This window comes from Methanoregula sp., from assembly GCF_023227875.1.
Taxonomy (GTDB): Archaea; Halobacteriota; Methanomicrobia; order Methanomicrobiales; family Methanospirillaceae; genus Methanoregula.
Genome location: NZ_JALOCH010000005.1, coordinates 114,143 through 216,852 on the forward strand (window position 1 = coordinate 114,143; position 102,710 = coordinate 216,852).

General features: G+C 55.5%; 115 protein-coding genes and 1 tRNA gene (1 of these 116 cut by a window edge). 60 read left to right on the top strand and 56 right to left on the bottom strand.

The features are described 5' to 3' along the window. From M0R30_RS06860 to M0R30_RS06890, 7 genes are all read left to right on the top strand, one after another. Positions 1–57: the end of a methanogenesis marker 12 protein gene (locus M0R30_RS06860; RefSeq protein WP_292545115.1), read on the top strand. The gene continues 816 nt to the left of window position 1, outside the view; 57 of the gene's 873 nt are visible here — the last part of the coding sequence; its start codon lies beyond the left edge, outside the window; it ends in the stop codon at positions 55–57. 41 nt (positions 58–98) lie between these two features. Continuing rightward, complete coding sequence (locus M0R30_RS06865) at positions 99–641, top strand: pyruvate ferredoxin oxidoreductase subunit gamma (RefSeq protein WP_292545118.1); 543 nt, start codon at positions 99–101, stop codon at positions 639–641. Then, positions 641–901 carry a pyruvate synthase subunit PorD gene (porD, locus tag M0R30_RS06870; protein WP_292545121.1) on the top strand — a complete coding sequence of 87 codons (261 nt, stop codon included), beginning with the start codon at positions 641–643 and terminating at the stop codon, positions 899–901. The genes M0R30_RS06865 and porD overlap by 1 nt, the downstream gene beginning before the upstream one ends. Then, positions 902–2,065, top strand: a complete 1,164-nt coding sequence (gene porA / locus M0R30_RS06875) for a pyruvate synthase subunit PorA (RefSeq protein WP_292545124.1) — start codon at positions 902–904, stop codon at positions 2,063–2,065. Positions 2,066–2,067: 2 nt separating this feature from the next. Next, the gene (porB, locus tag M0R30_RS06880; protein WP_292545127.1) at positions 2,068–2,970 is read left to right on the top strand and encodes a pyruvate synthase subunit PorB; all 903 of its coding nucleotides are present in this window, start codon (positions 2,068–2,070) and stop codon (positions 2,968–2,970) included. Positions 2,971–3,126: 156 nt separating this feature from the next. Beyond that, positions 3,127–3,642, top strand: coding sequence for an META domain-containing protein (locus M0R30_RS06885; protein ID WP_292545130.1), 516 nt, complete (start codon positions 3,127–3,129; stop codon positions 3,640–3,642). A gap of 167 nt (positions 3,643–3,809) precedes the next feature. Beyond that, a tRNA-Val gene (locus M0R30_RS06890) sits at positions 3,810–3,883 on the top strand. 17 nt (positions 3,884–3,900) lie between these two features. Here the strand turns inward: M0R30_RS06890 and M0R30_RS06895 are convergent. Beyond that, positions 3,901–4,539 carry an FKBP-type peptidyl-prolyl cis-trans isomerase gene (locus tag M0R30_RS06895; protein ID WP_292545132.1) on the bottom strand — a complete coding sequence of 213 codons (639 nt, stop codon included), beginning with the start codon at positions 4,537–4,539 and terminating at the stop codon, positions 3,901–3,903. 106 nt (positions 4,540–4,645) lie between these two features. Here M0R30_RS06895 and nifB point away from each other — a divergent pair, with 106 nt between their 5' ends. Then, on the top strand, positions 4,646–5,539 hold the full coding sequence (gene nifB / locus M0R30_RS06900; protein ID WP_292545135.1) for a nitrogenase cofactor biosynthesis protein NifB: 894 nt from the start codon (positions 4,646–4,648) through the stop codon (positions 5,537–5,539). A gap of 139 nt (positions 5,540–5,678) precedes the next feature. On the opposite strand, the gene M0R30_RS06905 is transcribed toward nifB, so the two are convergent. Together M0R30_RS06905 and M0R30_RS06910 are read right to left on the bottom strand one after the other, a co-directional pair. Further along, on the bottom strand, positions 5,679–6,167 hold the full coding sequence (locus tag M0R30_RS06905; protein WP_292545137.1) for a hypothetical protein: 489 nt from the start codon (positions 6,165–6,167) through the stop codon (positions 5,679–5,681). Positions 6,168–6,205: 38 nt separating this feature from the next. Then, on the bottom strand, positions 6,206–6,535 hold the full coding sequence (locus M0R30_RS06910) for a hypothetical protein (protein ID WP_292545140.1): 330 nt from the start codon (positions 6,533–6,535) through the stop codon (positions 6,206–6,208). A 163-nt stretch (positions 6,536–6,698) separates the two neighbouring features. On the opposite strand from M0R30_RS06910, the gene M0R30_RS06915 reads away from it, so the two are divergent. Further along, positions 6,699–7,547, top strand: a complete 849-nt coding sequence (locus tag M0R30_RS06915) for a DNA glycosylase (protein WP_292545143.1) — start codon at positions 6,699–6,701, stop codon at positions 7,545–7,547. Positions 7,548–7,574: 27 nt separating this feature from the next. Here M0R30_RS06915 and M0R30_RS06920 read toward each other — a convergent pair whose 3' ends face one another. After that, a complete protein-coding gene (locus tag M0R30_RS06920; protein WP_292545147.1) occupies positions 7,575–8,801 on the bottom strand; it encodes an adenosylhomocysteinase in 1,227 nt (408 codons plus the stop codon). A gap of 144 nt (positions 8,802–8,945) precedes the next feature. Here M0R30_RS06920 and hisF point away from each other — a divergent pair, with 144 nt between their 5' ends. Then, positions 8,946–9,752: an imidazole glycerol phosphate synthase subunit HisF gene (hisF, locus tag M0R30_RS06925; protein ID WP_292545152.1), complete on the top strand. Its 807-nt coding sequence runs from the start codon at positions 8,946–8,948 to the stop codon at positions 9,750–9,752. On the opposite strand, the gene pheT is transcribed toward hisF, so the two are convergent. Genes pheT through endA form a run of 4 tightly spaced genes read right to left on the bottom strand, consistent with a single transcriptional unit; the run spans position 9,721 to position 15,070 of the window. Continuing rightward, a complete protein-coding gene (gene pheT, locus M0R30_RS06930) occupies positions 9,721–11,349 on the bottom strand; it encodes a phenylalanine--tRNA ligase subunit beta (RefSeq protein ID WP_292545155.1) in 1,629 nt (542 codons plus the stop codon). The genes hisF and pheT overlap by 32 nt on opposite strands. Position 11,350: 1 nt before the next feature. Continuing rightward, a complete protein-coding gene (locus M0R30_RS06935) occupies positions 11,351–12,793 on the bottom strand; it encodes a phenylalanine--tRNA ligase subunit alpha (protein ID WP_292545158.1) in 1,443 nt (480 codons plus the stop codon). 1 nt (position 12,794) lies between these two features. Beyond that, positions 12,795–14,051: a tryptophan--tRNA ligase gene (locus tag M0R30_RS06940; RefSeq protein WP_292545164.1), complete on the bottom strand. Its 1,257-nt coding sequence runs from the start codon at positions 14,049–14,051 to the stop codon at positions 12,795–12,797. Positions 14,052–14,059: 8 nt separating this feature from the next. Beyond that, positions 14,060–15,070: a tRNA-intron lyase gene (gene endA / locus M0R30_RS06945; RefSeq protein WP_292545167.1), complete on the bottom strand. Its 1,011-nt coding sequence runs from the start codon at positions 15,068–15,070 to the stop codon at positions 14,060–14,062. Positions 15,071–15,360: 290 nt separating this feature from the next. On the opposite strand from endA, the gene M0R30_RS06950 reads away from it, so the two are divergent. Genes M0R30_RS06950 through M0R30_RS06975 form a run of 6 tightly spaced genes read left to right on the top strand, consistent with a single transcriptional unit; the run spans position 15,361 to position 22,626 of the window. After that, a complete protein-coding gene (locus M0R30_RS06950) occupies positions 15,361–16,002 on the top strand; it encodes a 4Fe-4S single cluster domain-containing protein (protein ID WP_292545170.1) in 642 nt (213 codons plus the stop codon). Between the two features lie 4 nt (positions 16,003–16,006). After that, positions 16,007–16,405, top strand: coding sequence for a DUF1257 domain-containing protein (locus tag M0R30_RS06955; protein WP_292545173.1), 399 nt, complete (start codon positions 16,007–16,009; stop codon positions 16,403–16,405). A gap of 3 nt (positions 16,406–16,408) precedes the next feature. Then, complete coding sequence (locus tag M0R30_RS06960) at positions 16,409–17,968, top strand: AAA family ATPase (RefSeq protein WP_292545176.1); 1,560 nt, start codon at positions 16,409–16,411, stop codon at positions 17,966–17,968. Between the two features lie 4 nt (positions 17,969–17,972). Then, a complete protein-coding gene (locus M0R30_RS06965; protein ID WP_292545178.1) occupies positions 17,973–20,777 on the top strand; it encodes a WD40 repeat domain-containing protein in 2,805 nt (934 codons plus the stop codon). Between the two features lie 5 nt (positions 20,778–20,782). Next, a complete protein-coding gene (locus tag M0R30_RS06970) occupies positions 20,783–22,405 on the top strand; it encodes a hypothetical protein (protein ID WP_292545181.1) in 1,623 nt (540 codons plus the stop codon). A 17-nt stretch (positions 22,406–22,422) separates the two neighbouring features. Continuing rightward, positions 22,423–22,626, top strand: a complete 204-nt coding sequence (locus M0R30_RS06975; RefSeq protein WP_292545185.1) for a DUF2997 domain-containing protein — start codon at positions 22,423–22,425, stop codon at positions 22,624–22,626. 49 nt (positions 22,627–22,675) lie between these two features. Here the strand turns inward: M0R30_RS06975 and M0R30_RS06980 are convergent, their stop codons facing one another. From M0R30_RS06980 to M0R30_RS06990, 3 genes are all read right to left on the bottom strand, one after another. Beyond that, positions 22,676–23,698 (bottom strand): CAP domain-containing protein, encoded by a 1,023-nt coding sequence (locus M0R30_RS06980; RefSeq protein ID WP_292545188.1) that lies wholly within the window; start codon positions 23,696–23,698, stop codon positions 22,676–22,678. Between the two features lie 47 nt (positions 23,699–23,745). Then, positions 23,746–24,585 carry a deoxyribonuclease IV gene (locus tag M0R30_RS06985; RefSeq protein ID WP_292545191.1) on the bottom strand — a complete coding sequence of 280 codons (840 nt, stop codon included), beginning with the start codon at positions 24,583–24,585 and terminating at the stop codon, positions 23,746–23,748. A 783-nt stretch (positions 24,586–25,368) separates the two neighbouring features. Beyond that, positions 25,369–26,217 (bottom strand): hypothetical protein, encoded by an 849-nt coding sequence (locus M0R30_RS06990; RefSeq protein WP_292545194.1) that lies wholly within the window; start codon positions 26,215–26,217, stop codon positions 25,369–25,371. Positions 26,218–26,326: 109 nt separating this feature from the next. Here M0R30_RS06990 and M0R30_RS06995 point away from each other — a divergent pair, with 109 nt between their 5' ends. The 13 genes from M0R30_RS06995 to M0R30_RS07055 all read left to right on the top strand — a co-directional run bounded on the left by M0R30_RS06995 (position 26,327) and on the right by M0R30_RS07055 (position 38,491). Beyond that, positions 26,327–27,067, top strand: coding sequence for an MBL fold metallo-hydrolase (locus tag M0R30_RS06995; protein ID WP_292545197.1), 741 nt, complete (start codon positions 26,327–26,329; stop codon positions 27,065–27,067). 479 nt (positions 27,068–27,546) lie between these two features. After that, complete coding sequence (locus M0R30_RS07000) at positions 27,547–30,381, top strand: DEAD/DEAH box helicase family protein (RefSeq protein WP_292545200.1); 2,835 nt, start codon at positions 27,547–27,549, stop codon at positions 30,379–30,381. Next, a complete protein-coding gene (locus tag M0R30_RS07005) occupies positions 30,382–31,602 on the top strand; it encodes a restriction endonuclease subunit S (RefSeq protein WP_292545203.1) in 1,221 nt (406 codons plus the stop codon). Positions 31,603–31,621: 19 nt separating this feature from the next. Next, positions 31,622–32,005: a hypothetical protein gene (locus M0R30_RS07010; RefSeq protein WP_292545206.1), complete on the top strand. Its 384-nt coding sequence runs from the start codon at positions 31,622–31,624 to the stop codon at positions 32,003–32,005. 377 nt (positions 32,006–32,382) lie between these two features. Then, complete coding sequence (locus M0R30_RS07015; RefSeq protein WP_292545209.1) at positions 32,383–32,673, top strand: hypothetical protein; 291 nt, start codon at positions 32,383–32,385, stop codon at positions 32,671–32,673. A gap of 411 nt (positions 32,674–33,084) precedes the next feature. Further along, positions 33,085–33,384: a hypothetical protein gene (locus M0R30_RS07020; RefSeq protein WP_292545212.1), complete on the top strand. Its 300-nt coding sequence runs from the start codon at positions 33,085–33,087 to the stop codon at positions 33,382–33,384. A gap of 189 nt (positions 33,385–33,573) precedes the next feature. Beyond that, positions 33,574–33,960 carry a winged helix-turn-helix domain-containing protein gene (locus tag M0R30_RS07025; protein ID WP_292545214.1) on the top strand — a complete coding sequence of 129 codons (387 nt, stop codon included), beginning with the start codon at positions 33,574–33,576 and terminating at the stop codon, positions 33,958–33,960. Positions 33,961–34,071: 111 nt separating this feature from the next. Then, complete coding sequence (locus M0R30_RS07030) at positions 34,072–34,254, top strand: hypothetical protein (protein WP_292545217.1); 183 nt, start codon at positions 34,072–34,074, stop codon at positions 34,252–34,254. Between the two features lie 33 nt (positions 34,255–34,287). Beyond that, positions 34,288–35,799: a class I SAM-dependent DNA methyltransferase gene (locus M0R30_RS07035; protein ID WP_292545220.1), complete on the top strand. Its 1,512-nt coding sequence runs from the start codon at positions 34,288–34,290 to the stop codon at positions 35,797–35,799. 391 nt (positions 35,800–36,190) lie between these two features. Next, positions 36,191–36,403: a hypothetical protein gene (locus tag M0R30_RS07040; RefSeq protein ID WP_292545223.1), complete on the top strand. Its 213-nt coding sequence runs from the start codon at positions 36,191–36,193 to the stop codon at positions 36,401–36,403. A 486-nt stretch (positions 36,404–36,889) separates the two neighbouring features. Continuing rightward, positions 36,890–37,393, top strand: coding sequence for a hypothetical protein (locus M0R30_RS07045; RefSeq protein WP_292545226.1), 504 nt, complete (start codon positions 36,890–36,892; stop codon positions 37,391–37,393). A 476-nt stretch (positions 37,394–37,869) separates the two neighbouring features. Then, positions 37,870–38,034 (top strand): hypothetical protein, encoded by a 165-nt coding sequence (locus M0R30_RS07050; protein WP_292545228.1) that lies wholly within the window; start codon positions 37,870–37,872, stop codon positions 38,032–38,034. Beyond that, entirely contained in the window at positions 38,024–38,491 is a 468-nt protein-coding gene (locus tag M0R30_RS07055; protein WP_292545231.1) for a hypothetical protein, read from the top strand. The genes M0R30_RS07050 and M0R30_RS07055 overlap by 11 nt, the downstream gene beginning before the upstream one ends. 362 nt (positions 38,492–38,853) lie before the next feature. Here M0R30_RS07055 and M0R30_RS07060 read toward each other — a convergent pair whose 3' ends face one another. Further along, positions 38,854–39,429: a flavodoxin family protein gene (locus tag M0R30_RS07060; RefSeq protein WP_292545234.1), complete on the bottom strand. Its 576-nt coding sequence runs from the start codon at positions 39,427–39,429 to the stop codon at positions 38,854–38,856. A gap of 125 nt (positions 39,430–39,554) precedes the next feature. Here M0R30_RS07060 and M0R30_RS07065 point away from each other — a divergent pair, with 125 nt between their 5' ends. Both M0R30_RS07065 and M0R30_RS07070 read left to right on the top strand, forming a co-directional pair. Next, complete coding sequence (locus M0R30_RS07065) at positions 39,555–41,153, top strand: DEAD/DEAH box helicase (protein WP_292545237.1); 1,599 nt, start codon at positions 39,555–39,557, stop codon at positions 41,151–41,153. A 106-nt stretch (positions 41,154–41,259) separates the two neighbouring features. Then, the gene (locus M0R30_RS07070; RefSeq protein WP_292545239.1) at positions 41,260–41,763 is read left to right on the top strand and encodes a hypothetical protein; all 504 of its coding nucleotides are present in this window, start codon (positions 41,260–41,262) and stop codon (positions 41,761–41,763) included. Positions 41,764–41,789: 26 nt separating this feature from the next. On the opposite strand, the gene M0R30_RS07075 is transcribed toward M0R30_RS07070, so the two are convergent. Beyond that, positions 41,790–41,975: a hypothetical protein gene (locus M0R30_RS07075; protein ID WP_292545242.1), complete on the bottom strand. Its 186-nt coding sequence runs from the start codon at positions 41,973–41,975 to the stop codon at positions 41,790–41,792. 247 nt (positions 41,976–42,222) lie between these two features. Between M0R30_RS07075 and M0R30_RS07080 the strand changes: the two genes are divergently transcribed. Beyond that, positions 42,223–43,488 carry a nicotinate phosphoribosyltransferase gene (locus tag M0R30_RS07080; RefSeq protein ID WP_292545244.1) on the top strand — a complete coding sequence of 422 codons (1,266 nt, stop codon included), beginning with the start codon at positions 42,223–42,225 and terminating at the stop codon, positions 43,486–43,488. A 94-nt stretch (positions 43,489–43,582) separates the two neighbouring features. Further along, the gene (locus M0R30_RS07085) at positions 43,583–44,296 is read left to right on the top strand and encodes a YkgJ family cysteine cluster protein (RefSeq protein ID WP_292545247.1); all 714 of its coding nucleotides are present in this window, start codon (positions 43,583–43,585) and stop codon (positions 44,294–44,296) included. Positions 44,297–44,378: 82 nt separating this feature from the next. Here M0R30_RS07085 and M0R30_RS07090 read toward each other — a convergent pair whose 3' ends face one another. Next, positions 44,379–45,191 carry an N-formylglutamate amidohydrolase gene (locus M0R30_RS07090; protein WP_292545250.1) on the bottom strand — a complete coding sequence of 271 codons (813 nt, stop codon included), beginning with the start codon at positions 45,189–45,191 and terminating at the stop codon, positions 44,379–44,381. A gap of 494 nt (positions 45,192–45,685) precedes the next feature. Beyond that, on the bottom strand, positions 45,686–46,183 hold the full coding sequence (locus M0R30_RS07095; RefSeq protein WP_292545253.1) for an adenosine-specific kinase: 498 nt from the start codon (positions 46,181–46,183) through the stop codon (positions 45,686–45,688). Between the two features lie 164 nt (positions 46,184–46,347). Between M0R30_RS07095 and M0R30_RS07100 the strand changes: the two genes are divergently transcribed. After that, on the top strand, positions 46,348–47,118 hold the full coding sequence (locus M0R30_RS07100; protein WP_292545255.1) for a hypothetical protein: 771 nt from the start codon (positions 46,348–46,350) through the stop codon (positions 47,116–47,118). A gap of 88 nt (positions 47,119–47,206) precedes the next feature. Next, a complete protein-coding gene (locus tag M0R30_RS07105) occupies positions 47,207–47,713 on the top strand; it encodes a hypothetical protein (RefSeq protein WP_292545258.1) in 507 nt (168 codons plus the stop codon). Positions 47,714–47,744: 31 nt separating this feature from the next. Here the strand turns inward: M0R30_RS07105 and M0R30_RS07110 are convergent, their stop codons facing one another. Then, positions 47,745–48,230, bottom strand: a complete 486-nt coding sequence (locus M0R30_RS07110) for a cytidine deaminase (protein WP_292545261.1) — start codon at positions 48,228–48,230, stop codon at positions 47,745–47,747. A gap of 123 nt (positions 48,231–48,353) precedes the next feature. On the opposite strand from M0R30_RS07110, the gene M0R30_RS07115 reads away from it, so the two are divergent. Next, entirely contained in the window at positions 48,354–48,824 is a 471-nt protein-coding gene (locus M0R30_RS07115; protein WP_292545263.1) for a GyrI-like domain-containing protein, read from the top strand. 45 nt (positions 48,825–48,869) lie between these two features. Here M0R30_RS07115 and M0R30_RS07120 read toward each other — a convergent pair whose 3' ends face one another. Both M0R30_RS07120 and M0R30_RS07125 read right to left on the bottom strand, forming a co-directional pair. Then, complete coding sequence (locus tag M0R30_RS07120) at positions 48,870–49,151, bottom strand: DUF1294 domain-containing protein (RefSeq protein ID WP_292545266.1); 282 nt, start codon at positions 49,149–49,151, stop codon at positions 48,870–48,872. Beyond that, on the bottom strand, positions 49,151–49,726 hold the full coding sequence (locus M0R30_RS07125; RefSeq protein WP_292545269.1) for a DUF6125 family protein: 576 nt from the start codon (positions 49,724–49,726) through the stop codon (positions 49,151–49,153). The genes M0R30_RS07120 and M0R30_RS07125 overlap by 1 nt, the downstream gene beginning before the upstream one ends. 253 nt (positions 49,727–49,979) lie before the next feature. Between M0R30_RS07125 and M0R30_RS07130 the strand changes: the two genes are divergently transcribed. Further along, the gene (locus tag M0R30_RS07130; RefSeq protein ID WP_292545272.1) at positions 49,980–50,345 is read left to right on the top strand and encodes a hypothetical protein; all 366 of its coding nucleotides are present in this window, start codon (positions 49,980–49,982) and stop codon (positions 50,343–50,345) included. Positions 50,346–50,349: 4 nt separating this feature from the next. Here the strand turns inward: M0R30_RS07130 and dinB are convergent, their stop codons facing one another. From dinB to M0R30_RS07160, 6 genes are all read right to left on the bottom strand, one after another. Then, positions 50,350–51,498 carry a DNA polymerase IV gene (gene dinB / locus M0R30_RS07135; RefSeq protein WP_292545275.1) on the bottom strand — a complete coding sequence of 383 codons (1,149 nt, stop codon included), beginning with the start codon at positions 51,496–51,498 and terminating at the stop codon, positions 50,350–50,352. Between the two features lie 10 nt (positions 51,499–51,508). Further along, entirely contained in the window at positions 51,509–52,684 is a 1,176-nt protein-coding gene (locus M0R30_RS07140; RefSeq protein ID WP_292545278.1) for a hypothetical protein, read from the bottom strand. Between the two features lie 66 nt (positions 52,685–52,750). After that, positions 52,751–53,233, bottom strand: a complete 483-nt coding sequence (locus tag M0R30_RS07145) for a YkgJ family cysteine cluster protein (RefSeq protein ID WP_292545435.1) — start codon at positions 53,231–53,233, stop codon at positions 52,751–52,753. A 13-nt stretch (positions 53,234–53,246) separates the two neighbouring features. Beyond that, the gene (locus M0R30_RS07150; protein WP_292545281.1) at positions 53,247–54,305 is read right to left on the bottom strand and encodes a hypothetical protein; all 1,059 of its coding nucleotides are present in this window, start codon (positions 54,303–54,305) and stop codon (positions 53,247–53,249) included. Positions 54,306–54,438: 133 nt separating this feature from the next. Next, entirely contained in the window at positions 54,439–55,419 is a 981-nt protein-coding gene (locus tag M0R30_RS07155) for a hypothetical protein (RefSeq protein WP_292545284.1), read from the bottom strand. A gap of 98 nt (positions 55,420–55,517) precedes the next feature. Next, a complete protein-coding gene (locus M0R30_RS07160) occupies positions 55,518–56,234 on the bottom strand; it encodes a hypothetical protein (protein WP_292545287.1) in 717 nt (238 codons plus the stop codon). Between the two features lie 175 nt (positions 56,235–56,409). Between M0R30_RS07160 and M0R30_RS07165 the strand changes: the two genes are divergently transcribed. After that, positions 56,410–57,486 (top strand): CorA family divalent cation transporter, encoded by a 1,077-nt coding sequence (locus M0R30_RS07165; RefSeq protein ID WP_292545290.1) that lies wholly within the window; start codon positions 56,410–56,412, stop codon positions 57,484–57,486. Here M0R30_RS07165 and M0R30_RS07170 read toward each other — a convergent pair. After that, a complete protein-coding gene (locus M0R30_RS07170; RefSeq protein ID WP_292545293.1) occupies positions 57,428–57,997 on the bottom strand; it encodes a ribonuclease III domain-containing protein in 570 nt (189 codons plus the stop codon). The two genes, M0R30_RS07165 and M0R30_RS07170, sit on opposite strands and share 59 nt — an antisense overlap. Before the next feature lie 185 nt (positions 57,998–58,182). On the opposite strand from M0R30_RS07170, the gene M0R30_RS07175 reads away from it, so the two are divergent. Continuing rightward, positions 58,183–59,154, top strand: a complete 972-nt coding sequence (locus M0R30_RS07175; RefSeq protein ID WP_292545296.1) for an IS5 family transposase — start codon at positions 58,183–58,185, stop codon at positions 59,152–59,154. Here M0R30_RS07175 and msrB read toward each other — a convergent pair. The 11 genes from msrB to fhcD form a co-directional block, all read right to left on the bottom strand. Then, the gene (gene msrB / locus M0R30_RS07180) at positions 59,141–59,608 is read right to left on the bottom strand and encodes a peptide-methionine (R)-S-oxide reductase MsrB (protein WP_292545299.1); all 468 of its coding nucleotides are present in this window, start codon (positions 59,606–59,608) and stop codon (positions 59,141–59,143) included. The genes M0R30_RS07175 and msrB overlap by 14 nt on opposite strands. A gap of 95 nt (positions 59,609–59,703) precedes the next feature. Beyond that, a complete protein-coding gene (locus tag M0R30_RS07185) occupies positions 59,704–60,672 on the bottom strand; it encodes an isocitrate/isopropylmalate dehydrogenase family protein (RefSeq protein WP_292545302.1) in 969 nt (322 codons plus the stop codon). Beyond that, entirely contained in the window at positions 60,669–61,469 is an 801-nt protein-coding gene (locus M0R30_RS07190) for a hypothetical protein (protein ID WP_292545305.1), read from the bottom strand. Before M0R30_RS07190 ends, M0R30_RS07185 begins: the two co-directional genes overlap by 4 nt. After that, the gene (locus tag M0R30_RS07195) at positions 61,466–61,936 is read right to left on the bottom strand and encodes a 3-isopropylmalate dehydratase (RefSeq protein ID WP_292545308.1); all 471 of its coding nucleotides are present in this window, start codon (positions 61,934–61,936) and stop codon (positions 61,466–61,468) included. Before M0R30_RS07195 ends, M0R30_RS07190 begins: the two co-directional genes overlap by 4 nt. After that, positions 61,936–63,147: an aconitase/3-isopropylmalate dehydratase large subunit family protein gene (locus M0R30_RS07200; protein ID WP_292545310.1), complete on the bottom strand. Its 1,212-nt coding sequence runs from the start codon at positions 63,145–63,147 to the stop codon at positions 61,936–61,938. Before M0R30_RS07200 ends, M0R30_RS07195 begins: the two co-directional genes overlap by 1 nt. Further along, a complete protein-coding gene (locus M0R30_RS07205) occupies positions 63,144–64,271 on the bottom strand; it encodes a homocitrate synthase family protein (RefSeq protein WP_292545313.1) in 1,128 nt (375 codons plus the stop codon). The genes M0R30_RS07200 and M0R30_RS07205 overlap by 4 nt, the downstream gene beginning before the upstream one ends. Continuing rightward, positions 64,252–65,523 carry a thiamine pyrophosphate-dependent enzyme gene (locus M0R30_RS07210; RefSeq protein WP_292545315.1) on the bottom strand — a complete coding sequence of 424 codons (1,272 nt, stop codon included), beginning with the start codon at positions 65,521–65,523 and terminating at the stop codon, positions 64,252–64,254. The genes M0R30_RS07205 and M0R30_RS07210 overlap by 20 nt, the downstream gene beginning before the upstream one ends. Beyond that, positions 65,520–66,488 carry a radical SAM protein gene (locus M0R30_RS07215; protein WP_292545317.1) on the bottom strand — a complete coding sequence of 323 codons (969 nt, stop codon included), beginning with the start codon at positions 66,486–66,488 and terminating at the stop codon, positions 65,520–65,522. The genes M0R30_RS07210 and M0R30_RS07215 overlap by 4 nt, the downstream gene beginning before the upstream one ends. Then, positions 66,470–67,366, bottom strand: coding sequence for a methanogenesis marker protein 11 (gene mmp11 / locus M0R30_RS07220; RefSeq protein ID WP_292545320.1), 897 nt, complete (start codon positions 67,364–67,366; stop codon positions 66,470–66,472). The genes M0R30_RS07215 and mmp11 overlap by 19 nt, the downstream gene beginning before the upstream one ends. Next, positions 67,350–68,306 (bottom strand): tRNA(Ile2) 2-agmatinylcytidine synthetase, encoded by a 957-nt coding sequence (locus M0R30_RS07225; RefSeq protein WP_292545324.1) that lies wholly within the window; start codon positions 68,304–68,306, stop codon positions 67,350–67,352. The genes mmp11 and M0R30_RS07225 overlap by 17 nt, the downstream gene beginning before the upstream one ends. 93 nt (positions 68,307–68,399) lie before the next feature. Next, entirely contained in the window at positions 68,400–69,284 is an 885-nt protein-coding gene (gene fhcD, locus M0R30_RS07230; RefSeq protein ID WP_292545328.1) for a formylmethanofuran--tetrahydromethanopterin N-formyltransferase, read from the bottom strand. Positions 69,285–69,638: 354 nt separating this feature from the next. On the opposite strand from fhcD, the gene M0R30_RS07235 reads away from it, so the two are divergent. From M0R30_RS07235 to M0R30_RS07290, 12 genes are all read left to right on the top strand, one after another. Further along, a complete protein-coding gene (locus tag M0R30_RS07235) occupies positions 69,639–69,905 on the top strand; it encodes a 4Fe-4S dicluster domain-containing protein (protein ID WP_292545331.1) in 267 nt (88 codons plus the stop codon). A 22-nt stretch (positions 69,906–69,927) separates the two neighbouring features. Beyond that, entirely contained in the window at positions 69,928–71,100 is a 1,173-nt protein-coding gene (locus M0R30_RS07240) for a 4Fe-4S binding protein (protein ID WP_292545333.1), read from the top strand. A 5-nt stretch (positions 71,101–71,105) separates the two neighbouring features. Beyond that, positions 71,106–71,687 carry a CoB--CoM heterodisulfide reductase subunit C gene (gene hdrC / locus M0R30_RS07245; RefSeq protein ID WP_292545336.1) on the top strand — a complete coding sequence of 194 codons (582 nt, stop codon included), beginning with the start codon at positions 71,106–71,108 and terminating at the stop codon, positions 71,685–71,687. A 3-nt stretch (positions 71,688–71,690) separates the two neighbouring features. Next, complete coding sequence (gene hdrB / locus M0R30_RS07250; protein ID WP_292545338.1) at positions 71,691–72,614, top strand: CoB--CoM heterodisulfide reductase subunit B; 924 nt, start codon at positions 71,691–71,693, stop codon at positions 72,612–72,614. A gap of 10 nt (positions 72,615–72,624) precedes the next feature. Then, on the top strand, positions 72,625–74,799 hold the full coding sequence (locus M0R30_RS07255) for a CoB--CoM heterodisulfide reductase iron-sulfur subunit A family protein (RefSeq protein ID WP_292545341.1): 2,175 nt from the start codon (positions 72,625–72,627) through the stop codon (positions 74,797–74,799). Next, the gene (locus M0R30_RS07260) at positions 74,799–75,257 is read left to right on the top strand and encodes a hydrogenase iron-sulfur subunit (protein WP_292545344.1); all 459 of its coding nucleotides are present in this window, start codon (positions 74,799–74,801) and stop codon (positions 75,255–75,257) included. Before M0R30_RS07255 ends, M0R30_RS07260 begins: the two co-directional genes overlap by 1 nt. Positions 75,258–75,669: 412 nt before the next feature. Next, positions 75,670–76,983 (top strand): coenzyme-B sulfoethylthiotransferase subunit beta, encoded by a 1,314-nt coding sequence (gene mcrB, locus M0R30_RS07265; RefSeq protein WP_292545347.1) that lies wholly within the window; start codon positions 75,670–75,672, stop codon positions 76,981–76,983. A 17-nt stretch (positions 76,984–77,000) separates the two neighbouring features. Further along, positions 77,001–77,471, top strand: a complete 471-nt coding sequence (gene mcrD, locus M0R30_RS07270) for a methyl-coenzyme M reductase operon protein D (RefSeq protein ID WP_292545349.1) — start codon at positions 77,001–77,003, stop codon at positions 77,469–77,471. Positions 77,472–77,473: 2 nt separating this feature from the next. Further along, positions 77,474–78,109 carry a methyl-coenzyme M reductase I operon protein C gene (gene mcrC / locus M0R30_RS07275; protein ID WP_292545352.1) on the top strand — a complete coding sequence of 212 codons (636 nt, stop codon included), beginning with the start codon at positions 77,474–77,476 and terminating at the stop codon, positions 78,107–78,109. A gap of 7 nt (positions 78,110–78,116) precedes the next feature. Then, positions 78,117–78,884: a coenzyme-B sulfoethylthiotransferase subunit gamma gene (gene mcrG / locus M0R30_RS07280; RefSeq protein WP_292545355.1), complete on the top strand. Its 768-nt coding sequence runs from the start codon at positions 78,117–78,119 to the stop codon at positions 78,882–78,884. Positions 78,885–78,886: 2 nt separating this feature from the next. Next, a complete protein-coding gene (mcrA, locus tag M0R30_RS07285) occupies positions 78,887–80,575 on the top strand; it encodes a coenzyme-B sulfoethylthiotransferase subunit alpha (protein WP_292545358.1) in 1,689 nt (562 codons plus the stop codon). Between the two features lie 139 nt (positions 80,576–80,714). Continuing rightward, positions 80,715–81,872 carry a TIGR04083 family peptide-modifying radical SAM enzyme gene (locus tag M0R30_RS07290; protein ID WP_292545361.1) on the top strand — a complete coding sequence of 386 codons (1,158 nt, stop codon included), beginning with the start codon at positions 80,715–80,717 and terminating at the stop codon, positions 81,870–81,872. A gap of 88 nt (positions 81,873–81,960) precedes the next feature. Here the strand turns inward: M0R30_RS07290 and M0R30_RS07295 are convergent, their stop codons facing one another. Further along, positions 81,961–83,364 (bottom strand): MFS transporter, encoded by a 1,404-nt coding sequence (locus M0R30_RS07295; protein ID WP_292545364.1) that lies wholly within the window; start codon positions 83,362–83,364, stop codon positions 81,961–81,963. Positions 83,365–84,204: 840 nt separating this feature from the next. Between M0R30_RS07295 and mtrE the strand changes: the two genes are divergently transcribed. The 8 genes from mtrE to mtrH are packed head-to-tail and all read left to right on the top strand — an operon-like array spanning position 84,205 to position 89,827. After that, positions 84,205–85,104, top strand: a complete 900-nt coding sequence (mtrE, locus tag M0R30_RS07300; RefSeq protein ID WP_292545367.1) for a tetrahydromethanopterin S-methyltransferase subunit E — start codon at positions 84,205–84,207, stop codon at positions 85,102–85,104. After that, positions 85,101–85,937: a tetrahydromethanopterin S-methyltransferase subunit D gene (gene mtrD, locus M0R30_RS07305; RefSeq protein ID WP_292545371.1), complete on the top strand. Its 837-nt coding sequence runs from the start codon at positions 85,101–85,103 to the stop codon at positions 85,935–85,937. Before mtrE ends, mtrD begins: the two co-directional genes overlap by 4 nt. A 10-nt stretch (positions 85,938–85,947) precedes the next feature. Continuing rightward, complete coding sequence (gene mtrC / locus M0R30_RS07310; RefSeq protein WP_292545374.1) at positions 85,948–86,796, top strand: tetrahydromethanopterin S-methyltransferase subunit MtrC; 849 nt, start codon at positions 85,948–85,950, stop codon at positions 86,794–86,796. 1 nt (position 86,797) lies between these two features. Next, positions 86,798–87,091, top strand: a complete 294-nt coding sequence (gene mtrB / locus M0R30_RS07315) for a tetrahydromethanopterin S-methyltransferase subunit MtrB (RefSeq protein ID WP_292545377.1) — start codon at positions 86,798–86,800, stop codon at positions 87,089–87,091. A 1-nt stretch (position 87,092) separates the two neighbouring features. Continuing rightward, a complete protein-coding gene (gene mtrA / locus M0R30_RS07320) occupies positions 87,093–87,815 on the top strand; it encodes a tetrahydromethanopterin S-methyltransferase subunit A (RefSeq protein WP_292545380.1) in 723 nt (240 codons plus the stop codon). Between the two features lie 5 nt (positions 87,816–87,820). Further along, entirely contained in the window at positions 87,821–88,024 is a 204-nt protein-coding gene (locus M0R30_RS07325) for a tetrahydromethanopterin S-methyltransferase subunit F (protein ID WP_292545384.1), read from the top strand. Positions 88,025–88,034: 10 nt separating this feature from the next. Continuing rightward, on the top strand, positions 88,035–88,772 hold the full coding sequence (gene mtrA, locus M0R30_RS07330) for a tetrahydromethanopterin S-methyltransferase subunit A (RefSeq protein WP_292545388.1): 738 nt from the start codon (positions 88,035–88,037) through the stop codon (positions 88,770–88,772). A gap of 17 nt (positions 88,773–88,789) precedes the next feature. Further along, positions 88,790–89,827, top strand: coding sequence for a tetrahydromethanopterin S-methyltransferase subunit H (gene mtrH / locus M0R30_RS07335; protein WP_292545391.1), 1,038 nt, complete (start codon positions 88,790–88,792; stop codon positions 89,825–89,827). Between the two features lie 332 nt (positions 89,828–90,159). On the opposite strand, the gene M0R30_RS07340 is transcribed toward mtrH, so the two are convergent. From M0R30_RS07340 to M0R30_RS07355, 4 genes are all read right to left on the bottom strand, one after another. Continuing rightward, positions 90,160–90,795, bottom strand: coding sequence for a tetratricopeptide repeat protein (locus tag M0R30_RS07340; protein WP_292545394.1), 636 nt, complete (start codon positions 90,793–90,795; stop codon positions 90,160–90,162). 121 nt (positions 90,796–90,916) lie between these two features. Continuing rightward, a complete protein-coding gene (locus tag M0R30_RS07345) occupies positions 90,917–91,579 on the bottom strand; it encodes a hypothetical protein (protein ID WP_292545397.1) in 663 nt (220 codons plus the stop codon). A gap of 145 nt (positions 91,580–91,724) precedes the next feature. Next, the gene (locus M0R30_RS07350) at positions 91,725–92,180 is read right to left on the bottom strand and encodes a hypothetical protein (protein WP_292545399.1); all 456 of its coding nucleotides are present in this window, start codon (positions 92,178–92,180) and stop codon (positions 91,725–91,727) included. A 183-nt stretch (positions 92,181–92,363) separates the two neighbouring features. Continuing rightward, the gene (locus M0R30_RS07355; RefSeq protein WP_292545401.1) at positions 92,364–92,984 is read right to left on the bottom strand and encodes a rubredoxin; all 621 of its coding nucleotides are present in this window, start codon (positions 92,982–92,984) and stop codon (positions 92,364–92,366) included. A gap of 170 nt (positions 92,985–93,154) precedes the next feature. Between M0R30_RS07355 and M0R30_RS07360 the strand changes: the two genes are divergently transcribed. After that, the gene (locus M0R30_RS07360) at positions 93,155–93,745 is read left to right on the top strand and encodes a MarC family protein (protein WP_292545403.1); all 591 of its coding nucleotides are present in this window, start codon (positions 93,155–93,157) and stop codon (positions 93,743–93,745) included. Positions 93,746–93,779: 34 nt separating this feature from the next. On the opposite strand, the gene M0R30_RS07365 is transcribed toward M0R30_RS07360, so the two are convergent. The 15 genes from M0R30_RS07365 to M0R30_RS07435 form a co-directional block, all read right to left on the bottom strand. Further along, positions 93,780–94,673 carry a phosphatidylglycerol lysyltransferase domain-containing protein gene (locus M0R30_RS07365; protein WP_292545406.1) on the bottom strand — a complete coding sequence of 298 codons (894 nt, stop codon included), beginning with the start codon at positions 94,671–94,673 and terminating at the stop codon, positions 93,780–93,782. After that, complete coding sequence (locus M0R30_RS07370; RefSeq protein WP_292545437.1) at positions 94,667–95,095, bottom strand: GNAT family N-acetyltransferase; 429 nt, start codon at positions 95,093–95,095, stop codon at positions 94,667–94,669. Before M0R30_RS07370 ends, M0R30_RS07365 begins: the two co-directional genes overlap by 7 nt. A 114-nt stretch (positions 95,096–95,209) precedes the next feature. Continuing rightward, entirely contained in the window at positions 95,210–95,755 is a 546-nt protein-coding gene (gene cmk / locus M0R30_RS07375; protein ID WP_292545408.1) for a (d)CMP kinase, read from the bottom strand. Next, complete coding sequence (locus M0R30_RS07380) at positions 95,755–96,366, bottom strand: EMC3/TMCO1 family protein (RefSeq protein ID WP_292545410.1); 612 nt, start codon at positions 96,364–96,366, stop codon at positions 95,755–95,757. The genes cmk and M0R30_RS07380 overlap by 1 nt, the downstream gene beginning before the upstream one ends. Positions 96,367–96,370: 4 nt before the next feature. Then, the gene (locus tag M0R30_RS07385; RefSeq protein WP_292545412.1) at positions 96,371–96,943 is read right to left on the bottom strand and encodes an adenylate kinase; all 573 of its coding nucleotides are present in this window, start codon (positions 96,941–96,943) and stop codon (positions 96,371–96,373) included. A gap of 22 nt (positions 96,944–96,965) precedes the next feature. Continuing rightward, positions 96,966–98,399 carry a preprotein translocase subunit SecY gene (secY, locus tag M0R30_RS07390; protein ID WP_292545414.1) on the bottom strand — a complete coding sequence of 478 codons (1,434 nt, stop codon included), beginning with the start codon at positions 98,397–98,399 and terminating at the stop codon, positions 96,966–96,968. A gap of 27 nt (positions 98,400–98,426) precedes the next feature. Continuing rightward, positions 98,427–98,855 carry an uL15m family ribosomal protein gene (locus M0R30_RS07395; protein WP_292545416.1) on the bottom strand — a complete coding sequence of 143 codons (429 nt, stop codon included), beginning with the start codon at positions 98,853–98,855 and terminating at the stop codon, positions 98,427–98,429. Between the two features lie 5 nt (positions 98,856–98,860). Continuing rightward, the gene (locus M0R30_RS07400) at positions 98,861–99,322 is read right to left on the bottom strand and encodes a 50S ribosomal protein L30 (protein ID WP_292545418.1); all 462 of its coding nucleotides are present in this window, start codon (positions 99,320–99,322) and stop codon (positions 98,861–98,863) included. Next, complete coding sequence (locus M0R30_RS07405) at positions 99,323–99,940, bottom strand: 30S ribosomal protein S5 (RefSeq protein ID WP_292545420.1); 618 nt, start codon at positions 99,938–99,940, stop codon at positions 99,323–99,325. It abuts the gene before it with no gap. Position 99,941: 1 nt separating this feature from the next. Next, entirely contained in the window at positions 99,942–100,466 is a 525-nt protein-coding gene (locus M0R30_RS07410; protein WP_292545422.1) for a 50S ribosomal protein L18, read from the bottom strand. A gap of 1 nt (position 100,467) precedes the next feature. Beyond that, entirely contained in the window at positions 100,468–100,920 is a 453-nt protein-coding gene (locus M0R30_RS07415) for a 50S ribosomal protein L19e (protein ID WP_292545424.1), read from the bottom strand. Then, positions 100,913–101,614, bottom strand: a complete 702-nt coding sequence (locus M0R30_RS07420; protein WP_292545425.1) for a 50S ribosomal protein L32e — start codon at positions 101,612–101,614, stop codon at positions 100,913–100,915. The genes M0R30_RS07415 and M0R30_RS07420 overlap by 8 nt, the downstream gene beginning before the upstream one ends. A gap of 5 nt (positions 101,615–101,619) precedes the next feature. Further along, entirely contained in the window at positions 101,620–102,144 is a 525-nt protein-coding gene (locus M0R30_RS07425) for a 50S ribosomal protein L6 (protein WP_292545426.1), read from the bottom strand. Positions 102,145–102,154: 10 nt separating this feature from the next. Beyond that, positions 102,155–102,547 (bottom strand): 30S ribosomal protein S8, encoded by a 393-nt coding sequence (locus M0R30_RS07430; RefSeq protein ID WP_292545428.1) that lies wholly within the window; start codon positions 102,545–102,547, stop codon positions 102,155–102,157. 13 nt (positions 102,548–102,560) lie between these two features. Next, on the bottom strand, positions 102,561–102,710 hold a 150-nt coding region (locus M0R30_RS07435; protein WP_292545439.1), incomplete at its 5' end, for a 30S ribosomal protein S14.

A 102,710-nucleotide genomic window follows, 5' to 3' on the forward strand; every position in this document is an offset into this window, starting at 1 on the left:
GCGAAAGCCGTCTTTTCCGGCAGGCACGAGATTCTCGGGCTCGATACAGATCTCTAGATTTATATTGATTTATCATGTAAGATTATTAGTGATTTTTCTTGAGAGAATTACGCATCCACGGGAGGGGTGGCCAGGGGTCGGTCACTGCTGCCGAACTCATTGCCGTCGCCGCATTTGAAGGCGGCGTCTTCGCCCAGGCTTTCCCGGCATTCGGTGTCGAACGACGCGGTGCCCCGGTCCAGGCCTTTGTCCGGTTCGATAATATAAAGATCCGGAAACGCAGCCAGGTGTACGAACCGGATTACATCATTGTCCAGGACAGCACGTTGATCAAGGACGTAAACGTCTTCCTGGGTGTCAAGCCGGGTGGAATCGTGATCGTCAACACTGAGAAGAAGCCGGATTTTAAAATACCAGAAGGCGTGAAGCTGATCACGATCGATGCAACATCCATTGCCCTCAAGGCACTCGGTCTGCCGATCACCAACACGACCCTGATGGGTGCGTTTGCGGCAGCAACGGGGGAGATCCAGTTTGCCGCACTGGAGAATGCGCTGAAACACCGGTTCAAGGGTGAACTGGCAACCAGGAATATTGCCGCGGCAAAGACCGCATTCGACGTTGTCAAGGGGGCAGCATAATGGCGCTTGCTGTTGGCTGCCGCGCCCGCCCGGGAAAAGCCCGGGACAACAAGACCGGTTCGTGGAGGGTCTTCAAACCCATCTTCGACCATGAGAAATGTTCAAAATGCGGGATGTGCCAGACCCTCTGTCCCGAAGGCTGCATTCACGAAGATACAGAAGGCACCTTCATCCCCGATTATGACTACTGCAAGGGATGCGGGATCTGCGCCGAGGAGTGCCCGAAAGAGGCGATCACCATGAAACAGGAGGAGAAGTAGATGTTGGAGATAACCGAGGGGTCACACGCGGTCGCAGAGGCAGTCCGGCTCTGCCGCCCGCAGGTCGTTTCCGCGTACCCGATCACACCCCAGACCCATATCGTCGAGGCGCTGGCAGATTTTGTTGCCAACGGCAAGCTCGACGCCGAATACATCAACGTGGAAAACGAATTCTCAGCACTCTCGGCCTGCGTTGGTGCCAGTGCCGCAGGTTCGCGTACCTACTCCGCCACTACCTCGCAGGGGCTCGCTCTTATGTTCGAGGTCTGTTTCAACGCGGCCGGTATGCGCCTGCCGATCGTCATGTCCATCGCGAACCGTGCCCTTGGTGCCCCGCTTTCGATCTGGAACGATATGCAGGACTCCATCTCGCTCCGCGACGCGGGCTGGCTCCAGTTCTATGCAGAGGACAACCAGGAAGCAACAGACCTCCACTACATCGCCTACCGCGTCTCCGAGGACCAAAAGGTCCTCCTTCCCTCGTTTGTCTGTTTCGACGGGTTCATCCTCTCCCATACCTACGAGCCGGTCGACATGCTGACGCAGGAGGACGTGGATAAGTACCTGCCACCGTTCAATCCCCCTGAACGACTGGATGCATCCGATCCCGTCAGTTTCGGCATGTATGCAACACCCGAATACTATCTTGAGTTCCGGTACGAGCACGACAAGGCCCTCAAGGATGCACGGGAAGTCATTGCGAAGGCAGGAAAGGAGTTCGCAGCGCTCTTCGGCAGGGACTACAGTGCAATGGTGGAGGGGTATAAACTCGATGATGCCGAGACCGTCATCGTTGCGATGGGTTCGATCTGCGGCACCGTCAAGGATGCAATCGATGAGATGCGGACTGAAGGAAAGAAAGTCGGGCTCCTGAGGATCCGTGTTTTCCGCCCGTTCCCCTCGGAAGATGTTGCGAAGTTCATCAAGGGAGCGACACAGGCAAAACGCATCGCCGTGCTCGACAAGAACATCTCGCTCGGTGCAAAAGGGGCAACGGCCCTTGAAGTGAAGGATGCCCTCTATGGCTCCACGGTTCCCGTCTGGAACTATATCCTCGGCCTTGGTGGAAGGGACGTGAGAAAGAAGGATATCAAGGAGATCGTGGCACTTGCTGATAAGGGCCAGGGCGACCAGTTCTTCGGACTCCGTAAGGAGGTGCTGTGATCATGGCGGAGAAATGTCAGACGTGTGAGCTCTTCGATTCCGGCCACCGCGCCTGCGGGGGGTGCGGCGCATCGCTCGCTGCACGCCTTGTAACAAAAGCTGCCGGTCCGAATACTATCGTCGTCTCTGCAACAGGATGCATGGAAGTGTTTTCGACGCCCTATCCCGAGACTGCATGGAAGGTCCCGTGGATCCACTCGCTCTTCGAGAATGCCTCTGCCGTTGCATCGGGTATCGAGGCTGCGCTAAAAAAGCAGGGGCGCAAAGAAAAGATCGTGATCATGGCCGGGGACGGCGCAACGTTCGATATCGGGATGATCTGCATCAGCGGCGCGTTCGAGCGCGGCCACGACTTCACGTATATCTGCTATGATAACGAGGCCTACATGAACACCGGCATCCAGCGGTCCGGTGCCACGCCGTACGATGCCAGCACGACCACGAGCCCCGCGGGTTCGCAGTCGTTTGGCAACCAGCGTCCCAAGAAGGACATGCCCGCAATCCTGGCAGCACATGGTGCACCCTATGTGGCAACTGCATCCATTGCCTATCCGATGGACTTCATGCAGAAAGTCGAGAAGGCAATCAACACACCCGGACCGTGCTATGTGCAGGTGCATACACCCTGCTGCACGGGATGGGGATTTGAGGGTGAACAGACCATTGCCATCGCAAAGCTTGCCATCGAGACCGGCCTCTGGCCGAACTTCGAGATGGTTGACGGAAAGGTAACCAAGGTCAAGAAAGTTGTCAGGAAACCGGTAACCGAGTACCTCAAGACGCAGAAACGCTTCCGCCACCTCTTCAAACCAAAACAGCAGGATGCAGAAATCGCTGCCATCCAGGCAATCGCAGACCGGAACGCGGAAAAATACGGTCTCGACATCAAGCTCAAGAAAGAGTAACTTTTTTCTTCCCTTTTTCCCCGTCCAAAAAACCCACTTACGGAGTCCTGCGAACATAATCCTTAATCGTACTCATAACGGGGACTCAGTGAGACTATCCGGTGAGCGGAATGAAAATCGTTATATTAATCTGCAGAGACACATTTCAGAATACTTATGAAATATAGTATTTCTCTTTGTACGGGACTGGTTATCCTTGCAGTCCTCTTAAGCGGGTGTACCAGTTCTTCATCGCAGGCTTCAGGGGCTCCCGCTGCGACACAATCATCACAACAACCTGCAACAGCAACCCTGCTCATCACCAGTACCCCCGCCCCTTCAATCAGCGGCACGATCTGGAAACTCGGATGGTTCGATGACACTAAAGGCATCTGGTCAAAAGTTGCGGAGGGCAGCACGGTTACAGCTACTTTCGGTGCCGATGGATATATTACCGGTTTCGGTGGGTGTAACGAGTATTCCGCACAATACCGTATCGGTACTGAACCGACGATCTGGATCCGGAGGCCGGAGATCGGCACACAAACCTGCCAGAGCCCGCTAGGAGTCATGAGCCAGGAATCCTATTATTACACCGACCTCAGCCTGTCGGAGGACTTTAAGATCATTGACGGCCAGCTCATGATGTACGACAGGACCGGGAGGAAGATCCTGCAGTTTGATCCCTCATAAGGATCATTACGGTCAATGATGCTCCCGCGGGATATTGCAGGAGCACCCCGCACTTTCCTTTTTTTCATACTTCCGGCAATCCACCACATACCCGTCCTGTCTCCGGACAGCACGAGGCCGAAAATCAGCAATGTTATTAATCCCAAGGGCGACATTAGTAAGTTACCGGGCTCGTGGTCTAGTCGGTTATGACGTCGCCCTTACACGGCGGAGGTCGCCGGTTCGAATCCGGCCGGGCCCATTTTTTTATTATAAAAATTATTCTCTTACGATCCGCACGAGTGTGACCCTGAGGGTCAGGTTCTCTCCGGCAAGGTCATGATTCCCGTCCCATGCAACTGTGGAGGGTGTGACATTGATGATCTTCACATGCGCAACTGCATTATCGGTCTTGCGCACGATCTGGTAGTCCTGGCCCACAACAAACGTTGTATTCGATGGCAGGGAAGTCCGGTTAACAATCTGGACAAGGGATGACTGATAGAGACCAAAGGCCTTCTCAGGTGACAATATTACCGTTTTAGTCTCATTCGGCTGCATTCCGATCACCGTATCGGGAAGGCCGTACGGCATGATCTCGTTCTTGCCAATGGTAAACACGAAGGGTGTCGAGTTCAGATTGGATTCCACAACAGTACCGTTATCGAGCGTTCCGGTAAAATAAATCGCAACAGTATCCCCGCTTTTTACAAAATATGGATTGAAAAAATAAAATGCGACAGCCGCTGCAACGACCATCACAACGATAATACCGATTGCGTACTGCTTCATCTTCTTATTACGTGCAGCAAACGCCTCTTTTCCCTTCACTTTCTCAGATTTCTTCATGCTCTTCTCAGGTACCTTGATCGCACAACCATTATACAATTGTCTTTGTCCGGCCAATTCCTGCTGCATCTACAGGACGGTTATAGTCTCATAAAATCTTTCAGAGAGTCCAGGTTCTGCACTATCACAATTGCACGGTATTTATACCACAAGAACGAATGTAGTGGTGTTCAATATGCCTGATGAAGTGAGAGTCGCCGACGTTCAGGGGAAGAAAGTCCAGTGGGACCCTGCGCAGATGCGTAAGATCCAGGAGCATCCCTGCTTTTCAGAGAAGGCATGCCACAGTTTCGGGAGATGCCACATCCCGGTTGCGCCGAAGTGCAACATCCAGTGTAACTACTGTATCCGGGACTTTGACTGCGTCAACGAGAGCAGGCCCGGGGTCACGACAAAGATCCTCAATCCGGACGAATCAATGGACATGGTCAAGAAAGTGGTGGATAAGTACAACTACATCAAGGTTGTCGGGATTGCAGGGCCCGGGGACCCGCTCGCAAACGAAGAGACCTTCGAAACGCTCAAACGGCTCCACGAACAATACCCGAACGTCATCAAGTGCATCAGCACCAACGGCCTCCTGCTGCCCGATAAGATCGACCTCCTGCAGAAATACGATGTCGGCAACATCACCGTAACCCTCAACGCCATTGACCCGGAGATCGGTGCAAAGATCTATCAGTTCGTCGACTATAAGGGCAAGCGCTACGAAGGGATTGAGGCGGCAAAACTCCTCCTCTCCCAGCAGATGAAAGGCATCGAAGAGGCCGTCAGGCGCAACATGATCGTCAAGATCAATACAGTCTATATCCCCGGTATCAACGAGGACCACATCCCGGCAATCGCAAAGAAAGTCGGGGAGATGGGCGTCTATACTTTCAACCTGATCCCGCTCATTGCCCAGTACAAGTTCGCAAATATCACCCCGCCAACTCCTGAAATGAAGCGGAAGATGCAGGACGAGTGCGGGAAATATGTCAAACAGATGCGCCACTGCCAGCGTTGCCGTGCCGATGCAATCGGCAAACTCGGCCACGATGTTCAGTCGTGCATGTACGATAACAAGTGATCTTCTGATCCCTTTTTTTATTTTTCAAACATTCATTACAGAAAGGCATCACGTCTTGGATCTGTATGCACAGATTTATTCCTGCGTGAAAAACATGCATCAAAAAAATGCATGTTCATGAATTTAATGAAAAAAGGTGTCAGGGAAGGATACCGGCAAGCGATCCTGACATCGGATTCTGATTACTGACGGTACCCATGAGCGCATTCAGTTCCCGGATGACGGACTGAAGCGTATAGGGAACCGTAGTATCTTCGGTGATAACCGTCTTGTTCTGGTACGTGATGCTGTACCGCATGAAATCAGCCCCGCCGAACGGGGTCGTATAATTCTCTTCCAGGGTATCAAACCCGGCCTGTTCGAAAATATGGTTAATACGGTCGATTTCAGACTGGTTTACCTGAAATGCATGGTTGAACGACCTCGTCGCGATAAGGGCTGCACCATTATTAAAAATGACGAGACGGTCATCAACACCTGCAATCCCCCCGGTACGGTGATAGTCAAGTAAAACCATGGGGAGGGGAGGACTTGCTGTCACCGGGGTCCGGGTACCGAGACAACCCGAGGTCGTGACAGCCAGAATGAGGAAGATAAGAAATACCGCTATTGATTTCCTGATAGGCATCACTCCATATTACCTGGCGGAGTTGGGAAGGTCCAAGATCAGATCTGCAGGACGTCTGCCTTTGCCGGTTTTCCCATAGTCTTCCGTTCCGGGAGGACCTCTTCGAGCGCGGCAACGAGACCATCCACCTTTTCATTGTTGAACGCGGCCCGGAACGCGGCAATTTCTGCGGAGTTCATGATCATGATCCCTTTTTTCTTCATCGGCAGGCCGTTGGCCCCGATGGGGTTGAAATCGATCGCAAGAGACGCTGCACGGTTCTTGGTCGCCGGGAGACGGATGATCGACACGCCCTTGACCGAGGTGTGTTTGCGTTCCCAGTCTGCCCCTTCATCGATAAATGTCCTGAGAGTTTCTGCTAATTCCATGACAAGAACTATTGATTTATATATTAAAATGCTATCCGTTCCAGCGCGAAAGTGAGTGCACGGATTTTTTATTGCACAAGGCCTCACGACGAATGTCAGTACCACGGAGTTAAAACGCGGGAAGCCATAACAGAATATACTCTGAGATCCAAGGTGTCTTCACATGCCGGTACTTACCCTTCCCCCGGATCAGCCGTTCTCGCTGGATCAGACCCTCGGTTGCGGACAGGTATTCCGCTGGGACCGCGATCAGGATGGTACCTGGTGGGGGGTCGTGGGCAGCCACGTGATCCGGATACGGCAGGACAACCGGAAGCTTACATTCGAGGGAGCTCCTGCCCGGTTTATTTCAGAATATTTCTCCCTTGACGTGGATCTGGAACCGGTCATTTCGTCCATAGATTGCGATCCGTTCATCCACGCGGCGATCAAAAAGTGCCAGGGATTGCGGCTGATCCGCCAGCCGAAATGGGAGTGCCTCGTATCCTATACTATCGCGACCAATTCCAATATCCCGACAATCCGTCGGAGGATCGCAGCTGTATCTGAGAAGTTTGGACAAAAAATTGCATTCAAAGGAAAGACATTCTATGCATTCCCGGATCCGGGCTCGATCTCCTGCGAGGAGCAGGGTGCGCTCTCCTGCTGCAGACTGGGATACCGTGAGCCCTATGTTTTCAGGACCGCATGTGCCATTCCTGACAGAAAGATATGGGAAGACTCCATGAGTGCCCTGCCCTATGAGGAAGCGCGGCGGGAACTTATGGACCTGCCGGGGATCGGCCCCAAGGTGGCGGACTGTATTCTTCTCTTCGCGTTCCAGAAGTACGAAGCCTTCCCGGTCGACGTGTGGATACGGCGCATCATGCAGCAGCACTATCTCCCCGGACTTGGCACGGGATCTCCCCTGACCGGCAGGCAATACGATACGATCCGCCGGTTCGCCCGGGTGCATTTCGGGGAATATTGCGGGTATGCGCAGGAATACCTGTACGCTGCAAGGGAAGGATAAAAAAGAGGTATTGTTAAAAAAATGATTTTACGTCCCGATGTCCCAGCTGCAGCTGTATTTCTTCTGCTCTTTTGAGAGCGAGTCGATCGAGAGCCCGAGTGAAGAGAGCTTGAGGTTTGCCACCTGCTCATCGATCTCATTGGGTACATCATAAACGCCACCCTTCATCTTCTTCCCGTTCTTTGCAATATACAAGGTGCAGAGCGCCTGCAGGGCAAAACTCAGGTCCATGACCTCGATCGGGTGGCCCATGCCCTTGGGGGTGGCGAGGTTGACGAGCCGGCCCTCGGCAAGTACGTGGACTGCTTTTCCCTTGAGCATGAACGTCTCGATACCATCGCGCTGGATGATCTTATCGGCATTCTTCCTGAGCCAGTCGATATCGATCTCGACATTGAAGTGACCGGCATTGGAGAGGATGGCCCCGTTCTTCAGTTTCCTGAAGTGCTTTGCTGCAATGACTCCCATGTTGCCGGTGGTCGTGACAAAGATATCACCGATGGCGGCTGCATCCTCCATGGACATGACCATGAACCCGTCCATGTGCGCCTCGAGGGCACGGCGGGGATCGATCTCGGTGACGACGACCTTGGCACCGAGGCCGTGTGCCTTCCGGGCTAGACCGCGACCGCAGTACCCATAACCGGCGACCACGAAGTATTTCCCGGCAAGAAGGGTGTTGGTCGTGATCATGATCGAGGAGAGGACACTCTCCCCGGTGCCGTGGACATTGTCAAAGAAATGTTTCATGGGGGTATCGTTGACCGCGACTACGGGGAACTCCAGTTTACCTTCGGCTGCCATTGCCTTGAGGCGGTGGATACCGGTCGTGGTCTCCTCGCACCCTCCGATGACCTTCTTGATCAGGTTGCGGCGCTTGGTATGGATATAGTGGATCAGGTCCATGCCGTCATCGATGGTGATGACCGGCTTTGCATCCAGGACCTGGTCGATTGCTGCATAATACTCGTCGGTCGTGCAGGCACGTTTTGCATAGCAGTGGACATTCTTCACGTGGCTGAGCGCTTCTGCCACATCATCCTGCGTGGAGAGCGGGTTGCACCCGGTGATATGCACTTCAGCGCCACCGGCTGCGAGAGTAGAGACAAGGTTTGCTGTCTTTGCCTCGACATGAAGCGCCATGCCGATTGTCATGCCGTCAAAGGGTTTCTCCCTGACGAACTGTTTTTTTATGGCGGCGAGTACCGGCATGTACTGCGCTGCCCATTCAATCTTCAGCTTTCCAGAGTTCATGGACATCCTCATTGGGGAGAGCAACAACAGTAGGCCCACCCGGATTCTGACTACCCTATAAATAGGGTTGGCAGGGCACATAAATCCGCGCCGTACCGGCAATTGGGAAATATAGATAGTATCCGCCACCCAAGTCTGTATCCAATGGTGCTGACGCGACGGATCATCCCCTGCCTTGATCTGAAAGACGGCAGGGTCGTGAAAGGGACAAATTTCCTCGGGCTCCGGGATGCCGGTGACCCGGTAGAGCTTGCCGGGCGGTATAATGAACAGGGAGCTGATGAAGTGGTGTTCCTCGATATCACGGCTTCCAGGGAGAAGCGGGGGATCATTATCGAGCTGATCCAGCGGGCAGCCGACCAGCTCTTCCTCCCCCTGACAGTCGGTGGCGGCCTCAAGTCCCTTGACGATATCCAGCAGATCCTCCGGGCCGGCGCTGACAAGGTGAGTCTCAACACGAGCGCCGTCCACGACCCGACCCTCATCACCCGGGGCGCCGAGGCATTCGGTACCCAGTGCATTGTCTGTGCCTTGGACGTGCGCCGGAATTTTTCTCCCAATGAGAATGCGATCCCAGTCCATCTTGAAGATGGGAGGACGTGCTGGTATGAGATTGTTATCTATGGCGGGAGCAAACCTACCGGTATCGATGCGGTCGCGTGGGCAAAAGAGGCAGAGGAACGAGGTGCCGGCGAGATCCTCTTGACGAGCATGGAGACCGACGGTATCAAGAACGGGTTCGATCTTGCTATCACCTCCGCTATTTCCGATGCGGCCGGTATCCCGGTCATCGCCAGCGGGGGCGTTGGCACTCTCGAACACTTCTACGACGGGTTCACAAGCGGAAAAGCCGATGCCTGCCTTGCGGCAAGTGTCTTCCACTACGGGGAATTTACCATAAAAGAGGTAAAAGAGTATCTCAGAGGACGGGGTATCCCGGTACGGCTCTGAGGTCGAACTCGAAGGCTGCAACAGAGTGCTCAAGCTCGAACGCGAGAAGCACGGCGGGATGGATCTCGCCGAAGACACCCACTTTTATCCCGTTAACCATAATATCGCCCCGGCGTCCGTCAATGAATGCCGGGTCGGCCGATTCACTGACCGTGTAGTCAATGGAGAGTTCGTGCAGCACCGCATCGGTGGTCGCATACGCCTCTGATAAGTCCGCGTCCGGGTGAGTGCTGACACCCGCCGCCTGCTGGTGCGTGCGGCAGTCAAGCACCACATCGCCCACGGTGAAGAGGCGCTGCGGAAGCTCACGGTGCCGGTTAATCGTAAGGAATTCGAGGAGCAGGGGGAGGAGCTCGGTCCTGACCACCGTGTTCTCGATACTAATCGGGTGTATTACGTGAAGGACACCCTTTGTTTCGGGACGCTGCATCCGCTTGTACAGCACATCCTCGTTTGTCAGGGTGAACGGCATCACCTCAAGGTAACCGAGGCCGGTAAAAGCCTCACGGGCAAGGACGACACTGGCCTGCACCGGGTGGGGCTTTCCTACCGTGAAGGTCTTTGGAGGGTGGGATTCGAGCTTGTCATAGCCGTAGGCAATCGCTACGTCCTCAAAGAGATCCCAGTCATGCATGATATCGGCCCGGTAACAGGGTACCTGCACCTTCACCTTATCCGCACCTGCCGGTTCAGCGCCAAAACGCATCTTCCTGAGGAACTCTGACATGGTTGCAGGGGTCAGGTCAACACCAAGGATGCGGGAACATTCCGTGGCACTCACGACACGCTCGGCAGGGGCGAGAGTCGGGGTCTGTACCCCGCCAATCTCCACGCTCTCGATTGTCGCACCGGCTTCGGCCATCGCCGTGCAGATGATGTTGACGGCAACGCTGACCGCCCGCTTGTCGGTACCGGTCGTGTCAAGGAGGATGTTCTTCGTGTCGATGGTGACCCGGGTCCGCTCACCGTTGATGATCGGCGGGAAGGAGAGGACGTGATCGTCATCGTCGACGATCAGCGGGAAGAGCGGGAAGTCCTTAACGATCTTCGCGTAGTCCCGGCCCTTCGGGTGTTTCTCGAGGATCTCATCCATCGTCATCTTCCCGGTGAAGTCGAGAGGTATGAAACCCCGGCTGCGGGGCGAGGCGATGTAGTGGAACGGCGGCCTGACTGTATCCATGTCGTGGATACCGATCGCGACCTTGCTCCGGCCCCTGCCTACTGCCCAGTGGAGCGATTCCTGCAGGGACATGATGCTCTGGATCGACTCGTCATCGAACTTCACACCGCGGATGACGGCCGCCCCAAGAATGGGGCGGATCTCTGCAAGCTGGGGATCAACGGTGAACTTGATCCCCGATGGCTTGACCGGGTACGATGGCAGACCGGTCTCGATACCAAGATATCCCCGCATGGCCCGTGCCACGCCTTCAGGGCTGAAGAGGTCGGGCCGGTCCGGGAAGAACTCCACGTCCGCGTGGTCCTCCTCGATCCGCTCGACATCCGAACCGATGAGAGGAACCTTTTCGAGGATCGTCTTTTTGTCAGTGCGGGTGAGCCGCTCAAGGTACTTGTAGGGAAGCGTGATGACTGCCATCTCAGATCCCTCCTTTCGTGGGACGCAGCGAGGGCGTCTCGCGCAGGAATGCGACATCGCTCTTGTGCAGGAGACGGAGGTCCTTGAGCCCCAGCCGGAGCATTGCGATCCGGCTCACGCCAAGGCCCCATGCTAGGACAGGATACTTGATGCCGAGCGGGGCCGTGACCTCCTCGCGGAAGACACCGGCGCCGCCCATCTCGATCCACCCGATCCCATCGACATACACCTCGGCATCGAGGCTCGGCTCGGTGTAGGGGTAGAACGAGGGCTTGAACCGGACGCTCTCGAAACCCATGCGGTTGTAGAACTCCCGGAGGATCCCGAGCAGGTTCCCGAACGTGACGTTCTCGTCCATGACGATCCCTTCGAGCTGCTCGAACTCGGCAAGGTGCGTTGTGTCGATCGTCTCGCGCCGGTAGACCCTGCCGACCGCGAAGGCCTTAACGGGCGGGTTGGGGTGCTGTGCAAGGTACTGGATGGAGAGGCTCGTCGTGTGGGTGCGGAGCACGCACTGTTCGGCCTTCTCCTCCTTCCAGACTCCGCCCCAGCCGGTCGAAGACGTATCCCCGCCAGAGATGTGCATCGCCTTCACCTTCTCGTACCCCTCCGGGAGCGGGAGGGTCTCTTTCAGGTAGAAGGTGTCCTGCATCTCGCGGGCCGGGTGGTCCTGCGGCTGGAAGAGAGCGTCGAAGTTCCAGAAAGACTGCTGGACAATGTCACCGTAGAGTTCCGTAAATCCCATCTCAAGAAGGATCTCCCGCATCTCGCCGATGATCCTCTGGTACGGGTGGATCTTGCCGGGGTACGCCTTCTTCGGGAGCTTGGAGACATCGTACCGGCGGAGGTTTGCGGTCTTCCATGCGCCCGAGATGATCTGCTCGCGGGTGAGGGTGCCGGTCTCCTCCCGCAGGTCAAGACCCTTTACAGCGAGACGAAGCCCCTCCGGCGTTGCAGAGATCACGTACCTGACCGTCTCCGACTCCTGCAGGATCCCGCGCTTGATCAGGTCCTTTGTCTTCGGGTCAGAGGCAGACGGGTTTTTGAGGGCGGCTTCATCCGCATCGGTTGAAGTCCCCGGTGTTTTTGTCACCGATGTCCCTTCAACGTTTACGAGCCCCTTCTTGCGTAACTGGCCAAAACCGATCTTAAACACGTCATGCTTCTGGAGATCGACAAGCTGCGTTCCCGGCAGGACGAACCGGAGGAGCTGTGTCTCGGGAAGCCCGTTTTTAAGATACGCTTTCCCTTCATCCGTGTACACGAACGTCTTTTCAACAATGCGTTCAACGCCGGCAAGCCCCTTGTCTCCTGCAAGGTGCGCCCACTGTACGACTGCCTCCGGGGTCGCACCCATGACGGAGGCGAGGTGCTCCGCATCCGCCTTCTGTTCCTTCTCAAGCGTTGCAAGCAACCGTTTCTCGTTCTGCGTCAGTTCCACCATATCACACCGTAATCCTGTCTGCCGCCGCGTCCATCTTCTCCCTGAAATCCTTCAGGAATGCAACTACCCGTTCCGCAGTCTCTTTCTTGCACTGGCCGCACGTGACTTCCCCGGCCATGCACTTCCGCCGGATCTCTGCCAGCTCCGCATCATCGGTCACCATGTGGAAGAGGTTGAGGAGATAGACCGAACATTTGTCCGGCTCGCCGCCAAGGCGCTTCTGCTCATCTAAGGTCATCCTCCCGCCGGTGATCCCGCTCATCACCTTCTTTCTCACCACCGCCTCGGGCTCGTAGAAAGAGATAATGCTCTCCGGGATGCTCGAGGACATCTTGCCGCCGGTCAATCCGGGCATGAATATATGGTAGGTGGATGAGGGGGTAAAGAACGCAAAACCCCCGTGCGCCTTCTCGACCTCCCGGACTTTTGCCGATACATCGGTGCACTGCGCACCCCTGATGTCGACATGCCCCTCGTATTTCTTCGCGTGCGGGAACGCCTTCTTTACGGCTTCCAGCGCCGCCTCGGGGGCATTCTTCGACCGGACGCTGATGTAGCCGTCGCGTTCCTCCACCGTGAACATCCGCATCTTGTGAGCGATCCCGCGGGTAAGCCGGATATGCGGGTCCTGGTCGATCCCGACCGGCACGACCGTGGGTGCCGGCTCGCGGTCGATCTGGGGGTAGAGGATATCCGCGACCTGAGTAATCACGGCATCCGCGTGGGCGAGGTCGGTGTCGGGGCCGAACCCGTAAATTGCTGTGAGTTCCGAGAAGTTCACCTTGGTCGCCGCCTCGAACGCAAGGTCCTTGAGCCGGTTGTTCCTGCTCTGGAAGAATGTCTCACCTTCAAACCCAAGGGCATACAGGCACGAGAGGTACTCCTTCCCGAACTCGTTGCACTTCTCCCACGAGAGCCCCCGGACCGCGTGGGCCTCCCGGTCGGCGATGGTGATGTAGCCGTTGCCACCCTGCTGTACGTGCCATACCACTTCCTTCATCACCATCAGGTGGCCGAGGTGCGGGTGCCCACTCGGCATGAACCCGGTAAGGATATGGAACGGGGTCTTGTTCCTGATTGCCCGGGCAATCGGGAGGTAGTCCCGGTGCCCGACAACGATGCCCCGTCGCATGAAGTAGGGAATTTCCGGGAGTTCTGCCATAACCGGGGCAATGGGCTCGATACCGAACTCGGCAAAGGTCTTCCCGATATCAAGGGACGGCGTGCTTGACCAGGGATTGATCTGAGGTTCCTGCATGATGGTACTCACAGTTTGATCCGTGCGAATTCGACGAACTGGATTCCTGAAGAATGTACAGCGCCAAAGAACATCTTCTTTTTGACACTGTGCGCCATGCGGACCGAACGCGAGATGACACTCATCGGGAGGGTCGCTTCCTTCTCAACCGCATGGACCAGCAGGTCGGAGTGGACGTTCTTGCCGCAGTATACCCGGAAGTGGTGCCCGAACTTGTAGCCGGTGCGGGGAGTATAGCCATGGGAGCGGAGCTCGGTATAGACCGCAATCTTTCCAGCCAGTTCATTGTCTGTCTCGCATGCCATTTCAAGGAATGATGCCGGGCTGATGGTTTCTGTTCCCTGTGTCAGGGTGATTGTCCCCATCTCCATCAGGCAGAGGAGTTCGACGGGGGAGAGGATCAGCCGTTCGGGGTCGAGACGCTTGCCGTAACCCGCCAGTTCGAGATCGGATCCTGCTGCAACCCGGACCATCGCGGACTTCCCGACAAGCATCGCGTTGTGCCGGCCGAGGGCGGGGAGGTCTGAACACGCATCTGCCAGTTTCTGGAGCTTGATTTCGTAGTAGGTGAGTTCCTCCTCATCATCCACCACTGCCAGGACGTACTGCTTGCGCATGTTGCGCGAAGCGATCACCTCCTCGATCAGTTTCTCGAACCGGATCGGATCGCGCTCGGAAAGGACGCGGACAAGATAGAGGGACTCACCCTTCCCCGGCTTCTCGCCGCGCCGGAAGACACGGAAGTCGTGCGGCCCGGTCTGCACTACGTACCCCCGTTCGCGGAGGTCGCGGTACACAAGAAAACTGCGCATGAACGCAGGCTGGTTGGCAAACTCTGAGAAGAGGCTGTCGAACGTGTAGCCCGGCACGTCGATCTTCTGGCGGTGAATAAGGTAGAGTGTCTCTTGGGGGGACAGGCGAAGACCATCGCCATCCGGCCGGCCGTACCCGCTCTGCTCGTACAGGGAGCGTCCGTCCTTTCCCACACGGATCACCGTGCCGTCAAATGTTGCCTTCACTGCCAGATCTATTGTTTCCGGAGGGTAATAAGAGCGCGGGAAGACGAGGCGGTGTCCTGTGCGCGTCCCCGCACCCGGAGATCGAAATCCTTATGAATTACAAAATGTCGGATCAATGCCTATTAAAAGGTGAAAATCGAACTTGTATAGTCAGATCGTATCTCATAAGTATGCTTAATTGCACGTCCCCGAGGGTGATTTTCATTCCGGGAATATTTGGGTAATACTATCAGGTACATCGATCACCCACACCGGAATCATTTAAGCAGCCAATAACCAGTGGCGGAAAAATGATGGTGCATCAGATCAACGACCCCGGATGCCGACGCATGAGCGTGCTCAACCTTGCGGGTTTTCTTGCACGGTCAGACACAAATGGTCCCGGCACCCGGGCCGTCATCTGGGTGCAGGGGTGCCCGATCCGGTGCAGAGGGTGTTTCAACCCGGCGTCCTGGTCCTTTTCTCCGGTAACAACAGTTTCTTCAGATGAGCTTGTCGCACGGGTCCTCGCAACCGAAGGTATCGATGGCGTCACGTTCTCCGGCGGGGAGCCCTTTGCACAGGCAGGGGCACTTGCATGCGTGGGAGAGCAGGTAAGGGACGCAGGGCTCACCATCGTCACGTATACCGGGTATACCTGCGAACAACTCACCACCCGCGCCGATCCCGCCGTGAACCGGCTTCTCGCTGTCACGGACCTCCTCATCGCCGGCCCGTATGTGGAAAACATGGCCTGTAATGACCCGTATATGGGGTCAGCGAACCAGCAGGTCATTCCATTAACCGGAAGAATCCTTCCGGAATCCCCGCATGGGCAGATCCCGGGTGAGCTGATCGAGTTTTCCATTGCACCTGATGGGATTGTAACGACCACCGGTTTTCCCAGGCTCCCGATGGTCCGGCAGATCGCCTCACGCTGCCGGGGGGTGTGATGCGATGTCGCATTTCAGCCGCATCAGGACAACGTTCCGGCACCGCGAGGCACTGATCCAGTGCATGCAGGATCTCGGATATACTGTAGAGATTGATACGACCATCAGGGGATACCACGGCCAGCATAACGTGGATATCGCCGTGAAGAATGCCGGGGGGTACGGTCTTGGGTTTGTAAAAAATCCCGAAGGTACCTACGATCTGGTAGCCGACTGGTATGGTGTCTCCGGCAAAGGTGAAAAGAAGATCGCTGAAGAGCTGAAGAGACAGGCAGAGACGATCCAGAAAGAGTACGCAAAAAAGATGGTGCTTGAACAGGCCATAGCCGACGGCTTTGAACTGGTATCCGAGACCGAGGAGCAGGACGGGACCGTGCGGATTGTTGTCAGGAGGTGGAAGTGAACCATGCAACTTGCTGAACCCGATTTCTCGCGCAAACTCAACATATCGCTCCGGGCCCGGGTTACCCTCGTTGTCGTGATCACCCCGGAAGAGGAGCGGGTGGTATCGCAGATCCGGGAGGTCTGCGAGCGATGGGACCCTCCCCGCCAGTGCATTGCGTGGGACAGCGTTGACGGGTTTTCCGTAATCGCAGGTAACAGAAACTTCCTCAACCAGTCGCGGGACCCGCTCACGGCGCTTGACGATATTGTCAAGACCGGGGAGGATGCGGTGATCATCCTCAAGGATTTCCACGAGTACTGGAACAACCCGCAGGTGAAACGACGGATCCGCAACTTCTCCCAGCAGTTCCGATATAACAGAAGAACAATCGTGATCGTCACCCCGACACCCCGGATTCCGGAAGAGATCCGCGATGAAGCGGTAATCGTCCACTTCCCTCCCCCGACGGCCTCCGAGTTATCTGCCGACCTCGATATCCTGCTGGTCACAAGCGGGATCACCAGCTCACTCTCACCCGGTGGCCGGGAAAAGATCATCCAGGCCGCACTCGGAATGACCCTCAACCAGGCACGAAGGGCGTTCTCGAAGGCGATCGTTACCCGCGGTACACTCGATGATCAGGACATCGATACGATCATCGCAGACAAGAAGGACATCCTGAGCACCTCGGACGCGCTGGAATTTTACAGTTATACCGAGGCTTCGGAGAATGTCGGGGGCCTTGCCGTCCTCAAGGACTGGCTCCGCCTCCGGGAGCGGGCGTTCACCAGGGACGCACGCGACTTCGGGCTCCCGTCGCCAAAAGGCATCGCGCTGATAGGCATCCCGGGCACGGGAAAGAGCCTGACGGCAAAAATGATCGCCGACCTCTGGCACCTCCCCCTCTTAAGGCTCGACGTGGGAGCGCTCTTCGGCAGCCTTGTAGGGGAATCAGAGGAGAGGACACGCCGGGCCCTCTCGCTTGCCGAGACGATCAGCCCGTGCATCCTCTGGGTGGACGAGATCGAGAAGGCGTTTGCGTTCGGCAGCGGGGACGCCGGCACGAGCCAGCGTGTCTTTGCCCACCTCCTCACCTGGATGCAGGACAAGACATCGCCCTGTTTTGTCGTGGCAACAGCGAACAACATCGCTGCGCTCCCGCCGGAACTGTTGCGGAAGGGCCGCTTCGACGAGATCTTCTTCCTTGACCTGCCCACACTCGAAGAGCGGCGCGAAATATTCACCGTGCACCTCAAGAAGCGTAAGTGCGTCCCCGCTGAATTCGATCTCGACACCCTTGCCCGGGAGAGCGAGGGCTATGTCGGGGCCGAGATCGAGCAGACGATCATCGATGCGATGTATCGGGCATTCAGCGAGAACATGCGCCGGGTAACAACGGCCGACATCCTCCTCTGCATGAAGACGCAGGTCCCCCTTTCCGTATCGCAGCGTGAGACGGTCGCGGCGCTCCGGGCCTGGCTCGCGGAAGGGAGGGCCCAATCCGCGTCACGGACGGTTGCCGCGACAGCGACAAACGGGAAAACGATCGCACTGGAAACGTTCGATACCGGGCGCCCGTAAAAACATGAAGATCTCCCCCGACGTCCCGGTCATCGGCCCCTTACTCTGCCGGCGTTCGGCGAGGGCAATTGCCGGAGCCGTGAAAAACGGGAACATCCCGGCAGTCCGCGATCTTGTCGGGATTACTTCAACAAGCATCGATGATAAAGCCCGTACGATCGCGCTCGATGCGCTGAACTCCCTTTCATCGCAGGAGGCAATCGACGTGTTCTGCGGAGAAGTGCTGGACCGGGAAGACCCGGCCCTCGAAGAACTTGCCGTTGCCCATCGATATACGCCCTCGGTGCCGGGATCAAAGGCACTCTTCCTGTATGTCACCGGACAAGCAGAGGCCCTGTGCAGGTTTGATCCCGGTACAGATCATCCGCTCCTCTCACGAGGATATACTGCGGCACCGGAAAGGATCAAAGCCCGGGCGCTCCGCAGCGCTTCAGACTCCCGCAGGGGCAGGATTCTTGCACATGCCCTGACCGGTGCCGGTTCAGGAAGTAATCCCGGGACCTGGTCATATTCCGAGTGGGAGGTGGTCCTCTCCGGTCTCACTGGTGAGGGGGCGTGGGACGACCTCTGGCAACTGGTCGTTTCTGCCCCGCCATCACTGGCGATAACTGTTCTCAACGACATGAAAGGGTCCGGCTGGAGACCCGATGGCGATGCCCGCAAGGTATTTGATGAACTGGTCCGCGATCTGCCGGATGTATGGGCAAGCCCTGCACCGGAAAGACCGCTGGTCACCATCAGGGACCAGGACAGTCGTGTCGTGCGGCTCTCCTTCTCGCGGGACGGGACGCTCCTTGCCACGGGAAATTGTAACGGGGAGATTGCGGTCTGGCAGGTATCCTCTGCCCGGCTCCTCACCTCATCGGCAACAGGCACCGGATCGATCAGTTTCCTTGCATTCACACCGGACAACACGTACCTTATCACGGGGGGGGATCAAGGGACGTTGCACTGTTCTGATATCCCTTCCGGGGACACCATCTGGTCGTATGCAGACGAGAACCACCGGATCTCATCAATCATCGTCTCCGGGAATGGCGATGAGATCATTGCCGGAGATCATGCCGGGACGATCATCCGCATCGGGTGCCGGACGGGAAAGACCATCCAGGCCATGCAGGTACATCCATCCCCGGTGACTGCACTCTCTCCTGCACCGGATGGTGAGGCCATTGTTGCCGGCCATGCTGACGGCACCGTATCCTGTCGGGATTACGCAACCGGCAGGGTACGGTGGGAGGTGCCGGGCACCGGTGAGGCGGTCCTGACCCTTGCTATCCCGGTCCATGAAGGCCACCTGTTCGTTGAACACGAACGCTCCCTACCGGTACTCAGGAATATGCAGACCGGGGAAGTCGTGCGGACATATACCGGGCACTCCGGTCATGCAGCCTGCCATGCGATATCGGCCGATCACCGGATCGTGGCGACTGGCAGCGACGATCACGTCCTCCGGTTCCGGAACGTACTGGAGAAAAACCCCTGCACTGAAATTTCCTTATATAACCGCCTCGCGACCTGTTGTGTGATTACACCGGACAGTACCCTGGCCGTTGCCGGCTGTCATGAGGGTACGACGTATTTTTTCAGCATTCATAACGGGGAGACGGTAAAAGAATTCCGGGGATACAAACAGCCGGTCACTGCCTGTGCCATCTCCCCGGATGGTGCCCTTCTCGCCACTGCGGGAGGAGAGGGGGCAGTCACGCTCCGGAGCATCCCCTCAGGAGAACTCCTCCGGACGCTCAGGCGTCCGGCCGGCGCCGTCACTGCCATCGCCATCTCACCAGGGGCCGGCAATGCCGGGATTGTTGCCGGTACTGCTGATGGCATGGTCCGTATATACTCCCGTGATGACGGCACCCTCATCAGGTCCATTGACATGTACACACCTTCCGTCAGGGCCCTCGTGATGAGCTCTGACGGGACATATCTCGCCTGTGCCGGGAGCGACTCAAGCGTCCGCATCTGGGACCTTGCAAAGGGCAGTCTTCTCGCCACGTGTGAAGGTCTTAAAACATCGGTGCGGTGCCTCGCCTTCATGCCGGATGCAACCACCTGTATTTCCGGGGGGTGGGACGGCATTGCGAGGTCCTGGGACGTGCCGGGCGGGACCCTGTCAGGGACGAGGAACGGGCATTCAAGCATCATCACCTGCTGCTGCGTTGATCCTAAAGGACAGGTCCTTGTCACGACCAGTAACGATACGACCGTCAGGATCTGGCAGCCTGACGGGGAAAAGGACCCGGTTATTATCAGGGATGCCAGAAAAGAAGTGAGCAGTTGTACCATCTCCGAGGACGGCACCCTCCTTGCCACCGCGGGTCTGGACCCCGTGATCCGGCTCTACAACCTGCCGGAAGGTACACCTGCCGGGACGATCCCCCAGGTCCCGGGAAAACCCACCGGTCTTGCCTTCACGGGTGACGGCCTCGCAATCGCGGCAGGATACGATACCGGCACCCTCGTATACTATTCTGTGCATGAACGTTCCCTCATCCGGACAGTTCCCGCCCACGCAGGAGCAATAACCGGAATAGCGATCGTGCAGGACGAAGACTTGATTGTTACCAGTGGTATCGACGGGATGATCCGTATCTTCCGGCTTCCCTTCATGCGGCCCCTGTCTCAGACCACCCTTGCAGATCTCACTCTCGCCCGGGAATACGAGCAGGAAGCCAGTACCGAGACTATAGCGGCACAGTGGAGGTTTCTCCATAATATCCTGTCCATACGGTTCCAGAACGAGATCGGGCTCTGCCCGGCATTTCGCGATGCCGGGATCTATGATATCCAGATTGTCGGGTGATCGTAATGGACAAGTACGTACACTCTCACCAGCCAGCCGCCCGCCTCGGGGTGGACTTCGGGAACGGGTTCCTGATCATAGGAGTTGGGGGGCCGGAGGGACCCGGGTTCCGGACACTGGAGTTTCCCGGCTGGTCGAAGGTACTGCCCGGTGCGGGAGGGACGGGGCCTGTCCACGGGGTGCCGGTGCAGGTCTGCTATGATCGTGACGGGACATCGACAATCGGAGATGAGGTGATACAGGCCGGTCGTTCCGACGATCCGGGCACCGCACGGTGGATCCGCAACTACCTGCTGGAAGAGAGCCCGGTACGGATACCAGCCGGTCCTCACCGCCAGGTCACGTTCCGCGATGCGGCAACGGATCTCCTCACTACCGTCCTTGCCCGGGCACAAAAGGAGGGCCCCGGGTACCCCGAAGTGATCTTTTCCCTGCCATCGGGTGCGCCGGAATGGTATGCCGGGTGGCTTGGGAGTATTGCCGGTGCCACCGGCCTCGTATCATGGAATACCCTCGATGAACTCACTGCCACGGTTGCCGGGTACGAGCAGCCGGTTAACGGGGGGCAGGTGTTCATAATCATACATTTCGACGAGACAGACCTTTCGGTGTCCATTGTTCGGGGCCAGGACGCATCCACGCCCCCATCCGCCGGGGGGCTGCGGGTTGCAGGGCAGGCCGGCGACGATACGGGGTGCCGGGCGATCGACACCTGGATTGCACAGGATATGCTGGCCGGAACCGGCCTGAAGTTCACCGGAGCCAGAACCGAAAGGATACGTGATACGATCCTGAAGAGGATGGGGGAAGTATACGGACAACTGGCCGATACCGGCGAGGCTGTTCTCGACATCACGGACACGGCATCCGGGACAACAATTTCCGCCGGCATTGCCCGTGCCGACCTTGGCCGGATCGTTGCGGAACACGAATTTCCGGCAACCCTGGACCGGACAATCAGCCGTGCATGGGCTGCTGCACGCTCACACGGATATGCGGACGAAACACCCACTGCGGTGCTGATGACCGGCAGGGGGTCTTCAATTCCCGCGGTACAGGAACGGGTAAAAGTGCATTTTTCCGGTGTTCCCGTCCTGTGCGATCGCCCGTTCGATGCGGTTGCCCGGGGCGCCGTGCTGTTCACATCCCGTGCAGACAGGCCCGACCGGATCAGGAACGATTACGCGCTCCGGTACTGGGACCCGGCTGCACGGGAACACCGGTACCGGTTCCTCGTGCGCAGCGGGGCCCGGTACCCGAGTGCCGGCCAGGTGGCGCGGATCACCATCAGTGCCGCGTACGACGGCCAGACCCGGCTCGGCATCCCGCTGTACGAGTTCAGTGTTTCGCCGGACCCCGGCACACCTGCCCTCGAACTGGTCTCGGACCCTGCCGGAGGGGTCCGGATCGCCGGACCGGCGGAGGATGCCGGAACAGAGAGCAGGCCGGTACCGGTCAATGGGCGGATGCCGACACTGCTTGCCGCAGACCCACCGGCACTGAAGGGAGAGCCGCGGTTCGAGCTGACGTTCACGCTCGACCGCGAGAAACACCTGTGCGTAACGGCACGCGACCTTGCGACCGGGAAACTTGTGAAGAAAGATGCACCAGTCCATAAACTGGTATAACAAAAGGAGAAGAGACCATGGAAATGCAGGAAATGGAGATCACGATCGACAACGAAGGAAGAATACAGGTGAAAGTGAACGGGGCCCACGGCGCTGACTGCCTGGCGCTTACGAAAAACATTGAGGACGCCACGGGCATTGTAGAGGAGCGGGTCTATTCACCGGCATACTACGAACAGCCGGTTGATGTGCAGGAGCACCAGTGGCTCGGCCTCCGGTAATCATCCGTTCACCGTTAATTTTTGGTGCCTGAAAGGTGCAGGGCGGGGGTCAGCAGAAGTTCTCGGTCACGTAGATCCTGTCGTCGGCAGAGAATGCGACGCCGATCCCTTCCTGCCGGAGACGGTAATCAAGGATATTGTCGCGGTGTCCCGAGCTGTTCATCCACCCGCCCACGGCCTGGTTTGCGATCTGTTCCACCGTGTTCCAGTTGTACTGCACGATGGTCCCGTTCGGCGCCGTGAGGTAGGTGTTATACCGGTATCCCTGGTACAGGTTCTCGGAGATCCCTTCGGTATAGTACGTCCCGAAATCACGGACGCAGGGATACCCGGCTTCGTCCCCGCGGGCACGTGCATTCTGCCCGTCAGGGTTCTCGTGCTCGAAGAAGTTCCGGAGCACCATATCGTAACTGTGTCCCCGTGCGATATCCGCGAGGAACGAATCATAGGAGAGGGTCGAGAGCCCGTTCTGCTGGCGCTGGACATTGATCAGTTCATGGATCCGCGTTTCGAGAGCAGAGGGATCGAGGGCGGGCGCTCCCGGCGTTGCGCTGGTGTACGAATCCGACGGGGGCTGTGCCGGGATGGAGGTGACGGACATCGTGATCAGGGTCGTTCCCTCCGGCTCCGGAGTTACCGTGATCACGGTAGTGGCAATGGTGGTTGCCGCAGTTGTCGGGCGCGTAGTGACCTTTGTTGTCCGGGTGACGGTAGTCGGCGGGGTCGTGGCCGTTGTCGCCGGGGTTGCTGGAAGCGTGGTCACCGCAGGTTGTGTTGTCACCGGAAGTGGAGTTGCGGTTGTTGATCCGGGCACCGGTTGTACCTGCCCGGTACCGGCTGCCCCGGCAGATGAGGTGCTGCCGGATATCACCTGCATAAGAAGCGGCGACAGGATCGCGAGAGCCACGATCACGACAAGGATCACGGCACCGGCAATTGCCCATGCCGGAATTCCTGCAATTTTACCGGCAGGAGCCGGCAGGGCAGGCAGTTGTGAACCACATTGGGTACAGAACTTTTGTGCCGGGTTATCCGTACCCGCACCGCATTTCGGACAGGTGATGCGCACCATGGTATGATGTGCATGGCACCCGCAAGGGAAAAAACGTATTGCACAAATTACCGGGCAAGGTCCCGCACGGCCCGGATATTGCCCCGGTCGTCCCGCCGCTCGTCAACAGGTGTCTCGCAGATGAGCGGGAGGGCAGAAAAGACCCTGTTGTGGAGGATGCGCCGGAAGCCGTCCTCCCCGATGAACCCGAGACCGATGTGCTCGTGCCGGTCAAGGCCGCTGCCCCGGTCGCCTTTGGTATCGTTCAGGTGAATGACCTTAAGGTTCTTTAAGCCGACCTGCTCGTCAAGCTGGGAGAGCGTCCCGGCAATCCCCTCGTCGGTCCGCAGCTCGTACCCCGCCGCGAACGCGTGGCAGGTGTCAAAGCAGATCCCGATCCGTTCCTTCTCATCGATCCCGTCCATGATCCCCCGGATGTGTTCGAAACTGCTGCCCACGCTGTTCTTTTCTCCGGCAGTGTTCTCAAGGAGCAGCTGCACGGAATTGTCCGATGCGCCGAGCGCCGTGTTGATCGCGGCGATCACCCGGGCACGACCACCCGCGATCCCGTCGCCGAGATGGTGGCCGAGGTGGGTCACGAGGTACGGGATTCCCAGCATCCCGCACCGGCCGAGTTCGGCCGTGAGGGTTGCAACCGATTTGTCCCAGACCTCCGGTTTGGGCGAGGCAAGGTTGGGCAGGTAGGGCATGTGGTCAACCGGGATGAGACCGGTTGTCCGGCACTTGGCCCGGAAGGTTTCCGCAACATCGCTCGCAACCGGCTGGTACCCCCATCCCCGCGGGTTCCGCGAGAACATCTGGAAGACATCGCACCCGGCGTCCTTTGCCCGGTCTACCGCAAGGTCGAGCGACCCGGCGATCGATACATGGACCCCGACCTTCACCATGCACTGCACTCCTGGATCATCAGATCAGGAATCGGATGCAGGGGTATTTGGGGGTTGTGATTGGGGAGGGGGGTACCCCCTCCCGGGATCCCGGGCCGGATCCGGCATCAGGGACACCCCCCACTCAGGGGAGGGGTAGCTATCCCACAGAGTACGGGAGGGGGGGCCCCCTCAACCATTTTTTCCGGAAGTGCCGGGAAATCCATTCTCCATCTGAAGTCCTACGAAGAATCCCCTGTGGTTCTTCTCAAAGTTCACCCACAAGGGGTTCACTTCACGGGAACTATCACGAATGATCATGCAGGAAAAGGAGGGGGGGGTACCCCTCCGGACCAGGGAGGGGTAGGTAGGGGGACCCCCCTCCGGTTTTTTGAACAGGGTCATGGGGGTACCTGCCAATAAGGGAGGGGGAGCTACCCCCCATCACAATTGGGGTTAAAATAGTCCTCTTAAGAAAAAAAGGGCTCTGTTGAAATCCTCAATTTATACACAAGTTGGGAATCCTCTGTGGTAGTTATGAGGGTGACCCCCTCTCTCCCCCAAAGGGGGAGGCAGCCCAAGGGGAGCACCCCTTGACCTCCTTCCGGCATACATATTTTCCGATTAACCATCTTGCCCAGCGAGGGCCCGACGAGGCGCCCGAGCGACCCCCGTAGGGGGTGGGGATGCTCACATTGTCAGAGCATTCTCGTGAAACTCCTTCGAATTCAAATAGGAGCTTTGCTCCACCGAAACAGTATTTACATAGCCGACTAAGGGTTTCAACAGAGCCAAAAAAAGAGATTATTTCCTGCGGAGCGCAAGCAGTGCTGCACCAAGACCGGCTGCCCCGATCACGGCAAGCGGCAGGTTGCCGGAATGGGTAGTCGGGACTGGTAGGGTCGGTTCGGGAGTGGCGGTTGTCGGGGTCGTGATGAACTGCTGGTCAAAACCTACTGGCGGCACAACATTGACGATATAGACCGAGACCGGCTGCATGCCCGTCATGCCGGTCCTCCCCGCACAGGTGTCTGAAGACGCCTCGCCTTTCACGAACGTAACCTCCACGCTGGAACCGTCGTTCCTGCCATTGTACAGCATCACCTGGCGCGGAGCAAGGGTCTCTTCAAATACCCGTGTTCCGCTGCTCAGGACAAAGACGGTGGATGTTGTTGCCTTGCAGGTGGTCCCGGAACAGGAAGTACAGTCGGGAACCGTAATTGTGTCTACCGCATAATTGCCAACAAGCGGGGTCGGGATCGCACCGGGGTCCCCGACCAGGCTGGTCACGTACTCCCCGACCGGGAGCGAATTATACAGCTTCGCTATCGTGATCCAGGACCCTCCCGCGCCGCCAAGGCTCGTGGCAACGACCGTATCGCCGGTCTTGAAGAGCGTCCAGGCACTCTCGCTTGGCACGTTTCCGGTAAGGGTGGTCACGTCCATTGCCATGTACGAGCAGACCGGGCCTCCGCTGGCCGGGTAGGAGCACCCATACTGGAGCGGGTCTGCAATCGTTAAGGTGCTCTCCTCCTTGTTGATCGCCGATACCGTACCCTTCACCGTGACTTCCTGGACAACCGCTGCCGCCGGCAGCACGCACAGGCACATGATAAAGGCAGAGATGAGGATGGTTTTTGTAAGCTGGTTCATTCCTGCATGACTCCTTTTTTTAGGTTCTATAACGAGAATTACCGTGCGAGGATAAAAAGACCGTGTGTGGCACGCACGCTTTTTTTACCGGCACGCCAACCATCTTACCATGAAGGTGACATTCCTCGGGACCAACGGCTGGTTCGACACCCCGGCCGGCAACACGGTCTCGGTCCTGATCGAGTCGGAGGAGTACGACATCATCCTCGACGCCGGTAACGGCATTGCCAAGGTCGACCGGTACATCGGGCAGGACAAGCCGGTGTACCTGTTCCTGAGCCACATGCACATCGACCACATCGCCGGGTTGCACACGCTCTGCAAATACCGGTTCAGGCAGGAACTGAAGGTCTTCACGCAGGAAGGGACGAAGAGCAGTCTTGCGACCTTTGTCGCAGAGCCCTATACGGTACCGTTCGCCATGCTCCCGTTCAAAAACAGCGTGCACGAACTCGGGGAAGGAACGCATCACCTGCCCTTCACCGTCACCTGCCTCCCGCTCGTCCACCCGGTCCCCTGCTTCGGGTACCGGCTGGAACTCGATGGGAAGATCATCGCCTACTGCACGGACACCGGGCCCTGCGATAATGCGGTCACCCTGGCACGCGGTGCCGACCTGCTGATCACCGAATGCGGCCTGAAACCCGGGGTCACGAGCCCGGACTGGCCGCACCTGAACCCGGAGATGGCAATCTCAATCGCCCGGCAGGCGCACGCTCGCCGGCTCGCCCTCACGCACTTCGGGGCGGAGTACCGCACCCTGGAGGAGCGAAAGGCGCTTTCCGTGCAGTTTGCACGGGAATGGCCGGGGCTGGTTGCGGCGATGGATGATATGACGATTGAAGTATGAGCGCGCGATGCACCCGGGACCGGTAAATTCCTGTAAAATTTCAGATCCGGTTAACTTTTTGCTAACGCGATCCTGATCGCGAATTTTTTTTTTCAAACGCGGTTGCGATCGCGATTGAAAAATTCCAGGCGCGATACGTCGCTTCGGCCGGACCGGGTTCACGTCTGACTGACCTTTGTTTCGTGTGGAGATTTTTGCGGATTTCGATCGCGGTTGTGATCGCGTTTTATTTTTTCAAACGCGATCGTGATCGCGATTGAAAAAAGTTAAACGGGTTTGCACATGCGATTCATTATTCCGGAACGGTTTTGGCTGAGCGGGCGGGACGGGAAAATTTTGGCGGGGAGTAGGGGTCAGCGAAAGTTTTTGCTGAGGGGGGGTGGGGTCTGACATAATCATATGCTTTTTTTAAAACCAGTAACCTTGATGATACATCATCCCGAATGGATATCATACGTACAATATATTGAGGTACAATCTTGGATCGCAACGAATTCCGGACGCGGCTGGAGATGATCGATGTCCTGTTGAAAGAACAGGGATGGGATGTATCGGATCGATCCCGTGTCCAGACTGAAGTCGATACCAAACAGTCTGACTTTGTTGCGAAGAGTTACAAGACTGTTTCTGAGACCCTGAAGAACGATCTTGAAAGTAAGTACGCCGATTACCTGCTCCTTGACAGCGCCGGGGCCCCTCTCGCCATTGTTGAAGCGAAACGGACATCGAAGGATCCGGAACTCGGGCAGCAGCAGGCTGCGATGTATGCGGATGACATCAAACGCCAGACCGGCCGGGACGTGTTCATCTTTTACACGAACGGGTACCGGATTATTTTCTGGGACCGGGAGCGGTACAGCCCGCGTGAAGTGAAAGGATTTTATGCACGGGGCGATCTGGAACGGCTCCGGTTCCAGAAGACGCAGGATGCATCGGTGCCGGTCGAAGTCGATACCTCCATAGTCGACCGGGCAAAAGGGATCGAGTGCGTCAAGCGTGTAGTGGAACACCTCCAGAAGGGGCACCGGAAAGGGCTCATTGTCATGGCTACGGGTACCGGGAAGACCCGGGTGGCAATGGCGATCATTAAGATCCTGATGGAGAAGGGCCTTGTGCAGAAAGTGCTCTTCCTTGCCGATCGCCGTGCCCTGCGGGACCAGGCGATGGACAAGGGATTCAAGCAGTTCTTCCCGGAGGAGGGGAAGGACACGATCTTTGCCGGGAAGTACGACACCAGCAAACGCTTGTACGTGTCCACGATCCAGACCTTCCAGGAAATTTACCTTGACAAGGACAAGGACGGGCAGTTCAAGCTCTCCCCGGGTGAGTTCGACCTGATCATATCGGATGAGGCCCACCGCTCGATCTACAACAAGTGGAAGGATGTGTTCACGTACTTCGACGCGATCCAGATCGGTCTGACGGCTACGCCATCGGATATCATTGACCGGGACACGCTCCGGTTCTTCGAATGTCATGACGGATCGCCCACCGCGTTATACTCGTACGATGATGCGGTGAGGGACGGGGTGCTGGTGGACTTCCGGAAGAGCATCCTTGGCGCCCAGACGCATTTCCAGATCGCGGGGGTGCGGCGGCAGGACCTGACGGAGGGCGAGCGGGCGAAACTGCTGGAGCAGGGGATCGATCCGGATGAGATCGATTTTGAGGGCACGGAACTCGAAAAGAAGGTCGCGGTGAAAGGGACATCGGAGGCGATCGTCCGCGAATTCATGGAGCACGCCCTGGTGGACCAGACCGGGACGCTCCCCGCGAAGTCGATCATCTTTGCGATCTCGAAGAAACACGCGTACCGGCTCCAGGAGGCGTTCGATACGCTCTACCCGGAATACAAGGGTACGCTGGCCCGGACGATCGTGTCAGAGGATTCGCGTGCCAGTATCCAGCTCAAGATGTTCGGGAACGAGTCGATGCCCCGGGTTGCGATCTCGGTGGACATGCTGGATACCGGCATCGATGTGCCGGAGGTCTGCAACCTTGTCTTTGCAAAGCCGGTCTTCTCGAAGATCAAGTTCTGGCAGATGCTCGGCCGGGGGACCCGGGCCAACAGCGCCTGCGTTCATCCCGCGTGGCTGCCGGAGGGGAAGAAGGAGTATTTCCAGGTCTTTGACTTCTGGAACAACTTTGAGTACTGGCAGATGAACCCGGACGGGGTGAAGAACGAATCACCGGATGCGATCACGAACCGGATCTTCCTCTCCCGGGTCAGGCAGCTCGCGTTCCTGAAGGAGCGGGGCGATGAGGTGCGGGCGGCGCTGGTGAAGGACCAGATCCTTTCCGATATCCGCTCGCTTCCCCCGGACTCCGTGAGCGTACGCGACAACAAGGAAGAGATCAGAAAAGCGCTCGACCCGCAGCTCTGGGATAACGTGGCCGTTGACCCGGTCCAGTTCCTGACCCAGAAGATTATGCCCCTGATGCGGTACCAAAAGGATGTGAACCTGAACACCGCGATCTTCACCTTGCGCTGCGAGCAGCTCAAGCACGCGATCCTCCGTGCCAATCTCGGCGAGATCGAGCGGCAGAAACTGTTGATCAGCGGCATGGTCGAGTGCCTCCCGCTGACGCTCGACAAGGTGAAGGAGCGCGAGGCATTCATCCGCGAAGTAAAAACAAATGCATTCTGGCAGTCCGTGTCGTACGAATCGGCGGAACGGATGCTTGCCGAGCTTGCGCCGCTGATGCCAATGATGAGCCGGGAGCCGCAGCAGACGATCGTCATCGACATGGGCGACCGGATCGAGATGCGGGAACTGATCCAGATGCTGGGCGAGAAGGAGCAGACCTACATCACGAAGTACCGGGAGCGGGTCGAGGAGCGGATCAAACAGCTCGCGGCGGACAGCCCGGTGATCCAGAAGATCGCCCGCGACGAAGTCCTCTCCGAGGCCGACATCCGCCAGCTCGAAGCCACGATCTTCGGCCCCGACCTTGCGAAGAACAGCGCGGAGCTGGGCAAGGCAGTCACGAGCACGGAGAGCATTCTCGTCTCGTTCATCAAGCGCGTGCTCGGGATGTACGGCGAGCCCAACCCGGCGGACCGGATCAGGGATGCGTTCCGCACGTACATGATCGAGAACAACAAACACTATTCGGCCGACCAGCTCAACTTTATCCGCATGGTCGAGTCGGTCTTTAGCCAGAAGAAGCACATCACGTACACCGACTTCTGGGAGCCGCCGTTTATTACATTAGGGAATGCGCCGGAGCCGATGTTCTCTACGGATGAACTGAAGACGTTTGAAGGGATCTGTTCCCGGATTGAGCGGGAACTTTCTGCCGGGGTGGCTTAAATGGAGAGAGAACTGCCGGAGGGGTGGGAATCAGTGACTCTCGGTAGTCTAGAAAAAAAAGGTGAGATCACTTTTCAGAATGGGTTTGCCTGCGGGGTAAATAATCAGGAAGGTCGCGGCATTCCTCAATTACGGCCAATGAATGTAAGTCAATCGGGTCGAATTGTTTTAGATGTCTTGAAATTTATTGAAACGGACAGAGATGTCTCCAATTATTGCCTTCAACAAAACGATGTGATTTTCAATAATACAAACAGTGCCGAATTAGTTGGAAAAACTGCGGCGTGGGATGGCGAACTTGAACATTGCGTTCTCTCAAATCATATGACAATTATTCGGGTCATTAATCGATCTCGACTGGATCCACAATTTTTAGCTCGGTATCTGCACAGTCGTTGGGGCAAACACTATTTTGAAAATATTTGTCAGGAACACATCAATCAGGCAAGCGTAAGCCTTGAACGACTGTACGAAGTTGAAATTCCCCTTCCCCCGCTCCGAATCCAGCGCCAGATCGTTGCCGTTCTCGAACAAGCAGAGGCGGTGAAGCGGCGAAGGCACGAGGCGGACGCATTGACGGGGGCGTTGTTGCAGAGCGTGTTCCTTGAGATGTTCGGGGATCCGGTGAGGAATGAGAGCGGGTGGGAACAATCCAAATTAGGGAATTGTTGCAGGGTACAACGAGGAAAATTTACGTATCGTCCCAGAAATGAGCCTCGTTTTTATGGTGGAAACTATCCTTTCATTCAAACGGGTGATGTTGCAAATTGTCAAGGAAAATTAAAAAAATACACTCAAACTCTCAACGAAGAAGGGCTCTCAATTAGCAAGATGTTTCCAAAGGGGACTATTGTAATTTCTATCGCGGCGAATATTGGAGATACGGCAATTTTGGATTTTGATAGTTGCTTCCCGGATAGTGTTGTTGGTATTAGCCCAGATACTCGCAAAGGAACCGTTGAATTTTTTGAAATGATGTTAAGATTTTACAAAGAACATTTATGGAATCTGGCTCCTGAAACAGCACAACGAAATATCAATCTTAAAATACTCTCGAAATTGGATGTTATCGTTCCCCCACTTGCCCTCCAGCAGCAGTTCGCCCGTGTCGTTGAGCGTGTGGAGCGGATTCGTGAGCAGCAGGTGGCATCGGGTAAGGAGATCGAGGGATTGTGCGAGGGGCTGATGGCGAGGGCGTTTGCCGGGGAGCTGGTGGGGTAATCAGAGTGGGGGGATAAGGATGCTTTGTTTTGTCGGAGATCTTGCAGGATTTCAAAATATTGTGCGCAATTTGCCATTATCGGATCAAGAGACTAGGATAAAGCAATGGATAGATTTAGTTGAGTCAACCTCATTAAAATGTGAAATTTGCAACGTGAAACTCATTTCAGATACGATTGTTGCTACCACAGATGAAACTTTTCAGGGGCTAGAAAAACTAATAAAATTTTCCAAAATACTACTTGAAGAAGGATTAAGAACAAAACTCCCCCTTCGAGGAGCAATATCACGTGGAGAAGTAAAATGGACCGAGCAAATAGTATTTGGAAAGGCGGTTATTGAAGCATATCAATTAGCATCAAATCAGAACTGGTTGGGTGTGACTTTTAATTATAATTGGTGATTGTGTAACATCCACCAAAAGTTCGATAAACCTGAAACAAAAATTTTATTACCGCTCTTGGGGGCTCCGGCAAGCCTCCGCCCCCGCCGCTCGGGCATCCCCCGGTTGCGATAGTGCCGTATTACCACAACCTGTGTGTGCCCCCGATAGAGGTAATACCGAGGCATCGCAATGCGCCCCGTCCCCCCTCGGGGGACTGGCGGCGCAAGAGGGGGGCTGCATTTTTTGTGTTCTCCGGAGCGCAAATCTCAAAAAAAATCCTGAATTGGCTCAATACTAACCATGGGTTAGTGGTGGACTTTACCTAATCACCTTATAATTTTCAAATCCCGACAAATCTGTGGAATATCAACAAAGTAATTATCTATCCGACTCCATTGAAAAAAGGTAAGATCGGTCTTATGCCCGTAGTGACTTGGGAAATACCTCCTGTGAACGATCTCCATAAAATGACTCTTGGAGGAGGATTAACGACCGACAAGGAATTTTTAGAATGGAATTATTTTGATAAAATGAACAATACAGCAATTTTTTCATTGTATCTCAAATCAATAAAAAAAATTGAGAGGGAAACTGGGAAAATAGTGGATGTCAGTAAGTATCAAGGAATCTCTCCGCTTGGAGTAATTGAACATGTCATCGAAGGACATCCACTTGTTCTCGAATAATGTTTATATTGTTGTTCGCCCGTGTCGTGGAGGATGTGGAGCGGATTCGTGAGTAGCAGGTGGCATCGGGTAAGGAGATCGAGGGGTTGTGCGCAGGTCTTATGTCTTTGACCATCGGGGCAAAGACGTAGATGAGAAGATGACGCAGTCATCTTCGAAGGCTGATGCAGCGTGCATTCTCTGGAGAGCTATCGAAAGGGAATGCTTGAGAATGTCGAAAGTCATCTGACTTGAGACAGGAGAAGACCATCAGGTCTTCGACCGAACGCATCAGCGTTTTTCGAAGGCGTTTGCAGGGGAGTTGGGGGCAGTGAAAGGATACCCTGTTGAGAATCAGAAAATAAATCTCAAAAATTTTTATACATTATATAAAAAATTGTCTTTATATGTCCGGGAGTCCTACTAAGGGGTATGCCATGTGATTTATCCGACATGGAACTTCAGATACTCTATATCCTCTACAGAAATACCTGCTTCAATTCTGCCGCTTCCTATCATAGTAAAAAACTCAAAAAAATTTTACGAAATAAATTTGACGATGATATTGACACAGCATTATCCCATTTACAAAACAAGGCATATATTACTGCAGTCAGGAAGCAGGATCCAAAATTCTATATTAGTACTATCGGTAAGGCGTATGTGGTCTTGAAATCTCATGGGAAAAATGTGACACCTCCCGGAAGATCCACAACACATCATCTTGATTGAAAGTACTCATGCTGTTAATTTTTTCTAACAACACTTTTATATTTGGGATACCAACATCATGAACGAAATTTCCTGGATGCCGGGACATTGAACGAGCATCACTAATGCCATGGGGTTCTAATGAGGAAACCGTTTGAGGGTTTATTAGGCGATTCCTGTGAGACACGGCTCTTACAGTTTTTACTGCCAATGTATGGAATTGAATTTGTTATGACCGATTTGGAGGAGGAAGTAAAATTCACCCGCCAGTCAATTTCGAGGGCCTTAAAAAAATTCTCAGAACGGGGAATGATCACTATCAGAAAAGAAGGAAGAACCTGGTATTATTCCATCAATGAAAATTCTTCTTTGGTGCAACGCATCGAAGATTTCCACAATTCCCTGGTAGAATCAATTGTCGGTGAAGAAAAAATCCGTGAGTTTGAAGACAAGTACGAGAAAAGTGTTCGGGCATCCGTATCAAGCACACCGAAACAATCCATAAAAAAGGTCGTGTTCCGCCACGACACCTCCGGAGAAATTGCTTCCGGTGTTGCCGAGCGGTCCCGGAACCTTCCAGAACGATACGGTCAGTGATACGGAGATGAAAGCAGATTCGCCAACGGAAGAACGGAAGATTCCGGCTACTGCTCTGTTAAGTGAGCGATCCCTTGCAAGGGAGTGGCTGAAACCCGAGGAGGACGAGGCTTGGGATTATTTGTAAATATCTGGGATATTGATTTACCTGAACTCATGATGAACCCTGATCAACGCCGGATGATTGTGAACAACCAGAAATGCCATAACGTCCTTCTGGCGCTGGGAAGAGTGATGACCCGGGAAGATTTTGAGAAAGAAGGAATACGAATCCTTTCAAAACCGCTTCCTTGATTTTCTCATAACTCGTATCTGGATCGAAGATCCATGCGTCTCGCCCCCGAACTCAAATCCAAGATCGATTCCCTCTGGGACAAGTTCTGGAGCGGAGGCATGAGCAACCCGCTGCAGTCCATCGAGCAGATGTCCTATCTCATCTTCATGAACCGGCTCGAAGAGATGGACACGTTCGAGGAGAAACGGGCAAAGGCAAAAGGACTCCCGTACACTTCCATCTATGAAGGGCAAGCCGACTGCCGTTGGTCACACTGGAAACATTACTCTGCGGATAAGATGCTCGTCCATGTCCGGGACGAAGCATTCCCGTTCATCAAGAACATCCATAACGGTGAGAAAACACTCTTTGCCCGGCACATGAAAGATGCCGTCTTCCTGATCCCCAAACCTTCGTTGTTGCAGGAAGCCGTCACCATCATCGATGAGATGAAAATATCCGCCCAGAACCGGGACACCCAGGGCGACATCTACGAGTACCTCCTCTCCCAGCTCTCGACCGCCGGCAAAAACGGCCAGTTCCGCACGCCCCGGCACATCATCCGGATGATGGTCGAGCTCGTGGACCCGGACATCAACGACCGGATCTGCGACCCTGCCTGCGGTACGGCCGGGTTCCTTGTCAATTCCTACGAGCATATCCTCAAAAAGTACACAAGCTCGGACAAAGTTGAAGTGGATGCCGACGGAGAGTATCATAATATCCTCGGAGACAAGATCACAAACCCGAAACACTGGGACAAGCTCTGGAAGGAGACGTTCTACGGGTACGATTTCGATAACACGATGGTCCGGATCTCGCTCATGAACATGGTGCTCCACGGGATCAAGGCGCCCCTGGTTGCCCAGCGGGACACGCTCTCCAAAAGTTTCACGGAAAACGATCAGTATACCGTTGTTCTCGCAAACCCACCGTTCAAGGGGAGCATCGACAAGAGCGACATCAACGATGCCCTCACCCTCCAGACAACGAAAACCGAACTCCTCTTTGTCGAGCGGATGATGCACCTCCTCCAGATTGGCGGGAAGTGCGCAGTCATCGTGCCGGACGGTGTGTTGTTCGGCAGCTCAAATGCCCACAAAAAACTCCGGCAGATCCTGCTTGAACAGTGCCAGCTCGAAGGCATCGTCTCCATGCCCTCCGGTATCTTCAAACCGTATGCCGGTGTCTCAACAGCCGTTATCATCTTCACCAAGGGAGGATCGACCGGGAAGGTCTGGTTCTATGACATGGACGCGGACGGGTACTCGCTGGACGATAAGCGGACGTTCATCGATGGCAAAGGAGATATCCCGGATATCATCCAGCACTACCGTATCCGGAAGAAAGAGAATCCCACGGACCGGAAAGGAAAATGTTTCTTTGTACCGATCAGCGAGATCAAAGAAAATGGATTTGATCTCTCCATCTCGCGCTACAAGGAGATCGAGTACGAAGAAGTACAGTACGAAAAGCCGGAAGTGATTATCCAGAAAATTGAGACGCTGGAAAAGGAGATTCAGAACGGTCTCAAGGATCTTAAATCATTGCTGAAAGATCATTAATTGAACTTTTTTAAAACAGAGAATACACTATCGTCCCAAGACTCCCGACAGGACGATAGCGCATATAACATATCGAATTGGATTATGATTGAATAAACCCCTTCCAATTCCCCCCGCGGTTCAATCCTATAACCTCCCGGTTACACCAATCCGGCCCCAATAATCGCCCCGATTTACCCATACAACTATAGATAACTCCCAAAAAACCCGCACCCACCAATTAACTATTATACATTTTTTATTATACCTAAAAATAATCAAAAATGCCACGCGAAGACTGTACACTAATACAGGTAGAGATCTCAGGGCCCGGGTACTCCCTGTATATTGCGGGACGGATCGATCAACCTGACCGGCGAATCGGGGCACATAAAGAGAAAAGAGGTGTCTGATGCCTCGGCGGCCTGCGGAGATCGAATATGATATTCCTCTCTATCTTGTGCCTCATATTGTCGCACGGGGGATCAGGAAGCATGGAGATACTATAGAGCAGGTCATCATCAAAACGACACACCGGCATTTCTATAATGTGAGTATCAGGACGCGGCCAGTCAGAAAGGAATTCAAGGGAGATACGAAACAACATCCGGATACAAAAGAATAATTTCTCTTTTTTGCCTTCGTGAAATACAATTTGCCAACAGGATCCGTTTTTTCATGACAGGACCGGGATTTTAACTGAGTCCGATTAAAGAACGTCACGGCGATCAATTATTTTCAGGTACATTTTTGTTCCTTGCAAATTCCTGAGGATTACTACCGGATTGCCTTGAAAAACGCGCAAATTCCCCCGTTTTGCCCCGGGAACATTTCATAATCAAAGCCCATAGTCTATCAGGTTCTACATTGGTATGTCCGAGGAGTTCGGCAGAATCCGAGAGGTTTATCAGAACCTTGAGGAAGAGAAGATTTTCCGCAGGGAAATCTTCGAACTCCGAAGACATGAGAAGGGAGGCGCAAGCCGACCTTCGAAGGCGAAGAATCCTTGGGGATTCTTCTTGTCTTCCTGGTTCTTTCGAACCAGTCAGATGTCCAAGGGCGCCCGAGGACGAGAGAACGAGATCCGGAGGATCTCAGGAGAAACGAAAACATGGCAGACTTTACCCCCAACACAACTACGAAGAGCGCGATCCGCAAGCTCGCGGCCCCGCTCGCAGACGTGACTGCCTTCGACACCATCGTCCAGGGCGTCATCACGAACAACCCCTTCCAGTGCGTGGGCTACCCATTCGCGGGAGTGAACCACCCTCCGGTCGAACGGACCCGGCAGGGTTACACGGCGAAGATCGTCTATCAGGATGCCGATGCAAAGACCGTGGGCATCGTCACGGTCAGGGCCTTGACCATCCCCGCTTTCACCAGCGTGGCGAACCATATCCTGGCCGATGCGGCGATCGCCACAGCACTCGGCGGGACACCGTACCGGGACTTCGAGAATGAGAAGTACACCTCGACCCTGAAGTGCCACGACACAAACGGCGAGGACTACTACCTCAATTTCAGCAGGGAGCAGGTGACCCTCACCTCGTTCTCGGACGAAGCGATCCGGAGCCGGGTGGAGACCTGGGCCGACACGGTGGCGGCTCTGGCCTGAAGGAGCCTGGAACCGGAAAAACCGGAAGAAGATCCGATCATCCCCCTTGCGCCTCCGAAAGGTTTGTCAGAACCTTGAGGACGAGAAGAACTCGTCAGAGTTCTTCGAAACCCCTGCCCCCAATGGGGGCGGGGGTGCCTAGGATGGCTCTGTATTACCAGCACAGGAAATCTCTGATTTTTTGTGTACAGGTAATACGGCGTCATCGTAACCGGGGAATGCCCACGCGGCGGGGTCCGACTGGTTCATCTGAATCCGAAAGGTTCGTGAGAACCTTGAGGAAGAGAAGATTTTCCACAGGAAAATCTTCGAACCAGGAGGACGAGAAGAACTCTGCGGTTTCTTCTCCTGTCTCGGGTCTGATGACCCTCAACAAGCGGGAGTTTCTAAAAACTCCCGCTGCTTCATCCGTTCAGGATGAAGCACCCCCAGGAGCGTCAGACCTCCTCTTCCGGGATTTTTCAGGAGGTACCATCATGGAAACGGAAATCATAGGACTGCTGCTTGGGGCCGTCCTTCCAATCTACCCCCTGTTCTTCGCAATATACCAGAAGACCGGCAGGTACGACGAGATCGTCGAGGAATTCAAACGACTCCGGGACGAGCACGACCACTACCGGGAGGCGCACCATGGGGGATGAGACCGGACCGGTCGCAACTGTGACCGGCCTGTACCGCGGGACATTCAGCGGCCTTGAACCGATTTCAAGGGATACCCCGCTCACCCTCGATGAGATCCGGCGCAACCCGATCTTCTACGAGCTGGAACTGCGCCCGGAGCAGGAGGACGCGGACCTGATCATCGATGTGATCTATGACAACATGTCGCCGCTGCGCCTTCCGGACCTGATGCGGGGAACGGACATCCCGCGGGGCGTCCGCTTCTGGCCGGACTGGTTCGAGGTCCCGCCCTACCGTGAGATGCGCGACATTGACGGCCGCCGCGTTTACCCCCGGTCCCCGGGTATCCACACGGTCCGGATCCGGACGGCCCGCCGGAAAACCGGCCAGAGGGGCCTGGCCCGGGACTTCAGCCCGGAGAACAGAGGATACACGAGCCCGGTCTTTGAACTCTCGATAGCTCCGGAGGAGCTATGAGACGAGAAGAACCCGGAGGATTCTTCGCTGTTACGATCACGGCGGGAGGAAGCGATGTTAGAGAATGCTGAAGGTGATCCCACACAGGTAGCGGACCCGGTAACGGCACAACAGATCGTAGGTATCCTCACGGGGGGATGATGCGTGGGGTCCTTGACCCTCATACCCCCCTTTGCGATGGACGCCGCCGCCCCCGACGGGGCGCCCCCGCGGCGGTTCAGTGACTAAATACTGAAACCACCTTGCCCCGCCGTGCCTCGGAGAGGCCCTGAGGCGGGGAGCCCTCACATATTTTCAGGTTTTTTAAGTTTTTCTCGTTCCGGACCGAATCCAATCAGTTCATGCCCGGTTCTCCTGAACAATTACTTGTTAAGTTTCTTCATCACCCACGCCATGTTGGCGCCGAGCGTCTTCATCGTGGCAATCCCTTCCTCATCCTCCTTCACATCTCCTGCCGCGTGACCGAGTCCCACGTTCCAGTAGGATGACCCGGGCACCACCATCTGGCTGATGAAGAAGAAATGGTTCATCGTGTCGAACGCGTGGATTGCACCGCCCCTGCGGACCGCCACGACCGCTGCCCCGACCTTGCGCCGGAACATGTCGTCGTTCGCTTTTGCGACATAGCCGGTCCGGTCGATCAGGGCCTTCATCTCGGTCGAGACATCGGCGAAGTATGTGGGCGACGCAAGGATGATCCCGTCCGCTTCCATCATCTTTTCGATGCACTCGTTGATGATGTCGCCCTTGATCGCGCACAGCCCGTCTTTCTTCTCGAAGCACTTCCCGCACGCGATGCAGCCCCGGATCTTCTTGCCGGAGAGCTGGACGAGTTCCGTCTTGATCCCTTCCTTCTTCAGTTCCTTAAACACGGCATTGACGAGAATCGCCGTGTTGCCGTCTTTCCGTGCACTGCCATTGAATGCGACAACTTTCATACCAGTCACCTGATTACTATCCTCGCGCGGCCATGATAAAAAATTCTCCCTGTAACGGTCAGGGCACTGCGGGACCGTCCTCAGTGCGCCATCTTAAGACCCCTGCCACCAAATGGTGTTGCGATATGAATACACGTATACAGTTTTCCGATCTGCACCTATCACGGGAGATCGGGAAAGCAATAGAAGATATGGGCTTTGAAGAGCCCTCACCCATCCAGGCACTCGCTATCCCCCTCATCCAGGCCGGCCGTGACGTGACTGCGCAGGCGCAGACCGGTACCGGCAAGACCGCTGCATTCGGCATCCCCATTATCGAGAAGATCGACCCATCGCGACGGGTGGTACAGACCCTTGTGCTCTGCCCGACCCGCGAACTCGCCATCCAGATCGCCGAGGAGTTCTCAAACCTCCTCGCCCACCTCCCCCGCATCACCGTGTTGCCGGTCTACGGCGGCCAGCCTATCGAACGCCAGCTCCGCGCACTGCAGGCCGGCGTCCATATCGTCATCGGCACACCCGGGCGTATCATGGACCACCTTGACCGCCGCACGCTCCGGCTCGATGAGGTTACGACCGTCGTGCTGGACGAGGCCGACCAGATGCTCGACATGGGGTTCCGCGACGATATCGAACTGATCCTGCGGAAAGTCCCGCAGAACCGGCAGACCCTGCTCTTCTCTGCCACCATGCCAAAGCCGATCCTCGAGATCTCCAAGAAGTTCCAGACCAAGCCGGAGTTCGTACGGGTCGAGTACGCGGAACTGACCGTGCCGCAGACCGAACAGTTATACATTGAAGTGAAAGAGCGCGAGAAACTCGATGTGCTCTGCCGTCTCATCGACATGATGGACCCGCACCTTGCAATTATCTTCTGCAATACCAAGCGCCGCGCGGAAGAGCTCTCCGGAAAAGTCCGCGCACGGGGGTACCGGGCTGACGAGCTGCACGGGGACATGAAACAGTCCCAGCGCGACCGGGTCATGGGAGGCTTCCGAAAGGGCATCATCGATATCCTGATCGCGACCGATGTCGCGGCACGCGGTATCGATGTCGATGATGTGGACATCGTGATCAATTATGATGTACCGCAGGATGTGGAGTATTACATCCACCGTATCGGCCGGACCGGCAGGGCCGGGAAGAGCGGCAAGGCAGTCACGTTTGTCACCCCGAAAGACGTCAGCAAGCTCCGGGAGATCATGCACTTTGCAAAGGTCCAGATCGCCCGCATGCCGGTGCCGTCACAGAGCGATGTCGCCCAGTCCAAGGTCCGCGGCGTGCTCGAACGGGTACGCGAGACGATCCAGGCCGGCGGCCTTGAACAGTTCGTGCGGATTGTCGAGGACGAGACCGAAGGGGACCACAGCACGATCGATATCGCCGCTGCCCTCTTAAAGATGCAGATGGACATGGGCAACGAGCCGGTGGCAGAGAAAACTGGGGTCGTTGACTTCGGCGAGACCGGTGCGGAAGTCGGGATGGTCCGGTTCTTCCTTGGCGTTGGCCGGCAGCACAAGGTCGCCCCAAAGGACATTGTCGGCGCGATTGCCGGTGAGACCGGGATCCCGGGGAAAGCGATCGGTGCGATCCGGATCCTTGACTCATACTCATTTGTCGAGATACCAAAAGAGCACGCCCAGGATGTCTACACGATCATGAAAGAACGGACGATCCGTAACCAGCCAACCGGCATCGAACCGGCATCCGGCAAACGGGCGTAACCTCCTGAAAGGTTTTTTTTTGGTATTTTTGATGTACTAAAAATCCGGCTGGATGTGAGGGGTGCGACCAAACACTCAAATACCCTTCACGGGAAATCCATCCGGTATGAAAAAGATTTTTGGTATCACCCTGGCACTCGGGTTCTGCCTCATGCTCGCGCTGGTTGCAGGGTGCACCCAGCCGACAGCAACCCCTGCCGCAACCCCGGCACCGATTGTTGTTGAAACGGCCCCTGCAACAGAAGAACCGACCAGTGTCCCCACCACCGTTGCCGATTCCCTCACCCCGGGTCCCACCCAGGCCCTCCAGGACATCTGGAGTATCGAGGTCCAGGTTGAGAGCAATGGCGAGGCCATCAACCCGCAGATCACCACCACGCTCCGTGGCGGCAAGGGTATGAACGTCATCCCGGAGATCGATGTCAGGATCACACGATCAGACGGTGTTGTTGAGGAAGACCGGATGGTCCAACCGCTGCATATCGGCTCATCCGTGGTGCTTGACGGTACCACGAAGAATACCGACCGGGCTGAGGTATGGGTTGTTACCCCCAACGGGGATAAAGTGAAGATCTACGATGCGTACGTGCCGTTCCGGTCGTACAATTAATTCCCTTTTTAAATCCTGCCCGGGCATCAGTAGCCAGGCCGGTGTTCCAGCTGTGCAACAGCGAGGGTAATAACCGGGATGAACAGCCCGACGGCGATGATTGCGTATCCCTGTGGCTCGTCACCGAATGGCGGGGTCATCACGATCCAGATCCCGTTGACAATGACAAAAAGCGCGATCAGACAACTCATCACCTTTAAAATCGCTTCCATGACCTGCTCCCGTTTCTCTGTAATGGATGGTATGTTTAGGGACTATTAAGCGCTTGCATTCTCACCGGCCCTCACCGATCTCCCTTCACCAGTCACCGGGGAAGACTGCGTTTAAGTCCCCTGTCCGCGGGTATCACGTTATCCATTCATTTTTCTCCTGTGCGAAAGAACAGGATAAGTACGGGTCCGGGACCCCGGTATCAGCCGGGAACCGGATGATCTTCAGACAAGGGAAAAGGAATCACTCATGGGTACTGCACTTCTCACTGACCTGTACGAGCTCACGATGGCCCAGAGTTATCTCGAGCACAACAAGACCGGATCCGCTGTCTTCTCCATCTTCCCACGGACGCTTCCCGTAAAACGCAATTTTCTTGTTGCCGGTGGCCTTGAGACCCTGATCGGCCAGCTGGAGCAGTTCCGGTTCAGCGGTGAGGATATCGTGTACCTGAAAAGCCTTCAGATGTTCAGCGATGACTTCCTCTCCTGGCTCCGGGACTACCGGTTTTCCGGGACCCTCTCCGCGATACCGGAAGGCAGCATCGTATTCCAGAATGAACCCCTTGTCCAGGTAGAGGGCCCGCTCCCCGACGTCCAGATCCTTGAGACCCTGGCACTCAACTGTATCCATTTCGAGACCGTTGCTGCCTCGAAAGCGGCCCGGATCGTATCCGTAAGCCGGGGACGGAGCATCGTGGAGTTTGGCTTCCGGCGTTCCCATACCCCGGCTGCGGGCATCGCGGCGGCCCGGGCCGCCTATATCGCCGGGTTTGCCGGGACGTCGGACCTCGAGGCCGGGAAGCGGTACGGTATCCCGGTTGTCGGGACCATGGCACACTCCTATGTCATGCTCTTTGATACGGAAGATGCCGCGTTCCGGGCATACCAGTCTTCCTTTCCCGAACGGGGCCTCTACCTCATCGACACATACGACACGCTTGCCTGCGCCGAAACCGTGATCCGACTTGCACGTGACGGGGTTCCGGCTATCGGGATACGGATCGACAGCGGGGACATTGGAGCCCTCGCAACGCAGGTGAGGAGTATGTTTGACCGTGCCGGGCTCTCCCACATCAAAATTTTCGTGAGCAACAATGTGGACGAGTATTCCATTGACCGGTGGCTGGCAGGGGGCGTCCCGATCGACTCGTTCGGTGTGGGAACGCATTTCATCACCTCGTCTGACGCGCCGTATCTCGATATGGTGTACAAACTGGTGGAGTATGAAGGGACCCCGCGATACAAGACGAGCCCCGGCAAGACCACCTTCCCGTACCGGCGCCAGGTCGTAAGGCATTACCGGGACGGCATCATGGACCACGATGAGGTGATCCGCATGGCGGGATGTGAGGATGACGGCCTTGTTGAACCGTATCTCCGGGACGGGAAACTCACAAGGCCGCTGCCATCGGTGGAAGATATCCGGAAGCACTGCGCACATGAACTCACGACATTACCGGGACCGTTCAGGACACTCGCAAAGCAGGAGTACGGCGTGAACGTGCTGCCGTGAGCGGGTTTTCTTCTCAGGCAGAAAGCACGATATTTGATCGGTTCACCAAAAAGGAATATACTCTCCTGTCATATGTTCATGGAGATATCACCGGGTGACTGTCATTTCCCTTGTACCGATTCCCTTCCGCATCTCCGCCCTTACGCAGGAGCGCAACAGCCTCTATGAGTACCCGGTGGAGCGGCTTGCCGGTATCGTGAAGGATGTCGGGTTCCGGTGCACGGCGTGTGCAAAGTGCTGCACCCGCGTCTTCAACGGGCATGTCTTCCTGCTTGACCGGGATGTTACTTCGGTGAAAAAAATCGATCCACAGGCGATAGAGCCCGCCCCGGACCCGGAGTTCTGCGACCAGAACGGTACGTTCTATGTCTCAGGCTATGCCCTCCGGGCAAAGTCCGACGAGTCGGGTTCCTGCTGGTTTCTGGAGAACGGCCGGTGCCGGATCTACGATGACAGGTTTTTTATCTGCCGAATTTACCCGTACATGCTCCACCGCGAACCGGATGAGACCGGGAAAGTGGATTGGCGGCAGGTTTCCGGCATCGACCAGCACGGGGAGTTCAACCAGGAAATTCCGGAGGAAGAGTGTGGGGTGATCGCCCGGGAGACCAAGGAGTTCGAGAATGCGTTCCTGACCCAGGAGATCGCCTTCCTTGAATGCATCCAGGATTATTTCTCCCGGAACGGGCTTCGTCACGTTCAGAAGGTGTATGACGACCACATGCGGGCATTCAAAAAAGGAGAGTCGATCCGGGTGATGGTCTTTTATGACGGGCGTTTTGAAGAGCACCATATCCGTATGGACTGACCATCCGGTTGACTGGTGATTATCTTTTAGTGTTCTGGCTTTTTTCAGGAGGAACCGTATCGTCCGCCCCGCGTCAGGGTTCTTATATGTCAGCATCATGCGAATCCCAGAACCCGGTCAGCACCCTCCAGATCCGTTCCCGCAATATCTTGACCGCCCCGTCACAGTCCGTCGATTGTCCAGCCCCTGACCCCGGTTCCGGTTCGTAGAGTGCCCGGTTGACCTCGATCTGGATCCAGGGAACCCCCTTGCGCCAGTAATGTGCGTTTGAGATGAACCCACCGGAGAACGGGTTGTTGATCGCCACTTCGCGGTTGAGTGAGAATTCGGACCGGAACTCGTCCGCGAGGGTGTTTACCCATGACTCCGGGCAGGTTGCAATACTGTTCTTTTTTGCCCGCCCCTTCCGGTCCCCGTTGTTTCCGAGACAGAAGAGCGGGCGTTCCGTTCCTGCATCCTTCTGTTCAGCGGACCCCACGGGCAGCATCGAGTGGCAGTCAAAGGCGATCTTCACGTCATGCTGATCGATCAGTTCGTCGATACGCTGGTGGTAGGGGAAGTACCATGCCATCATCACGCGGTGGATCAGGGTCATGTCAGGAAACATACCTTCGCGATAAACCGGCTTCCCATCAACCGCCTGCAGCTTGATGATGCCATCCGGGTCGCGGGGCGGGAGGGGGAGCGGGGGGCGGTTGAGATCCACCACCATACGGGATACCGGCGTATCGATATGTGCCCGGGCAGAACTGCGAAAATCATACAATTCCCGTGTCATTGGATCGCAATAATAACGGAGCTCCTCCCGCGCCAGTGCAAGACGCCCGGTCAGTTCCGTTGGGACATCGGTGCCCCCGTGCGGGATGGAGATCAGGAAGGGATAGCGGGTTGTCACGATAGCAGAATATACGATCAACAGGAGGTTAATTTTTTCATGGAGATCGGATCTGCCTTTTCCCGGGTCACGTGGACAACGGTTCATTTCCGGAAATGGTTCTTCCAATCACGGGATCACAACTCAATAAAAAGCAGCCCGATGGAAAGGAATGGGCACCATTTCGCATGCAAATAAACCCTCCGCAGCCCATGCAGGTTCCGGTAACGGGAACGCGCTGAAAGGTCTTTTTTAAAGGATTGGGGTCATTTAAAGGAGCGTTCCAGTGGAAGAAAGGGGGTATAAAAGGATGATCAAATCGCCGGATTGGTCGGATATTCTAAAATTCATAACAGAATCCGTAAAGCAGGTTTTTTGAACCGTATTTTTTTCTTTTGTATCTGCTCCGTTTTGCACAAACGCTGATGAGTGCTGATAAGTCTTGCGGCAACCGGATACTCCCCGCAGCGCGAGTCTTCCCCCTACCGCTTTTCAGGAATGAAAAAGAGGACGGGTCAGGCCCGTTTATACCCGAATTTCCTGAGCAGCCCCGTCCTCCACGCAACGCCTCCAGGCCCTTCAACGCCCCGGGGTTTCTCTCCATCGATCACGCCCATGATCCCCCGTCCCTGCACAGACTCGGCGATAATCACTTCTGCGGCATTCGCAGTTGCGCAATAGATCGTGCAGACCTCCTGGACCTGCTTGATCGCATTCAGGACATTGATCGGAAAACAGTCCCGCAGGAAGAGGATGAAGGAATGGCCGGCCCCGATCACCCGGGCATTGTCCCGGGCAAGGGCGATCAGATCCGCGTCGTTCCCATCAAGGCGGATCAGGCAGTCACCGGATGACTCGCAGAATGCGAGGCCGAACTTTGCATTCGGGACAGCCCCGGTAACGGCCTCGCTGATATCCTCAACGGTCTTGATAAAATGCGACTGCCCGAGGATCATGTTCACGTCCTCGGGCTTGTGGATCTTCACCACCTTCAGTTCTACGGCTCCGTTCATCAGATCACCACAGGAGGAGATGGGAGTTGTATGATAAATGGGTTTTGCCGGAAGGATTGGCGGTTGGGGAATCCCCCCGATACGCGATTCGCAAATACCGCATCCTTTTAACTGCAAACGTAAAATGTCAGTTGAACAATTCCGGAACACCTGTCGAGGTCACCATGATGATAAAAAACTACAAGTGTATCGTGTTTCTCCTGCTGGCCTGTTTCATCTTCGCGATGATTCCCGTATCTGCCCTCCAGTCAACAGAGCAATCACTCAGTGATTCCCTGACACGGGGCAGCCGGTTTACCATTACCATCACCGGCAGCCCGAATACCGCATATTATGTCTGGCTTCCGGGGACATTTACCATGACGGGGGAGCAGTACGACCAGCCCCCGGTCATTGCCGGCGGCCAGGCTGACATTGAGAAAGACCCTGAAGGAGGCCCGTACACGATCGGGTCATACCAGTATAACAACGGGGGAGGGCGCACCATCCTTGACGATGTTGCCCCGGCATCCGCCGATATGTCGAACACCAATTATTACGCCCAGGTAACAACGGATGAAAAGGGACAGGCCATTGTTGAATTCCGGACATCAGTCTATACGGCGATCAGGTCGTATTCTGTCAAGGTGGAGAACCCGCAGGCACCGGAGAAAGACAATTTCCTCGTCGAGCAGAAGACCTACAGCAGGAGCGCTTCCAAGCCGATGATCAACACGCCGGCGACGACCATTACGACAATCCCGCCTCAGCCGACCTTCACCCCATCCCCCACACCGACTCCCACCCTGCCCCCGGAGGCCCTGCCGGTAGTGACAGCAGTTCCAACAACTACACCGGTTCCCACCAAAAAGGCCCCAATGGGTGCAGGGATTGCTGTAATCGCCACGGGAATCTGCCTGATCGTGCTGTCGGGGAAGCGACGCTTCAGGCAATAATGCCTGCGATGAGCAGCCGTGCAGGACGCGTACCATCATGCTCATCCGACCAGATGATGATCCGGTTGAAACTATCTGAGAACCCGCTATGACAGAAGAGACCTGCAACACCAGGAGAGAGGACAGCAGGGAGCAGATGGATGCAATCCAGCGGTTCTTTGTGCGCCCGTTCTTCCTCAGCTGCACGATTGGCATCCCCTTCTGCCTCTTCAAGATCCTGTTCGGCCTGAGTGCATTGCGCGAAGGCATGCACGGCGGGGAATACCTCTGGTTCTTTGGCATGGTCGTGACCGTGTGGGCTGTTGCGGATCTCCTGATGAATACGAGTAGATCGGCACTTGACCTGCTCCACCGTCAGGCACCGTTCGAGTACTGCACCATTGCCCAGCTCGGCCGCGTATTCGGCAGGCCGTTGATCTTCCTTGCCTTCGATACCCTGCTGACCTTTGCGATCATCAGCGCCATGCTCTGGACCGGGTGGATCGCGACACTCAGCCCTGCCGAGTCATGGCTCTGGTACGGCGCAACCACGATGAACCTGATCAGCCTCTCGCTCGTATCTCTCTACAACGAGGTACGTCGCGGGAATACCTGAAGGGGCAGGAAAATAAAAAGAAAGTTACCGGTTATTTATCGTCATCGCCCAGCGACTCGCGGCTCCGCATCTGGTACAGGACCATCGGGTCCATCTCCTTATAGGTGTCCACACCGGTCCGCATGATCACGTTCGCAATCCCGCTGTTGACAATCATCTTGGAGCAGAGGAAACAGGGCCAGATCTGGGTGATCCCATCGGTCTCGACATCGAACCCGGAGAGATAGAGCGTGCAGCCCCGGGCGTGCTTGCCGGCCTGGAGGAGCGCATTCATCTCCGCGTGGACGCTCCGGCAGCGCTCGTAGTTCGAGCCGGACGGGATATTGTGCTCTTTTCGCCAGCATCGGTTCAGTTCCGTGCAGTCCATCTGCTTGCGCGGCGCGCCGGTGTAACCGGTCGAGACGATGGTATTGAATTCATCGACAATGATCGCTCCGAAATTGCGCCGTAGGCAGGTGCCCTGGCGGGCGCACCGCGATGCAAGGTCGAGGAAATACTGGTGCCTGTTGGTCCGCATTCAAGAGTGTATGGCAAATCCCGGTATTAAAGGGGTGGGGTCGGTGCGTGAAGGGTCACACTTTCACGCCGCACGTTCTTCCTGCATTTATGTATCCAGTACGATGATCGTATGGTGTCAGATATGACTGAAATTACCCTTGTCGAAGTCCCGACGCAGCAGGTGCTCGGGACCAGGAAAACCGGGACCTATGCCATGATTCCCGAACTTCTCATGAAAGTCTACGAATACTCCCAGAAGAAAAAGGCATGTATCGCCGGGCCGCCCGTCTTTCTCTGCCACGAGACCTCTCCTGAAGCGGTGAAGGAAGCACAGGAGAAAGGCACTGCGGATGTCGAGATCGCATGGCCGGTGACAGGACCCGTTAAGGGCACGAAGGAGATCCGGGCGTACGAACTCCCCGGTGGCCAGATGGCCCATATCATCCACAAAGGTCCCTATGCTACCTGTGAACCGACATACCTCCGACTGTTTGCCTGGATCGCGGAGAAGGGCCTGACCATCTGCGGACCGATCCGGGAGGTTTATACCAATGATCCGCGTGAGGTTGCGCCGGAAGAGATCCTCACCGGGATATTCGTGCCGGTCCGGTAAGAGTTCAACAGAGAGAATCCCTGATTTCGGTTGCCGGGTGTTGCATCACGAAATGGTGCCGGACAAGAACCAGATGATGAGAATTCCATGCAGGCAGGCAAAGACCGGCACGAGATAAAATTGTATTTTTTGGGTCTTGTGCCGGAACACCCGCATGGCACCAAAGGCCCCGAACGGCCCCATGAATGCCAGCACCAGCAGGGTATTCTCGCTCGTCCTCCACGTGTCCTTCTTCGCTTTGCGCTTATCCCATGCAAATGCGCATGCCGCGATGAGGTTTACCCCGAGGTACAGCAGCGCAAGGGCCGTGATCGTGTCGGTCCCCATCAGTTCCCACCGGTCGTATCAAGGAAAAAGCGCCATTTGCAGAACATGTCCGGCGGGTGGGGATCGGGTGGTGCAAACAGGCATTCCACCCGGATTGCCGGATCGATCTCCTGTGCAAAACTGGTGAATTCCGCACGGTGCATCTCCCGGCAGACATATTCTCCCTGGCCCCGGCGCAGACGGGCCTCCTGTGTCGGGCACACGGGAACTGATATGATCACCTCATCGTCGCGTTCCTCGATCGTATACCCGACAATCATTGCCCACGGGAAATGCCGGAGTGCCCTGACAAAGCCGGCCAATCCTTTTTCCGAGATACCAAAACGCCGGACGATGTCCTTTGCCGCCATGCCGGCCACGCGTCCCCAGACCTGTTCATTAACCTTCTCCGCAGTGCCCTGACCATAGGTATCGGCAATGTTGATGAACCAGAAGGCATCCACGACCCGGTAATGCCAGAGGAGGAACTCCAGGTACTGGTGCTTGTCTGCATCGGTCATGCCGTCAAAGAGATCGAGGTTCATGTAACTCATGGGGATCACTTCAGGAATGGAAAGAATCGTGCCGGTTCTCATATGAACATTTGGATTCGTATTGTGGGTATTGTGAACAGGATTTTTATTTTTCGTCCGGGCAGATCCGGTTACCATGTTACAAGCAGGGTCTGGTTGATCCGGATCAGCGGATCAAGCAGGAGCCTTGGGGGTGCCTGAAAAATTTTCAGCAGGATCCGGTAAATTTTTTTCATGCAGGGTCTGCCCGAAAACCTCTCCAACCCACTATTATTCATCAATGATCTGCTTTATAATATACAGGAAGGGAGTCAGGGTGCAGGAGATCACACTGGATATTATCATCGATATGCATGACAGGATAATGGAAAGAGACGGAGGCGATGACCGGATTATCTGTGAAGGCATCCTGAATGAGGTGGTGTTCCAGGCTAACCTCAGGGAAAACCGAATCCAGCAAGCTGCAACAGTCTTCTGGTCGCTCTGCGCATATCCTGCATTCCGCGAGGGGAACAAGAGAACGGGATATCGTCTCGCAGAGATGATCCTTTCCTTAGATGATTCCCCGCTATCCCTGCCCTGCGAGGAACTGCGTTTACTTGTGCAGGGCATCAATGCATTCTCGGTCGAGATCGAAGACGTGGAAAGAGTCCTGCAACACCATGTAAAAAAGACGGCCTGAACGCTTATACGGGTAGCGTTGCCTGGCAGGTGTCCTTCTTCTCAAATGATGACAGCCGGATCCCGATGAGCCGGACCTTCCTGCCATCATATGCCTCGCGGAACAGCGTATGCGCAAGTGACCGTACTACCGTGGCATCGCCGGAATAATGCGACAGGCTCCGGCTCCTGTTCCGGGTGATGAACCCTTGGTACCGGATCTTGAGCGTGATGGTCCTGAACCGGAGCTGTTCTTCCGCCGGGTTCCCGCAGACACTCCGGATTAGCGAATCCAGCGTGGAGACGATGACATCCACATCGTCTGTATCTGTATCGAACGTGGTCTCCCGCGAGATCGATTTTGTTTCCTGGCAGTCCATAACCCCGCTCTCGTCAATACCCTGCGCCAGCTGGTGCAGGGCAACCGCACTGCGGCCAAACCGCCCGATCAGGCTCTGGACATCCTGCCGGGCAAGGTCACCGATCGTCCGGATCCCCATCTCGAAGAGCATCGCTTCTGCTTTCTTTCCCACCCCGGGGATCGTTCTGACAGGGAGGGGATCGAGAAACTCCTGCAGGGGCGGGGGCGTGATGACCGTGAGCCCGTCAGGCTTCTGATAATCGGAGGCAATCTTGGCAATGGCACGTGCGGGGGCAATGCCGATTGAACATGAGAGCCCGAGACGGTTCCTGATAACCGTCTTGATCTCATCTGCAAGGGCTTGTGCAGAGGTAAAAAATTCGAGAGAACTGAGATCGAGAAAAGCTTCATCGATACTTACCTGTTCCATCGGAAACCCATACGACCGGAGGATCTCCATCACAGCAGCCGATGCCTGTACATATGCAGGAAAATCCGGCGGGAGGAAAAACGCATGGGGGCAGAGGACGAATGCCTGCGAGATCGGCATCGCTGACCGGATGCCAAATGCCCTCGCCTCGTAGGAACAGGTCGAGACAACCCCTCGTCCCTTCCCCTGCCTGGGGTCGGCACCGATGACCACGGGTTTACCGGCAAGTGCCGGCCTTCTTTGCATCTCGACAGACGCATAGAAGCTGTCCATGTCGAGGTGAAGGATGATCCGCGGAGTAACTTCCTGCACATCGCGGTTCGCCAGAGGAACATCATCCGGATATGCCGGGGAAGAGGACTGGTTGAGCGTGACAGGGGACATACTGCACATCTCAGCCTGCTGCCGGCATAAAATCACCAAGCCGGCACTGCCGTTCACGGATCACCGACCGGAGGAGGGCCCCTTCCTCGATGAACCGCGTTATCGGGAACGTGAACTTCTCCGAAAGGTGCCGGAGGGCGGGGTTTATCCCTTCAAACTCGGTGGCGGGCTGCTGCATTGCGCTCCGGACATTCTCCCTGACATTGAAGACCCCCATCGGCACGTAACCCTTCCGTGCCTCCCGGAGGATGATCGCCCCGGCCTGCTGCTGTTCGCGGGCGAGCGCTTCGAGCACTGCCATCTTGCACGAGTAATAGCAGCCGCCAAGGGGGGAATATTCGGTCTTCTTCTTCGTGCCCTCGTGGTCCGAGAAGACCAGTTCCTCATTCCCCAGCACGTGCAGGAATGCCTCCGACCACTCGTACTGCCAGCCGGTCGGCATCAGGATCACGGCGTAATGGTTGTTCAGGCTGGAGAACTCATGCACACGCAAGGTGTCGATGACCGGGTTTTTCCGGACTTCTGCAAGCAGCCGGTCGCCGATGATCGTGTCGCAGGCCGTGATCGACCACCGCGTGGGGACAAGGTGCCTTCCCCTTCCCTGTCCCATCGTCCCGACCGAGAAGGCCTTCTGGATGCTGGAGAACGGGACACCGTTCTTATGCAGGTCTGCAACCGCATCGGCCGCTTTCAGATCGGTATCATAAAAGGTCTTCTCCAAATCATGGTCCCACCGCCCTTCCGCAATATCGAACCGCTCGATTCCCGCACTTGGCCCGAACGGGGTATGCTCTTCAGAAAAGGACTGCCCCTGCGGAGTGCTGGTAAAGGCAATCTCACTCTCAAGCGACGACGCGGACAGCGAGATCTCCTGGAGTTTTACGACCAGGCGGTTATCGAGATCGGCAGCATTCACCTGCTGTTTTCCCCGGACAAGGTTCATACGATACCCGATGATCTCCTCCTGTGTCTTGTTACCAGGTATCCATGCTTCCGGCATGTCCATGACCGTGGTATCGCCATGGATAGGGGCTACCATGGGGCCGGCGAATACATCGGGATAGTTCCAGCTCCCGATAAAAACAGACGGGGGCGTGCTGCCTTCGATCTCTTTTCCCATGGCAACGGACTTCATCGGCATCGTGGACGCCGTTAGTTGCCGGAGATATGCACCTTTACCAATCATCGTTACTGGTACTGGGACCGGCGGATCTTTTAAGGGGTGTAGTGCGCGGGGAGAAAGTGAATTTACTTATCTCCGGACAGAATAGCCGGCACGCCTGAGGATACGGATCATCTCGTCCTCCCATTTCGGGTCATCCGGCTCATCGATCGTCTCGATGCAGCTCGCCCATACATTTGTCAGGTGCGAATCATCAGAGCAGAGTGTCCGGATATTCCTGATACGCCCGGCCCTCCTGCCGGAATGGTCAAGGATCAAAAGCCGCCAGCAGGTGTAGTCCCGGCATATCTCCGGGCGGGTCTGGTGCACGATACACATGGCTTTATCGCTGCCGGGTCTATGCCGGAAGAACGGGCAGGCGTGGGGGAGTTTTTCAAAGAGGCTCTTGTCATTGAAGAGTCCGTGCTTGTCAGGGTCGACCGTGACCTGCGTCTCTTCGCCGGTATAATGGTTGTGGACCAGGAAGCGGTAATCCCCGTATTCCTCCCTGATCGCGTGCACATACCCGAGATGACGGCAGCATTCCCCGCACTGGAAGCATTCGAATGCCAGGGTGGATCACCCCTTAGTGGATGGCCAGGATCATGAACACCAGTTCGAGCGCGATAAGGATGATGACGACCCATTCGAGGAAATTGGAGTGCTGGATGCGCACTTCGTCCGAGAGCATCGAGTAGTTCTCCTGGATCACGGTAATCTTGCGACTGACGCTCTCGCTCCACTGGCCGCTCCGGAGTACTTTTAACGCCGTGGCATAGACGCGGGCATAGTACACGTCCTCCGTGACCTTGATCAGGTTGTCGACCTTCTCGATGATCTCAGAGATCTCCGCAGAGGTCTCCATCAGTTTTGCCATGATCGCGTGGTACTGGCGACCCCGGCGGAACTGGGACATACGGTCTGCATGTTCGATGTCATCATACATCTTCTCCATCTCGCGGGTCAGTTCGCGGTCATAGTACCGGAGCTCCAGCACCTGCACGTTTGCAAATTCGATCAGATCGATAATATCGGTCGGGCTCTCCGGGTTACAGAGGAGGGCCGAGTCCCACGAGAGAATGGCGAGGTCATCGGTCGTGTAACTGAGGGAGTTTTTGAGGATGTCCTCGCGGATCTGCGGGGAGATATTGGTCTTTTCCCCGATCAGGAGCGCGACCGGGTCAATGGAATCGTCGCGGTGGTCCGTGACATAGATCGAATAATCCTCAAAGAAATCCGGGTTGATAGCAAAACCCCTTATGTGAGGGCGGATGATCTCCCCGAGGGTCTTGAGGTACTGAACATAGAAGTCAGAAAGGCCTTCCTGCCCGGCGAACAGGAACGCGATCTCCTCCAGTTCAGCAATCTCGGCTTCCGGGTTCTGGTAGATAAAACAGAAACTGATCACCCCGATATCGTAGACCCGGGCCACCACGGTGAACTCAAAGGGCCTTCCATCCCGCTCCACACGGATCGGGTTCATCTGGATCATGAGCGGGGGATCCTCGAGCATGATGGACTTTGGTTTGACCCGGACAAAACTGGTCCTTGCCGTAAAATAATTCTGGGCAAGTGCCTTTTCGAGCCAGTCGAGATCGATCTCCCGGCCGATGTCATAAATCCGATAAAACCGGAGTGTTATCATGGATGGTTCCCTCCTTTGAGGATCGCTTATAAGTGTCTGCAATAATGAACAACCATGAAGATGATAAAGCCTTTTGAGGCCTGAATCCCGGGAAGCCGGATGGAACGGAGGTGTGCAATCCCCCTGAAAAAAATTATTTCCTGGAAACGAGTGACGCAGCGGCGATCCCGATAACCAGCGCAAGGCCACACAGCCCTGCTGATACAGGAGACTTCTGGGTCGGCGTGGATGCAGGGAGTGTTGTGGCAGATTCTGCGATCAGGGTTGCAGAGAAATCAACGGTCTCACCTTTACCGGGGTACTTGTCGATCGTGCCGGTGTAGGGCGCATACCCGGCCTTGTAGACCGTGAAGGTTTTGTACGGTGTGCCGGTCACATAGACCTGCACCTTCAGGCTGCCCTGTTCAATCTGGCCCTTTACATCATTGTCAAATTTCACCGTCGCACCGTCAACATTGCAGTACACCAGATACCACCCGGTGTCTCCGCCGATTATTGCCGGGGCGGTTGTCGCTGTTCCGGCAGCCGGGTTTAACGTGGCATAGAGATCGATCGTCTCACCCTTTCCCGGGACCGTGACAATGGTTGCCGTGTACGTGGTATACCCGTCCTTCTTCACGGAATATTCACGGTATGGGGTCGCGGTGCTGTATACCGGCACATACACCATTCCCTGTGAAATCTCCCCCCGGTTTACATCATCAAAGAAGACGGTGGCTGCATCGATGTTACAGTGAACGACATACCAGCCCACGTCACCCCCGACCGCGGTCTGGGTGGTAACGGGAATCTTGTTGATCGTGGTGTACAGTTTCACGGTCTCTCCATTCCCGGGCACATCTCTGATGGTATCGGTAAACGTGGAGTACCCGAACTTCTGCACCCGTATCGTTGTATAAGGTGCGGAGAGATATACCGGGATAGTGACGGCCCCGTCCTGCGGGGTTGTTGTGATATATTTGTCGTCGAGGTAGATCTTCGCATCATAGACATTGCAGTAGACCGCATACCATCCCTGGTCCCCCCCAATGGGTGTATCCTCAGCGGCAGCGGGAACCATACATACACTGGTCAGCATCACCAGGATCAGCACAATCCGGTACTCTGTTTTCATAACGACCTCCATTTAGTACTCTTTTCCTTTGAGGGAATCTTATAAAAAATCTCGTGGGAGTCTGTTCGCACGTAAAAAAAGGAGAGGAAGAAGAAAAATTACCGGCGTGATCGCCATGCCAGGGCAAGACCGGCAATGCCCGCTCCGGCAATGAGCGTTACCAGGGAGAGGGGGGATTTCTGTGTTGTTGCAACCGGGGCCGGTACTGCCGTTGTACTGACGGGGGCCTGAGTCTCCGGTGCCACGAGATCGAGAGTGCACTTGGTATAGACATCATCAACGCCGGGCAGGTTGAATGCATTGGAAAGGGCCGTTGCTGCCGCCGAATCCTGCACGCTGCCGGTGCCGGTGAAATTGAAGACAAGGTCGCCGGTCTTCGTGTTCACGACCTGCCCGGAAAACTGGCCGGAGGTTTCCATGACAATGTTCAGGTTCCCGTTCTCACCGGGGCTCTGTACGATCACATAGTAGGTGGCCGGGGGAAGACCGGTGGTCTGGTAGGTCTTCGAGAAAGTGTTGTCGGCATTGACCGGGGCCGTTGAAACATTGATGTAATTGCCGGCAAATATCCAGATCTGGACACCTGACGTGAGGTTCCCGCCGGTTGCCACGCCGCTGACAGTGACAGGTTCGCCGACCGTGGCCTGGGAGGGCAAGACCTCTGCTGAGATAAAGGGCTGTCCGGGAGTGGCTGAAGATGCCAGCACGGTGCCGTTTACAGCTGTGGATGCATCGGCACCGGACGCGGGAAATGCCAGGAGTGCGATCAACAAGACAATACAGAGAATACTTCCAAGTGAATATGATCTTTTCATACGGGAAATTATGAAGGTGATCGATATTATAGTTCTGGTTTTCCCGTAGTCATCGCAGGAAAGATCCCATCGGACAAAGATACTAATTGGCTACCTTTATACACATCCTGCTGCAATAGCTCGTACTATCATGGTGCAGGGATATGCACCGGTTCGGAGACTGTGTGGTGCTGTCATGAAAATGCAAAGTATCCGGGAGACTTCAACCCAATCCATACCGGTTCCCCTGAGTTTCTGCATTCTCTTATTCCCTGACGGCAGGATCGAACGTCAGGTAGACCAGCCGGTGGCAGAATACTTTACTGCGGTAAAAGAGGCCAGTGTTGTCTGGATCGATTGCAGTATCAGGGATGATGAAAAGGAGATTGAGAAACTCGCTCTGCTTGCCGGGTTCACGAAAATCCCGATACCCAAGCTCACCCATGGTTTTTATTCTGCATACGAGGATTATGACACGGAACTAGGCATCATGCTCCCGTCAGTTACGGTCAAAGGGGAGAAGATGACAGTTCACCCCCTCTTTGTCCTGATCCGCGACAACCTGGTCCTTACCATCCATTCCGTTGAGATCAACCGGCTGCTCAGGTTCTCCCGGTATGCCCAGCAGTTCTTCAAGCGGATCGCCACAGAGAATACATCCGACAAGATCACGCTCACCCTTGAACGGATCATCGATGAAAACAATGACCGGAACTTCGAGTACCTGCGCGAGATCGAGATGCATGGCGATGCGATCAGCAAGTCACTCATCGAGGAGAGCATTGCAAAGAAAAAAGTCGCCCATGATATCTACCGGATGAAACATGTCCTGATCGATTACTTAAACGTCCTCTGGGCCACAAAGGACGTGGTCGATTCTCTCCGGTATGGTGATGCGGACCTGATAACAAACGATGAAAAACTACTCGGCAGGATCGGGATCCTTTCAGACAACATCGACCGGCACATTGAACTCTCCGAGCAGATGTCCAACGTGCTTGCATCCGGTCTCGAGGTGATGCAGAGCATCTACAACAACCAGCTCCAGAGCCTCAACAACCGGTTTGCCCTGGTCACAGCATATCTCACGGTGCTTGGCACGGCATTCCTTGTCCCGAATACGATCGCAACGATCGCCGGGAGCGGGGTAATGGAGGGGTCGATGGCGAGGCAATGGTGGTATGTACCCCTGCTGGCTGGCTCGACACTCGTTGCTACGCTCGTTTCGTTCCTCTGGGTGGTCCACGTCTGGAAGAAGCGGGACGAGGACTGAAGGCCCGCTTGGGTAACTTCTTCACTGGCTCCTCTTTCTTTACCCGTTTCAGTTCCGGTTCGAACCATGATTCAATGCACTGCTTGACAACGCCAAGGCCGGCATCGCTGTCAAGATAAATCGCCCCGATCAGGGCTTCCATGGTATCGGCAAGGATTGTCTCCTCCCCGTCCCTCCACAGCCCCATCTCCCCGCGCCCGAGCCGGATATATTTTTTAAGGTGCAGGCGTCGTGCAACCTTTGCAAGGGTCGGGTTGTCTTCCAGCCGTTCCTTCTCCTGCGTGATCCCCCCTTTGCTCTGGATACCCTTCTCCATCAGGAACAGGATCAACGCGGTCTTCAGGACCGCATCGCCCAGCGTGCTGTAGGCCATCTGGTCCATGCACCGCTTGTTCTGCTGGAGCAGCTCGTTGGCATATGCCGGGTGGGTGAACGCCCGAATCAGGTGCTGTTTTTCAAAAAAGTGATACCCGATTATCTGCTCAATCCCGGAAAAATCATCATGGTCCATCGTCTCATACACCGTTCAGTTTCAGGATTAATAAAGAACACCAATACAAGACCATCCAATAAAAAACGTGAAACAATCGGCTCTGTAGAAATGCTGAGTTTACAGAAGTAAAACAGTGACCGAAAGATCTAAGGTACAGTGCCTCCTTATTTTGTTATGTTCAGTAACAACAAGGAGGCAAAATAGTGTCGACAAACCGGTATATCAGGTTTGTTGAATTAACCACCGGATTGATCCGCGACTCCCGCATACCCCTTTTTTCATCAAAGTTCTCCCGTAAGACCTATACCCAGCACCAGTTACTCACGCTTCTTCTCCTGAAAGAGTATTTGTCAGAAGATTACCGGGATACCGTTGAACTAACTGAAATCATGGACGTACTTCGGGAAAAAATCCATCTCGATAGAGTCCCTCATTTCACGACGATTCATAAATTTTGTCAACGGATTCGAACCTCACTCTTTACCCGGTTACTCAACCGGCTGATGAAGATGTTCTATGACTGGGGAGAAAAGATCCCTTGTACCGCTATCGATTCATCCGGGTTCACGAGTTCTTACGCCAGCCACTACTATTCCTGGAGAACCGGGAAAACCAGAAAACGATTCCTGAAAACATCCATCTCCATTGATACCGATCAACAGATTATCACCGGTCTGAAGATCTCCCAGCATCCTGTCCATGATATCATTCATGCCAAGAAGCTCCTCAAACAATGTCACAGATCCAGACACTCTGACCTCTATGTCATGGACAAAGGTTACGACTCCGAAGAGATCCATGAATTGATCCAAGATACCATGGGATCCTGCTCCCTCATCCCCATCAGAAACAGAAAACGAAAACGGATAGCAGGTTACTATCGAAGACGAATCGCTCGATCGTTTGACGAGAGAAAATATCATCAGAGAAACAAGGTCGAAACTGTATTCTCTGTCCTGAAAAGAAAGTTCGGGGAAGCTCTTAAAGCTCGCAAATACCGACTGCAGGTCAAGGAAATTAAGATCAAAATCATCCTCTACAACATTTCAAGAATGATTTCAACTTTGTCGTTTCTCATGCTCTTTGAGGAATTCTACAGAGCCAAACAATCTGTAACAATTCTGCTCGCAAATTTAAGATCTCAGGAATTCGTGCTGGACATTATTTCTTCATGAGATGGAGAGCCACCGAGTTCATACAGTAGCGCTTGCCGGTCGGGGCCGGGCCGTCATCGAACACATGACCGAGGTGTGCACCGCACCGTGCGCAGAGCACTTCCGTCCGGAGCATCCCTCCGGAGTGATCGGGGTGCATGGTGACATTGGGGTCCGAGACCGGTGCGTAAAAACTCGGCCAGCCGGTGCCGGATTCGAACTTGGTTGATGAATCGAAGAGATCCGTCCCGCAACAGGTGCAGGTATATATCCCCGGCTCCTTACAGGAATGGTATTTACCGGTGAACGCGTATTCCGTTCCCTTTTTCCGGGCGATCTCATAGTGTTCCGGTGACAGGATCGCACGCCACTCCTCATCGGTCTTTATTACCGGCAGGACCTCGTCAGTACGACCGGCCCGTGTGCTGAAGATACGGATCGTTTTTTCATTTCCGACGGGACTCACAGGTATCATCACCTCTTCACGGGAGTCATGACAGGGCCGGGGCAAAGACCTTTGGATTGCGGCATCAAAAAGCGGGATTTCGGCCAAAACGATACGATCGTATCTTAAGGTTCCCGGCAGATCTCCCTGGCCACCGCATCCCCGAACTCCCGGGTCCCGGCGGCTCCGCCAAGGTCACGGGTACGGATCCCCTGCGCAAGCATCCGGCCGATCGCGGATTCCACGCGACCAGCCCCCGCCCGGTCCCCGAGATAATCAAGGAGCATCGCCGCACTCCTGATCGCAGCAATGGGGTTGGCAATATTTTTCCCGGCTATATCCGGGGCGCTCCCGTGGACCGGTTCAAAGAGGGCATACCGGTCGCCAATATTTGCGCTCGGCACAAGACCCAGGCCACCGACAAGATATGACGAAACATCGGAGATGATATCACCGAAGATGTTGGTGGTAACAACGACGTCGTATGCCACCGGGTGCTGGAGAATATCGAGGGCGAGGGCATCGATAAACTTATCGTTGAAGGGCACCCCCGCAGCCTTGGCCTCGGTTGTGCAGATGTCACGGAAAAGGACGTCGGACTTGAGCACGTTCGCCTTGTGCCCGATGGTCAGGTGACCGTGACGCTGCTGCACAAGCCGGATCGCGGAACGGGCGATCCTCTCGCTGCCAGTACGGGACACCACGCGGAGGGTGGTCGCCCGGTCAGGGCCGATCTCCTCGATCCCGGAGTAGAGCCCTTCCGTGTTCTCCCGCACGATCATAATGTCGAACCCCTCACCTTTCACGGGGCGCAGGTTTGCGTAGAGATCGAGCGCCTTCCGTATACGCAGGACTACGCTCTGGTAGTCCTTCATGGGCGGAGTCGTAATCGCGCCGAAGAGGACTGCATCGGCAGTCTTGAGATCGGCGATCTCCCGGTCTGCACATGGGCAGCCGGTCCGTTCCCACATCCCATATCCCACTTCGACCGTGAAGTATTCGAACTCCGGGTGGAGGATCTCGAGGATACGCCGGGCGACCGGGATGACCTCGTGCCCGATCCCGTCGCCTTCGACAACCGCGATCTTCGTCATCTCGCCCTCCAGCGTGCGACCAGCTCGTTCACCGACCGGGCAACCATTGCCGGGCTGGCACCCCAGTGGACGACCACACCGGACATCCCGTTCCAGGTACCGATCCCCTCCCGCTCGGCCCGGCAGCACCGGGCAATGAACGGCTCTTCCTGTACCTGTCCAAGGGGACAGATATTTTCGAGCGTGAAGTCCTTTCCATAGCTCTCGGTATAGAACTGGGAACCGGTGAGACAACCGGCAACATGTTCACCACCATGCATGGGATCGGCATCCAGCGTGCGGGTATACCCGGCAGCCCGGCAGGGATATACCTCTGCTGTGACAGTGGAAATATCCCGGATATGGTGGACAAACTGAACATTCAGTTCGCCAAAGAGCCCGTCTGCTTCAAGGTCCCGAAGGCTGGCCGAAAGAGTCGGCCGCGGGGGGGTCACATCATAGACATGGACGGTAAGAAAACCTGACAGGTCAGGATCAAGGACAAATGTCCGGTTCTCTTCAAGGCTCGTGAAGACCGTGCAGCGGTACCCGCTCTCACCCGCAAGGCGGACAAGCCGCGCCCGGTCATGGATCTGCACCCGGTCCGGGTAATAAAAGACTTGTTCCGGGGGTGCAAGCACGCGGGACGAGACGATCTCCCGCATCATGCCTTTTCCCGCAGGATCAAGGGTAACCTCCAGCAGTTCGGGACCACAATCGGTATCCCGGAGGAGATACCGGCTCAGGAAATAGACCTTGTCACCACACGGCTTCGTCGAGGCATGCCCCACGTATTTGCAGTGCTCCGGAAAGATCATCGGTGTTTTCTCCAGTACTCCACAAGCCCTCCCGCACCCAGGATCTCCTGCATCCGGGGGGAAAGCGTCCGCACTTTGTGCCGTTTTCCCGATACCTCGACAGTACCCTGGGAAAGGTTGAACTTAATCAGGTTTCCATCAGTGCAATCAAGGTCTGCCTCGATGAGCGGCAGGCCGACGTTGATCGCGTTCCGGAAGAAGATCCGGGCAAACGTCGGGGCGATAACCGCGACAACACCGGCTTCCTTGATCGCGATCGCGGCCTGCTCCCGGGAAGACCCGCAGCCAAAGTTCTTTCCGGCAACGATAATCGCCCCCTTGAGACGGTGTGAAAGGCCAGGGTCAAGGTCCTCGAATACATGGGATGCCCAGATGGTCCGGTCCTTGGTCCGGAGATACCTTCCGGCGATCACGACATCCGTGTCGATGTCGGCAGGCAGGCATACCACACGCCCCTCAGCTTTCATCAGGCCACCTCAGGCGGGGTGATCTCCCCTTCCAGTGCACTTGCAGCCGCCGTAGCAACGGACGAGAGGTAGATCTCTCCGCCGACACCCATGCGGTTCTTGAAATTCCGGTTGGCGGTCGAGAGGCAGACCTCTTCCTCGCCAAGCACACCCATATGGGCACCAAGGCAGGGGCCGCAGCCGGGGGTCCCGACAGTACACCCTGCTTCGACAATGTCTGATAGCACCCCCGTCCGTATCGCCTGCATAAGGACCGCGGCGGATGCCGGAACAACGATGGTCCGTACAGCCACTTTCTTCCCCTTCACAATACGGGCAAGCCGTGCGAGATCTGAGTATCTCCCGTTGGTACAGGTCCCGATAAAGACCTGGTCGAGGGGCAGCCCTGCAAGTTCGTCAACCGGTTTTACCGTGTCAACGCGGTGCGGGACTGCGACAAGTGGAACGATATCGGAGAGATCGAACTCAATATCCCTTGAATAGGAACAGGATTCGGGGAGCTGCGGTTTCACGGTATGTCCCCGTTCCCGGAGATAGCGTACCGTAATATCGTCGGCATAGAACAACCCGGCTTTTGCACCGGTTTCTATTGACAGGTTGGAGAGAACCATGCGTTCATCGATCGAGAGGTCCTTTACCCCGTCACCGATAAACTCGAGCGCCTGGTACGTTGCCCCGTCGGTCCCCAGTTCACCGACATATGCCAAGGCAAGGTCCTTGGCTTCCGCTGCGCCGGAAAACCGGCCTTCGAGATGGATACCGATCGACTCCGGGACGCGGAGCCAGGTCTCACCGGTAAGCCAGATCGCGGCCATGTCGGTTGCCCCGACGCCGGTGGCAAATGTCCCGAAGGCACCGAGTGTGACGCTGTGCGAGTCGGCACCGATCACGATCTCACCGGGAAGGACTACGCCTTCGCCCATCAGCTGGTGGCAGATGCCTCCACCGACATCGGAGAGGTTCATGAACGAGCTCTTTGCAAATTCCCGGAGTTCATGCTGGAGGGTCGCAGCAGTGGTATTATTGGCCGGGGCGATATGATCGAAGAAAATGGAGAACTCGGTTTCGCCGGCAAGATGGCTGGCGCCCATGTTCTTCCAGGCTTCCAGTGCCAGCATGCCCGTGCCATCACAGGCAAAGGCGCGATCAACCTTCCGGTCCACGTATTCACCGGAGGGCGCGTTCAGGATCCGTTCAGAGAGAGTGCTCATGCGGGGGACTCCTTGACCTTTTTAATCAGTTTTCGCAACACTTCAGGAGTGATGTTGCACTTGTGCTCGGAGTGGTCCTTGACCAGGTCGAGAACGGCGCAGATCTGCGTCTCCGAGAGCTCGCAGCCGAGGGAAGCGACCACGTGCTCGAGCGCCTTCTTCCCGGTATGCTTGCCAAGGATGAAGTGGCGCTCGCCTCCGACAAGGTCCGGCGGGAAGAATTCATAGGTCGAGGGATCTTCAAGGATTGCTGCAATGTGGATGCCGCTCTCGTGCGAGAAGGCGAGTTCACCGGTGACCGGCTTGTTGCGGGGGAGGGGGACACCCGAATATTTCTCCACAAGGTGCGAGAGTTCTGTCAGTTTTGAGAGGTCATACCGGTCAATACCCTTCTTCATCCGCAGGGCAACGAGCAGTTCCTCAAGGGAGGCGTTCCCTGCCCGCTCGCCAATCCCGTTCACCGTGGTATGGAGCTGGAACGCACCGGCTTCTGCCGCGGTAAGTGTGTTGGCCACGGCACAGCCCATGTCATTATGGCAGTGGGCGCAGAACGGGCGGTCAACCGAGGAGACGAGCTCTGCCATGATCTGGCTCATCTCGGAAGGGATGAGACAGCCCACGGTATCGGCATAACTGAGGAGGACCGCCCCGTGCTCTGCCGCCTGCTGGTACACCTCTTTTAAGAACGGCAGGTCGGTCCGTGATGCATCCTCGGCTGCGAACCGGACCTGCATGCCGTGGTCCCGGGCAAAGTCGATCATCTCCAGTGAATCTTCGAGCACCTGCCCGCGGGGCTTTTTGAACTTGAGCCGGACATGGAGCTCGGAGGTCGGGATAAAGATGCTCACTATATCGACACCGCAATCGATCGCAGTCTGGATATCAGGTTTTTTTGCCCGGCAGAAGCCGCTGATCCGGGCGTCAAGCCCGAGATTTGCGATCGTCTTCACGCAGTGCTTCTCGTTCTCCGATACTGCAGGAAAACCGGCCTCGATCATCTCGATGCCGATCTCATCCAGCATGGTCGCAATCTCCACTTTCTCCCTGCAGGAGAACGAGACGCCCGGCGTCTGCTCCCCGTCCCTTAAGGTCACGTCGCAGATCTCAATATTCAACGAGTTCATGGCTGCACCCTTCAGGACAGGTCCCGGAAACAACGAGGGTTCGTGGCCTGTCCGTTACCACGAGCTCGCGTTCAAGTATCGTTACATCCTCGGCACGGCAGCTCACCGGCTCCGCCCATTGCAGGTATGGGAGCGGGTTGTATGCCGGCTGTTTACCGGTCATTGCCGTACAGTTATTGGTCATCACGATACAGAGCATCGGGAGCCGCTTCTCGTAAACGTCGATGAGAGCGTTCAGTCCGGAATGGAGGAACGCATAATCCCCGATCAGGGCGACCTTTGTACTCCGTGCGGCGACAGCGATGCTGGCACCCATGCCGTAACTGGCAATCCCGAGCTCGTACGGCCTTGTCATGCCAAGCACAGAGCACCCCGCATCGCAGATCATGGTCGTGTCCCGCTCTTTTAAGATGTCCATCATCGCTTTAAACGGGCAGTGACTGCAGAACGTCTTGTAGTAGCCCCGGTCTTCAAGAGACTGGGGGCGCTTCTGCGGTTTCGGGGGCTGTATCCCGCGGTGATCGCGGATAAATGTCCTGCCGTACTCATGGACGTCCCGGATGCCCGCAGTCTGGGAGGACGGAGGGTTCACCGTCACGATCCGGGTCTTCCCCGGGCATGGACCGGCACCGGCGGATTCCCCATTCCAGCGGTTCAGGGGCGATTCCGATGACCATGCAAACATGGTTCGGTAGATCTCCTCTGCCGCAGTCACCCGCCCGTTCTGGGTCCAGCTCCGTTCCGAGAGCCGTCCCTTCCCCTCCCTTGGCTTCACGGGAATATACTCCGCTTCTGCCTCCAGCAGGGTCGGCGTGATACGGAGCATGGCAACACGGGAGAACTGCTCAGAGGCTTCCAGCGCCGCCACAACACCGGCGTAACAGGATTCAGCACCGGGTTCAATAACCGGCAGTTCCGCAAGCTCCCCATAATATCGGGAGTCCTGGGATGTCTGGGATCCTATCGCATCCGGATCGTCGCCGGCCACCAGCACAACACCGCCGATCAGGCCCTGTGCCGTTGCCTGCAGGAGGGGATCGGCGCAGGCATTAACACCAACATTCTTGATGATCACCGCAGCCCGCCGGCCTTCGAGCGAATCGCCGAGTGCATATTCCAGGGCGGTCTTCTCGTTCACTACCATCTCCGCGTTCACGCGAGCACCAAGATCCGTGATCGGGATTCCCGGTACGGTATACTGCCGGTCGGTACAGGCCAGCAGTGCTTCAGTTATTACGTCAATACCCTTCATTCGTCCCTCCCGGGTACAAGGTCGCAGCCGGCACAGTTCGTGCACATGGTCTGTGCAAGACGGGCATCGAGTCCTGCATCCTTAAGAGCCTGTTCATGGATCACAAAGAATTTCTTCAGCCGCTCAGCGGTCGGCCGGGGTGTTCCGACAAGTTCGGCAACCGGGTTGAGTGGACGCAGGACTGGGATCACGCCGTGGGAGGTCAGCTCCCGGATGCAGGCTTCCAGCTCCGCATCCGTCTCCCCAATGCCGATAATCACATTTGAGAAGACGCGGTTCTTGCCGAAGAGTACGACTGACTGGTCAAGCACCTCCCAGATAAGGTCGTAATCCAACCCCGGGCACATCTTCGCAAATAGTTCCGGTGTTGCGGCTTCAAGATTGAATTTTACTTCGGCAACACCCAATCCCTTCAGGAGTTCCGGCGTCTTTTCCGTTGGGTAAATGGAGACCCCCATGGGAAGACCGAAGAACGCAAGGTGTTTCACCACTTCAAGGACATAGGCCTCTTCCTCAACAATGCTTTCCAGGACGCCGCTGGTGATCGAGATCGCATGGATACGGTGCCGGACCGATTCCACCATCCGCATAATTTCTTCGATCGATTTGCGCCTTCCGCCGATCTTCGGTACAGAACAGTACCGGCACCTGAATATACAACTCCCCGTGACCGTGATGAACGCCTGGTCGGGACAGTGGAACCCGGGTTCCAGCAGCCTGCCGGAAATGAGTGTCCCGTTAAAGTAGAGGTCTGCGGTGCCATTCCCCCGGTGGACAACCTCGACCGGGCTTAACGGGTCGAGCGCGAGTTTGACACGATGGCTCCCCATGGCAAAGAAGACCGCCCCGCCACCCCCTGCACCAGGCCCTGCCGCAGAACGGGCGATGAACTGCTCTGCCGGTTCACCGGCAAGGTTGACTGTTCCGGTGGCCAGCAGCCGGGCTTTCAGCTCTTTCCACTGCACAGTTCAAGCGCCTCCTCGTATTTCGTAAAGAAGGGGATCGCGGCAACCGCCCCGACAATTCCCCTGCCATTCATAACGATTCGTAAATCCGGATCGCGGATCGATTCCAGCAGGCTGCTCTCAACTTCGCCCCGTTTAACCTTGCGCCCGTACGCAAGCAGTTCTTCCGAAGGGGTAAAGCCGGTATAGACTGCCATGCCGGTCTTCTCCGATAACGTGTACTTTTCCAGCAACTGGTGGAAACGCGAGACCAGCCCATCTGGATTATTTGTCGCAAACTCCGCGACAAGCCCGACACAGTTCTTGGTACGGTATGGCACCGGGAAGAGCTGGACGATCGTGTGTGAAAGGTAGACGGAGTGTTCATCCTCGACAGCCCGGGCAATGTTATGGACAAGCGTCCATGTCGCCCCCTCTTCCGGAGTGTCCGTATCATCAACGCCTATCAGGACCCGCTGCATTTTAGGGAGCCAGATGGTGGCACTGGCCACTTTCCCGCCCCCAGCCGGATCGCTCCTGCTCCGCAGGATACCCGCAGCATCAGACCGGCAGGCTGCCGCACCAACGCCGCCACCGCCCATTCCAATGTAGGTTACGGAAATCTCCGAACCTTCAACGGTGCAGGCCGATATTCCGGCCGGGAACCTGGATCCTTCCAGCGCGAGGTCAACCGTTCCTGTTGCCAGGGAATACCGCATGGTCGATCCAACGCAGCGGACCTCCCGGACAAGCGGGCTCTGGGCATAGTGGTGCTTCGACCACATGGCACCGCCAATGCAATCGAAGAACTCGATGAGTTCCACCCTGCTGCCGGAGCCATCGGCAACCGCGACGATATGCGGGTAATGGATTACGTACGGTTCAGAGATGTTCTCCATAGAGACCTGCCGCCTCGATACCCCGGTTGCCCCAGAGCACAGCACCCAGTGCGCCGATCCTTCCCTTCCGGCCATTGGTGTCGATGAACATGATGCCCATATCCTTTGCCGCGGATTCTGCGGCTTCAAGGGTCATGATCTCCGTCTTCACTGCAGCGAACGCCGGTGAGTCGTGCGGAAAACCAATCCCCCTGTAATAAGCAATTCCCGTGTCCCGGGAAACCGTGTTCTTCTCAATAAATGCCCGGACAAAGTCCAGCAGAGCGGATACCTTATCCGGCCGGACCGCGAAGTTCAGCGCGGAACCGACACAGTTCGTGGTCTTGTTGGGTACAGCCGGGTTGAGCTGGATGAGGCGCATGTTTAAAAATTCCACCCCCATTATGTCGCAGGCTCCTGCACACTTCAGCGCCATCACCCACGTTGCGCCTTCAGTTTTGGTATCCGTGTCATCGACACCGATGCAGACCTTCTCGTACCGGGGCGAGACAATTCTGACGTGGTTGGTGCGTGCTCCCCCGACATTGAGATCTTCCTCGCTGGGATATTCGGCCCGGATCACACCGGGTGCCTGGGGGAGGCATGCTGCAACACCGACACCTGCACCAGCAATGCCGGCCCACGTGGTGATCACCTCGTCACCGGCAACCTCGACCGATTCCAGGGCCTGACCCCCGATATCGCCGGCAGCGGCACCGAAGTTGACCGGATACGAACCCAGTTTCGCGCGGATCACCATGGACGTCCCTTCAACAGAACAGCCGGCAACAGCACCGCCGGCCCGCTTGCGGTTCATCGCGTCCCATTCGATGGGCCCGCGTGCCCGGCACTGCTCGAGGATCTCGGCACGACCACTGTTTTCATCTACCATCACCAGGAATTTCTGCGAGAAGAGCGGCCCGAACCGCTTCTTTACTTCGTCGGGTGTAAGGGTGATCATTGTTATCGCCGAAAATTTCGTTAACAAAATAATCGGCAATGACCATATAAATAGAGATCGATAAGTGAAAGAAATTTTTTACAGAAAAAAGAGTTAGAGTACTTTGTGGAGCTCGATCTTGTACGGTCCGAGCGTGCCGCCAAAGTTGCCTGCTGAAATGAATTTCACACCGGGTACCATTGCTGCTGCCCTGACGCCGGCTCCCATTGCTGCTGCAACGGACTTCTCATCGACACCATCAATGACAATCTCGTATACTGCCTTGATGCCTGCGGGGATCTTCGAGTCTGCTACTTTCTCGCGGAGGGTCGGGCAATACTTCTCGTTTGTCGATGCAACCATGAACTTGTACTTCAGGCTGCCGACCTTTGAACCGCTGCCGACGATCCCACCGGGAAAGCTGGTAATGACTCCCTTAACGTTGGCGATCGCATCCGAGGCTGCCTCGGCACCTATGAGGGCTGCCATCTGGTTCTCGCCCATGACAAAGAAGTTACCGCCGGCAACACCCTTGACAATGCCGAACTCTTCCTCTCCGACATATTCGCCGTTCATGATCGGGATGACCCAGCACTTCCTGCCGCCAACTTCCTTCTGGTACTCATAGCCATCGCCAAAGAAGTGGAGCTTGACCGGGATCTTCTCTTCAGCATCGGTGATGCCGTTGAAGACAGCAGTGGTCGGTGCAGTCAGGACGCACTCAGCAAGGCGTTCGACGACCTGTTCTTTCAGTTTCTTCTTGCTCGCACAGATCAGGATTGCCACACCGGGCCGCCCGTCAGGGGTCTCGCTTGCCGGGACATCGCCCTCAATGCCTGCCTCGCAGGGGCAGCCGATTGCCGATGTTGCAAACCCGGTTGCTTCGGTTGCTGCCTTCTTTGCCCATTCCTTTGTGACCGCAGTGATGATGATCCGGCATACCCAGGTCGGGAATGCCTCTGCGTAGGTATTGTCAATAGTAACGCCGTTGATTTCCATGAGATAACCTCCGGTACTACAAAGGTACCTTGATGGAGACTGAATAAATTTTCTAATTTGATTTTATTCATGATTTATTCTTTATTCAGAACAGAGATCCATGAGAGCAGATGTATAAGTGCAGATGAGCGCAGAGAAAAAACGAAATAAAATTCAAAAAAGTACACGAGATCATTTTAACTATATGTTTTTTGACATTAACCTGTTGAGCGGGTATTTAAACAAAAATAATAAAAACGTCTATAAAACGGTGGCTCATCCCCAGTAAATTTCAGAACATTTATCTATCATCTTCTACCACTTTTTGTTAGTCGATTTTAGAATCGATCTATAGCTGGTGCGTGAACGTCAAAAATGGCATTTGCAGTGCACATAACAAAGGAACATTGTACTGGCTGTAATAATTGTGTGGTTGCTTGTCCTGTCGACGCAATTGAGTTTCATACATCAGAACCGGTCAATAATGGCAGGATCTGTGTAGTCAGGGACGGAGAATCCGCTATCCCTGGTTTCAGAGGGGAGCTCTTCCGCCGGTGTGGCGGTTGCGTCCAGGCGTGCCCATACGGTGTTATCAGAATTGCAGGCTTCCGGGAAGCAAAACCAGAGGCGAGTGTGCAATAAGAAACAGCGTGAGGGTTAATACATGGCATTGTTTCCAAAGTTTTCGAAAAAGAAGGATGGGGTAAACGTTGTGATGGAGCAGAGGCTCCTCCAGAACGTCAACAACCTTATTCTCAATGCAGAGACCTGCACGGGCTGCGGCATTTGTGTCGACGCCTGTCCCGAGGAGGCAATCGTCCTCGGGCTCGTCGGTGCATCAAGGCGTGGTGCAATCAACTACGCGGCCCCGATCGACGTGGACGAGACCAAGTGTTCTTACTGTGGCGTCTGCGTCATCATGTGCCCGTTCAATGCATTGACACTGAAGGTGGATGGCCAGGAGAGACTCCCGATCGTCGAGAAGGAAGGTTTCCCCCAGTATGACATGAAGGCGGAGATCGACGACGAAAAATGCGTCAAGTGTACCATCTGTGAAGAGGTATGCCCCCGGGATGCCATCGATCGCAATGTCCCCGCGTACGAAGGAACCTATAAGGGACCCGTCGCTGGTGCAAAGCCCAAGTCGGCCGCGATGAAAAAGAAGACGACCTTTACCGTGGACAAGGAAAAGTGTTCGCTCTGTGGCCTGTGTGGTGCACTCTGCCCGGCAATCGTGGTGAAGCACAAGGAATTCACTGCGGAGTCCGGCAAGGTTGAAGGCGATGTGATCTGGGACGAAACCAAATGCGACGCCTGCAAGGTGTGCGTTGAGGCATGCCCTGAGGAGTGCATCACTGTCGAACGCGAGATCATCTCCGACAAGATTGACGGTAAAGTCAGCATTGAACAGGACAACTGCTGCACCTGCAGATGGTGCGCAGTGAACTGCCCGACCGAGGCAATTACTGTCGAGAAGATTTTTGAGGGCGACATTGAGTTCCATGCAGAGAAATGCCCCGGCGGCTGCTCAACCTGTGCAGATATCTGCCCGGCAAACGCGATCTACCTGCCGACCCCCAAGGCCGCAGCCGACATGAAACACGAGATCGAGCCGACCATCGCCGTGAACAAGGACTACTGTATCCTGTGTGGCGCCTGTGTCAATGCCTGCCCCGGTGAGGACATCATCGTCATGCAGAGGAAGGGCATCCGTGTAAAAGGCACGGAGACCGACCTGTTCAAGAAGATAAAGGCAAAACTCTTCACCAAGAGGACCTCGAAGGTGAAAGAGGAGATCAGCGGCCAGGTCAATATTAAAGTGATGGAGAAGGCGTGAGCATCATGGCACGAACAAAAGGTTACCCGGAAGCGCTGGAGAAGAAACTCAGCGAACAGAGATTTTTCCGTGAGGACTCGAATCCAGAGTTCACGAAGAACGTAAAGGCCATTTCACGCACCATCGCCCATATGTGCTACCAGTGTGGTACCTGCACCGGCTCCTGCCCGTCTGCACCCCGCAGCTCGTACCGTATCCGCAAGTTCATGCGGAGGGCAGTGCTTGGCCTTGAGAACGAGGCATTGACCGACCCGGATCTCTGGCTCTGTACAACCTGCTACAGCTGCTCTGACCGGTGCCCGCGGGACATCATCCCGACGGATGTCATCATGTCCATGAGGAACCTCGCATTCAAGCGGGATATTGTCCCCGTCAACTTCTTAAAGACCGTTCAGGCAATCTATTCCTCAGGCCACGGCGTCCCGAACAATGACGTCAACCGTGCAGCCCGTGAGAAACTCGGACTGACCCGTGATCCGCCAACCACCCACATGTATCCGGAATATATGCCCGGTATCAGGAAGATCATTGACCACTACAAGTTGAAGGCCGAAGCCGACCGGATTGTCAAGGAGAGGGAGGGCTAAACCATGTCTGAAAATGGTATAAACCACAAGTTCGCATTCTATCTCGGATGCATTGCCCCCAACCGGTATCCCGGTGTCGAGTCCGCCTCCATCAAGGCGATGAAGAAACTTGGCGTGGAGCTCGTCCCCTTAAAGGGAGCAAGCTGCTGCCCAGCACCCGGTGCGTTCGGCTCGATCGACCTCGCTGTTTTCTATGCAATGGCAGCACGGAACCTCGTGCTCGCCGAGCAGATGAAGATGGATATCGCCCTTGTCTGCAATGGCTGTTACAAGTCGATCTGGGAGGTCAACCACAAGCTCAAGCACAACAAGGACCTCCGCGATGCAGTCAACGAAGTGCTCAAGGAAGTCGACATGGAGTACAAGGGTACTATTAATGTCTACCACACTGCGGAGCTTCTCTATAATGACAAGTTTATTGGCGTTGACAAGATCCGCGACAGCGTAACAAACCCCCTGACCGGCGCACGCATCGCAGTCCACTACGGCTGCCACCTGGTGAAACCCCACAAGGACCGTGAGTTCGAGAAGGAAGTCATGCTCAACACCGAGTGCCCGACCTGGATGGAAGAACTCGTTGCAGCGATTGGCGCAACCCCGGTCGAGTACCGTAACAAGATGATGTGCTGCGGTGCCGGCGGCGGTGTCCGCGGGTACGACATTGTTCACGCACTGGACATAACGAACGAGAAGCTGATCAACCTGATGGAAGAGAAGGTAGACGCACTCACCGATATCTGCCCGTTCTGTCAGCTCCAGTTCGACCGCGGCCAGATCGAGATTCAGGAAAAGTTCGGCAAGACCTACAACCTGCCGGTTCTTCACTTCGCTGAACTCCTCGGTCTCGCACAGGGAATGAGCCCCCAGGAACTCGGGCTGGACCTCCATGGTATCAGCTGCGAACCGCTCCTGCAGAAGGTGCTGTGAGGTGGTAAAAATGGCAGAAAAGAAAGCAACCACCAAGAAAGCCCCGTCCAAGAAAGAGGACACCAAGAAGGTAGCTCCCGTGAAACAGGAAGTCAAGAAAGCGGCAGCACCTGCCGCAAAGCCCAAGGCAGCTCCCGCAGCTGCTCCGGCAGCCGCAGCAGCCGGAAGCACGACCCAGCAGGGTGAAGCACGCATCGGTGTGTTCATCTGTCACTGCGGTACCAACATCGCCGGGTCGATGGATATACCGGCCGTGGAGGAATATGCAAAAATCCTCCCGAATGTAGCCTATGTTGACAACTATAAGTACATGTGCTCAATGCCCGGGCAGGCTGTGATTAGCAAGGCAGTCAAGGACAACCACCTTACCGGGGTTGTTGTTTCTGCATGCTCGCCCCGTCTCCATGAGCCGACCTTCAGGACGGCAACAAAGGAGGCCGGCCTGAACCCGTTCCGGTTCGAGATGGCAAACATCCGTGAGCAGAACTCATGGGTGCACATGCACGACCGCGAAGGTTCAACAGATAAGGCAAAGGATGCGATCCGGATTGCAGTAGCAAAAGCTTCACTCCTCCAGGACCTCTTCCCGAAGACTGTGCCCGTAGAAAAGGCCGCAATGGTCGTCGGAGCAGGGGTTGCCGGTATGCAGGCAGCCCTTGACCTTGCAGCAGCAGGGATCAAGACCTACCTTGTCGAAGCCGATACCAGTATCGGCGGGCGCATGTCCCAGCTCGATAAGACCTTCCCGACACTTGACTGTTCGCAGTGTATCTTAACCCCGAAGATGGTGGATGTTGGCAGGGCCAGCATGATCGAACTCATGACCTGGTCCGAGGTCCATGAAGTAGAAGGATATATCGGCAACTTCGATGTTACCGTCCGCAAGAAGGCACGCGGGGTTATCACCCCCAAGGAAGCAGAAGCACGTGGCATTGTCGGTGGCGGCTGCAATGGTTGCGGTGACTGTGAAACAGCCTGCCCGGTTGTCAAGCCCAACGAATTCGAAGTGGGCATGAAACCACGGAAGGCGATCTACATTAACCACCCGCAGGTCGTGCCCCTTCTCTACACTATCGACTTCAACTCCTGTGTCAAGTGCGGCATCTGTGTTACTGCGTGTGGTCCCGAGAAGCGTGCAATCGATCTCGAGTCCAAGGACGAGTTCGTCAAGGTCAAGGTTGGAACGGTTATTCTCGCAACCGGCTATGACATCTTCCCCATCGAGAAGAAAGAAGAGTGGGGATACAAGCGGTTCGAGAACGTTATCACGAGCCTCGAGTTCGAGCGGCTTATCTGTGCATCCGGCCCGACCGGCGGGCACCTTATCCGCCCGAGTGATGGCGAGACCCCGAAACGGGTTGCCTTTGTGCTCTGTGCAGGTTCCCGTGACAACACCGGCACCGGCAAGCCTTACTGCTCGCGGTTCTGCTGCATGTATTCGCTGAAACACGCCCACCAGATCATCGAGAAGATCCCGGGATGCATCCCGTATATCTTCTACATGGATATCCGTTCGTTCGGTAAGATGTACGAAGAGTTCTACTACCGTATCCAGGATGAAGGAGCGAAGTTTATCCGAGGCCGTGTCGCCAACATCATTGAGGACAAGAAGACCAAGAACCTTCACGTAATGACCGATGACACTCTCCTCGACCGCCCGATTGACATGGAAGTGGACATGGTTGTTCTCGCAGCAGCAGTCCAGCCCAAAGAGGATACCAACCGGACCCGGAAGCTCTTCGGAGTGTCCTGTTCAAGTGATGGATGGCTTCTCGAAGCCCACCCGAAACTGAACCCATGCGGTACCACGACTGCCGGTGTCTTCCTTGCAGGTGTCTGCCAGGGACCCAAGGATATCCCTGACACAGTAGCATCTGCTGAAGGCGCAGCATCAGCGGCAAGCATCCCCATCCATATGGGTGAAGTCGAGCTTGAGCCGTACTTCGCTACCTGCATTGAGGAAAAGTGCGCAGGTTGCGGCATGTGCGTCAACCTCTGCCCATACAGTGCACTGGCACTCGTTGAAAAGAACGGGCGCACTGTCATGGAGGTCACCGAGGCCAAGTGCAAGGGCTGCGGTACCTGCGGTGGCTTCTGCCCCGGTGGTGCAATCTGGATGAACCACTTCACCACACCACAGATCGTTGCCCAGATCGATGCATTCCTCCTTGGAGGTGAGCAGTAATGTCTGCACCAGGAAACTTCGAAATTCCAAAGCGTGGCCCCGGCATCTGGCAACCCAAGATCCAGGGTATCGTCTGCAACTGGTGTTCCTATGCCGGTGCCGACCTTGCCGGTGGTGGCCGTATCCAGTACCCACCCGATGTCCGGATTATCCGTGTCATGTGCACGGGACGTCTCGATTCACTCTTCGTACTCAAGGCCTTCGCCGATGGTGCGGATGGTGTGCTCGTCTCCGGTTGCCATTTCGGTGACTGCCACTACCTTGAAGGCAACTACAAAGCAGCAAAGCGGATGTTCATGGTCAAGCGCCTGATGAAGAGCATCGGCCTTGACGACCGCCGCTTCCGGATGACCTTTGTCTCGGCATCCGAAGGTGCAAAGTGGGGCGCAGTTATTACCGACGTGGTCAAGACTATCAACGAACTTGGCCCGAGCCCCCTCACCGAATTCAAGAAATAAGCACTGCAAATCCATGGGTCGAATGGGACGCCCTCAACGCATCAGGGCCCGTGTCCCCAACCCCATTATTTTTATACACAGCGCATACCAGAATCGGCAATTTTTATATACAATATAACAATCCGTTGTACCTTTTTTTATTTTGTTAACACTGCGTATAAAAATGAAACCCAACTAATATGTAGTATTTGAATATTGCTCCTTTGTTTATTTTGATTCACCATATAATATAAAAATTTTTTCCGAGATAGAATCGGAATACTTATATGGCGAAATCTGGAATTATTGAATGTCCCATCTTAGGGGACGTGCAATAGCGACTTTCACTCATTACTCGTGTACCTCAAGAGTACACGCTCTCGTTCAGCGACAGTATTGTACCGCGATTAAACTACAATTTGGAGGAATTCAAATGGCAAAATACAAAGACTCAATCGATCTCTATGACGATGAGGGCAAGCTCTTAAAGAGCAATGTCACCATCGACAGGATCAGCCCGGTTGTCAACAAGGGCGCACTGAATGTTATCGACCTCACCAAGAGGACTGTAGCAGTCAACTTCGCCGGCATCGAGGACGCACTCAAGACCGGAAAGGTCGGCGGCAAGTCCAACCAGATCCTCGGCCGCAGCATGAGCTGCAGCTGTGTCAAGGACTGTGACTCACTCACAGCCAAGATCAAGGACATGGTCCAGGTCGCCCCCGGTGACGACACCAAGATCACCAAGGTTGGCGGCGGCAAGATGATCCTTGTCGAGATCCCGTCTGCCCGTATGAACGCGGCAGCAACCTACGATGTCGCATCAACCGTAGTCGCAGCAGCCACCACCTATGCACTGGTTGACCAGTACAAGGTCGGCATGTTCGACGGGTCCTACGTTAAGGCAGCTGTCTGGGGTACCTACCCGCAGACCATGGACATGCAGGGCGGCAATGTCGTCTCAATTCTGTCCATCCCGCAGAACAACGAAGGTCTCGGCTACGCACTCCGTAACGTTCCGGCCAACCACGCGGTCATGATGACCCACCGGAATGCAGTCCAGGGTGCAGCACTTTCAGCAACCTTCGAGCAGGCAGGTATGTTTGAGATGGGTAACGCAGTCGGTCCGTTCGAGCGGGCACAGCTCCTTCTCTACGCATACCAGGGACTCAACGCAAACAACATCGTCTACGACCTCGTCAAGAAGAACGGCAAGACCGGTACCATCGGTACTGTCGTGCAGAGCCTCGTCGAGCGTGCCATTGAGGACAAGGTTATCAAGGCAGGCAAGAAGGGCAAGAGCGGCTTCATCTTCTACGAGACCAAGGACCCCATGCTCTGGAACGCCTACGCATCAGCAGGTACCCTTGCAGCAACCATGGTCAACTGCGGTGCCGGACGTTTCGCCCAGGCAGTCTCAGCAACCCTGCTCTACTTCAACGACCTGCTCGAGCACGAGACCGGCCTCCCCGGCGCAGACTTCGGTCGTGCAATGGGTGTCGCAGTTGGTTTCTCGTTCTTCAGCCACTCAATCTACGGTGGCGGCGGCCCCGGTGTCTTCAACGGTAACCACGTCGTAACCAGGCACGCAGCCGGTATCGGTATGCCCTGTATCGTTGCAGCCTGTGCACTCGACGCGGGTACCCAGATGTTCGGACCCGAACACACCTCGAAGATCTACCAGGACACCTTCGGCCAGCTTGAGTCGTTCAAGAAGCCGATCCAGGCAATTGCAAAGGGCATTTAAGCCCATCAAGGATACGAATGACAGAAGCCACGTTCCCCCAGTGCAGGATTGTCACGGAGCGGCTGCTCAACCCTGATACAACAGAACGCCTGTTGAACAAGGTCGTCAGCGTTGCCGGAGTACGGCGTATGGTCCTGAACGGACCCCGCCTGCCACTCACGGTACCGTACGGACCCTCCAAAGGGATCGATAATCCTCACCCCATGAGGAAGACGATCCGTGTCGGAGACCAGGAGATACCTCTCCAGGTTCATGTAGGCACCGTTCTGCTCGAGATTGAGAGCCGCGATGTCATACCCGCACTGAAGGCTGCAATCGAACCGGTTTTCCCTGATTTCACCTTCTATATCCAGGAGGGGCGATACATGAAGACCGAACCGTCACTTGTAGATTATTGTAAGTACGGCCCGAATGCGGACAAAGAAATGCTGGGACTATCTGATCCAAGCAGCAAGTCCAAGCCGATAATTCTCCAGGGAATAAAATAATCATGCCGATTGGACGAGTAACCCAGGTTGTTGACTGCCGCGAGGCGATGGGCATGGGTAAAGGAGGCGGGATTGCCCAGAGAGGCACCATCTCCGAATGCCGGTACCCGGATGTCATAGTGGTCGGGATGTCTCCCGGACGCCGCCACGTGACCAAGCCGGTGTGCGATATCACCTCAGGCCTCAGGCAACAGGGCGTTGAATACAGTATCAGCACGCTGGTACTGAATGCCGGAAGTGGCGTACCGCCGGATGCACCGAAAATTGGCGGTGCAGTCCTCGGCGCTTATTTTGGGCTTACTCAAAAAGAGATCGCGCAGATAGAGAAACACAAGGTTGCCATCCTCCACCACGGGAACGTACGTTCCCACGTGGTGCACAAGGTCCGATTTATCCTTCAGGCCTGTGATGTGAAGGCAGTCGTGGTTTCCCAGTCCCCGGTAGATTATGAGGATCTCGCAAAGGAGGGCGTGAAGACGTCGGTCGTGATGCCGCCTCAGGACAAGATTCGTACCAAAGGTACGGTCATGTCGATTGTAAGCGGCGTGACCCGGGGTCAGACCCCCACGCGTGAGAAGATGGCGGAAGTCATTTCGTCAGTAATGAAAATCGTGAAAAAGAAGCAATCATTGGAGTGATAAAATAATGGCATATAAACCCCAGTATTGTGCAGGCCAGACCATTGTCGCCGCAAACAGGCGCAAGCAGATGGACCCGGCACACAAACTCTCAAAGCTTCGCGATGTCACCGACAAGGACCTCGTCCTGATCATGGGACACCGTGCACCCGGCTCAGCCTACAAGAGTGCACACCCGCCGCTCTCCGAGCAGCAGGAGCCTGCATGCCCGATCCGCAAGATGGTCACCCCGACCGACGGCGCAAAGGCCGGCGACCGCGTCCGCTACATCCAGTTCGCTGACTCGATGTACAACGCACCCTGCCACCCGTACCTCAGGTCCTATCTTGAGTCCTACCGCTTCCGCGGCATTGATCCGGGTACCCTTTCAGGTCGCCAGATCGTCGAGTGCCGCGAACGCGACCTCGAGAAATATGCAAAGGACCTCGTCAACACCGAGCTCTTTGACCCCGCACTTGTCAGCGTCCGCGGATGCACGGTGCACGGCCACTCCCTCCGTCTCGATGAGAACGGGATGATGTTCGACATGCTCCAGCGCTGTATCCTCGACAAGAAGTCAGGTATTGTCAAGTATGTCAAGGACCAGGTTGGAGTACCCCTTGACACTGAAGTCAAGGTCGGCAAGCCGATGGATGCAAAGTGGATCAAGGCAAACAGCACGATCTACCACTCGCTCGTAGGCACTGCCTACCGCGACGATGCTGAACTGATTGAATACATCCAGCGCATCCACTCACTCAGGGTAAAGTACGGCTTCATGCCAAAGGAGGCATAATTATGGCAAAAGCAGCAAAAATCGAGAGAACCCAGAAGCTCTTCCTGAAGGCAATGAAGGAGAAGTTTGCAGAAGACCCCTCAGCAACCCACACCGTATTCGGCCGGGAAGGTCTTGAGCAGTCTCCGCGCAAAGTCGAGTTCATGAAAGCCGGTAAGAAGGCCGAGATGGACCGCGGTATCTCCATGTACGACCCGAAGCGCTGCCACTGTGGTGGTATCCCGCTCGGTCAGCGCCAGCTGATGACCTACGAAGTCAGCGGCACCAACGTCTTTGTAGAAGGCGACGACCTCCACTTCGTCAACAACGCTGCCATGCAGCAGATGTGGGACGACATCCGCAGGACCATCATCGTAGGTCTTGACCTCGCCCACAACACCCTGCAGAAGCGCCTCGGCAAGGAAGTAACTCCTGAGACCATCAACGAGTACCTCCACGTGCTGAACCACGCCATGCCCGGTGCAGCCGTTGTTCAGGAACACATGGTCGAGACCCACCCGTCACTTGTCGACGACTGCTATGTGAAAGTCTTCACTGGCGACGACGAGATGGCAGATGACATCGAGCCCCAGTTCCTCTTAAACCTCGACAAGCTCTTCCCGGCAAAGAGTGCAGCAGCACTGAAAGCCGCAGTCGGCAAGTCGATGTTCCAGGCAGTGCACATCCCGACAACCGTCAGCAGGACCTGCGACGGTGGAACCACCTCCCGTTGGTCTGCAATGCAGATCGGTATGTCCTTCATCGGCGCATACAAGATGTGCGCAGGCGAAGCAGCAGTCGCTGACCTTGCATTCGCAGCAAAGCACGCCGGTGTCATCCAGATGGCAGACATCCTGCCCGCCCGCCGTGCACGCGGCCCGAACGAGCCGGGTGGCATCAAGTTCGGACACTTCGCAGATATGGTTCAGGGAGACCGCAAGTACCCCAACGACCCCGTCAAGGCATCCCTTGAAGTCGTCGGTGCAGGCACCATGCTCTTCGACCAGATCTGGCTCGGATCCTACATGTCCGGTGGTGTCGGATTCACCCAGTATGCAACCGCTGCATACACCGACAACATCCTCGATGACTACTGCTACTATGGTCTTGACTATATCAAGAAGAACCACGGTGGTCTCGGCAAGGCAAAGAAGACACAGGAAGCAATCAGCGACATTGCAACCGAAGTCACCCTCTACGGTATGGAACAGTACGAACAGTACCCGACCACCCTCGAGAGCCACTTCGGCGGTTCCCAGCGTGCATCCGTCCTTGCAGCAGCATCAGGTATTTCCTGTGCACTCGCTACTGCAAACTCGAACGCTGGCCTGAACGGCTGGTACATGTCCATGCTCGCCCACAAGGAAGGCTGGTCACGTCTCGGCTTCTTCGGTTACGACCTGCAGGACCAGTGCGGTTCCTCGAACTCAATGTCAATCAGGCCCGACGAAGGCTGTATCGGCGAGCTCCGTGGACCGAACTACCCGAACTATGCAATGAACGTCGGACACCAGGGAGAATACGCAGCCATTTCCGGCGCAGCCCACTACGGCCGCGGAGATGCCTGGACCCTGTCCCCGCTCATTAAGATCACGTTCGCAGACCCGTCGCTTAAGTTCGACTTCTCCGAACCCCGCCGCGAGTTCGCAAAGGGTGCAATCCGTGAGTTCATGCCCGCCGGCGAGCGCTCACTGATCATCCCCGCAAGGTAAGCACATCCCCACCAAATTTTTTTTCTTTTTTTAGTTGTTTCACCATTCACCAACAACGATACGTTTTTACTGATGCGTGACGCGTTCGTCTCTCCCGTTTCGCAACCCTCTTACCCTCGCAGGTAAAACAAAAAGTACCATGAAAAATCCCTTCCACATCATGATCATCCCAACGCTGGGATGCCCCGGCCGGTGCAAATACTGCTGGAGCTCGGAGGAAGGGTCGCCCATCATGAGCATCGACACGGTCAAAGACATTGTCGCGTGGCTCAGGGATTTTGGAAATGAACGGGTTACCTTCACGTTCCACGGCGGCGAGCCGCTCCTTGCGGGCGCGGACTTTTACCGGCAGGCACTCCCGATGCTTGGGGGGGAACCCGGACGTTTCACCCCTGATTTTGCGATGCAGACGAATCTCTGGAGGATGACCCCCGAGATCGCCTCCGTGCTCGCGGAGTACCATGTCCCCCTCGGTTCGAGCATTGACGGCCCGGAGGAGATCACGGACTCGCAGCGGGGCGACGGCTACTTTGAGAAGTGCATGAAGGGCTACGAGATCGCCCGGGCGGCCGGCCTTCAGGTCCGGTTCATCTGCACGTTCACCAATAAATCGGTAAAACACAAGGAAGAGATCTTCAATTTCTTCAAAGAGAGGGGTTTCGTCTTAAAACTCCACCCGGCCCTGCCCTCGCTCCGCTCGGAAAATCCGAAGGAATGGGCGCTCGAACCGGAGGAGTACGGCGAGCTGCTGGTATACCTTCTCGACAAATCACTTGAGAACCTCGGGACGATCGAGGTGATGAACATCAACGACCTCTGCCGCTGCGTCTTCACCCGCCGGGGCTCGGTCTGCACTTTCGTTGACTGCATGGGCAGTACGTTTGCCATCGGCCCCGACGGGAGCATCTACCCCTGCTACCGCTTTGTCGGAATGCCGGAGTGGGTGATGGCCAACGTGCGGGACAAACCAACGATGGAGCAGCTCATGCAGTCAGAGCCCGGCCGGAGGATGATGGCGTTCTCCGAATACGTGGACAAGGCCTGCAAGGACTGCCCGCACATCAGATACTGCCGGGGCGGATGCCCGTACAACGCGATCGCCCCCTTGGGCGGGGCGCTGGATGGCGTGGATCCCCACTGTGCAGCTTACACGCGGATCTTCGACGAGCTCAACGAGCGGATGAACAATGAGATGTTTGACGAGGAGCCGGTGCCGGGGATCGGGTTGGGTGCGCTCTCTTCGCAAAAGAAGAAACCCGGTGTGATGGCGCTGATACGAAAAATATCAATGCAATAGGGCACCCCGTCATTTTTTTGCCTGTGCCGGATGAATCAAACGAACATCGTGCAGGTTTTAATTATTGAAAACGGGCCAGTGAAAAAAATCAGGTTCTTTTTGTATCCCTCACCATCGATGACGAGACGATGACAATGATGCAGAACAGGACTCCTGCCACGATTGCAGCATTAAAACCCGACATGAATGCAGGAACAGGAAGGCCAGCCTGCGAACCATGGTCTCCTGAAAAATACGAGAATATCGCGGTAAACAGTGCCGTTCCCAGAGCAGTTCCAAAATAAATGGACGTGCTCATTATCCCCGATGCCATCTCCCGTTTGTCTTCACCGGAATGTTCAATTATCCTGCTGGATCCGGCACTCATAAACGGCCCGAACCCGATACCCATGATGATCAGGGCGACAATTAAAAGACCCGTGCCGCTGTTCGAAGAAAGGAACAGCATCATCAGGAACGTTACCAGAAAGACAACTGATGAGACCACGCAGACTTTTCCTGCTCCGGTTTTATCCGCAAGCATTCCTCCTACGGGACTCAAAACGGTGATGATAATGGAGGGAATAAGGAGGAACAGCCCGGCCTCTCCCGGACTCATCGACATGATAAACTGAAGGTAAAACGGCAGGATCAGGAGAAGGCCCCCGTATGCAAGCATTGCAAACGAATATGAAAGGGTTGAACAGGTAAAATTCCTGTTCAAAAACAGGGACAGATCAATAACAGGATCCATGGCTTTTTTCTCTGCAAGGGCAAACAACAGGAACACTACTGCCGACAGGAAAAGAAGGTTCACGGGAGTTATGAGCCCCTCGGATCTTTCTCCAATAAAACCCATCGGGAGAATGAACAGCGTCATGGCAATGAAAAACAGGACTGCCCCCGGATAGTCAAAAGCACGGGGTGCGGCAATGGGGGGCGCGTCATCGGCAAGGATAGAGTGAGCAAGGACAATAGCGATGATCCCGATAGGGAGGTTGATTAAGAAGATCCAGTGCCAGCTCAGGTATTCAGTGATCAGGCCCCCGGCAACCGGACCGAGCGCAAAGGCCAGTGCTGATGCGGCAGCTATCACCCCGAGAGATTTGGCACGTTCTGATTCCCTGACATGAAGTGCAATCGTTGCAACGGCAGAGGGTGCGATCATTGCCGCCCCAAGACCCTGAAATGCCCTGAATGCGATAAGCGCCTCGATGTTCCATGAAACAGCGCACAGAAGTGAGGCCAGCGTAAAGATGGCAAGCCCGCCGATATAGATCTTTTTAGTGCCGGCAAAGGTGGAGATTTTTGCAAATATCACCATCAGGCTGCTCAATACGACAAGATAGATGGTCAAAACGAGCGATGCGAGACTGATATCTGCATTGAAACTGGCAGCGATCTGCGGAAGCGAGACGTTGACGATTGCACCATCAAGGCCATCCATAAATGCCCCGATTCCCACAACAAAAAGGATCAGGCCGGTGGAAACCGCATGATTATTGGAGTTCATTATACGATGATTACCTGCATGAGTCAAAAAGATGATTGAATTGAAGTTTCCTGATTAAACGCGGAGTTCAGGTTCCCCTGGGTTCAACTGGGGGTTACCCACCCCTCCCATTTCGTTGGATCGGATCCGGCGCAGGGTACCTCCCATCAACAGGGGGAGAGGTAGCTACCTCTCTGAGTATGGGAAGGGAGGGTACCCCCCTCTGCTCATTTTGCCGGAAGTGCCGGATATTCCTTGCTCCGTCGGAAGTTCCACGGGAGCTATCACGGTTGATCATGCAGGCAAGGGGGGTGGGTACCCCTCCGTAACCGGGAGGGATAGGTCGGGGGACCCCCCCTCAAAATTTTAAAATGGGGTGGAGGGGGGTACCTCCTGCTGAGGGAGGGGGGACTACCCCCCTCCGGTTTTGGTGTTCCGGTGTACAATCTCCGACATGATGTGGGAAAGACGGGATAGTTGGCGGTGGCCGGACCGGAAAGGGAGTGGGAGGATACCCCCCCCACCAGCGGGATTCCGGAGAGGCTGGCCGGATCCATGATCACCTATCAGCCACATCATCCGGTTCGCGAGATTGATGCAGAATCATACGTCCCAACACAAACCCTCTTGCCCTCAAAACAACCAGACTTTCCTTAACACAAATCCACATGATTAGAAAATCCCGCATAATCGCCCGATTTTTAATTCGGGCTTAATATATCCTTCTATCGCCGGCATTATTTCGAAACCTTTTAATCAAGATCTTACCAACTTTACACTAACCACAAAGAGTATCTACTCGATGTGCGTGGCATTGCATTTTGAATACTCTCGTGCATTCGCACGCAGGGAGGAGGCTAAATGGAACATATTGTATTTGGCATTGGAATTACTGCATTGACAGGAGCTCTTGCCACTGTAGCCGGTTCTGCGGAAGATACTGAATCCAACATCGGGTCACAAGGTGACCCGAACTCACAGGTTCAGCTCGCACCCCAGATGGGATTCCTTCACCGCATCTTCAACAAGGCGGTTGCAGGAGAACCCCCGGCATACGGTCTCTGGTGTGCATTGGGCGCTGGTCTCGCATGGGCCTTTATGGCAATGCAGTTTAACGCGGTTCTTGCTATTGTTCTCGGTTCTGTACTCGCAGTCTTTGTACAGGGCGTTTACGCAACAACCGCATACGTTGGCAGGACCGCGAGCCTGTCCAAGTTCGGGCAGCCGGTCTACGTGGACATCCTTAAGTCCATGACGACGGTTACCATGGCACATGCCTTTATTGCGATCTTCGCAACCGTGGCACTCTGTCAGCTGATCAACGGAGCACTGGGACACCCGTTCCCGCTGCCGCTGCTCGGCCTTGTCTGGGGTATCGCACTCGGTGCAGCAGGATCTGCAACGGGCAACCCGTACTACGGGAAGGAACGCCAGTACCAGAACCAGAAGTTCGGTGCAGGTGTCCCGATCTCGGCGTCAGGTAACATCGTCCGCTATGCAGAAGCAGGCGAGCGCAACTCACTCGACAACGGGTGGTTTACCACGAAGATCGGTGGTTCCGCAGCCGGTGTCTGTTTTGGTCTGATTGTCTTCCTCGAACTCTGGCGTACCGTTCTCTTTGAGCAGGTCGCAGCCGGGTGGGGCGCAATCGTTGTCGGTGTCCTCATGATCCTCGTATTCACGGTCATCGACCGGTATATCGAGGTCTGGGCACGGAAGAACTACGGACCCTACACCGAGGCAAAGGAGGCATCCTCATGAGCGCAGTCGCAGCAAAACCCACAGCAGGCAGCGCAATGAACCCGGCCGCGATGGCGATCGGTGGTGTGATGTTCCTGATCCTCATCGGGATCTGCTACTTCATTTACCCGATCGGGGTCATGCCGCTCATTCTTATCGTAGTCGGCGGCGTCCTGATCGGTTTCGGCGTCCACTTCGTCCCTGTCGGCGGTGCACCCGCTGCAATGGGACAGGCTCCCGGTATTGCGACCGGTGTCGCGATGCTCGCAGCTGGTGGCGGTCTTGCCGGTCTCTTCGGTGGCGCATGGGCTGCCGCAGCAGGACAGGACGCCCTCGTTGTCGTCATTACCGGCGGCATTGGTGGCGGCCTGATGATGGCAATCACCTGTATGATGGTGAACTTTGTCTATGTCTTCGGCATGGGTATTCCCGCAGCATCCGGTAAGGTTGCAAAGGACCCGATCACCGGTGACACCCAGGCAGAGTACAAGTCACAGGGAACTGAGGGACACGGTCTTCCGTTCATCTCGTTCGTTGGCGGTGTCCTCGGCGGTATCTTTGCAGGTGCCGGCGGTACGCTCATCTACCTTGAGCTCCTCGAAGTCTACACGGCAGCACTTCCCACCGTTATGGGAATCACCGCAACACAGGTCGTGCCAATTGCAGTCTCTGCAGCCGGTATGTTCGCCGTGGGCATGTTCCTCGTGAATGCAGTGCTCACTGCGTACAACATCACGGGAACCATTGAAGGTCCCCACGACCCGAAATTCAAACGCTGGCCACGGTCGGTCGTTGCATCAGCTGTCGCATCAGCCCTTTGCGGACTTGTGGCGATCCTGATCGTTGCAATGTGAGGTGTTGAAGATGACAGTAAAAGTTGAAGTAATTGAAGGCGGCATCCCGCACAATAAGATCATGATTGCGGGCATTGTCAGCACGCTCGTCTGTCTCTACCTGACCTACCTCAATGTGCTCACCAGCACCGAGATGTTCTCGTTCTTCGGGGGCCTCGCGGTGATCGCAGCATTGATCTGGGGGAGCCACACCATCAAGGTGCTCTGCAGTTACGGTATTGGTACTGGTGTACCTTCGGCAGGTATGATCGCATTCGGCTCGGGTGTTATCGCAATGCTGCTTGCTACCAAGTTCGGCTTCTATGCGCCGATCGTGGCAGCAGTCCTTGCAGCTATCATTGGTTTCATCCTCGGATATGTTTCCAACAACATCCTGAACATGAAGATCCCGGCCATGGTGCAGGCACTGACCGAAATGGCAGTTGTCGGTGCACTGTCCCTCATGGGCTTTGCAGCACTCATCACCGGCGGGTTCACCTTTGCAGGCCTGACAACAGGTCACGTAACCGTCATGGGTATGACCCTGTTGACCCACGAACAGTCATTCCTCGGTGGATGTCTGATTGCGGTCGCATTCCTGCTCGGGGCAATTGCAATCCAGCACCCGTTCAACGCGTGCCTCGGACCCGGTTGGACTCAGGACCGCATGCTCATGCTCACCGCAGAATGCGGGTTCCTCTCTATGCTCGTCGCAGCTATCATGTCCTTTGCCCTGATCAGCACGGGATCGGCACTCATTTCGCTGATCATTGCAATCATCGGCTGGGCATACACCTACAACGAGTACATGGTCCTTTCGAAGCGCGATGCAGCAGCATGGCTCGATGCAAAACCGATTCCTGAAGTGGAGGGACACTAACATGGGATACGTTATTGTTCTCCCGGAATTCGGGCTTGTCGCTGACCCCATGGTCGGCATTGTGACCTCTGCAGGAGAGTCGCTTGCACCGGTCATCGAAAAGGTAGCAATCCTCGAAGCAACCAGCAACGATCTAATCAACATGCTCTCCGGAGAAGGCAACCTCCTCGCCTCGTTCCCGAACAGGGATCACGGGCTTGCAATCGGTGGCACGATCACGTCGTTCTGGTATGGACTTGCCATTGGATTATTCATTGCCGGAATCATTGCATTCCAGATGATCAAGGTGATCTAACATGGCAGATAAGAAATCACCAGCAAGCGGCTGGCCACTCATCAAGGGCGACTTCCACTCAGGAGACGCAAACAGCCCCGTGGCTGTCGTCACCATGGGTTCACACCTTGACGAACAGGGTATCTGCGATGCCGGCGCGGCACTCTGCGGATCCTGTAAGACCGAGAACCTCGGTCTCGAAAAGGTCATCGCCAACGTTATTGCCAACCCCAATATCAGGTTCGTCCTCTTCGTCGGTACTGAAGTCAAAGGTCACCTCTCTGGCCAGACCTTCGCTGCACTCCACAAGAATGGTGTGAAGGAAGGACGGGTCGTCGGCGCTGAAGGTGCAATTCCCTTCATTGAAAACCTCACTGACGTTAATATCAAGCGCTTCCAGGAACAGACGGAAATCGTCAACATCATGGAAAGCGAAGATCTCGGCACTATCAAGGCCAAGATCAACGAACTCAAGGCTAAAGACCCGGGTGCGTTCGCTGCCGATGCAATGGTCGTCGAAGTCAAGGAAGCTGCCGGTGGGGCCGAAGAGGCCGGCGGGGAAGCCCGTCCGCTCTCTGGAGAGATGGCACTGATCACTGCCCGCATGAAGGTCATCGAGAAGATGGTGACGGATATCGGATACCGGGACAAGTTTGCCGCCGGGGTCTATGCAGGTAAGATCGAAGGCCTGATGATCGGTCTGATCGTCTCGTTTGCCCTGGTCGGATTACTCATGCTGGGGTGAAAAAGATGGCAGAAGAAGCAAAATCAACCGGACCGGTCAGGATGGTGGCGATCGAGAACATGGTGGAGAACATCCGCTACAAGTCGCAGATCCTCGCCAGGACCAACAAGATTGACTCGGCAGTCACCGCAAGCGGTTTAGTCGGGTTCACAGCAGGGTTACTCCTTGCATTGATCCTGATTGTGCTGCCTATAGTACTGGTGGGATGAGGTGAACAAGATGGTAGACAAGAAATCACCAGCAAGTGGCTGGCCACTCATCAAGGGCGACTTCCACTCAGGAGACGCAAACAGCCCCGTGGCTGTCGTCACCATGGGTTCACACCTTGACGAACAGGGTATCTGCGATGCCGGCGCGGCACTCTGCGGATCCTGTAAGACCGAGAACCTCGGTCTCGAAAAGGTCATCGCCAACGTTATTGCCAACCCCAATATCAGGTTCGTCCTCTTCGTCGGTACTGAAGTCAAAGGTCACCTCTCTGGCCAGACCTTCGCTGCACTCCACAAGAATGGTGTGAAGGAAGGACGGGTCGTCGGCGCTGAAGGTGCAATTCCCTTCATTGAAAACCTCACTGACGTTAATATCAAGCGCTTCCAGGAACAGACGGAAATCGTCAACATCATGGAAAGCGAAGATCTCGGCGCTATCAAGGCCAAGATCAACGAACTCAAGGCTAAAGACCCGGGTGCGTTCGCTGCCGATGCAATGGTCGTCGAAGTCAAGGAAGCTGCCGGTGGGCAGGAAGTAGGCGCTGCAAGTGCGAACCCCCAGTTCCTCGAAGTCGAGAAGCGTCTTGACAAGATCGAGAAGAATATCGAGTTCGTGGATGCGGAGATTGCACAGCGTGTTGGACGAAAAATTGGTCGGGATATCGGCATACTGTACGGCCTCATGGCAGGCGTTATCGTATTTGTGATGCTGTTGTTTTTGTACCAGAAATTAATGGCAATGGTATAATGGAGGTGTGATAGAACATGTTCAGATTCGAAAAAGAACAGAGCGTCTGGGACTTCAACGGCACCATGATTGGTGGTCAGCCCGGCGAGTACCCGACCGTACTGGGTGCATCGATCTTCTACAACAAGCACGAGTGCGTGCTTGACGACAAGAAAGGCACCATCGACAAGGCAAAGGCAGAAGCACTCTGGAACCGCTGTCAGGTCCTCTCAGACCTGACCGGCATTCCACACTTCATCCAGATCATCGCGGAATACGGGGAAGCATTCGAGAGCTACTTTAACTGGTTCGACTCGATCGACAACAAGACCGCGTTCCTGATGGATTCATCAGTGCCCACGGCACTTGCCCACGCTTGTAAATACGTGACCGAAGTCGGTCTCGCAAAGCGTGCGATCTACAACTCGATCAACGGGTCGATCCTGCCGGAGAGCATTGAAGCACTGAAGAACAGTGATGTGGATGCAGCCATTGTCCTTGCATTCAACCCTGCAGACCCGTCAGTCGCAGGAAGAGAGAAGGTGCTCGTCGAAGGCGGCGTTGCAGGTCAGACCAAGGGTATGCTCGATATCGCAAAGGAATGCGGTATCACCCGCCCGATCCTCGACACTGCAGCAACCCCCCTCGGCCTCGGAAGCGGCGGCTCATACCGTGAGATCCTTGCCTGCAAGGCAATCCACGGCTACCCGACCGGTGGTGCATACCACAACATGACCGTTTCCTGGACCTGGCTCAAGCGCTGGAAGGGAACAAGCAAGACCCCCTCACAGCTGGCGGTTGGATACGAGGGCAAGGATGTCCTCCTCAAGCAGATGTCCCACCACTACCTTGGCGGTATTGAGGGCATAAAGCAGGCCGCATGGTCAGCACCCGATATCGGTTGCAACATGATTGCATCCACCCTCGGTGCAGACCTCATCATGTACGGACCTATCGAGAACGTAGAAGCAATGATCACTGCACAGGCCTACACGGACATCACCGTCCTTGAGGCAACCCGCCAGCTCGGGATCGAGTGCAAGGCAGAAAGCCACCCAATCTTCAAACTTATTTAATCCTATTTTTTTATCCGATACCCACACGAAGTGCGGGTAGAGGACCAGAAGAATTTATCAGATTTCTTCGAATTGGTGAGGGTTCGAAGAACCCGAACCACGAGAAGAAACCGCTAGGTTTCTTCGAAAGTCGGCTCCGCCTCCCTTCTTTTTCTCGAAGTCCTGATGGACTTCTTCGAATTCCGAAGAATTGAGCGAAGCGAGATTCGAGGACGAGAAGAATCCGTCAGGATTCTTCGAAGGTCGGCTCCGCCTCCCTTCTCTTTCTCGAAGTCCTGATGGACTTCTTCGAATTCTAAAAAAGAGAAAAAATAAAAAAATTTCTCATAAGATCAGTTCGTCCCCGTACGCTGGGGGAAGTTAACGATTTTGATCGCTTCATCGGCTTCCTTTGATCGCCCCAGGTTCCGCAGGGTAATCGCCTTGTTGTACCAGACAAAGGAATTGATCGGGTTGAGACCGATTGCCTTCTCAAAATAGGCAAGGGCTTCCTCGTTCTTACCCAGTTCCCGCAGGGCAATCCCTTTGGACGTCATCGCCCGGATATTCTTCGGGCTTGTTTCAAGGATGGTATCAAAACAGCGGATCGCCTCCTCATATCTCCCCAGTTCATTCAGGGAGTATCCCTTGTTGGCAATGGCGAAGGTATACTCCGGGTCGATCGAAAGAGCCCGTTCAAAACACTTTATTGATTCCTCGTACCGTCGGATCTTGCGGAGCGTGTACCCCTTCTCGAACCAGACCGTGATCAGGTTCGGGTTGATGACAATCGCCTTGTCATAACAGGCTATCGCATCCTCGTGCCTGCCAAGGTAATAGTAGATCTTGCCTTTATTCTCGAGTGCCACCGTATTGTTCCTGTTGATTTCCAGGACCTGGTCATAGAGGGAGATCGCCTCGTCATAGCGCCCTACCTTCATGAGGTGATGCGCTTTTTCAAGCAGTGCCGGTACGTCCATACCACTCATATTACCATTCACATAAGGGTTGATAATACCTTGCTGCTTCGTGCGGGAGACCTTTCAATCACATCGCAGATCGGAAAAAAGGAGCCTGCCGGAATATTCCCGGTAAAAAATGAAAATTGGATTACCGTCTTCGGGACAGGAGGAAAATACAGCCAGCGACGATCAGTCCCGTGAGTGCTGCGAACGGAAGCACAACAGATTTCGGTGTGGGTGTGCTCGTTGGTTCGGGAGTTGTTACCGTCGTATCCGGTACGATTGTTGTCGGGGGCAGGGTGGGAGGCACCGTGGTGATGGGGGTCGTCATGGGGGTATCATCATACGCCAGGTTCATGGTGTATTTCGTGCCAATGCTGACCCGGTTTTTTGACAGGCTGCCATCCTTGAGATACACGCTCAGGGTCTGGTAACTGTGGCCGGTGAGGTCTGACTTGTCGACCGGGGCGTTGACCGCGTATACGGTGAAGGTCCCGGGATCGATCTCATTGTCAATCCGGGACGTATCCCATTTGAACGACCACTGCTGGTTGCTGTCAACGTCAACCATACTAAATTTTCCCTGGTCGGCCCGTTGTGATGTGTCCGTCAGGGTCACACCATTCTCGGGCAGGCCGGGGCCCGTCATGAACAGATAGATCTGGTCGCTGTTATAGGATTCCCCGTGCAGGGCGATAGTCTCGCCAAGATATCCTTCGTAATCCGTGCTGTAACCATAGCCGGACACGGCAGCCACCAGCACACCGGCACACAGGCAGACGATGAACGTAACGGAACGGAAATGATTCACAAAGTTGCATGAAAAGTATGCCAAAGGTATCACTGGATAAGAGTAAACTGCCGGCAGGTTTATAGATTTGCGAGAATGTGACGACAGCCGCCACGAGGAGATAAAGATGGAAGGAATAAAAGAGGAAAATTGCGAGTCTGCCGTATCAGTACAAGCGGTAAATGAAGTAACCGTCCTGGAAATGCTCGGTCTGATCATAATCGGCAAGGAGGTTCTTCCGGTTCCCGTAGGAGAGCATCTTCTTTTTGAGTTCTTCCATGCCGGTGGTGTTGTAGATGAGAGCCTTGAGCTCATCGTTCACCCGGCGGATCTCCGGGGTCTTCATCTTCCCGATGACGTCCGAGGGATAGGCATCGATGTCAAAATAGGCAAAGAGCGTCTCAAGGCAGATCAGCCAGAGTTTTTCCGGCACGGCGTGTTCTGCGGCGATGGTTGCTTCGGCGTCGTTGAGGATGAGATATGCCTCATCGTTCCCATTGAAAAATGCCTTGAAACTATACAGGGTCCCCTTTGATTCCTTGAGGGTTTCCGGATCAACGTGGAGAAATACCGCCAGAGCCTGCCGCTTTTGATAGAGTGTGGGATCCTGTATGTCTTGCATCCAATTGCCCCCGGTACACTATTGCCGGTGACGCCGTCCTGTGTTTACTATGAAGGATGGATGTTTAAGATTATAAGTTCGTGCGTTTTCCCGGGCAGATACCCGATGTGCAGGAGTTGAGGACCATTGGGAAGTCACGATGCCCATTGGGAGAAAAAATGGATGTGTGGAAAGATATGTGTGTCAGACATTGAGGGGTTCGAATCCCTGTTTGAAGACCTTCCCGAATTGTACGCGGATTTTCGGATCGAGCGCACAGACCGGGCAGACATAGTCCTCCGGAAGATCCTCGAATTTCGTGCCGGGTTTGATACCCCGGTGAGGCTCCCCGCGTTTTTCGTCATATACGTAACTGCACATGGAACAGAGATAGCGGGTGGGCCTCCATGCATCAAAGCCCCACTTCCCGATCCTGCCTTTTCCCTGCATACCGCAGACCGGGCAGACATAGTCCTCCGGAAGGTCATCGAATGCCGTCCCTTCAGGGATACCGTTGTGCGGCTCCCCGCGGAGAGGGGAATAGATGTAGCCGCAGAGTTTACAGCGGTACCGGGTCATATCCTTTGAGGCTTTTTTCCCTGCCGGTTTTTTTGCGGATCTCTTCGGAGTGACCTTTACAGCTTTCTTCACTCCCGCTTTCTTCTTTACCGGAGGGGCAACCGTTCTTGCCGCAGGTTTCCTGGCGGCGGCCGGCTTTTTCTTCGCCAGTACAACGGGTTTCTTCTTTGCAGCAGGCTTTGAGACCTTCTTTACGCCTTTTTCAGGTATTGATTTTACAGCCTTTGCCATATACGCATCACCCATGCGGCCTCTCCTGCGCATGAAAGAGAAGAGAATCCGCCTTACTGGAACATGGAGGGTGGTGGCAATTATATATTTGGATAGTGCAGACGCGGGGCTTTTTGTTCCCTGACGATCAGGCAGGCGTCTTCACATTTATACAAGCACTGCATATACTCCTGATCAGGATCATCATGGACCTCCTCCCCGGCATCATCTATTCGTTTGCCACCCTGTTCATCATCCTTGACCCCCTCCTTTCCATACCGATATTTGCGGCGATGACCAAGGGACAGTCACCGGCGGAGATCCACAAGCAGGCGTTCATCGCCGTTGCCGTGGCCGGCAGCCTGATGTACCTGTTCCTGGTCTTCAACAAGCTGATCTTCGACATCCTCGGGCTCAATATTCCCAGTTTCCAGATCGCCGGCGGTGTCCTGCTCTTCATTCTCGGTATCCAGGAAGCGCTGGGCATCGAACTGGGTCACTCCAAGGGGCATGCCAAAACCGCCGCGGGCGTTGTGATCGGAACCCCCCTCCTCTGTGGGCCGGGGGCCATCACCACGGTGATGCTCCTTTCAAAGGATTACGGGCTCCTCATCCCGTTTGTCGCGATCACCCTTTCGCTCCTTGCCACCTGGGTCATCCTGTATTATTCAGAATTTATCCAGCGGGTTCTTGGGGATGTTGTCACCGATATCATGGGAAAAATGCTCGGTATGCTCCTTGCCGCCATTGCAGTTAACCTCATTGTCTCCGGCGTACTGACAATCGTTGTCGGATAAGTTCCGGATAGATATTTGTTTTTATCCGGGGGATTTACAAGTCCCGCTTCATCGCATAGACTTCCACCATATGGTGCGGGTGGTACCGCAGTTTTGCCTCGCGGAGCCCGGCAACGCCGAGATCGCTCTCCCGGTTGATATAGGTAAACTTCTTTGCAAGGCGAAGGGCAGTCTCATTGTTGATCGCCTTGTATATCCCCTCGCAGTCGGGCAGGCCTTTCTCGAAATGCACGAGCGCGGTATCGTTGGTCATGGGTTCATAGAGGGCGATGGCGCCGACCTTGGAGAAGACCCTGATGACCAGTCCTTCCAGCGGGAGTTCGTTGAAGTGGTCGATGGCAAAAAAGACGGCGTCCTTCTCATGGGCAAGGACCGGGTCGCCTTCGCACCCTTTCCACTCGCACCATTCGATGAGGAACCGTTTCACTTCCTCCCAGTTCTCCTTTGAGATCGGTTCGACAACATTGATACAGTTTTTCCGGAACTTGTTGAGCTGGCGACGGATCGTCAGATAATTTTTTCCGGGGAGTTCTGCAAGATCCGCTGCCTGGTAGACATATTCAAAGTGGTTGCGGTCGGGTATCAGGTTGATGCCCGGGCAGACCTCCCGCATCCATACGGCAGTCTCCGTGTCAATCACGACAATCGGTTCATTGTCGCTGACATCGGAGGCCAGCCGGATCAGGGAACGGAGGAGTGCAGGATTGCGGGGACCGATCGGGGGGCGGAACCGTGTTATGCTGCCAATGGTGCTGGCGATAATGATATTTTTTTCAACGTACGCGTAGGTGTAATGGGCAAAATGGTTCCAGCAGACCATGTTGGTGAAGGTATTGTCTGAATGCACCTGCGGGTAATGCGCATAGTGGTTCTCAAAAAATGCCCGGTCCAAGAGAGTAACGGGCTTGAAATCTTCTGGTCTCAGCATGGCCGATCACTCGTCCACAACAGCGGGATGTGTCCCTTCATGGGCTGGAATCCTAAAGGCTGGTAAAAGGATTCTGTACCCGGTTCCGCAATCAGGCCGATCCACGAGATGCCGGCACGGGTGCAATGCCCAACAAGGGCGGTAACGATCTCTTTTCCGATCCCTTGCTTCCGGTACTCCGGGAGGACGACAAGGTCCTGGATATAGCCATCCGAGATGCCGTCTGAAAGGACCCGTCCCATGCCAATGGCGTGTCCTGTTTTTATATCAATGGCAACGGCAAATGCAAAACTCCCCCGGATCAGGTCGTGAAGGGAACCGGGATCATATCCGTCCTTCCACCACCCTCCCGCACGATAGAGATGCACGATCTCTTCCTGGTCCCATGCATCCACAATCCGGATGACCACCGTGCCTTCCATCGCAGTCACACCTTTTTGTTAATAGTTACATGGGTTCTGAAGAAAAATTCTCTGTATGTGCCATTCTCCGGAGAATGCAATTTGTTAAAACAGGATACGTATCGGAATGAACATTCACGGGTTGTGCCTGTTTTGTTTCAGCCGGGCAATGGACGTATCGATGATTGCACCCAACCCTTCAACATCCCAGTGTTCAGAGTTCAGGATGATATGATACCGGGAAAGATCGTTAATGTCAATATTATAGTAGGAACGGTAACGGTCCGCTTCGCACTGCTCGCGCTCCAGCGTCAGGTTCTTTGCCGTCTCTTCATCGGCCACCTGGTCGCGGAAGACGATCCGCTTGATCCGGCAGCCGATGGGTGCGTACAACCAGATCTTGAGATCCGCATTGTCCACCATCCAGCCGGAGAGCCTGCCTTCCACGATGATGTCGTCATGTTCCTGCGCGATATCTTTCTGGCGGGCATCGATCATCTTGTCATAGGTCGGATCCTGCCGTGCAAGTTCGCCAAACCGGGCCAGCTCCATGTTGTGCTCTTTTGCCAGCTGGCGGAAGACCTCCCCGGCAGATATCAGGGAAAAACCGTGGCGCTCCGCGAGGTACCGTGAGAGTGAGGTTGTCCCGCTCCCGGGCAACCCGCTCACGGTGATCCGCATCAGAGTCCCCCGATATTGAGGGCCTTGCGGATGATCTGGGAGAGCGTAATAGAACAGATCATGTACCAGAAGATCCATGCCGGGATGACCCAGATGACCGCATCGCTGAGACTGTGGGTGCCGAGATATGGCATGGTGATAGTCGTGGTTGTCTGGGCCAGCCGGTACAGGAGCCAGAAGAAGATCGGGACGGAAAGGACGAGGATATAGGTCATGGGCTTGAACTGCTGCTGGGACATTTCGAGCTGTTCCTTCATGACCCGGTCTTTTTTTGCTTCCAGTTTCTTGATCTTCTTCTCGTCCTGGGAGAGCTGGGCCTCACGGAACTCTGCCTGGAACTCTTTCATCCGCTCCTGTGAATTTGTCATCTTCTCGTAATCGATCGTGTATTTCTGCACGATTGAGGAGTACAGGCCGGTCAGCGCAGAAAGGATAACGATCAGGATATAGAACGGTATACCAAACTCCGTGACCAGCGGGGCAAACACAGCGTCTATTGCCTGGCCGACTCCTTCACGCAACCACGGGACGGTATACGCCCACATCATGAGGAACATGAAGCCGAACGTGAACCAGAGGCTGTAGTCGTCCCAGATCTTTTTAAAATTCATGCGTTCACCGGAGGACTTCCGCAAGTTCGGCCGCCGAACGGTCGAGCAGGAAATCGGCATTTGTGATCATTTTTATGGTGCAGCCGGTGATCATCGCGTATGCCGCGGCGATGGACCGGTTGAACTGCTGGTGTTCCGCGATCGAGCGGGCTCCTTCCTTGTCCCGTGACCGCGTCTCATCAGTGAGGCGCCGCATGAGGATCTGGTCATCATCAGTTTCGACAAGTACAATGATATCCGGCATGATCTCGCGGAGCACCCATTCGGGGAGTCCCGCGAGATAGCCCTTGGGCGTCTTTACCGAGGCGTGCGTATCGATCAGGACATTTCCCGGGATCTTTGCAATGGCCTGTGCAGCCCGCTGCTGCAGTCGCTTCTGGACTGCGCGGTCCAGCGTGCGCATCTGGTCCCGGTCCTTAACGACATTATCCGCTTTTGCAACCTCGAACATGAAGGTGCCGAAATTGATTGACTGGTATTCGACACCCTGCTCCTTGAGGTTTTTCAGTGCTTCATTGACAACCGTTGTCTTGCCGACACCGGGAACGCCGGTGATGATGACCTTCTTTCCTTCCATCCTTGTCCCTTTCCTGTAAGAATCACTCTTTTCCAAAGAATGTCCGCATGAACGGGTACATCTCCATGATCTGCTGGCTCGCGATCTCTTCGTAGAGCCGGTAAGTGATACTCACCGTCAAGAGCAGACCGGTCCCGCTCACCGATCCGATGACACCAAAGAGGTTTGCAACGACACTGAGCACACCAATGAAGACGCCACCGATGATGGTTACTCGGGGGATATACCGGTCAAGGTACTTTTCAAGCACCTGCGGATTCCGGCGGTAGCCAGGGATGGACATACCGGACATCTGGATCTGCCGGGCAACATCCTTACTGTCGAGCCCGGCAGTCTTGATCCAGAAGAGCGCGAAGATCGCACCTCCGACCACCATGAATGTCATATTGATGCCCAGACGTAAAATTACCTCCCATACCGCGTGCCCGAGATCGGTTGTCCACCACATCCAGTCGGACGGGCCGTTGATTGGAGCAAGGAAGTACATGAGACCGTTCTGGGGTGTAGAACCATCGAATGTCCCGAGGATGGTAATCCCGACATTTGAGAGGAACATGCCCATCATCTGGATGTTTGCCAGGAGCACCATCACGAGGATCATGGGCAGAACGCTTGCGTAGATGAGCTTGACCGGGAAGCGCGCCCGTGCCCCGCGTATCTGGGCGTGGGCAAGCGGGATCTCGATCCTAGTAGACTCCACATAGACGATGACAAGGAAGATCGCGATGGTGGTTATGAACGCGAGCATATCTGAACTGAAGTACGCGAGGTAATTTCCACCATCCAGACCGATAGCAACAAGACGCGGGAAGAAACCGACGGGATACTGGTCGGTGATATTGGCCCAGCTGATGAACCCGTTGACGAGCGCCTGGGATATACCGGCAATGATGAACAGTCCCACACCGGAACCGATACCCCATTTCGTCACTACTTCATCCATGAAGAAGATGAGGACACCACCGATACAGATCTGGAGAAAGATCAGGAGGGATACTGCAAAGAGGTTGCCGCCAAAGAACTGGCTCGCGATGATCGTGTCGGGCTGCATGAACCCACCGACAATATTCGGGGCTGCTTCGACAACGATCATGACCATAATAAGCAACTTCTGCAGGCCCATATACATGACCTGCCCGCGCGTCTCGCTCGTGTCGATGCGCAGGATATCTGCACCTTTTAAGAGCTGGAGAACGATGGAGGCCGTGACGATCGGCCCGATACCGAGGTGAACGATCGAACCAGTTGCTCCGGCAAGGAGTGCACGGTAAGCAGCGAGCATATCCGCACTGTCGGGCGCAAGTCCAAACACCGGAATGTTCGTCAGGACAAAATACAGAATTAAAATTCCCACGGTCCAGATCAGTTTATTCTTGAAGTGAACGTGGCCCTCCGGGCTCTTGACTGCGGGCATCGCAGCGAGCAGGGGTTCCATTCGATCCAGCAGGTCTCCCATTGTTTCACCAAAAAAATATGTTGCCTATCAGACAACCTGGGCCTTTCCGCCCATTTTCTCGATCTTTGCCTTTGCGGTCTCTGAGAAGGCCTGTGCGGAGATATTGATCTTCCGGGTGATCTTACCGGTTCCGAGAACCTTCTCGATTCCCATATCAGCAGTATCGATCACAATCGCATCCCCGTCCTTCTTGGCAATACCCTGTGCAAGGAGCGAGGGCACGATCTGGTCCAGTGTACCGACATCGATGGTCGTCACTTCAGTCCGGGTCTGGTTACAGAACCCATCCTTACCGAATACCGGTCCACCCATTTCCTTATACCACTTGACAAAGTGGTGGGCGTTGATGCCGGCACGTCCCCGGCCGCCACGGTTTCCTGCACCGCGCCGGTTCTTGTGGGTGCCTCCGCCGCAGGTCCGCGATCCGCGGAATTTTGAACGCTTGTTGGTTGGCATCCTCTTCACCTCATCCTGTAAAGGAGACTATTGATCTCCTGACCATAATAGCCAAGCGATCCACCCTGGGGGAAGGTCCGCTTGGTGGTTTTGTATCCCTTGCGCGGGGGGTGCAGGCGGAGCACGGGCTTAAGGCCCGGCATGTCGCGCAGCTTCGTCTCGCCGCTGGCAAGTGCCTTTGCAAAGTCTGCAACACCGCCATAGGTCGAGTTGGACTTGATGTACTCGTCCGTGAGCGGGGCATCACCGATGACCCTGCCGCGGGTCTGCAGGAGGGTCTCAACGGTTGCTGCATCCACTTCCCCGAATGCCACGTAGTCCTTGACTTTCCGGATCATACCGAGGTTTTCAGGAGTGTCCGGGATCAGCACACAGTGGTTGATGTGATGCAGGCGCAGCATCTTCAAGGTGTCCTTGATGTCCTGGCGGGTCTTCACAACACCGCGGACCTGAACGACCGCGTACATTTACTGCGACCCCCCGGTCCGGATCATATTGGTTGCCTTGAGTGCGTTGAAGGTCGCCTTGGCAAAGTTGATGGTCGTGCGGGTCTGCCCGCGCGCGAACGTCCAGACATCCTTGATACCGGCAAGTTCGAGCACTTTCCTGCTGATGTCACCGGTAACAAGTCCCGTGCCCTGCGGTGCGGGCTTGAGGGTGACCTTGACGCTGCCGGCAATGCCGGTAACCTGCATCGGGATCGAGTGCGTTGCAGCACAGCCGCATTCCCAACTGCCGCAGCCACGGCGGACCTTGACGAGGTTCATCTTTGCCTTGACAATTGCTTTCTTGATTGCGTCGCCGACCTGTACGTCCTTGCCCTGGCCGAAGCCGATGTACCCGTTGCGGTTGCCAACGATGACAACGGCACGGAACTGGACACGGCGGCCCGAGTCGGTCATGCGCTGCATCATGGCGATATCGAGGACTTCGTCCTCGAGATCGGGGAGGAACGCATCGACGATCTGGGGTTCCTTGATGGGCCTGCCGCTCTCGAGGACCTGATCAATGCTCTTGATCTCTCCCGCAGCAACAAGCTTGCCAAGACCGGTGACCGGCTGCCATTCTTCTCGTTCGTATGCCATGTTACGCCATCTCCTTTTTTATGGCTGCTGCCACCTGTTCGACGTTGTTGACGATATCGCTGGCATTCTTGTTGTATGCCGCGATGTGAGCGCCCTTGAGGCGTTCTTCGGACGGGAGGATCTCCTCTCCGTAGGGGATGTCGAGTCCGCCATCCACGGCACCCTTGAGTGCTGCAAACACACGGGCTCCCGGTGTTGCACGGTTGAGCCCGATATCGAGAACCGCACTGTCCTGCCCGGCTTTCTTTGCCTTGATGGCAAAGAGCATGCCAGTGAGGTATGCAGCCGGGGTGTTGGAAGTTGATCCCTTGAATCCGTATTTCTCGAGCTCTTTTGAGTTAGCCGCTACGAGGGTACGGTCGCCGTCCATCTCAGCCGTAACGAGCTGCACGATGATGTGCCGGTTTGTCTTCCTGACGACCATCCTTGGTACGTCCGCAACGACAAGCCTCGTCCGCTGGTAGTAATCGGTTTTGCCTTCCCGCCGTCTCCGGAAGGGGACAAAATACCGCGATCCTGTTGCCATGTTACTTCATCCTCCCAAGGAGGATCTCCATCTGCGCCTTCATGTGCGCGACGCTCCTGAACTGGCCGCCTGCCGCTTTCCGGTAAAGGATGCGGTACATGTGCCGGTCAATTGTGCCGGCCTCGCGGAGTTCAACGAGCGCTTTCCTGATTGCACGGATCTTCTGGACCCATGCGGTCTTGCTCGGGTTGCGGGCACCTGCCGCACCCCTTCTCTTGCCAGCGCCTTTCCGGTGCCCGTAGGACCGCTGTGCGATCCGTGCGCGGGCCCGGCCGCGGCTGACACCCTTCTTCTGGCGTGCCTTGATGACACCCTCGGTGACGAGTCCCCTGAGGTCCTCACGCGAGATCGCGTTCTCGATGTCCGAGATACGGGACGGATCGAACCAGACCCGGTTGACACCGCATTTCAGGATTGCTGCTGCAATGCGTTTCTGGCTGGCGACGTCACTCATTCTTCTTCACCCCGGACTTAGTGGTCTTTTTTGCTGCGGGTTTTGCCTCGGCAGCCTTCTCTGCCTTGGGCTTGGCGGCGGCTTTCTTTGCCGGTGCCTTCTTCTCAGCCTTTGCTTCAGGCTCTGCCTTGGGCTTTGCTTCTGCCTTCTTGGCCGGTGCCTTCTTCTCTTCAGCCTTGGGTGCCGGTTTTGCCTTGGCGGCTTCCTTCTTGACCGGGGCTTTTGCCTTGGACGCTGCGGGTTTCTTCGCATCCTTCTTCGGTTTTTCCTCGTCCCTGGCTTCTTCTTTTTTCACCGGTGCCTTCTTTGCTTTGGCTTTCACCGTGCGGGCGTTGAGCACCTTGAGACCTGCTGCGATCGCTGCATCCTGAAGTGCAACGCGCTTGCGGTCGCCAACGGTGGCTGAAATCCTGACTGCCTGGGTCTTGGGGTCGAGTCCCTCAAGTTCCTTGATTGAGGAGATGAGTGCCTCGAAAAAGCCGCTCGGGTGCATGCCGCGGACTGCAACAGGGCTGCCGAATCCCGGCTTGGGGAGTGCTCCCTTTGCCTTCTTCTGCTCCCTCTGCTTGTTATGCTGGCCGCGGGGTTTTCTCCATGAATCGGAGAGCTGGCGTTTCTTGCCATATCCATCACGCTTGAAGCTTGCGCCCTTGTCAACGCGTACCCGGATTAATCGCTTTACTTCAGTTGCCATTGACTTCAGCCCCTCTGGACCATGTAGATGCCATCCTGGAATACACGCGGGTCGCGGTTGCGGATGTGACAAGCGTGTTCGATGTTCGCTGCCGAGTTGCCGACCAGTTCGCGGTCGCTGCCGTTCAGGACGACTTCGTCATTGGATACTTTTGCCGTCACACCGGTCTCGATCCGTGCATACCGCGCCTTCTTCTCACCAAGGAAGTTGGCAATCTCAAGCCGGTTGCCCTGGAGCTTGAGCTGGATGGGGAAGTGGCTGTACACCACTTTCATGCGGTACTCGAAGCCTTCGGATACACCACGGCACATATTCTTGGTGTGCGCCTCAAGGGTGCCGACCATTGCCGTGATCTCTTTCCTCTTGGACTCGGTGGAGATGGTGACTTCCTTGCCATCACAGGTAACCGTGACCTGGGGGAAGCGCATGTTGCGGGAGAGCTGGCCCTTGGGACCGGTCACCTTGAGTTGTGTACCGTCGAGCTGGGCCTTTACGCCATCGGGGATTTTTACCTTTCGTACTGCTGCCATCATCGCACCTCTAGTACACGTACCCGAGCAGTTCGCCACCGATACCTTCTTTCCTCGCCTGTTCGTGGGACATGACGCCACGGGAGGTCGAAAGCATCAGGAGACCGAAGTTCTTCCCGGGAAGGTACTGCTTTTCCCAGTATTCCATCTCATCCAGCTGTACGGAGAACCGGGGGCTGATCGCACCGCAGCGGTTGATCCTGCCGTTGAGGCTGACCTTGAGCTGTCCGCCCCTGCCGTCCTCAATGAACTCGAAGCTGCCGATGTACCCGGCATCCTGCATAATGCGGAGCATTGCGCCGAGGAGCTTGCTTGCGGGTTCGATTACGCATACGGACTTGCCGGTGTCACCTGCATTTTTCAGGGCACACATTCCGTCTGCTAAAGTATTTGATCGTGTCATTCTTGCTCACTCCTCAGCTCATCTTCTTGAAGCCCATCTTCTGGGCCCATTCGCGGAAGCACTGCCTGCAGAACATGATATGGTATCTGCGTACGAGCCCCTGTTTGCGCCCGCACATCTTGCATTCGTTCGCACCGCGACCGTAGACTTTCTTCCTTTCTCC

What these genes read in the sequence shown, in the direction of transcription:
- porD (WP_292545121.1), top strand. Translation starts at nt 641, where the DNA reads ATGGCGCTTGCTGTTGGCTGCCGCGCCCGCCCGGGAAAAGCCCGGGAC.
- porA (WP_292545124.1), top strand. Translation starts at nt 902, where the DNA reads ATGTTGGAGATAACCGAGGGGTCACACGCGGTCGCAGAGGCAGTCCGG.
- porB (WP_292545127.1), top strand. Translation starts at nt 2,068, where the DNA reads ATGGCGGAGAAATGTCAGACGTGTGAGCTCTTCGATTCCGGCCACCGC.
- M0R30_RS06885 (WP_292545130.1), top strand. Translation starts at nt 3,127, where the DNA reads ATGAAATATAGTATTTCTCTTTGTACGGGACTGGTTATCCTTGCAGTC.
- M0R30_RS06895 (WP_292545132.1), bottom strand. Translation starts at nt 4,539, where the DNA reads ATGCAGCAGGAATTGGCCGGACAAAGACAATTGTATAATGGTTGTGCG.
- nifB (WP_292545135.1), top strand. Translation starts at nt 4,646, where the DNA reads ATGCCTGATGAAGTGAGAGTCGCCGACGTTCAGGGGAAGAAAGTCCAG.
- M0R30_RS06905 (WP_292545137.1), bottom strand. Translation starts at nt 6,167, where the DNA reads ATGCCTATCAGGAAATCAATAGCGGTATTTCTTATCTTCCTCATTCTG.
- M0R30_RS06910 (WP_292545140.1), bottom strand. Translation starts at nt 6,535, where the DNA reads ATGGAATTAGCAGAAACTCTCAGGACATTTATCGATGAAGGGGCAGAC.
- M0R30_RS06915 (WP_292545143.1), top strand. Translation starts at nt 6,699, where the DNA reads ATGCCGGTACTTACCCTTCCCCCGGATCAGCCGTTCTCGCTGGATCAG.
- M0R30_RS06920 (WP_292545147.1), bottom strand. Translation starts at nt 8,801, where the DNA reads ATGAACTCTGGAAAGCTGAAGATTGAATGGGCAGCGCAGTACATGCCG.
- hisF (WP_292545152.1), top strand. Translation starts at nt 8,946, where the DNA reads ATGGTGCTGACGCGACGGATCATCCCCTGCCTTGATCTGAAAGACGGC.
- pheT (WP_292545155.1), bottom strand. Translation starts at nt 11,349, where the DNA reads ATGGCAGTCATCACGCTTCCCTACAAGTACCTTGAGCGGCTCACCCGC.
- M0R30_RS06935 (WP_292545158.1), bottom strand. Translation starts at nt 12,793, where the DNA reads ATGGTGGAACTGACGCAGAACGAGAAACGGTTGCTTGCAACGCTTGAG.
- M0R30_RS06940 (WP_292545164.1), bottom strand. Translation starts at nt 14,051, where the DNA reads ATGCAGGAACCTCAGATCAATCCCTGGTCAAGCACGCCGTCCCTTGAT.
- M0R30_RS06950 (WP_292545170.1), top strand. Translation starts at nt 15,361, where the DNA reads ATGATGGTGCATCAGATCAACGACCCCGGATGCCGACGCATGAGCGTG.
- M0R30_RS06955 (WP_292545173.1), top strand. Translation starts at nt 16,007, where the DNA reads ATGTCGCATTTCAGCCGCATCAGGACAACGTTCCGGCACCGCGAGGCA.
- M0R30_RS06960 (WP_292545176.1), top strand. Translation starts at nt 16,409, where the DNA reads ATGCAACTTGCTGAACCCGATTTCTCGCGCAAACTCAACATATCGCTC.
- M0R30_RS06965 (WP_292545178.1), top strand. Translation starts at nt 17,973, where the DNA reads ATGAAGATCTCCCCCGACGTCCCGGTCATCGGCCCCTTACTCTGCCGG.
- M0R30_RS06970 (WP_292545181.1), top strand. Translation starts at nt 20,783, where the DNA reads ATGGACAAGTACGTACACTCTCACCAGCCAGCCGCCCGCCTCGGGGTG.
- M0R30_RS06975 (WP_292545185.1), top strand. Translation starts at nt 22,423, where the DNA reads ATGGAAATGCAGGAAATGGAGATCACGATCGACAACGAAGGAAGAATA.
- M0R30_RS06980 (WP_292545188.1), bottom strand. Translation starts at nt 23,698, where the DNA reads ATGGTGCGCATCACCTGTCCGAAATGCGGTGCGGGTACGGATAACCCG.
- M0R30_RS06985 (WP_292545191.1), bottom strand. Translation starts at nt 24,585, where the DNA reads ATGGTGAAGGTCGGGGTCCATGTATCGATCGCCGGGTCGCTCGACCTT.
- M0R30_RS06990 (WP_292545194.1), bottom strand. Translation starts at nt 26,217, where the DNA reads ATGAACCAGCTTACAAAAACCATCCTCATCTCTGCCTTTATCATGTGC.
- M0R30_RS06995 (WP_292545197.1), top strand. Translation starts at nt 26,327, where the DNA reads ATGAAGGTGACATTCCTCGGGACCAACGGCTGGTTCGACACCCCGGCC.
- M0R30_RS07005 (WP_292545203.1), top strand. Translation starts at nt 30,382, where the DNA reads ATGGAGAGAGAACTGCCGGAGGGGTGGGAATCAGTGACTCTCGGTAGT.
- M0R30_RS07010 (WP_292545206.1), top strand. Translation starts at nt 31,622, where the DNA reads ATGCTTTGTTTTGTCGGAGATCTTGCAGGATTTCAAAATATTGTGCGC.
- M0R30_RS07020 (WP_292545212.1), top strand. Translation starts at nt 33,085, where the DNA reads ATGCCATGTGATTTATCCGACATGGAACTTCAGATACTCTATATCCTC.
- M0R30_RS07025 (WP_292545214.1), top strand. Translation starts at nt 33,574, where the DNA reads ATGTATGGAATTGAATTTGTTATGACCGATTTGGAGGAGGAAGTAAAA.
- M0R30_RS07035 (WP_292545220.1), top strand. Translation starts at nt 34,288, where the DNA reads ATGCGTCTCGCCCCCGAACTCAAATCCAAGATCGATTCCCTCTGGGAC.
- M0R30_RS07040 (WP_292545223.1), top strand. Translation starts at nt 36,191, where the DNA reads ATGCCTCGGCGGCCTGCGGAGATCGAATATGATATTCCTCTCTATCTT.
- M0R30_RS07045 (WP_292545226.1), top strand. Translation starts at nt 36,890, where the DNA reads ATGGCAGACTTTACCCCCAACACAACTACGAAGAGCGCGATCCGCAAG.
- M0R30_RS07050 (WP_292545228.1), top strand. Translation starts at nt 37,870, where the DNA reads ATGGAAACGGAAATCATAGGACTGCTGCTTGGGGCCGTCCTTCCAATC.
- M0R30_RS07055 (WP_292545231.1), top strand. Translation starts at nt 38,024, where the DNA reads ATGGGGGATGAGACCGGACCGGTCGCAACTGTGACCGGCCTGTACCGC.
- M0R30_RS07060 (WP_292545234.1), bottom strand. Translation starts at nt 39,429, where the DNA reads ATGAAAGTTGTCGCATTCAATGGCAGTGCACGGAAAGACGGCAACACG.
- M0R30_RS07065 (WP_292545237.1), top strand. Translation starts at nt 39,555, where the DNA reads ATGAATACACGTATACAGTTTTCCGATCTGCACCTATCACGGGAGATC.
- M0R30_RS07070 (WP_292545239.1), top strand. Translation starts at nt 41,260, where the DNA reads ATGAAAAAGATTTTTGGTATCACCCTGGCACTCGGGTTCTGCCTCATG.
- M0R30_RS07075 (WP_292545242.1), bottom strand. Translation starts at nt 41,975, where the DNA reads ATGGAAGCGATTTTAAAGGTGATGAGTTGTCTGATCGCGCTTTTTGTC.
- M0R30_RS07080 (WP_292545244.1), top strand. Translation starts at nt 42,223, where the DNA reads ATGGGTACTGCACTTCTCACTGACCTGTACGAGCTCACGATGGCCCAG.
- M0R30_RS07095 (WP_292545253.1), bottom strand. Translation starts at nt 46,183, where the DNA reads ATGAACGGAGCCGTAGAACTGAAGGTGGTGAAGATCCACAAGCCCGAG.
- M0R30_RS07100 (WP_292545255.1), top strand. Translation starts at nt 46,348, where the DNA reads ATGATGATAAAAAACTACAAGTGTATCGTGTTTCTCCTGCTGGCCTGT.
- M0R30_RS07105 (WP_292545258.1), top strand. Translation starts at nt 47,207, where the DNA reads ATGACAGAAGAGACCTGCAACACCAGGAGAGAGGACAGCAGGGAGCAG.
- M0R30_RS07110 (WP_292545261.1), bottom strand. Translation starts at nt 48,230, where the DNA reads ATGCGGACCAACAGGCACCAGTATTTCCTCGACCTTGCATCGCGGTGC.
- M0R30_RS07115 (WP_292545263.1), top strand. Translation starts at nt 48,354, where the DNA reads ATGACTGAAATTACCCTTGTCGAAGTCCCGACGCAGCAGGTGCTCGGG.
- M0R30_RS07120 (WP_292545266.1), bottom strand. Translation starts at nt 49,151, where the DNA reads ATGGGGACCGACACGATCACGGCCCTTGCGCTGCTGTACCTCGGGGTA.
- M0R30_RS07125 (WP_292545269.1), bottom strand. Translation starts at nt 49,726, where the DNA reads ATGAGAACCGGCACGATTCTTTCCATTCCTGAAGTGATCCCCATGAGT.
- dinB (WP_292545275.1), bottom strand. Translation starts at nt 51,498, where the DNA reads ATGTCCCCTGTCACGCTCAACCAGTCCTCTTCCCCGGCATATCCGGAT.
- M0R30_RS07140 (WP_292545278.1), bottom strand. Translation starts at nt 52,684, where the DNA reads ATGATTGGTAAAGGTGCATATCTCCGGCAACTAACGGCGTCCACGATG.
- M0R30_RS07150 (WP_292545281.1), bottom strand. Translation starts at nt 54,305, where the DNA reads ATGATAACACTCCGGTTTTATCGGATTTATGACATCGGCCGGGAGATC.
- M0R30_RS07155 (WP_292545284.1), bottom strand. Translation starts at nt 55,419, where the DNA reads ATGAAAACAGAGTACCGGATTGTGCTGATCCTGGTGATGCTGACCAGT.
- M0R30_RS07160 (WP_292545287.1), bottom strand. Translation starts at nt 56,234, where the DNA reads ATGAAAAGATCATATTCACTTGGAAGTATTCTCTGTATTGTCTTGTTG.
- M0R30_RS07165 (WP_292545290.1), top strand. Translation starts at nt 56,410, where the DNA reads ATGAAAATGCAAAGTATCCGGGAGACTTCAACCCAATCCATACCGGTT.
- M0R30_RS07170 (WP_292545293.1), bottom strand. Translation starts at nt 57,997, where the DNA reads ATGGACCATGATGATTTTTCCGGGATTGAGCAGATAATCGGGTATCAC.
- msrB (WP_292545299.1), bottom strand. Translation starts at nt 59,608, where the DNA reads ATGATACCTGTGAGTCCCGTCGGAAATGAAAAAACGATCCGTATCTTC.
- M0R30_RS07185 (WP_292545302.1), bottom strand. Translation starts at nt 60,672, where the DNA reads ATGACGAAGATCGCGGTTGTCGAAGGCGACGGGATCGGGCACGAGGTC.
- M0R30_RS07190 (WP_292545305.1), bottom strand. Translation starts at nt 61,469, where the DNA reads ATGATCTTTCCGGAGCACTGCAAATACGTGGGGCATGCCTCGACGAAG.
- M0R30_RS07195 (WP_292545308.1), bottom strand. Translation starts at nt 61,936, where the DNA reads ATGAAAGCTGAGGGGCGTGTGGTATGCCTGCCTGCCGACATCGACACG.
- M0R30_RS07200 (WP_292545310.1), bottom strand. Translation starts at nt 63,147, where the DNA reads ATGAGCACTCTCTCTGAACGGATCCTGAACGCGCCCTCCGGTGAATAC.
- M0R30_RS07205 (WP_292545313.1), bottom strand. Translation starts at nt 64,271, where the DNA reads ATGAACTCGTTGAATATTGAGATCTGCGACGTGACCTTAAGGGACGGG.
- M0R30_RS07210 (WP_292545315.1), bottom strand. Translation starts at nt 65,523, where the DNA reads ATGAAGGGTATTGACGTAATAACTGAAGCACTGCTGGCCTGTACCGAC.
- mmp11 (WP_292545320.1), bottom strand. Translation starts at nt 67,366, where the DNA reads ATGGAGAACATCTCTGAACCGTACGTAATCCATTACCCGCATATCGTC.
- M0R30_RS07225 (WP_292545324.1), bottom strand. Translation starts at nt 68,306, where the DNA reads ATGATCACCCTTACACCCGACGAAGTAAAGAAGCGGTTCGGGCCGCTC.
- fhcD (WP_292545328.1), bottom strand. Translation starts at nt 69,284, where the DNA reads ATGGAAATCAACGGCGTTACTATTGACAATACCTACGCAGAGGCATTC.
- M0R30_RS07235 (WP_292545331.1), top strand. Translation starts at nt 69,639, where the DNA reads ATGGCATTTGCAGTGCACATAACAAAGGAACATTGTACTGGCTGTAAT.
- M0R30_RS07240 (WP_292545333.1), top strand. Translation starts at nt 69,928, where the DNA reads ATGGCATTGTTTCCAAAGTTTTCGAAAAAGAAGGATGGGGTAAACGTT.
- hdrC (WP_292545336.1), top strand. Translation starts at nt 71,106, where the DNA reads ATGGCACGAACAAAAGGTTACCCGGAAGCGCTGGAGAAGAAACTCAGC.
- hdrB (WP_292545338.1), top strand. Translation starts at nt 71,691, where the DNA reads ATGTCTGAAAATGGTATAAACCACAAGTTCGCATTCTATCTCGGATGC.
- M0R30_RS07255 (WP_292545341.1), top strand. Translation starts at nt 72,625, where the DNA reads ATGGCAGAAAAGAAAGCAACCACCAAGAAAGCCCCGTCCAAGAAAGAG.
- M0R30_RS07260 (WP_292545344.1), top strand. Translation starts at nt 74,799, where the DNA reads ATGTCTGCACCAGGAAACTTCGAAATTCCAAAGCGTGGCCCCGGCATC.
- mcrB (WP_292545347.1), top strand. Translation starts at nt 75,670, where the DNA reads ATGGCAAAATACAAAGACTCAATCGATCTCTATGACGATGAGGGCAAG.
- mcrD (WP_292545349.1), top strand. Translation starts at nt 77,001, where the DNA reads ATGACAGAAGCCACGTTCCCCCAGTGCAGGATTGTCACGGAGCGGCTG.
- mcrC (WP_292545352.1), top strand. Translation starts at nt 77,474, where the DNA reads ATGCCGATTGGACGAGTAACCCAGGTTGTTGACTGCCGCGAGGCGATG.
- mcrG (WP_292545355.1), top strand. Translation starts at nt 78,117, where the DNA reads ATGGCATATAAACCCCAGTATTGTGCAGGCCAGACCATTGTCGCCGCA.
- mcrA (WP_292545358.1), top strand. Translation starts at nt 78,887, where the DNA reads ATGGCAAAAGCAGCAAAAATCGAGAGAACCCAGAAGCTCTTCCTGAAG.
- M0R30_RS07290 (WP_292545361.1), top strand. Translation starts at nt 80,715, where the DNA reads ATGAAAAATCCCTTCCACATCATGATCATCCCAACGCTGGGATGCCCC.
- M0R30_RS07295 (WP_292545364.1), bottom strand. Translation starts at nt 83,364, where the DNA reads ATGAACTCCAATAATCATGCGGTTTCCACCGGCCTGATCCTTTTTGTT.
- mtrE (WP_292545367.1), top strand. Translation starts at nt 84,205, where the DNA reads ATGGAACATATTGTATTTGGCATTGGAATTACTGCATTGACAGGAGCT.
- mtrD (WP_292545371.1), top strand. Translation starts at nt 85,101, where the DNA reads ATGAGCGCAGTCGCAGCAAAACCCACAGCAGGCAGCGCAATGAACCCG.
- mtrC (WP_292545374.1), top strand. Translation starts at nt 85,948, where the DNA reads ATGACAGTAAAAGTTGAAGTAATTGAAGGCGGCATCCCGCACAATAAG.
- mtrB (WP_292545377.1), top strand. Translation starts at nt 86,798, where the DNA reads ATGGGATACGTTATTGTTCTCCCGGAATTCGGGCTTGTCGCTGACCCC.
- mtrA (WP_292545380.1), top strand. Translation starts at nt 87,093, where the DNA reads ATGGCAGATAAGAAATCACCAGCAAGCGGCTGGCCACTCATCAAGGGC.
- M0R30_RS07325 (WP_292545384.1), top strand. Translation starts at nt 87,821, where the DNA reads ATGGCAGAAGAAGCAAAATCAACCGGACCGGTCAGGATGGTGGCGATC.
- mtrA (WP_292545388.1), top strand. Translation starts at nt 88,035, where the DNA reads ATGGTAGACAAGAAATCACCAGCAAGTGGCTGGCCACTCATCAAGGGC.
- mtrH (WP_292545391.1), top strand. Translation starts at nt 88,790, where the DNA reads ATGTTCAGATTCGAAAAAGAACAGAGCGTCTGGGACTTCAACGGCACC.
- M0R30_RS07340 (WP_292545394.1), bottom strand. Translation starts at nt 90,795, where the DNA reads ATGAGTGGTATGGACGTACCGGCACTGCTTGAAAAAGCGCATCACCTC.
- M0R30_RS07350 (WP_292545399.1), bottom strand. Translation starts at nt 92,180, where the DNA reads ATGCAAGACATACAGGATCCCACACTCTATCAAAAGCGGCAGGCTCTG.
- M0R30_RS07355 (WP_292545401.1), bottom strand. Translation starts at nt 92,984, where the DNA reads ATGGGTGATGCGTATATGGCAAAGGCTGTAAAATCAATACCTGAAAAA.
- M0R30_RS07360 (WP_292545403.1), top strand. Translation starts at nt 93,155, where the DNA reads ATGGACCTCCTCCCCGGCATCATCTATTCGTTTGCCACCCTGTTCATC.
- M0R30_RS07365 (WP_292545406.1), bottom strand. Translation starts at nt 94,673, where the DNA reads ATGCTGAGACCAGAAGATTTCAAGCCCGTTACTCTCTTGGACCGGGCA.
- M0R30_RS07370 (WP_292545437.1), bottom strand. Translation starts at nt 95,095, where the DNA reads ATGGAAGGCACGGTGGTCATCCGGATTGTGGATGCATGGGACCAGGAA.
- cmk (WP_292545408.1), bottom strand. Translation starts at nt 95,755, where the DNA reads ATGCGGATCACCGTGAGCGGGTTGCCCGGGAGCGGGACAACCTCACTC.
- M0R30_RS07380 (WP_292545410.1), bottom strand. Translation starts at nt 96,366, where the DNA reads ATGAATTTTAAAAAGATCTGGGACGACTACAGCCTCTGGTTCACGTTC.
- M0R30_RS07385 (WP_292545412.1), bottom strand. Translation starts at nt 96,943, where the DNA reads ATGGAAGGAAAGAAGGTCATCATCACCGGCGTTCCCGGTGTCGGCAAG.
- secY (WP_292545414.1), bottom strand. Translation starts at nt 98,399, where the DNA reads ATGGGAGACCTGCTGGATCGAATGGAACCCCTGCTCGCTGCGATGCCC.
- M0R30_RS07395 (WP_292545416.1), bottom strand. Translation starts at nt 98,855, where the DNA reads ATGCCAACCAACAAGCGTTCAAAATTCCGCGGATCGCGGACCTGCGGC.
- M0R30_RS07400 (WP_292545418.1), bottom strand. Translation starts at nt 99,322, where the DNA reads ATGTACGCGGTCGTTCAGGTCCGCGGTGTTGTGAAGACCCGCCAGGAC.
- M0R30_RS07405 (WP_292545420.1), bottom strand. Translation starts at nt 99,940, where the DNA reads ATGGCATACGAACGAGAAGAATGGCAGCCGGTCACCGGTCTTGGCAAG.
- M0R30_RS07410 (WP_292545422.1), bottom strand. Translation starts at nt 100,466, where the DNA reads ATGGCAACAGGATCGCGGTATTTTGTCCCCTTCCGGAGACGGCGGGAA.
- M0R30_RS07415 (WP_292545424.1), bottom strand. Translation starts at nt 100,920, where the DNA reads ATGAGTGACGTCGCCAGCCAGAAACGCATTGCAGCAGCAATCCTGAAA.
- M0R30_RS07420 (WP_292545425.1), bottom strand. Translation starts at nt 101,614, where the DNA reads ATGGCAACTGAAGTAAAGCGATTAATCCGGGTACGCGTTGACAAGGGC.
- M0R30_RS07425 (WP_292545426.1), bottom strand. Translation starts at nt 102,144, where the DNA reads ATGGCAGCAGTACGAAAGGTAAAAATCCCCGATGGCGTAAAGGCCCAG.
- M0R30_RS07430 (WP_292545428.1), bottom strand. Translation starts at nt 102,547, where the DNA reads ATGACACGATCAAATACTTTAGCAGACGGAATGTGTGCCCTGAAAAAT.